The organism is Pseudomonas sp. PDM26, from assembly GCF_019219185.1.
GTDB lineage: Bacteria > Pseudomonadota > Gammaproteobacteria > Pseudomonadales > Pseudomonadaceae > Aquipseudomonas.
This window is the reverse complement of sequence record NZ_JAHUWC010000016.1, coordinates 1-114154: the sequence shown is the minus strand read 5'-3', so window position 1 is coordinate 114154 and position 114154 is coordinate 1. Positions and strand designations below refer to the sequence as shown.

Annotated in this window: 107 protein-coding genes and 3 pseudogenes; 48 read left to right on the top strand and 62 right to left on the bottom strand. The window is 56.7% G+C overall.

The genetic code is table 11. The features are described 5' to 3' along the window. The first annotated feature begins 148 nt into the window (after positions 1 to 148). Positions 149 to 340, top strand: coding sequence for an antitoxin Xre/MbcA/ParS toxin-binding domain-containing protein (locus tag KW849_RS26675; protein WP_218432318.1), 192 nt, complete (start codon positions 149 to 151; stop codon positions 338 to 340). Between the two features lie 520 nt (positions 341 to 860). Here KW849_RS26675 and KW849_RS26670 read toward each other — a convergent pair. Further along, positions 861 to 2132 (bottom strand): hypothetical protein, encoded by a 1272-nt coding sequence (locus tag KW849_RS26670; RefSeq protein ID WP_218432308.1) that lies wholly within the window; start codon positions 2130 to 2132, stop codon positions 861 to 863. A gap of 351 nt (positions 2133 to 2483) precedes the next feature. On the opposite strand from KW849_RS26670, the gene KW849_RS26665 reads away from it, so the two are divergent. Both KW849_RS26665 and KW849_RS26660 read left to right on the top strand, forming a co-directional pair. Continuing rightward, a complete protein-coding gene (locus tag KW849_RS26665; RefSeq protein ID WP_371319188.1) occupies positions 2484 to 3041 on the top strand; it encodes a 3'-5' exonuclease in 558 nt (185 codons plus the stop codon). 52 nt (positions 3042 to 3093) lie between these two features. Then, positions 3094 to 4110 carry a glycosaminoglycan attachment site gene (locus tag KW849_RS26660; RefSeq protein ID WP_218432306.1) on the top strand — a complete coding sequence of 339 codons (1017 nt, stop codon included), beginning with the start codon at positions 3094 to 3096 and terminating at the stop codon, positions 4108 to 4110. 164 nt (positions 4111 to 4274) lie between these two features. On the opposite strand, the gene KW849_RS26655 is transcribed toward KW849_RS26660, so the two are convergent. Both KW849_RS26655 and KW849_RS26650 read right to left on the bottom strand, forming a co-directional pair. Beyond that, the gene (locus KW849_RS26655; RefSeq protein ID WP_218432304.1) at positions 4275 to 4835 is read right to left on the bottom strand and encodes a hypothetical protein; all 561 of its coding nucleotides are present in this window, start codon (positions 4833 to 4835) and stop codon (positions 4275 to 4277) included. A gap of 138 nt (positions 4836 to 4973) precedes the next feature. After that, positions 4974 to 5486: a hypothetical protein gene (locus tag KW849_RS26650; RefSeq protein WP_256357384.1), complete on the bottom strand. Its 513-nt coding sequence runs from the start codon at positions 5484 to 5486 to the stop codon at positions 4974 to 4976. A gap of 281 nt (positions 5487 to 5767) precedes the next feature. On the opposite strand from KW849_RS26650, the gene KW849_RS26645 reads away from it, so the two are divergent. Next, positions 5768 to 6625 carry a PIN domain-containing protein gene (locus tag KW849_RS26645; protein ID WP_218432302.1) on the top strand — a complete coding sequence of 286 codons (858 nt, stop codon included), beginning with the start codon at positions 5768 to 5770 and terminating at the stop codon, positions 6623 to 6625. 331 nt (positions 6626 to 6956) lie between these two features. Here the strand turns inward: KW849_RS26645 and KW849_RS26640 are convergent, their stop codons facing one another. Beyond that, entirely contained in the window at positions 6957 to 7253 is a 297-nt protein-coding gene (locus KW849_RS26640; protein ID WP_218432300.1) for a hypothetical protein, read from the bottom strand. Between the two features lie 57 nt (positions 7254 to 7310). Continuing rightward, positions 7311 to 7592, bottom strand: a complete 282-nt coding sequence (locus KW849_RS26635) for a hypothetical protein (RefSeq protein ID WP_218432299.1) — start codon at positions 7590 to 7592, stop codon at positions 7311 to 7313. Positions 7593 to 7730: 138 nt separating this feature from the next. Here KW849_RS26635 and KW849_RS26630 point away from each other — a divergent pair, with 138 nt between their 5' ends. The 5 genes from KW849_RS26630 (at position 7731) to KW849_RS26610 (ending at position 17146) form a co-directional block, all read left to right on the top strand. Beyond that, positions 7731 to 7940: a hypothetical protein gene (locus KW849_RS26630; RefSeq protein WP_218432298.1), complete on the top strand. Its 210-nt coding sequence runs from the start codon at positions 7731 to 7733 to the stop codon at positions 7938 to 7940. A 116-nt stretch (positions 7941 to 8056) separates the two neighbouring features. Then, the gene (locus KW849_RS26625; RefSeq protein WP_218432297.1) at positions 8057 to 9247 is read left to right on the top strand and encodes a hypothetical protein; all 1191 of its coding nucleotides are present in this window, start codon (positions 8057 to 8059) and stop codon (positions 9245 to 9247) included. Positions 9248 to 10471: 1224 nt separating this feature from the next. Beyond that, a complete protein-coding gene (locus KW849_RS26620; RefSeq protein ID WP_218432291.1) occupies positions 10472 to 15361 on the top strand; it encodes a type ISP restriction/modification enzyme in 4890 nt (1629 codons plus the stop codon). Positions 15362 to 15772: 411 nt separating this feature from the next. Continuing rightward, entirely contained in the window at positions 15773 to 16027 is a 255-nt protein-coding gene (locus KW849_RS26615) for a hypothetical protein (protein WP_218432290.1), read from the top strand. A gap of 75 nt (positions 16028 to 16102) precedes the next feature. Then, positions 16103 to 17146, top strand: coding sequence for a reverse transcriptase family protein (locus KW849_RS26610; protein ID WP_218432289.1), 1044 nt, complete (start codon positions 16103 to 16105; stop codon positions 17144 to 17146). A gap of 342 nt (positions 17147 to 17488) precedes the next feature. Here KW849_RS26610 and KW849_RS26605 read toward each other — a convergent pair. From KW849_RS26605 to KW849_RS26585, 5 genes and pseudogenes are all read right to left on the bottom strand, one after another. Next, positions 17489 to 17791: pseudogene (locus KW849_RS26605) on the bottom strand (histone-like nucleoid-structuring protein, MvaT/MvaU family); the annotation flags it as partial. A 298-nt stretch (positions 17792 to 18089) separates the two neighbouring features. After that, a complete protein-coding gene (locus KW849_RS26600; RefSeq protein ID WP_218432288.1) occupies positions 18090 to 18992 on the bottom strand; it encodes an NmrA family NAD(P)-binding protein in 903 nt (300 codons plus the stop codon). A gap of 12 nt (positions 18993 to 19004) precedes the next feature. Continuing rightward, positions 19005 to 20120, bottom strand: coding sequence for an NADH:flavin oxidoreductase (locus KW849_RS26595; protein ID WP_218432280.1), 1116 nt, complete (start codon positions 20118 to 20120; stop codon positions 19005 to 19007). 437 nt (positions 20121 to 20557) lie between these two features. Next, complete coding sequence (locus KW849_RS26590) at positions 20558 to 21421, bottom strand: SDR family oxidoreductase (RefSeq protein ID WP_218432278.1); 864 nt, start codon at positions 21419 to 21421, stop codon at positions 20558 to 20560. Between the two features lie 61 nt (positions 21422 to 21482). Continuing rightward, positions 21483 to 21908: an Rrf2 family transcriptional regulator gene (locus KW849_RS26585; RefSeq protein ID WP_218432277.1), complete on the bottom strand. Its 426-nt coding sequence runs from the start codon at positions 21906 to 21908 to the stop codon at positions 21483 to 21485. Positions 21909 to 22155: 247 nt separating this feature from the next. Here KW849_RS26585 and KW849_RS26580 point away from each other — a divergent pair. Then, positions 22156 to 22536, top strand: a pseudogene (locus tag KW849_RS26580) (transposase); the annotation flags it as partial. A gap of 200 nt (positions 22537 to 22736) precedes the next feature. Here KW849_RS26580 and KW849_RS26575 read toward each other — a convergent pair. From KW849_RS26575 to KW849_RS26530, 10 genes are all read right to left on the bottom strand, one after another. Next, positions 22737 to 23477 carry a sulfite exporter TauE/SafE family protein gene (locus KW849_RS26575; protein WP_218432276.1) on the bottom strand — a complete coding sequence of 247 codons (741 nt, stop codon included), beginning with the start codon at positions 23475 to 23477 and terminating at the stop codon, positions 22737 to 22739. Between the two features lie 227 nt (positions 23478 to 23704). Next, a complete protein-coding gene (locus tag KW849_RS26570; RefSeq protein WP_218432275.1) occupies positions 23705 to 24934 on the bottom strand; it encodes a carbohydrate porin in 1230 nt (409 codons plus the stop codon). Positions 24935 to 25152: 218 nt separating this feature from the next. Beyond that, positions 25153 to 26154, bottom strand: a complete 1002-nt coding sequence (locus tag KW849_RS26565; RefSeq protein WP_095060491.1) for an ABC transporter permease — start codon at positions 26152 to 26154, stop codon at positions 25153 to 25155. Between the two features lie 38 nt (positions 26155 to 26192). After that, on the bottom strand, positions 26193 to 27755 hold the full coding sequence (locus KW849_RS26560) for a sugar ABC transporter ATP-binding protein (protein ID WP_218432274.1): 1563 nt from the start codon (positions 27753 to 27755) through the stop codon (positions 26193 to 26195). Positions 27756 to 27838: 83 nt separating this feature from the next. Further along, on the bottom strand, positions 27839 to 28792 hold the full coding sequence (locus tag KW849_RS26555; protein WP_159439186.1) for a substrate-binding domain-containing protein: 954 nt from the start codon (positions 28790 to 28792) through the stop codon (positions 27839 to 27841). 64 nt (positions 28793 to 28856) lie between these two features. Next, complete coding sequence (locus KW849_RS26550) at positions 28857 to 29810, bottom strand: sugar ABC transporter substrate-binding protein (protein ID WP_218432273.1); 954 nt, start codon at positions 29808 to 29810, stop codon at positions 28857 to 28859. An 81-nt stretch (positions 29811 to 29891) separates the two neighbouring features. Then, positions 29892 to 30617, bottom strand: coding sequence for an SDR family NAD(P)-dependent oxidoreductase (locus KW849_RS26545; RefSeq protein ID WP_218432272.1), 726 nt, complete (start codon positions 30615 to 30617; stop codon positions 29892 to 29894). 121 nt (positions 30618 to 30738) lie between these two features. Beyond that, positions 30739 to 32001, bottom strand: a complete 1263-nt coding sequence (locus tag KW849_RS26540; protein ID WP_218432271.1) for a sugar MFS transporter — start codon at positions 31999 to 32001, stop codon at positions 30739 to 30741. 192 nt (positions 32002 to 32193) lie between these two features. After that, entirely contained in the window at positions 32194 to 33195 is a 1002-nt protein-coding gene (gene iolG / locus KW849_RS26535; protein WP_218432267.1) for an inositol 2-dehydrogenase, read from the bottom strand. A 96-nt stretch (positions 33196 to 33291) separates the two neighbouring features. Next, complete coding sequence (locus KW849_RS26530) at positions 33292 to 34146, bottom strand: sugar phosphate isomerase/epimerase (RefSeq protein WP_218432266.1); 855 nt, start codon at positions 34144 to 34146, stop codon at positions 33292 to 33294. A 775-nt stretch (positions 34147 to 34921) separates the two neighbouring features. Between KW849_RS26530 and KW849_RS26525 the strand changes: the two genes are divergently transcribed. Both KW849_RS26525 and KW849_RS26520 read left to right on the top strand, forming a co-directional pair. Next, positions 34922 to 35305, top strand: a complete 384-nt coding sequence (locus tag KW849_RS26525; RefSeq protein WP_218432265.1) for a nuclear transport factor 2 family protein — start codon at positions 34922 to 34924, stop codon at positions 35303 to 35305. Positions 35306 to 35398: 93 nt separating this feature from the next. Then, positions 35399 to 36463, top strand: a complete 1065-nt coding sequence (locus tag KW849_RS26520) for a maleylacetate reductase (RefSeq protein ID WP_218432261.1) — start codon at positions 35399 to 35401, stop codon at positions 36461 to 36463. A 49-nt stretch (positions 36464 to 36512) separates the two neighbouring features. On the opposite strand, the gene KW849_RS26515 is transcribed toward KW849_RS26520, so the two are convergent. Beyond that, entirely contained in the window at positions 36513 to 37427 is a 915-nt protein-coding gene (locus KW849_RS26515) for a LysR family transcriptional regulator (protein WP_218432260.1), read from the bottom strand. Positions 37428 to 37634: 207 nt separating this feature from the next. Between KW849_RS26515 and KW849_RS26510 the strand changes: the two genes are divergently transcribed. The 5 genes from KW849_RS26510 (at position 37635) to KW849_RS26490 (ending at position 42436) form a co-directional block, all read left to right on the top strand. Continuing rightward, entirely contained in the window at positions 37635 to 38495 is an 861-nt protein-coding gene (locus KW849_RS26510; RefSeq protein WP_218432257.1) for an intradiol ring-cleavage dioxygenase, read from the top strand. Between the two features lie 81 nt (positions 38496 to 38576). Beyond that, a complete protein-coding gene (locus tag KW849_RS26505) occupies positions 38577 to 38882 on the top strand; it encodes a Dabb family protein (protein ID WP_218432256.1) in 306 nt (101 codons plus the stop codon). Positions 38883 to 39233: 351 nt separating this feature from the next. Beyond that, complete coding sequence (locus KW849_RS26500; RefSeq protein ID WP_218432254.1) at positions 39234 to 40037, top strand: SDR family NAD(P)-dependent oxidoreductase; 804 nt, start codon at positions 39234 to 39236, stop codon at positions 40035 to 40037. Between the two features lie 82 nt (positions 40038 to 40119). Then, the gene (locus KW849_RS26495) at positions 40120 to 41208 is read left to right on the top strand and encodes a Gfo/Idh/MocA family protein (protein ID WP_218432247.1); all 1089 of its coding nucleotides are present in this window, start codon (positions 40120 to 40122) and stop codon (positions 41206 to 41208) included. A gap of 196 nt (positions 41209 to 41404) precedes the next feature. Continuing rightward, positions 41405 to 42436 (top strand): zinc-binding dehydrogenase, encoded by a 1032-nt coding sequence (locus tag KW849_RS26490; protein WP_218432242.1) that lies wholly within the window; start codon positions 41405 to 41407, stop codon positions 42434 to 42436. 156 nt (positions 42437 to 42592) lie between these two features. Here the strand turns inward: KW849_RS26490 and KW849_RS26485 are convergent, their stop codons facing one another. Next, entirely contained in the window at positions 42593 to 43507 is a 915-nt protein-coding gene (locus KW849_RS26485) for a LysR family transcriptional regulator (protein WP_218432236.1), read from the bottom strand. A 109-nt stretch (positions 43508 to 43616) separates the two neighbouring features. Between KW849_RS26485 and KW849_RS26480 the strand changes: the two genes are divergently transcribed. From KW849_RS26480 to KW849_RS26465, 4 genes are all read left to right on the top strand, one after another. After that, positions 43617 to 44474: a sugar phosphate isomerase/epimerase gene (locus KW849_RS26480; RefSeq protein ID WP_218432235.1), complete on the top strand. Its 858-nt coding sequence runs from the start codon at positions 43617 to 43619 to the stop codon at positions 44472 to 44474. 78 nt (positions 44475 to 44552) lie between these two features. Then, positions 44553 to 44957 carry a nuclear transport factor 2 family protein gene (locus KW849_RS26475; protein ID WP_218432233.1) on the top strand — a complete coding sequence of 135 codons (405 nt, stop codon included), beginning with the start codon at positions 44553 to 44555 and terminating at the stop codon, positions 44955 to 44957. Between the two features lie 214 nt (positions 44958 to 45171). Next, a complete protein-coding gene (locus tag KW849_RS26470) occupies positions 45172 to 45732 on the top strand; it encodes an NADPH-dependent FMN reductase (protein WP_218432231.1) in 561 nt (186 codons plus the stop codon). A 100-nt stretch (positions 45733 to 45832) separates the two neighbouring features. After that, a complete protein-coding gene (locus KW849_RS26465; RefSeq protein ID WP_218432229.1) occupies positions 45833 to 46825 on the top strand; it encodes an LLM class flavin-dependent oxidoreductase in 993 nt (330 codons plus the stop codon). 174 nt (positions 46826 to 46999) lie between these two features. Here KW849_RS26465 and KW849_RS26460 read toward each other — a convergent pair whose 3' ends face one another. From KW849_RS26460 to KW849_RS26445, 4 genes are all read right to left on the bottom strand, one after another. Then, on the bottom strand, positions 47000 to 47365 hold the full coding sequence (locus KW849_RS26460) for a histone-like nucleoid-structuring protein, MvaT/MvaU family (RefSeq protein WP_218432228.1): 366 nt from the start codon (positions 47363 to 47365) through the stop codon (positions 47000 to 47002). 105 nt (positions 47366 to 47470) lie between these two features. Then, complete coding sequence (locus tag KW849_RS26455) at positions 47471 to 47719, bottom strand: type II toxin-antitoxin system PrlF family antitoxin (protein ID WP_218432398.1); 249 nt, start codon at positions 47717 to 47719, stop codon at positions 47471 to 47473. Positions 47720 to 47937: 218 nt separating this feature from the next. Beyond that, a complete protein-coding gene (locus KW849_RS26450) occupies positions 47938 to 48435 on the bottom strand; it encodes a 3'-5' exoribonuclease (RefSeq protein WP_218432217.1) in 498 nt (165 codons plus the stop codon). 148 nt (positions 48436 to 48583) lie between these two features. Further along, the gene (locus KW849_RS26445; protein ID WP_256357382.1) at positions 48584 to 48814 is read right to left on the bottom strand and encodes a hypothetical protein; all 231 of its coding nucleotides are present in this window, start codon (positions 48812 to 48814) and stop codon (positions 48584 to 48586) included. A 303-nt stretch (positions 48815 to 49117) separates the two neighbouring features. Between KW849_RS26445 and KW849_RS26440 the strand changes: the two genes are divergently transcribed. Next, the gene (locus KW849_RS26440; RefSeq protein ID WP_218432213.1) at positions 49118 to 49417 is read left to right on the top strand and encodes a hypothetical protein; all 300 of its coding nucleotides are present in this window, start codon (positions 49118 to 49120) and stop codon (positions 49415 to 49417) included. Positions 49418 to 49776: 359 nt separating this feature from the next. On the opposite strand, the gene KW849_RS26435 is transcribed toward KW849_RS26440, so the two are convergent. From KW849_RS26435 to KW849_RS26415, 5 genes are all read right to left on the bottom strand, one after another. After that, a complete protein-coding gene (locus tag KW849_RS26435) occupies positions 49777 to 50133 on the bottom strand; it encodes a hypothetical protein (protein ID WP_256357381.1) in 357 nt (118 codons plus the stop codon). Positions 50134 to 50182: 49 nt separating this feature from the next. Beyond that, on the bottom strand, positions 50183 to 50587 hold the full coding sequence (locus KW849_RS26430) for a hypothetical protein (RefSeq protein ID WP_218432211.1): 405 nt from the start codon (positions 50585 to 50587) through the stop codon (positions 50183 to 50185). A gap of 108 nt (positions 50588 to 50695) precedes the next feature. Beyond that, complete coding sequence (locus KW849_RS26425) at positions 50696 to 51424, bottom strand: metallophosphoesterase (protein WP_218432205.1); 729 nt, start codon at positions 51422 to 51424, stop codon at positions 50696 to 50698. A gap of 106 nt (positions 51425 to 51530) precedes the next feature. After that, positions 51531 to 51953, bottom strand: a complete 423-nt coding sequence (locus KW849_RS26420; RefSeq protein WP_218432204.1) for a hypothetical protein — start codon at positions 51951 to 51953, stop codon at positions 51531 to 51533. 42 nt (positions 51954 to 51995) lie between these two features. Further along, positions 51996 to 52403 carry a hypothetical protein gene (locus KW849_RS26415; protein WP_218432203.1) on the bottom strand — a complete coding sequence of 136 codons (408 nt, stop codon included), beginning with the start codon at positions 52401 to 52403 and terminating at the stop codon, positions 51996 to 51998. Positions 52404 to 52591: 188 nt separating this feature from the next. Here KW849_RS26415 and KW849_RS26410 point away from each other — a divergent pair, with 188 nt between their 5' ends. Beyond that, positions 52592 to 53059 carry a helix-turn-helix transcriptional regulator gene (locus KW849_RS26410; RefSeq protein WP_218432202.1) on the top strand — a complete coding sequence of 156 codons (468 nt, stop codon included), beginning with the start codon at positions 52592 to 52594 and terminating at the stop codon, positions 53057 to 53059. A gap of 408 nt (positions 53060 to 53467) precedes the next feature. Next, a pseudogene (locus tag KW849_RS26405) lies at positions 53468 to 54064 on the top strand (mechanosensitive ion channel family protein); the annotation flags it as partial. A gap of 132 nt (positions 54065 to 54196) precedes the next feature. Here KW849_RS26405 and KW849_RS26400 read toward each other — a convergent pair. Then, on the bottom strand, positions 54197 to 54841 hold the full coding sequence (locus KW849_RS26400) for a hydrolase (RefSeq protein WP_008018228.1): 645 nt from the start codon (positions 54839 to 54841) through the stop codon (positions 54197 to 54199). A gap of 158 nt (positions 54842 to 54999) precedes the next feature. On the opposite strand from KW849_RS26400, the gene KW849_RS26395 reads away from it, so the two are divergent. Further along, a complete protein-coding gene (locus KW849_RS26395; protein WP_218432201.1) occupies positions 55000 to 55887 on the top strand; it encodes a LysR family transcriptional regulator in 888 nt (295 codons plus the stop codon). Positions 55888 to 56023: 136 nt separating this feature from the next. On the opposite strand, the gene KW849_RS26390 is transcribed toward KW849_RS26395, so the two are convergent. From KW849_RS26390 to KW849_RS26380, 3 genes are all read right to left on the bottom strand, one after another. Further along, a complete protein-coding gene (locus KW849_RS26390) occupies positions 56024 to 56890 on the bottom strand; it encodes a carboxylate/amino acid/amine transporter (protein ID WP_218432192.1) in 867 nt (288 codons plus the stop codon). Positions 56891 to 57242: 352 nt separating this feature from the next. Continuing rightward, complete coding sequence (locus KW849_RS26385) at positions 57243 to 57842, bottom strand: FMN-dependent NADH-azoreductase (protein ID WP_108218553.1); 600 nt, start codon at positions 57840 to 57842, stop codon at positions 57243 to 57245. Between the two features lie 242 nt (positions 57843 to 58084). Beyond that, positions 58085 to 58399 (bottom strand): 3-phosphoglycerate kinase, encoded by a 315-nt coding sequence (locus KW849_RS26380; RefSeq protein WP_218432191.1) that lies wholly within the window; start codon positions 58397 to 58399, stop codon positions 58085 to 58087. A 49-nt stretch (positions 58400 to 58448) separates the two neighbouring features. Here KW849_RS26380 and KW849_RS26375 point away from each other — a divergent pair, with 49 nt between their 5' ends. The 5 genes from KW849_RS26375 (at position 58449) to aqpZ (ending at position 63678) form a co-directional block, all read left to right on the top strand. Then, positions 58449 to 59372: a LysR family transcriptional regulator gene (locus KW849_RS26375; protein ID WP_008018223.1), complete on the top strand. Its 924-nt coding sequence runs from the start codon at positions 58449 to 58451 to the stop codon at positions 59370 to 59372. 14 nt (positions 59373 to 59386) lie between these two features. Beyond that, positions 59387 to 60190 carry an alpha/beta fold hydrolase gene (locus KW849_RS26370; RefSeq protein ID WP_108218551.1) on the top strand — a complete coding sequence of 268 codons (804 nt, stop codon included), beginning with the start codon at positions 59387 to 59389 and terminating at the stop codon, positions 60188 to 60190. A gap of 3 nt (positions 60191 to 60193) precedes the next feature. Then, positions 60194 to 60751 (top strand): peptidylprolyl isomerase, encoded by a 558-nt coding sequence (locus tag KW849_RS26365; protein ID WP_218432190.1) that lies wholly within the window; start codon positions 60194 to 60196, stop codon positions 60749 to 60751. Between the two features lie 93 nt (positions 60752 to 60844). After that, a complete protein-coding gene (locus tag KW849_RS26360; protein WP_218432189.1) occupies positions 60845 to 62677 on the top strand; it encodes an ABC transporter ATP-binding protein in 1833 nt (610 codons plus the stop codon). Positions 62678 to 62979: 302 nt separating this feature from the next. Further along, the gene (gene aqpZ, locus KW849_RS26355) at positions 62980 to 63678 is read left to right on the top strand and encodes an aquaporin Z (RefSeq protein WP_218432188.1); all 699 of its coding nucleotides are present in this window, start codon (positions 62980 to 62982) and stop codon (positions 63676 to 63678) included. Positions 63679 to 63689: 11 nt separating this feature from the next. Here aqpZ and KW849_RS26350 read toward each other — a convergent pair whose 3' ends face one another. Beyond that, a complete protein-coding gene (locus tag KW849_RS26350; RefSeq protein ID WP_218432186.1) occupies positions 63690 to 64814 on the bottom strand; it encodes a GNAT family N-acetyltransferase in 1125 nt (374 codons plus the stop codon). A gap of 280 nt (positions 64815 to 65094) precedes the next feature. Here KW849_RS26350 and KW849_RS26345 point away from each other — a divergent pair, with 280 nt between their 5' ends. Next, positions 65095 to 66426 carry a putative porin gene (locus KW849_RS26345; RefSeq protein WP_218432184.1) on the top strand — a complete coding sequence of 444 codons (1332 nt, stop codon included), beginning with the start codon at positions 65095 to 65097 and terminating at the stop codon, positions 66424 to 66426. Positions 66427 to 66667: 241 nt separating this feature from the next. Here KW849_RS26345 and KW849_RS26340 read toward each other — a convergent pair whose 3' ends face one another. From KW849_RS26340 to aceK, 3 genes are all read right to left on the bottom strand, one after another. Continuing rightward, on the bottom strand, positions 66668 to 67789 hold the full coding sequence (locus KW849_RS26340; protein WP_218432182.1) for a beta-ketoacyl-ACP synthase III: 1122 nt from the start codon (positions 67787 to 67789) through the stop codon (positions 66668 to 66670). A 322-nt stretch (positions 67790 to 68111) separates the two neighbouring features. Next, complete coding sequence (gene hrpA, locus KW849_RS26335; protein ID WP_218432180.1) at positions 68112 to 72023, bottom strand: ATP-dependent RNA helicase HrpA; 3912 nt, start codon at positions 72021 to 72023, stop codon at positions 68112 to 68114. A 231-nt stretch (positions 72024 to 72254) separates the two neighbouring features. Beyond that, positions 72255 to 73973, bottom strand: coding sequence for a bifunctional isocitrate dehydrogenase kinase/phosphatase (gene aceK / locus KW849_RS26330; protein ID WP_108218543.1), 1719 nt, complete (start codon positions 73971 to 73973; stop codon positions 72255 to 72257). A 159-nt stretch (positions 73974 to 74132) separates the two neighbouring features. Here aceK and KW849_RS26325 point away from each other — a divergent pair, with 159 nt between their 5' ends. Beyond that, complete coding sequence (locus KW849_RS26325; protein ID WP_218432179.1) at positions 74133 to 75041, top strand: DMT family transporter; 909 nt, start codon at positions 74133 to 74135, stop codon at positions 75039 to 75041. Positions 75042 to 75139: 98 nt separating this feature from the next. Here the strand turns inward: KW849_RS26325 and KW849_RS26320 are convergent, their stop codons facing one another. The 5 genes from KW849_RS26320 to KW849_RS26300 form a co-directional block, all read right to left on the bottom strand. Next, positions 75140 to 76003, bottom strand: coding sequence for a DMT family transporter (locus tag KW849_RS26320; protein WP_218432177.1), 864 nt, complete (start codon positions 76001 to 76003; stop codon positions 75140 to 75142). A gap of 491 nt (positions 76004 to 76494) precedes the next feature. Then, on the bottom strand, positions 76495 to 77433 hold the full coding sequence (locus tag KW849_RS26315; RefSeq protein WP_218432176.1) for an aspartyl/asparaginyl beta-hydroxylase domain-containing protein: 939 nt from the start codon (positions 77431 to 77433) through the stop codon (positions 76495 to 76497). 265 nt (positions 77434 to 77698) lie between these two features. Continuing rightward, complete coding sequence (gene cysK, locus KW849_RS26310; RefSeq protein ID WP_218432175.1) at positions 77699 to 78673, bottom strand: cysteine synthase A; 975 nt, start codon at positions 78671 to 78673, stop codon at positions 77699 to 77701. A 249-nt stretch (positions 78674 to 78922) separates the two neighbouring features. Next, positions 78923 to 79423 carry a DUF2442 domain-containing protein gene (locus tag KW849_RS26305; protein WP_218432174.1) on the bottom strand — a complete coding sequence of 167 codons (501 nt, stop codon included), beginning with the start codon at positions 79421 to 79423 and terminating at the stop codon, positions 78923 to 78925. After that, positions 79411 to 79641 carry a DUF4160 domain-containing protein gene (locus KW849_RS26300; protein WP_218432173.1) on the bottom strand — a complete coding sequence of 77 codons (231 nt, stop codon included), beginning with the start codon at positions 79639 to 79641 and terminating at the stop codon, positions 79411 to 79413. Before KW849_RS26300 ends, KW849_RS26305 begins: the two co-directional genes overlap by 13 nt. 205 nt (positions 79642 to 79846) lie before the next feature. On the opposite strand from KW849_RS26300, the gene KW849_RS26295 reads away from it, so the two are divergent. Together KW849_RS26295 and KW849_RS26290 are read left to right on the top strand one after the other, a co-directional pair. Next, positions 79847 to 80692: a MoxR family ATPase gene (locus KW849_RS26295; RefSeq protein ID WP_108218537.1), complete on the top strand. Its 846-nt coding sequence runs from the start codon at positions 79847 to 79849 to the stop codon at positions 80690 to 80692. Between the two features lie 12 nt (positions 80693 to 80704). Beyond that, the gene (locus KW849_RS26290; protein ID WP_218432172.1) at positions 80705 to 81883 is read left to right on the top strand and encodes a VWA domain-containing protein; all 1179 of its coding nucleotides are present in this window, start codon (positions 80705 to 80707) and stop codon (positions 81881 to 81883) included. A gap of 88 nt (positions 81884 to 81971) precedes the next feature. On the opposite strand, the gene KW849_RS26285 is transcribed toward KW849_RS26290, so the two are convergent. From KW849_RS26285 to KW849_RS26270, 4 genes are all read right to left on the bottom strand, one after another. Beyond that, entirely contained in the window at positions 81972 to 82892 is a 921-nt protein-coding gene (locus tag KW849_RS26285) for a biotin-dependent carboxyltransferase family protein (protein ID WP_218432171.1), read from the bottom strand. Then, the gene (locus KW849_RS26280) at positions 82889 to 83593 is read right to left on the bottom strand and encodes an allophanate hydrolase subunit 1 (protein WP_218432170.1); all 705 of its coding nucleotides are present in this window, start codon (positions 83591 to 83593) and stop codon (positions 82889 to 82891) included. Before KW849_RS26280 ends, KW849_RS26285 begins: the two co-directional genes overlap by 4 nt. After that, positions 83590 to 84342, bottom strand: a complete 753-nt coding sequence (locus tag KW849_RS26275; protein ID WP_218432169.1) for a 5-oxoprolinase subunit PxpA — start codon at positions 84340 to 84342, stop codon at positions 83590 to 83592. The genes KW849_RS26280 and KW849_RS26275 overlap by 4 nt, the downstream gene beginning before the upstream one ends. A 73-nt stretch (positions 84343 to 84415) precedes the next feature. Beyond that, positions 84416 to 85702: an MFS transporter gene (locus tag KW849_RS26270; protein ID WP_218432167.1), complete on the bottom strand. Its 1287-nt coding sequence runs from the start codon at positions 85700 to 85702 to the stop codon at positions 84416 to 84418. 146 nt (positions 85703 to 85848) lie between these two features. On the opposite strand from KW849_RS26270, the gene KW849_RS26265 reads away from it, so the two are divergent. The 4 genes from KW849_RS26265 to KW849_RS26250 all read left to right on the top strand — a co-directional run bounded on the left by KW849_RS26265 (position 85849) and on the right by KW849_RS26250 (position 92141). After that, on the top strand, positions 85849 to 86778 hold the full coding sequence (locus KW849_RS26265) for a LysR family transcriptional regulator (RefSeq protein ID WP_218432165.1): 930 nt from the start codon (positions 85849 to 85851) through the stop codon (positions 86776 to 86778). Positions 86779 to 86890: 112 nt separating this feature from the next. Further along, the gene (locus KW849_RS26260; protein WP_218432163.1) at positions 86891 to 88813 is read left to right on the top strand and encodes an IucA/IucC family siderophore biosynthesis protein; all 1923 of its coding nucleotides are present in this window, start codon (positions 86891 to 86893) and stop codon (positions 88811 to 88813) included. Beyond that, positions 88803 to 90014, top strand: coding sequence for an MFS transporter (locus KW849_RS26255; RefSeq protein ID WP_218432160.1), 1212 nt, complete (start codon positions 88803 to 88805; stop codon positions 90012 to 90014). Before KW849_RS26260 ends, KW849_RS26255 begins: the two co-directional genes overlap by 11 nt. Before the next feature lie 15 nt (positions 90015 to 90029). Next, entirely contained in the window at positions 90030 to 92141 is a 2112-nt protein-coding gene (locus KW849_RS26250; protein ID WP_218432158.1) for a TonB-dependent receptor, read from the top strand. A gap of 44 nt (positions 92142 to 92185) precedes the next feature. On the opposite strand, the gene KW849_RS26245 is transcribed toward KW849_RS26250, so the two are convergent. Genes KW849_RS26245 through KW849_RS26235 form a run of 3 tightly spaced genes read right to left on the bottom strand, consistent with a single transcriptional unit; the run spans position 92186 to position 94048 of the window. Further along, positions 92186 to 92728 (bottom strand): DUF2937 family protein, encoded by a 543-nt coding sequence (locus tag KW849_RS26245; RefSeq protein WP_218432156.1) that lies wholly within the window; start codon positions 92726 to 92728, stop codon positions 92186 to 92188. Between the two features lie 13 nt (positions 92729 to 92741). Next, positions 92742 to 93518, bottom strand: coding sequence for a class II glutamine amidotransferase (locus tag KW849_RS26240; protein WP_218432155.1), 777 nt, complete (start codon positions 93516 to 93518; stop codon positions 92742 to 92744). A 32-nt stretch (positions 93519 to 93550) separates the two neighbouring features. Further along, positions 93551 to 94048 carry an MFS transporter gene (locus KW849_RS26235; protein ID WP_108218525.1) on the bottom strand — a complete coding sequence of 166 codons (498 nt, stop codon included), beginning with the start codon at positions 94046 to 94048 and terminating at the stop codon, positions 93551 to 93553. Between the two features lie 235 nt (positions 94049 to 94283). Between KW849_RS26235 and KW849_RS26230 the strand changes: the two genes are divergently transcribed. Next, positions 94284 to 96338, top strand: coding sequence for a S9 family peptidase (locus KW849_RS26230; protein WP_218432154.1), 2055 nt, complete (start codon positions 94284 to 94286; stop codon positions 96336 to 96338). A gap of 205 nt (positions 96339 to 96543) precedes the next feature. Beyond that, entirely contained in the window at positions 96544 to 97017 is a 474-nt protein-coding gene (locus tag KW849_RS26225) for a cyclic nucleotide-binding domain-containing protein (RefSeq protein WP_218432153.1), read from the top strand. Here the strand turns inward: KW849_RS26225 and KW849_RS26220 are convergent. Further along, entirely contained in the window at positions 97014 to 97304 is a 291-nt protein-coding gene (locus tag KW849_RS26220) for a hypothetical protein (protein ID WP_115948110.1), read from the bottom strand. The genes KW849_RS26225 and KW849_RS26220 overlap by 4 nt on opposite strands. A 95-nt stretch (positions 97305 to 97399) precedes the next feature. On the opposite strand from KW849_RS26220, the gene KW849_RS26215 reads away from it, so the two are divergent. The 4 genes from KW849_RS26215 to KW849_RS26200 all read left to right on the top strand — a co-directional run bounded on the left by KW849_RS26215 (position 97400) and on the right by KW849_RS26200 (position 99590). Continuing rightward, positions 97400 to 98086 (top strand): spermidine synthase, encoded by a 687-nt coding sequence (locus KW849_RS26215; RefSeq protein ID WP_218432152.1) that lies wholly within the window; start codon positions 97400 to 97402, stop codon positions 98084 to 98086. Positions 98087 to 98135: 49 nt separating this feature from the next. Continuing rightward, positions 98136 to 98507 (top strand): YajD family HNH nuclease, encoded by a 372-nt coding sequence (locus KW849_RS26210; protein ID WP_007898702.1) that lies wholly within the window; start codon positions 98136 to 98138, stop codon positions 98505 to 98507. A 154-nt stretch (positions 98508 to 98661) separates the two neighbouring features. Beyond that, positions 98662 to 99132 (top strand): RNA methyltransferase, encoded by a 471-nt coding sequence (locus KW849_RS26205; protein ID WP_007993783.1) that lies wholly within the window; start codon positions 98662 to 98664, stop codon positions 99130 to 99132. Positions 99133 to 99212: 80 nt separating this feature from the next. Continuing rightward, positions 99213 to 99590 carry a DUF2892 domain-containing protein gene (locus tag KW849_RS26200; protein ID WP_218432151.1) on the top strand — a complete coding sequence of 126 codons (378 nt, stop codon included), beginning with the start codon at positions 99213 to 99215 and terminating at the stop codon, positions 99588 to 99590. A gap of 113 nt (positions 99591 to 99703) precedes the next feature. Here the strand turns inward: KW849_RS26200 and KW849_RS26195 are convergent, their stop codons facing one another. Beyond that, positions 99704 to 100933, bottom strand: coding sequence for a hypothetical protein (locus tag KW849_RS26195; RefSeq protein WP_218432150.1), 1230 nt, complete (start codon positions 100931 to 100933; stop codon positions 99704 to 99706). A gap of 35 nt (positions 100934 to 100968) precedes the next feature. After that, entirely contained in the window at positions 100969 to 101418 is a 450-nt protein-coding gene (locus KW849_RS26190; RefSeq protein WP_218432149.1) for a YcgN family cysteine cluster protein, read from the bottom strand. A gap of 164 nt (positions 101419 to 101582) precedes the next feature. On the opposite strand from KW849_RS26190, the gene KW849_RS26185 reads away from it, so the two are divergent. Beyond that, complete coding sequence (locus KW849_RS26185) at positions 101583 to 102176, top strand: nitroreductase family protein (protein ID WP_008049218.1); 594 nt, start codon at positions 101583 to 101585, stop codon at positions 102174 to 102176. Between the two features lie 91 nt (positions 102177 to 102267). Here KW849_RS26185 and KW849_RS26180 read toward each other — a convergent pair whose 3' ends face one another. The 6 genes from KW849_RS26180 to KW849_RS26155 all read right to left on the bottom strand — a co-directional run bounded on the left by KW849_RS26180 (position 102268) and on the right by KW849_RS26155 (position 108812). After that, positions 102268 to 103200, bottom strand: coding sequence for a D-2-hydroxyacid dehydrogenase (locus KW849_RS26180; RefSeq protein WP_218432148.1), 933 nt, complete (start codon positions 103198 to 103200; stop codon positions 102268 to 102270). Positions 103201 to 103319: 119 nt separating this feature from the next. Next, complete coding sequence (locus tag KW849_RS26175) at positions 103320 to 103613, bottom strand: YcgL domain-containing protein (RefSeq protein WP_108218515.1); 294 nt, start codon at positions 103611 to 103613, stop codon at positions 103320 to 103322. After that, entirely contained in the window at positions 103610 to 104743 is a 1134-nt protein-coding gene (gene rnd, locus KW849_RS26170; protein WP_218432147.1) for a ribonuclease D, read from the bottom strand. Before rnd ends, KW849_RS26175 begins: the two co-directional genes overlap by 4 nt. Positions 104744 to 104866: 123 nt before the next feature. Beyond that, a complete protein-coding gene (locus tag KW849_RS26165) occupies positions 104867 to 105517 on the bottom strand; it encodes a class I SAM-dependent methyltransferase (RefSeq protein ID WP_218432145.1) in 651 nt (216 codons plus the stop codon). A 72-nt stretch (positions 105518 to 105589) separates the two neighbouring features. Then, positions 105590 to 107239: a phosphoethanolamine transferase gene (locus tag KW849_RS26160; protein ID WP_218432143.1), complete on the bottom strand. Its 1650-nt coding sequence runs from the start codon at positions 107237 to 107239 to the stop codon at positions 105590 to 105592. 190 nt (positions 107240 to 107429) lie between these two features. Continuing rightward, the gene (locus tag KW849_RS26155) at positions 107430 to 108812 is read right to left on the bottom strand and encodes a glutamine synthetase family protein (RefSeq protein ID WP_218432142.1); all 1383 of its coding nucleotides are present in this window, start codon (positions 108810 to 108812) and stop codon (positions 107430 to 107432) included. Between the two features lie 495 nt (positions 108813 to 109307). Here KW849_RS26155 and KW849_RS26150 point away from each other — a divergent pair, with 495 nt between their 5' ends. The 3 genes from KW849_RS26150 to KW849_RS26140 all read left to right on the top strand — a co-directional run bounded on the left by KW849_RS26150 (position 109308) and on the right by KW849_RS26140 (position 112476). Then, positions 109308 to 110492, top strand: coding sequence for a cyanate transporter (locus tag KW849_RS26150; protein ID WP_218432139.1), 1185 nt, complete (start codon positions 109308 to 109310; stop codon positions 110490 to 110492). 13 nt (positions 110493 to 110505) lie between these two features. After that, on the top strand, positions 110506 to 111423 hold the full coding sequence (locus KW849_RS26145) for a DMT family transporter (protein ID WP_218432138.1): 918 nt from the start codon (positions 110506 to 110508) through the stop codon (positions 111421 to 111423). Positions 111424 to 111537: 114 nt separating this feature from the next. Beyond that, the gene (locus KW849_RS26140) at positions 111538 to 112476 is read left to right on the top strand and encodes a LysR family transcriptional regulator (RefSeq protein ID WP_218432137.1); all 939 of its coding nucleotides are present in this window, start codon (positions 111538 to 111540) and stop codon (positions 112474 to 112476) included. Positions 112477 to 112479: 3 nt separating this feature from the next. On the opposite strand, the gene KW849_RS26135 is transcribed toward KW849_RS26140, so the two are convergent. Together KW849_RS26135 and KW849_RS26130 are read right to left on the bottom strand one after the other, a co-directional pair. Next, complete coding sequence (locus tag KW849_RS26135) at positions 112480 to 112845, bottom strand: 5-carboxymethyl-2-hydroxymuconate Delta-isomerase (protein ID WP_218432136.1); 366 nt, start codon at positions 112843 to 112845, stop codon at positions 112480 to 112482. Positions 112846 to 112902: 57 nt separating this feature from the next. Continuing rightward, positions 112903 to 113829: a LysR substrate-binding domain-containing protein gene (locus tag KW849_RS26130; RefSeq protein WP_218432135.1), complete on the bottom strand. Its 927-nt coding sequence runs from the start codon at positions 113827 to 113829 to the stop codon at positions 112903 to 112905. Positions 113830 to 114154 lie beyond the last annotated feature (325 nt).

Here is a 114154-nt window from a genome sequence, read left to right as displayed (position 1 = left end):
TTGTCTCAGCTGAAGCCCGCCCCGTTCTTGAAATCGTCTCCTTTTGCCGGTACTTGTAGGGCACCAATCTCATGCAGAGAAAGTAACCATGCAAGCAGATTCAGAGTGATCGAATCCACCACGCCAGCAAACCTCATGAGAACCAAGAATGAATTACGTTGAGTTGATTCAGCTTCAGGCCAAGCAGGTCTTTGGCAACAAAGCGAAAGCCGACCATTGGCTCGGCCAGCCGATAGCTGGGGCCGGTGAAAACTCTCGGTTGCAAGCGGCTCACAGTGAAGCGGGATACGAACTCGTGAAGGCTGAACTCGAAAGGCTCAGTCACGGGTTCGCCGTTTGAAGCCCTTCCTCCAGGCCCCGGAATCACACATACCGACTCAACATTCCCCATAACCCGGTCAAACTCAATGGGCCAGTACATTGTGGATGGTGGGAAGCTGGTACCGTTGAGCAATTAGCATTACTCGAAGCTCTTGCGGATCTAGGTCACCCAGCAATGCTATTGATCTTTACAGGCCTGTCTAAGCTGAGCTTATTAAAGAGGTCAAGCGGTACGCCGCCGAGCAAAAGGAGCGCGCTCAGCCCAAGAAACAGGCCAATGAGGCCATCCGACGCTGGAAAGATGAGGCGGAGCGCTCGAAGAAGCTCTACCATCAATAGTTAGCCCGCGAGCTGATGCTCCTACACCAACTGGATGAGGCAAAACTTCTCTTGCGAAATGCTGAGAACGTACTCCTGTTCCCTTCAAAAGGTGGAAAAATGGAGACTACTGAATAGACCAACGTTGCTTCCAACCCTATCAATGCGGCCCAATGGGCCGTTTTGGGTGTATAGGTATCCGCACCATGCCTTCGAAACTATTAACCCCTCACTATATCTTCGAAAACCTCTTGGATAAGTTTATGATTCAGAAAATAGGCGTCTAACACGATCAAAAGAAACCAATCATCGTCATATTTGAAGTCAAAAGGTATCTCCGCACCATCGATCTTGAAACTTTTGACCTTTCCGACACTTCCTTTTACTGCAGAGTCTTCCAGCCGGAGAAGATACTCATCCAAAGTATAAACTATAAACTCATGATCCAAGTGAGTTATCAGCGTTTTCCCGCCCTCAATTTTGTACTCTAGATGAACGACCTGCGTAACGACCTTGTCTCCAACGCCCTCAAAATCTCTCCGATGTTCTTCGAATGTCAGACTGTTTTTCTCCCTATCATGCACCACCCACAAATTATCATCATAGGCCTCGGTCGAATAGAATTTTGAGATATCAGGCATGTCAGCAACATTGATCTTCAGTTTGGCTCCACGCTCCATCTCCTCCATCATCAAAACGAAATCAGTCACCGCTTTGATATTGAAAGCGATCTTGGTGTAATAGCCTTTCTCCCTCAAGTCCTCCAGCGCAAACAACAATCTACGGGGCACATTCAACCAGAAATGCTTTTGGAGGCGCTCATCTACAATTGTTTGGCTATCTTTGTCATTTTGTATTTGGTGGTGCGGACTGAGGCTCAATATACGGTATTTCGAGAATTGGGGGTCTGTCGCAGTCAAGTCGATGTCAATCATCGCATACTCCTGCACGACCTGTTTTGATACGACTTGCTCTAGAAACTCAATCCGTTTTAATTCTGACCTCCGCCGAGCGTATAAGATGTGGCCTATCCAGTACCAAGGGTACGTTCTTTCGACAAAGTCCGCACCACTCACCCCATTTATATTGGCATAGACATTTCCGTAGATATCCACACTTCCCGGATAGCGTACAAGTTCAGCTGCATAAAAGGACACCATCCCCTCAAACTCAGTGATAGTCAGCTTTGGTTGAAGCTGCTGAAGCGTAAGCGAATACCGAAGCTTCGTTGCTTTGTCATTGGGATCCTCGGCCAGTAACTCCTCATTCTGCCGAAATGCTTCTTTTACACCCTCGATAAACAAAGCATAAATATCTACCCTAAAAAATGGCTCGGACGAAAGCCTAATCAATTCAGGAATCAGCTCGCCCTCAACGACAACCGGAGCGCCATAAAAGGCAGAAGCAAATCGGGGGATTGAGGAGTACTTCAAATCTCTATTGTCGACCAAGTTATCCAATTTCTCGAATATCTCATTCAGCGCACTGTACATATTAATTCCTAAGTTTGAGATAGCCGATTAAACTGGTGAATGCGTCAGTCGTAGCCAAGTAGCACCTATGATATCGGAGTAGCTGAATCCGGCACCAGAATCACCCGTAGGGTAGCCACCCGCCCTGCCGTTAGCCGCCACCGCTACCAAAATCAGGGTCGCGCCAGAGGACTTCGTGGACTGGTAAGGCCCTTACTAGCTGTTTCCTAGCAACCTTGGTATGGCATACCGTATCTTGTAGAAGCACGGTGCCACCTCCTCACCAAAGCCTATGCCACCCCGTACGAAGAGGCTAGCCGTGATCACCTTCACAGATTGTTTGAAACGACGTACCGAGCCCATGTCCGCCAAGTGAAGGCGGCCAGCAAAACGGCCTCCCCCTACGAGGACTGGTGGATACTTACAGGTGGTTTTCCCAAAGACGTAGGTTATCCGATTCTCACCGGGCTATCGGGAGACTACGAGTCAAAGCCACGCTTACATGAAGTAGTGCGTGACATTCGCGACCGGATTAGTGCGTTGCTTACCAGCGAGGCCACCATTGCTCGCGCACTCGCCCGCCTTTCAGACGACCAGGCGGTGCGCTTCCTGACAATCCACAAGAGCAAGGGGCTGGAGTTCCACACCGTCATCTTTCTGGGGGTAGAAACTCAGGCATTTTGGGGCCGGCTCGCGGAAGAACGGTGTGTCTATTTCGTAGGGGTTTCGCGTGCCAAGGAACGATTGTTGATCACAACAGCGGAGTACCGACCAAAGCCTAAAGGGGCCTCGGGCCGCTGGGCGGAACACCGCACACCTCACGGGGAGTTCGTTGCCCAGGTAGCAAGGCATCTGACGGGACGACTATCCAATTGGGCTGCCGCTTACCTTTCCGGCATTGTCATGCAGTCACCCGTCCAGGATGGATAGCCTGCCTATCGATGGAAATGAGCTTTCAATATCTCTGATTGAGGACTTGCCCATGCCGATTGACCTCTTTTCCCCTCAAATCGCTGCTACCGATCAGCATATGATTTTCCAGATGATCAGTGAGAACAGCTATGGCCCCGAACGCGCGGTACTGACTCGGTGGGCTGAAGGCTTTCAAGATCGTGATGGGAAATTTGTGAGGGAGCTCCAAACGACCTTCGAATCGTCCTTCTGGGAACTATATCTGTTTGCTGCCCTGAAGGAATGGGGCCTACCGATCGACCTTCGGCACCACGCACCTGATTTTGTGGTGGAAGGCCCAGTGCCTTTCTGCCTAGAAGCCACGATTGCGAATCCGCCGGCAGGTGGGCAACCCGCCCACGGTTTTTCCATGGCTCATCCACCGCGAAACTTCACTGATTTCAACATCGAATCGACCTTGCGGATTTGCAACAGCTTCGATGCCAAGGTCAGGAAGTACAGAAGCAGCTATCTCAACCATGCCCATGTTCAAGACAAACCCTTCGTCATCGGCATCGCATCCTTCGACAGGCCACATTCTCACTTCGCCGCTGGGCGCCCGATCTTGGCAGCACTCTACGGGCTGTACCACGACGAGGCAGCTACCAGACCTGGCGATACACACGTGCCGTCGTACAACGTGACTGCAGCCCCTAAGAATGCCAACACCAACATCGACGTAGGGCTATTTTGCGACGAAGCGTATGCCGACGTATCTGCGGTGGTTTACAGCTGCCTGGCAACGTGGGGGAAGCTAAGGGCCTTGGCCGATGATCCAGTGGCACCCTCGATGTACACCACCATCCACCCCAACCCAGGCAGCCTTTTTCCAATCGTACGAAATGCGTGGAAACGAGAGTACAGCGAACACCTGATGGATGGGCTGTACGTCCTCCACAATCCATTTGCCAAAAAACCTCTGCCGCCTGGGCTGCTGGGCCATCCCCGCCTTTGCGAAGTAACGGTCGCCGACGACGGGGAGCTCATCATGAATGCGCCAGACGACTTTTTGCTGTTGAGAATGATCAAGAGCATAAAACCTGCTTAGAGGTGAAGGGCCAGGCCGTGCCCTGCCCTCTTATGCCCATTCGACTTCCGGTAAGCCCCAAGGCTTCGCGGTACCATCGTTATGTTTGAATAATGGAACGATCGGGCCGTTGCCTCGGTGACCCTTCCCCCATGCATTGCCACCGGGGGATTCTGAGCGCTCCGTTAGTATTGGATAATCAAGCGCCTAAAGTTTTGAGGATTCGCTATCTTCTGGCTAAAGATACAGTCCACAAACTCCCCATCAACGTCGCCAATCTCGTTTTCCATACCACTGATAACAAATTTATGTCTGAAGTTATCGTAAATTTCCTGATGCAGTGTTACAAAAAAGTCTTGAAAGTCCACAGGGCAAAAGCACTCGGATAGCACCCCAGACTCATGATGAGACATCCTCTTGGACGTACCATCACTGTTCCGGTATAGGCTATCAATCTTTGCCAGCAAGCTATATTCTATGCTTGCCAACTCTTCTTTCGGCAGATCATAATTGCACTTAAACGCGCAAAACAAGTAGTAATTAGGATTCGTTGAACTGTAAGATCTAGATGAAAGATCCCCCGTGGTTATACCTATCTTGGCGAAGCCGCTATTGCCTGCATCGGCACCTAGGTACAGCCATCTTTCTGTTGACGCAAAATTTCTCATTGTCTCTGTATAGACATGATCCATCTTATAGTCGCCGAACGAAACAGTCTCATCCCAAACGAATTTATCTTTCCTCAAAGCACCACTCCTGTTAATGCACGGAAAACACGACTTTAATAGACACTAAATATTATACTAGCGCAGCTAGTTAATCACTCTCAAGCATAACCTAAAATTATTACAGAAAGTACACCAGTCTCAGTTATCGAGCCCCTGCTATCTGCAGCAGATTGTGTTGCCTGGATCCCAGCACAGCTCCCAAATCTGGACACTGATGCGCTGATCCAGGAACCGAAGAAAAACCACCGGGAACTGCTGCACCAGGTGTACGCGCACCGTCTTGAACACCGCATCAGCCACAAGCTTGGTGGTGAATTTCGACACAGTCTTCTCGGCGATGGCCTGGGTGACATCGCTGAACAGGGCAGAGATGAGAAACACATTGTTGTCCGAAGCGGTCGCACCGTTTTCTTCGGCTAAATGACCTTCCAGCTCCAAAATCTCAATGACGGAGTCCCGGTAATTGGCTTTGTTGTGGATGGCATTTTTCGCGGCATTGATCGCGTTGAGCCAGTGATTGAGCTCCGGCTCAGCCAAGCGCTTCTTGAGATCATCCCGAGCCAGGCGCAACAGCGCGCTGGTGGCCGAGCAAGAGGTCTTGTCCGCCCCTCTGCCACTCGACTTGACCTCGGTAATCCAGACGTTGTTGGTTGAGGTCTCGTAGGCCAAAACGCCTCATACGGGCATCTGCGCGGATGTGCCTCATCTGCATCGGATATGAACAGAAGGTTTCGTGGCCTCAGCCGACAGCTCCCAAAGCAGCCGGTGGCCAAATTCATAAGCCGGCCAAAAGCAGTCGGTGGACTAACTGATGGCAAATCGGTAGCATATTTCCCTCCTTTGTTGCGAATGCTCCTTTATATAAAATTAGGCATCCATCACCGTGTTCTTTCGCTCAAGAGCCTAAATTCGCTCAAGCCCTCTTATTAAGTACTAGGTGTTTTTGCCATATGACCGATCACTACATAATTGATACCAATGTGTTGGTTCAATATCCAGAAGTTCTCGCAATGGCTGCGGGAAAAAAAATGGTAATTCCCCAGGCGGTAATCGAAGAGCTTAATAGTAGACGTGTGCGTGGTGTTCGTGGTGACGTATATGATGTGGTTGCACAAGCAGTAAAAAAAGGCGTTCTAATATCTACATCACCCAGTAAACTAAAAGAAGAGCTCGTAGCGCCTGAAAGAGGAAGATACTACCTTGATGGCACAGACTTGGAATTAGCGCGGACTGCCAAGTACTACGCGGAAAGCTTTGGTGGAAATTCAGTATGCGTTGTCACGGCGGATCATGCACTTTCAAAATTCCTTAGCTTGTATGGCATAAAGTCGATTACGGGCGCACAATTTTTGACAGAGCACTATACTGTCACACCTGATAAAAGTATTGAAGCAACAGCAAAATTAATTGTTTCTGAACAGCGCCGCTATTTGGTAATTAGCATTGTTGTCAGTATGCTCTCAGCCCTAATGGGCGCTGTAGCAACTAAATATTTTCAGCTTCTGATCTCAACAATTTCAATTTGGGGAACCATGGTTGCGCTGCCGACTTTTGGCGTTGGCCTATATTGGTATCGTGAGAACTTCCGCTTGTCATATGGGCTTTTTGAATTTTTAGTTGGGATGATCATGGCCAGTTTTGTGCTCTTCCCGAGCTTTGATTACTCAAGGCTTGGTGCAGCTGAAACAATTCAGATTCTCGGTGGGCTCTACGTAATGGTGCGTGGCCTTGATAATATTGGGAAGGGAGCGGAAGGAACGCGTCTTGAGCGATATTGGAAAATATTTTACCGTCGCCCCTCCGTTTAGATAAACACTCCACTAAGTAGCTTGTTAGACTGGAATAGTCAAAAAATCTATTTCTTCAGCTGAGTTGGCTTAGGGAAGGTTGAATTCAAAGCCATAGCCACGGCGAACCACTAGCGTGAAAAACGCTGGGTGCGACAGTAATATGCCTATCGTCCGCAAAAAAGGGGACAGATTTATATTTTTTGCTGCCTCGATAAATAAATCCGCCCCCTTTTTCCAGAATCAGGTCACTGACCTGAACAGCAGTCTGGCTATTTGGGTGGAATAAAGGGACTTAAGGATTGATGAACTGCGAGCAAAGCTGTTCATCCTCTCCTCTGCCAGCATCTGCCTACCCGGGGACTCCGTGATCATCATCCATCGGAGGGTTTCTTGATTTGAAGGGTGCAGCCAAAAACTTCAGCTTGTTTTTGTTCTGCTCGAAAGTATAAATCGCCGCCAAAGGAACAGCTGTCACAACCACTCCGGTTAGTATTCCGGTAATCGCCGAATTGAATTGGTTAAGAAGAGGCACACCGCTTATCGCGGTCGATACAGCACGACCGACGTAGAGACCGGCGATCGCCGAAGCAGTTCCTGCCAACAATACTGTCATGCTGTCGAGGTTGTTAGGGGCATCGCTCAGCATGACGCGAACACAGCGAACTACACTCAGGGTTCATTCCCGAATTAGCCCTAATACGAATTATGGGACTTTAATTATCAGCGCAATCAAAATCTGGGGAATAATGCTTAATGCACTAGCTACGCCCGCTTCAAGGCCCGTCTTTTTTGCTCTGGCCCAGATCTGACGCTCTTCGAAACGCTCCGCTAAACGCATCTGGATTCGATCTGCTGCGTCCTTGGAGTTCTTAATCCAACCGTCTTCGTTAATAACCTGACCTTTTGTTGCCAATAACTTGATCTCGTCCACGAATACGTCGATCGTCTCTAGAACGATCAAGCCAACGATATGTTGTGCGGCCATTGCTGCGCCTTCTCTATATACCTTGCAAGCTCATTGCGTAACGCTTTTCAAACTCTACCGGTGACAGCTGATTGTTGAAGCCGTGCCCGACTGTTTCAGACCATTTGCTACGCTGACCTCTTCCACGGAGGAATCACAATGTCGAACGCAGACCTACTCCCTTCCCTGCTATTCAAGATCAATCAGAACCAGCAAGCCCTTGAGGCTGCTGTCATGGAGCTGACACTCTGGGTCGAGCAGCGTGGATCGGGTGAGGTTGGAGGCAACGTGCGCGGTGCGCTGGAAACAATTACCAGGAATGAGGAGTTCATCAAAATGACGCTCGCGGTGTTAATGACACCGGAATGATCCCTCTCGGTGAATAGCTGGATGTTACGCCCCCGGGCATCTCTCGCAAGATTTGACTTGAGATTGGAGAGAGGAAATCTACGCTGGTATCGGAACGCCAAGCGCCGGGTACCTATATGTACAAGATCGTAAACTTCACTCCCAGCGAGCTGTTCGACAAGGCTTGGGAAACACCTGTCTTGAAGCTGGCCCAAGAAATAGGCATATCAGACGTCGCGCTGTCCAAGGCCTGTCGGAAAGCTGGCGTAGCCCTGCCCCCTCGAGGGCATTGGGCAAAACCAGTTTCAAAACGCCCAGGCAAACCTAAGCCTCCCGTCGGCGGACAGCCCATCAGCTTCAGAGTATTGGATCGAAGCACACTTCCAGTGCAAAGCGCTGCGCCTGTAAAACCGAAAGCAATCCGTTCAACCATCGAAGTACCTCACACCCTCCTTGCGCCTCACCCACTGGTGATCAAGTGGTTGAAATGCGTTAAAGCGGCCAAGACTCATGAAGGCCATCTCGTGACCACAGGCAAACATGTGCTCGACGCGAGAATCTCCTCCGAACTCATTGATCGCTGCGCAGTGATTTTCGACACCCTAATCAAAGAGAGCGAGGTACTCGGCTACATATGGAGGGTCACATCGGACGACAAAACGTTGGTCGAGGTCGACGGCGAGTCCCTGGCAATCAAACTTGCTGAGCGCTTGAGTAAGCAAATTATCCCGCCTCCACCACCAACGCCGCGACGGCGTACTGCTCGATGGGAACCTGATTTCTCGTTGCTGCGCGCGCCTCAGTTTGAGTGGTCTTCCACTGGCGAGTTAAGCCTGCAGATTGACGCACGCACCGAATACGGAAAGCGGAAGAACTGGACGGACACCAAGACCGGAAAAATCGAGGAGAAACTGGCGAGCATTCTCGACGGCTTCGAGGTGATAGCCGAATCGGTGAAAGCTCTGCGTTTGAAAAATGAAGAGGCTCGTCGTGAGCGAATAGCTGAAGAAGCGGTACGACTTGAGCGCGCCAAGCGTGAAGAGACTCATAGGCGTCTACGTCACAAACTCGTGGAGAATACAAAGCGCTGGGAGCAGGCTCAGCGATTGAGAGCATTCATCCAGGCAACCTGCAATGCCAGTGCTACTACCTCAGAGCACAGCCAGCAACAAACTGCAATATGGGCGGCTTGGGCTACATCGCAAGCGAACCTACTCGACCCTCTTCACCCAAACACTTCATCCGTCACTTCGCTCACCGTCGATATCGAAAGCTGGTTCAACGGCTATGGAATGACACGTGCAGAAAAGGACTGGTGGTCAAAATGAAAGAACGCGCCGGAATGAGCCGGATAGCGCCTGTGGATTAGGACTCACTAACGGCTCTGCCTCAAAGGCATCCAGGTAAGCTCGCAATAGGACTACCAATCGGGCTCTGGCTCTGTCCCCAAATGAATCGACATCACCAGCGCACGTCGGTAATGCAAAGGGGTGGCGTTCAACTCTAAGGACAGAAGTCGGTCGGCAGCACTAACCAAGGCGTCAATCCGCTCGCGGGGCACTGCTATATACGCAACCAACCGTGTCCCGCTTGCTGTCATAGACCCTATTCCTTTGGGTGGGTCTATGTATTGCGTCAATCGAGGATCTGCGTAGAGCTGGCACTCGACCTCTGGGTATTTGAAACCCTCGGGGTAGAGAACTTCGCCTTTCAGCGTCAGGATCATATGTTCATGATAATGACCTTCGTTAGCCCTCGAATTATTGGGCAGGGCTAGGCTGAACGACCACGTAAAATCCCACCCGGACAGCTTGATTTGATAAAGGGCCCGTTGCGTTTCAAGCCGAGGCCTGCCTCGCCGTGTTTTAGATTTGTTCTGGACTGCACGGGCCATAGCAACCTCCACCAAACAAACGGCCAGCCGGCCTAGTGGAAAGGATTAGCTGACTATTGGCTAACCAAAAAAGCATAGTCGTAGTGAACGCTGGACTACAGCCCTCAAGGTAATACACGCCTGGTGGTTCCAGCCGCGACATGGCCCTGGTGTTTGAAGAGTTGATCCGCCGCTTTGCCGAAAGCTCGAATGACACCGCCAGTGTCGACGGGCACATGTCGCACTTGAGCGGAATTAGTGTCGTATATCAAGACTGAGAACCCCGGCGAATGCCGGTTTTTTCTTTATGGAGTCTCAGTTTGGACAGAGGCACTGCTTAGCCGAAACTACGGCACGCGCCATGCTCTGAGCCCCTTTCTGACGATTTGATGGGCGAAGTGATGGAGCATGGTTGTGGTTTCATCGAAACAAATCGCATCCTTGCTTGGCTGCTTGGCTGCTTGGCTGCTTGGCTGCTGTAGGCGTGTAGGTGGGCAAAGTTGTTTGCCCTTTCGGTCAGAGTTAAACGGTTCGGCCAAAGTTAGTAGCTAGAGACAAACCCCAGTAGATCTCGTATCTCCTGGGGTTTTCTTTTGGCTGCTCAAAGAGACGCCGATTGATAGACTGAACAAATTTGGCGCCCGAGATGTGCGCTAGCAGTAATCCAAAGGAATTCTTCATGTCCGCCCTCTCTGCCCTGCTCGACACCTACCGCTCCACCTCTGTTACCGAACGCGAAAAAGGCACCTACTTCGAAGAGCTGATCTGCGCCTACCTGCGCAACGAGGCCACCTATCGCGATCTGTACGACAAGGTATGGATGTACGCCAGCTGGGCGAAGGAACAAGAGCTGGACGGTCGCGACACTGGCATTGACCTAGTGGCTCGCACCCAGGGTACCGGCGAGTACCACGCCATCCAGTGCAAGCTGTACGCCGAGGACTACCGTGTCCAGAAGAAGGACATCGACAGCTTCTTCACCGCCTCGGGCAAGGCACCGTTCTCGCACCGCATCATCGTCACCACTACCAACAACTGGAGCGAGCACGCTGAGGATGCCTTGCAGGGCCAGCAGCTTTCGGTCAACAAAATTGACCTGCAAGCCCTAGAAGACAGCCAAATCGACTGGGTCAAGTACCAGCCCAACCAAGCGGTTGCCCTCAAGGCCCGCAAGCAACTGCGCGATCACCAGCAGACCGCACTAAATGCCACGGCTGCCGGCCTCAAGGATGCCGTGCGTGGCAAGCTGATCATGGCGTGCGGCACTGGCAAAACCTTCACCAGTTTGAAGATCGCCGAACGGCTGGCCGGCAAGGGCAAGCGTGTACTCTTCCTGGTGCCCAGTCTATCGCTGCTTTCGCAGACCCTCACTGAATGGACGCAGGAAAGCGAAACCCCGCTCCACAGCTTCGCCGTCTGCTCTGACAGCGATGTGGGCAAGAAGCGCAAAGCCGATGAAGACACCGTACAGGTCTTCACCCACGAGCTGCGCTACCCGGCCACGACCCAGGCGGATCGACTCGCGTCGGAAATGCTCAAACGCCACGATGCCGAGCACATGAGTGTAGTGTTCTCCACCTATCACTCCATCGACGTGATCAGCCGTGCCCAGCACGAATACGATCTGGCAGCGTTCGACCTGGTGATCTGCGACGAGGCCCATCGCACCACCGGCGCGACCTTTGGTGAGGATGACGAAAGCACCTTCGTGCGCATCCATGACGCCGACTACATCCTCGCCGCCAAGCGCCTGTACATGACCGCCACGCCACGCATCTATGGCGACAATGCAAAGATCAAGGCCGAGTCCGGCGAAGTCACCCTCTGCTCGATGGATGACGAGGCGCTGTATGGCAAAGAGCTGTTCGTCATCAACTTCTCCGAGGCCGTCCAGCGCGGCTTGCTCACCGACTACAAGGTGCTGGTACTCACCGTCGAAGAGAGCGCCATCAGTCGCCGCCTCCAGGATTTGCTGAAAGACGAAGACAACCAGCTCAAGGTGGATGACGCCGCCAAGATCGTCGGCTGCTGGAAGGCGCTGGCCAAACAAGGCCTGGCAGAGCAGCTAGTTGGCGACAGCGAGCCCATGAAGCGTGCCGTGGCATTCTGCCAAGTCATCTCGCCCAACTACAAAGGCACCAAGCACAAGGTCAGCTCGCTCAACATCGCCAACATGTTCCAGTCAGTAGTGGAGGCTTACCAGAGGTCTGAGGAAATCAACCAGGACTCGCGCATCATCTGCGAAGCCAAACACGTTGATGGCGGTATGAATGCCAGCCAGAAGGAAGCCAAGCTCAACTGGCTTAAGGAAGAGCCCCCGGCCAACACCTGCCGCATCCTCAGCAACGTGCGCTGCCTGTCTGAAGGTGTGGACGTACCGGCGCTGGATGCCGTGCTCTTCCTCACCCCGCGCAACTCCCAAGTAGACGTGGTGCAATCCGTAGGCCGGGTGATGCGCAACGCACCGGGCAAAAAGCGCGGCTATGTCGTGCTGCCGGTAGTCATTCCGGCTGGCATGGAGCCTCACGAAGCCCTCAACGACAATCAGACCTACAAGGTCGTCTGGCAGGTGCTCCAGGCGCTGCGCTCCCACGACGACAGCTTCGACGCCATGGTCAACAAGCTTGACCTGATCGGCTCAGACCCGCGCAAGATGGAAGTCATTGCCATCACCGACAAGGCCGACAAGAAGGCCAAAAGCAGCGGCACAAAAAACAAGCAGACCGGCAAAGGCCAGTACGGTATTGGCGAGAAACGTCCGAAACATGATGCCGAAGGCCAGATGACCCAGCAGGCCGAGCTGAGCTACGAAGTTGGGGAAATCGAAAAGGCCATCTACGCCAAAATCGTTGAAAAGTGCGGCAACCGCCACCACTGGGAAGACTGGGCCAACGACATCGCCAAGATCGCCCGCACCCATATCGACCGCATCCAGGGCATTCTGGAGAACCCGGTCAACACCCAAGAAAAAACTGCCTTTAATGCCTTCGCCGCTGAGCTGCGTGACGACCTCAACGACAGCATCAGCGATGGCGAGATTGTCGAAATGCTCGCCCAGCACCTGGTTACCAAGCCGGTCTTCGATGCCCTATTTGATGAATACAGCTTCGCCAAGCACAACCCCATGGCGAAGGCCATGCAAGGCGTGCTGGACGCGCTCCACGAACACCACTTGGCGAAAGAAGCCGACACCTTGGAGAAGTTCTACGCCAGCGTCCGCCAGCGCGCTGCCGGCATCAGCAGCGCCCAGGGCAAGCAGAAGATCATCGTCGAGCTGTACGACAAGTTCTTCCGCAACGCCTTCCCCAAGATGACCGAGCGCCTGGGCATCGTTTACACCCCGGTCGAGGTGGTGGACTTCATCCTCCACAGCGTCAATCACCTGCTGCAACAGGAGTTCGGCCAGACCTTGGGCAGCAAGGGTGTTCACATCATCGACCCGTTCACTGGCACCGGCACCTTCATCACCCGCTTGATCCAGTCGGGGCTGATCAAGCCGGAAGAACTGCCGCATAAGTACAAGCACGAAATTCACGCCAACGAACTGGTTCTACTGGCCTACTACATCGCAGCCATCAATATCGAAGCGGCCTACCATGGCGAAGTGATCGACGAGTACATCCCGTTTGAAGGTATCTGTCTGACCGATACCTTCCAGATGTACGAAAAGGACGATCTGGTTGACGCGCTGCTGGAGGACAACAGTGCGCGGCGAAAGCGCCAGAAGGAACTGGATATTCGGGTGATTGTTGGCAATCCGCCGTATTCGGCGAAGCAAGAAAGCGTTAACGACAACAATGCGAACCTGGCCTACCCTTCGCTGGACTGTCGTATTCGAGATACCTATGCGGCCAAGTCTGACGCCACAAATAAAAATGCACTGTATGACAGCTATATACGAGCCATTCGCTGGGCCAGTGATCGCGTGGGTGATTCGGGGATTATTGGATTTGTAACCAACGCCGGGTTTGTTGAGTCCAACACTGCTGATGGCCTTCGCAAGTGTTTAGTGGATGAGTTCTCCAGCCTCTATGTGTTCCATCTGCGAGGCAACCAGCGCACCAGTGGTGAAACTTCACGCAAGGAAGGTGGCAAGATTTTTGGCAGCGGCAGCCGCGCCCCTATCGCGATCTCTCTGCTGGTCAAGAATCCTGCTGCGCAAGCTATCGGCCAGATCCATTTTCACGATATCGGCGACTATCTCAGTCGTGAAGAAAAACTGGAAAAGATTGCCGGTTACGCCAGCGTTGCGGAGATCAAGCACTGGCAGCAGATTATCCCGGATGAGCATGGTGATTGGTTAAAGCAGCGCGACAATAGCTTTGGTCAGTTCATAGTGCTTGGAAACAAGGAGAGTAAGGGTGCGTTGGCTTTGTTCGATAACTATTCCAACGGTGTGAAAACGCAACGCGACGCGTGGGCCTACAATGCCGGAAAAACTCAGCTAGCAGCCAACATGGCCAGCATGATTGACTTCTACAACGCTGAAGTTAGGCGTTTCAATGTCACGCATCCAGAGTTGGATACTAAGGTGCGACAGGAGCGAGTGGACGGCTTCATTGATACCGATCCGACTAGCATCAGTTGGACGCGAGCTTTGAAGCAGGACTTGGGTAAGAACCGTAGCTATACCTTTGATACTAATTGCATAGTACGCAGCCTTTACCGTCCGTTCACCAAACAATGGCTGTACTTCAATCGTCGCTTTAACGAGATGGTCTACCAGATGCCGCGCATCTTCCCGGATGCCTCGCAGAAAAATTTGGGAATCTGCGTGCCTGGCTTAGGTGGAGACAAAGGGTTTTCAGCACTTATAACTTCCAGTATCCCTGACCTAAATTTGGCTCCAGGTATGGGTGGTTATCAATGCTTCCCTTTGTATCTCTACGACGAAGTCGCGCAGGCCTCAAAAGGAGACCTCTTTTCCGAGCCTGCTGAAGGGGAATTGCGCCGCCGCTCTGCCATAACCGACGCGGGCCTGGCCCACTTCCAGACGGCCTACCCCGGTGAGCAGATCAGCAAGGAAGACCTTTTCTACTACGTCTACGGAATCCTCCATTCCCCGGACTACCGAGAACGCTATGCAGACAACCTGAGCAAGGAGCTGCCGCGCATCCCCGCAGTCAAGAAGATTGCTGATTTCTGGGCCTTCAGCAAAGCTGGCCGCGCTCTGGCCAACTTTCACCTGAACTACGAAACCGTCGAACCGTACCCTCTAACCATCGAGGCCAAGGGCAGGCTCACCGACGCTGATTACCGCGTGGAGAAGATGAAGTTCGCCAAGAAGGGTGAAAAGACCACCGTCATCTACAACCACCGTATCACCCTCAAGGGTATCCCTGAGGCTGCCTGGGACTACGTGGTCAACGGCAAGGCTGCACTGGACTGGGTGATGGAGCGCCAGAGCGTGAAAACCGAAAAAGCCAGCGGCATCGTCAACGACGCCAACGACTGGGCCATCGAAACCATGAGCAACCCCAAGTACCCGCTGGAACTGTTCCAGCGCGTGGTGACGGTGAGCCTGGAAACCATGAAAATCGTGAAGTCGCTCCCCTCACTCGACATCTGATTCGTATGTGTCACCGGCCATTAGACATGGCCGGTGACATTTCTTCAGGTTGAAAACCTCCTCCCTGTTCTGTAGAACTGTCTTTGCTGGGTGTTACCGCCCAGGTGCTCTTTAAACATGGTTATGAATCGGGCTTGCAGTTGGTGGTTGGGAAACTGACCAGCTTTGGTGTTCTCCAGGGCTACCTTCGCCTCACACCTGTCGTCATCCCGATGTGCTCAGCGCTGAGGGTTTCGTGACAAACGTCACGGGGCTATCAGCAATGCCCCATCGGTTTAGCGACAGAAATGCGGCGGACGGCTTATCAAGGACTTGATAAGCAGAACTGTGGTTTGTAGCGGCATCTTCAAAGTTCCATTCGGCCCGGAATGCTTGGCGGCGGGGCAATTACGCCCGTCTGGAGCTATGACCATGAAGAAAGTAAAGAATGCTTTCGGTATTCGTACCGTTAAGCACATGCACAACACTGAAGATGCCCGCGTTAAAGTGGAAGCAGCCCCTCAGCAGAAAGATCGCAAGTGGGGAAGTCGTTTAAAGACTTTGTCTGTCGAGGCAGCTAAAGTGGCTAAACGTATTCCGTACTACATCTGGATTTGGGAAAAGGCTGTGATTGCTTGGGATTGGATCTGCGAAAATGCAGAGACAATTTTTGAGGTAATCTCATGACGCAACAAACCACATCATTCGAATTCTAGTGAGGCCGATCCAGTGATCGGCCTCATGTCATTTCGGGGACAGGAAATGGATGCTCCGCTTTATCCCTTCAAACCGATCTACAGCCTTAAGGCGCTGTCGTTGACCCTTGGCGAATCCGCCGAACTCCTCGAAAGCCTAGCCATGCGCAGCTCCAATCTGTACCGCTATGTACCGCAAGCGAAGAAAGACGGCCCCCCCCGTGACACCTACGATGCGTACCAGCCGCTGAAAAGCATCCAACGGAAAATCGTAGATCGTTTACTAGCGCGTGTTCGCTTCCCGGCATATCTCCATGGCGGGATCAAAGACCCTCTGAACCGCCGAAGTATTTATTCCAATGCCAAAGTCCATGGCAACGCTAAATTTGTGCTGTTGCAGGACATCAAGGACTTTTTCCCTTCGATCAAGGTGCAGCACGTTCAGCAGATATTTGAGAGGCTCTTTGGTTTTTCTGAAGAGGTTTCGAAGCTACTAGCCCTGCTGACCACCCGTGATGGTGTTGTCCCACAGGGGGCCAGTAGCAGCGGCTATTTGGCCAACCTGGTGTTCTGGGATGTCGAACCCATGCTGGTGACCAGACTGGAAGCGCAGGGGCTGAATTACTCGCGATTTGCCGATGACATCACGATCTCGTCCATGACGCCGCTGGATTCAGCAACGCTAACGAAGCTGGTCTCAGCGGTGACGCGCATGCTGGCCGAGAAAGGTTGCTATCAGAAACGCTCCAAGCTGCATGTCCGCAGGCGCGGTCAAACCTTGAAGGTGAAGGTCATAGATGAGTTCGTTCCTTTGACCGTGACGGGACTAACCATCTTTAACCAGGTTCCGGGCATACCCAAGGCGGAACGTAAAGCGATACGGGCAGCCGTAAAACAGTTGGAGGATCAGGCGGAGCATGGAGCGAGCTGGATTCAGTTAGAACCGCTGGCTCGTCGCGTTATGGGACGTATTGGTCGATTGATTGCCTGTGCGCACCCTGATGGTGAACGCTTGAAACAACGACTGCATGCACTCAAAGCCCGCAGTCAGGTTGCACTTCTGGGTCGCTATGCCGCAGCACAGCCTGAATCTGCATTTTCAGTCGAGTGACTACGGCTCGACTGTCAGGCTCTTAATTCCTAGCCCTTCGCAGAACCGTCCCACGGCGGTCAATGAGCGCCACACCCGCAAGGGGTTCGCGCCGCGAGCGGATCGGCAGCAACTTGGCGCCGAGCCGCAGTTCCAGACGTGTTGGCCGGACGCTTACAATCCCTCGAGGGAATTGTAAGTCGAGACGAAGTTGTGGGTCAGTTCCAGTGCCCGAGCCAGACACATAAAAATCCGATGCCTATTCAGGCATCGGATTTTGAATTCTTGTGGCCAAAGGTCAAGCAATGAGGCTTAACTGTCGGCATTACCCTCGAGGGCCCTTAGTTTGTACTCAAACCAAACTCACTTGGTCAGCCAGGACTCGATAGTCGCGGAGCCGTGTTCTGCTTTCCATTCCTTCAGCGTTTTGTGATTACCGCCTTTGGTTTCGACGACTTCGCCGGTATGCGGATTTTTGTAGATCTTCACTTGGCGTGGCTTTCGGCTGCCGGACTTGGACTCGACGGCTGAAGCGCGACGGCCTGCTTGTGGATCAAGCAGGTTGATCACGTCTTTCAGGCTGTAGCTGTACTCACCCAGCAGTGCACGCAGCTTGGTCTCAAATTCAATTTCTTTCTTCAAGCCAGCATTAAGGCTCAGCGCTTCCGATGTAGCGAAATCTCACTGCTGCTCACCCTTTAAAGAAAATGGTGATTTTGTTCACAATGGGATCGCGCAGATATGTGAGGCTGGCCAGGAGCTAGGAGCGTTTGTTGCTCGATATCCAAATGCAGCTTGGGCGTCGTGGGGTGATTATGATGTAAGGCAACTTGAGTGAGACGCAAGATTCGCTACGTGCCCTTCCCTAGCCGGAAACATCCGTTTATTTCAGAGCATCCCTAAGCGCTGCGTTCGAGAAAATTTCGACTTGCTCTCCTCAAGCGGCAAGTTGATTGCAACATCCCTAGTGCCCGACGATCGAAATTAGCTCCTGCCGATGCTCAAGAATCCATTGCTTAAGTGTTAAAGCGTGCTCTCCGGTGACATGCGGAACATCATCCCGAACGCTTCCGAGATATCCCATCCGCCCATCCACTACCTGTCGCATGATCTCGACGCCGCCATCTGCATACCACGACTCCACCGGGATACTTGCCGATGTGAAAATAGCCTGAAATTCTGCGGGGCCAAGGACGTTAGCAGTGATCTCTTTACCGAGGATTTCGCCTAGCAGCTTGGCGAGCTCAGGGCCTGTAGCAACATCACTGCTTAACCAATACTCTTTTCCAGCGTGCTTCGCCGGCCCCTCCCGAAGCGCGGTAGCAGCAACCATGGCGATATCCGCCGCAGCCACCCAGCCTGTTCGGTTTTCGTTCCAGTAAGTGGTCAGGGTATCTCCCTTTAGGCAAAGAGTAAGTATGTTTTCCATAAACATATTGGGATGAAGGAAAGTCCAATAAATTCCGCTGGTTTTAATATAGGCCTCAACCAATTGATGCCAGGCAAAGGCTGGCCCCGTGCAATCCCATTCCCCAAAAACACCGAGGTGCACGATATGCTTAACACCGGCTTTGCTGGCGGCGTCGACCAGCGTCTTGCTCTGCGCAAGCATGGCTACGGTATAGCCGGTTAAAAGGAAAACTCGATCCACGCCTGCGAGCGCGGCTCCGAAAGTTCGGGGATCGTCCAGATCAAGGTGAACGATGTCCTTTCCCTCGCCGCTTAAACGATGAACCTCTTCAAGCCTGCGGGAAGTAATCCTAACGTCAACGTCAAGGTTGCCTTCTAGATTGGAAACTACTTTCTTACCTATTTGCCCACTGGAACCTATAACCAAGACTCGCGGTTTACTTTGCTTTATATTCATGGCGCTCTCTTCCTAATTTTCTTTTATGAATTTCCACATGGAAAGCCCATTTCGCAGCGCATGCACAAACTTCGGTGACACTCCGAGCGCATAGAGCTCTTCAAGCGTGAGAGGAAAACTTTTAATTTCGAAGTCAGGGCGAGAAGCCCTTTTCGGCCAGTCCGGGGCTAATATCGCCGCGCGGCCCAAAGCAACCATATCGGCACCATCGTTGAGCGCATCTTGAACGTCTTGCGGCGTTAACAACGATCCACTTGCCACCACGGGAATGTCGCTCCTTAAAACGTCCCTAACCCGCGAGAGATTTGTTTGCTTTTGATTGGGATATTTCCAGGATACTTCCTTAGCGTTCATGGCCGAGAGATTCAGGTAAGTAAACCCCACATCGTTCATCATTCGGAGCATCTCCAAGCCTTCGTCAATGTCGAAGCCCCGCCCGTTGTTCCAGTCTTCAACGAGAATTTTAACTCCGATGGCGAAGTCGCTGGGTAACTCGCCACGGATTCTCCGCATGGCTTCGAGTAGAAATCGTGCGCGATTTTCCACCGAGCCTCCCCATTTATCTTTTCGCAGGTTCGTGGCCTTGCTAAAAAACTGGGTAAAAAGGTAGCCGTTGGCACCGTGTAGCTCGATTCCGGAGGCGCCAGCCCGATGCACTCGTCGCGCGCTATCCACTAAAGCATCAAGGATGGCGTGGATTTGTTCTTCGCTGAGCTCCCGAGGCTGCTCAAAATCAGGAATCGGAAGTTGAACGACACTTGGGCCCGCCGGCTGTTTGCCTCTATTCAGTTTGGCTTTTGCTCGCATTCCGGAGGGCATGAGTTGAATAATCGACAGCGCCTGCTCGCGCTTAACCATGTCGGCAAAGCGGCGTAGTCCATATTCGTGAGAATCTGAGAAAGCTCCGATCTGCCCTTCTATGTAAAGGTCGTCTTCGTAGGCCGAAGCTCCGGCTGTGATGACCGCGCCGAATCCACCTTGGGCACGCATCGTTAACCAGTTCAATTCTTCTTCGCTAAAGCGTCCGTCGGGATGACTTTGCCCATTGGTCATCGGCGCCATAAAGAGCCGATTTTTTACCGTCGCTCCGTTGTTGAAAGTGTAGGGCTGGAAAAACTGTTCGTTCACCTGGGATCCTATTCGTTTGTCAGCGATTGAGTTATCGGTCGTATGCGAGATTCCCACCTGTTCGGCATTTGGCTCTTGTAGTTGTATAGGAGCCATATGTTGGCTGCGACCAGGCTGTGGAATGCCGAGAATGATTTTCGCGCTTTAGCGTATCGGGTTGTAACGGGAAGGAACTGCTTAAGGCGGTTGAGCTATTGCAATCGTCGCAAGCTCAGGCACCTTAGGCGGGAGAATTATTGCAGTTGGCTCTCGGTGAAATCACACGCCTGATCTCATGGATCAAAAGTTCTTCGCCCATAAAGGTGCCTTCATAGACTTTGCCGGTAAGAAGCAGCCACAGTTTGCACACCCGCACTGCATGCGGTAAGCCATGTTATAAGGGACGGCTGAGAAGCGTAGCCCTTCTGCCCGCCCCGAATAAAGTTCGAAGCCCCTCATCAACGCGGGCTATATTGCTTGATGAGCTTCCCAAATTTCCGCAGACCTATCGCATCAGCAGCGGATGGAGAGATGGCGTTCATGAGCGTCATCATCTTGAGCAGCGCGCCACCCATAACATGCTCCTTACGTCGCTGGCGGATCGTGGCGAGGATATCGCGTGCAACTTCATCAGGCTCGCATAGGTCGACGCCCATCTTTTTCCACATGTCGAAAAACGGGGACTCCGACTCAGTGTTGGAGGGGGCGGGCCCGAAGAACGACAGGGATACGTTTGTCCCTTCAAGCTCGCGATTGGCGCCTTGCACGTAGCTCGCCAGTGCGCCGCGGGTCGCCGCATAGGCGCTCATAAACGGCAGCGCCACCCGGCCATCCATGGCGCCACCGATGTGGACAATCACTCCGTCGCTGGCTTGCTTGCGCAGCCCAGGCAGGAATGCCTGAGTCACGAAGATGGGCCCCTTCACGTTGATAGCGAGCAGATCGTCGACGTCGGATAGCGTGTAGTCTTCAATAGGTTTGCGGGGCGAGATGCCTGCAAGGTTAACCACTGCATCGATCCGGCCGAGGTGTTCAAAGGCTGTTACAGCCAGCTTCTCGAGGCTAGCTGGATCGGTTACGTCCGCGCGCACGTAAATCGCCGAACCGTCGCTTTTGCCGGCTATCTCGGCGGCGTCGTGCTCTCGTCGTGCAGCGAGCACCAATCGAAAGCCCTCGGCCGCGAGGAGCCTGGCCAACGCGTGGCCAAGTCCACCGGTCACTCCGATGAGAACGGCGGTGGGCGAATCCTTGTCATGCCTGGCAGCGGCGGGGCCGGTTGCAGTGCCGTCAGTCACAGGGGACTTTTCGTTCGATTTCGTCATTTCGTGTTCCTTTAAATGCTTATTAGCTACTATTAACGTATCTATTATAGGCAAAAAAAAGCTAAGCGGACTTAGCTCTGATTTTGGACACCACATCTGCCAACGTCGTCTGTCTCAACTCCCTATGGACGGCCTCTTGAGTACAAACCAGTACGTCGCTCATGACTTCCTTGATGTTGGAGCTCACGACACACTCCTTCCTTACGGGATAGGCGTGGATAGCAAAAGCATCCGGAGGGCTTACCGCAGAGTAGATTTCTAAAAGCGAAATATTTTCCGGGCTTCGTGCCAGGCCGTAACCTCCAGACTTACCAACAGCCGTTTTAGCCAGCTTCGCCTTCGATAGCTTAACGAGAATCCTTTTAACGAAAACCGGGTTGGCATTTACGCTGCCCGCAAGAATCTCCGAAGCGAAAACTCCGTCGTGATGTGCAATCGCTGCCAATACGTGCACGGCAATCGAGAATTGAGTGTTTACTGAAGACATCCATGGATACTATATTAGTATCCCTATTGATGCAAGAGGCGGGCGAAATTGTAGGAACGAACCCATTGGATTAGTCGAATGAACCACGGTGAAGATCACTTCGCTCATTCCTTTCGTATTCTTGTCGCAAGCAGAGAGGCATTTTCGTTACAAGGATCACGTAAAAAAAGAGCACTGGACTCTTAACGATGCATCGACACCTGCTCCCCAACCAAACCTCCCTGCTATGCCCTCATAATTCCAAGGATATGAGTGCCCGACAGGCAAGTGGTTGACGCTCAAACAGCGCAACAAGGGGGATCGGATCTATCAGGCAGATGTCACCGACTGCGCTGCCTGCCCGCTCAAATCCCAATGCACTGGCGCCCAGTGCCGCTATGTCTCACGTCATGCCCATGAGGAAGCCTTTGAGCGAATGCTGGCCCATCCGCAGATGAGGGCTAACCGAAGATCCATCGTTGAGCACCCTTTCGGTAACCTCAAGCAATGGCTGTTTGGGAATGGTCACTTCCTGCTGCGCCAGTTGGAAGGAGCAAAAGCAGAAATGGCATTGGCGGTGAACGCTTACAACCTCAAGCGAGCGATTAGCGTGCTGGGAGCCCGCCAGTTGATGGCGCTGATGGGCTGAAACGTCTGTCGCTCAAACAAAAACAAACGCTCCGAACAAATTGGGGCGTTTGTTGGGCCGGCCTTCAGTGCGTTTTCACACAGTCTGTCATTGGGCTCTTTTTCTTGTACTAAAACCAAACTCACTTGGTCAACCGGGACTCAACGGTCGCGGAGCCGTGTTCTGCTTTCCACTTTTCTAAGGATTTTGTGATTCCATACCTACAGGTTCTGTATCACCAACTGTAATCCGGTCACAAGAAGCCCAAACCAAGCGATCCGATAAAACCATTTCTGGTTCACCCGGCTTTGCAACCAAATGCCCAACCAGACGCCGGGTATAACGATCGGAGCAAGCGCCATGCTAGCCCCAAGGTTGGTCACTGAGAACTGACCTAATAGCGCATACGGCACTACCTTGATCGCGTTGGTTAGAAGGAAAAACACATTGGTCGTCGCGACGTACCGCACCTTGTCCATTTGCTGAGGAAGAAGATACATCATCAGCGGTGGCCCACCTGCGTGAGCAACAAAGCTCGTGAACCCGGCCAATCCAGAATAGAACGTTCCCTTACCAACATGTGGATTCGCAGGCGCAAGGGTGTGACGGGCAGCCCAGACGTTCAAGCAAAAAAATATGATCGCGATTCCTCCCATCAGCAGTGCGATCAAACGTTCACTTAGAGCACCGAACGATAAAGCTCCGATCAACACGCCAACCAGAGCACCTGGAAGCATGATCTGCAGATTGCTTATGTCCCACTTACCTCGGAAGCGGCGCAGTCCGGTGATATCGGCGATGCAGAGGATCGGTAGCATGATCGCTGCGGCCTGAGTTGGTGGCATATTCAGAGCAAGCAGCGGCACGGCAATACCGCCAAGCGCACCTCCAAAACCGCCCTTCGATATCCCCGTCAGCAAGACAGCCGGTACCCCCAACAAGAACAACTCAACTAGCGACATGCCCTACTCCATTCTGATCCTTGAGGCCGAAGCTCAGACTCAGGCTTCAAATTGACTAACTCGCTGACGAAGTTCTCCACTTGCATCCAACAGCGCACCTCTGCGTCCCAGAACATCTTGCGAGCGGTTCCGAGCCTCTTCACGTATCCGTTAATCGAAGTCCCACCGAGGTATCGCCCTAGTGGGACTTCTTCCAGGTCAGCTACACAACGCTGGCGAACTACACATCATTTCCACCAGTACTCAAGCTGGAGGCCGACGTTCGAACCATGAAGGGCATTACCGAAGGCGCCACTGTCTGAGAGCGCTGAGCCAGCAGACATTTCGCTCGCGGCCCGTTGGGCTGCCTTGTTCCAAGAGGCATAGGTGTAATACAGGCGAAGTTCCGGACGAGACCAGTAGCCTGGCCCGGCCGGCGACCAGGTTGGAGCAATGGTGAATTTCGTCAATTTCCGCGTCCCCCCGGGAGCATCCACTTGATCTCGACCAACCTCGGTGCTCAGCTTGAATTGCTCAGTGAACGCATAGACAGGACGGACGCCGATCGACAACCAATTCTGGTCATCGTCTTCATTAGGGTGGGTATCCTTTTGGTAAACAATTTGGAATTGCCCACTGAATCGTGGAGTCATTTGCCAGTCGAAGTACTCTACAACGCGCCAACTCTGATTGTTGCTGTCCAGAGAGGAATCGCCGGTGTAGCTCATAGCCGTTCCCGGCCCTTGCCCATACTGCACTGCAAAGGTATTGAGCCCCCCCAGAAACCCTTTCTGCTTGTGCTGCGCAATAGCTGACCAACCACTGTGGGAATCTTCCTTGTTATCTGGCTTTTCGAGATAACTGACTCCTAACTCCAGACCACCGCCAGGATTGGTATCGAAGCCGCTGACAGTGAAGTCGTGACGGTTTGTGTAGTCCTCTTGGAAGAGGTTGTCCTTGCGCGAGAACACGTAGCTGTACTTGAGGTCGCCGATACCTACCTGGTCAAATCCAAAGCCATTTGCACTCTGGTTCCAGTAGTAGTAGTCAGTCATGTGAATATCATTACGATTGTAGTAACGGCGGCCAGCCCAGAAGGAACCACCGTTGAGTACAGGCATCTTGCTCCATTCGGCGTACGCTTGGTTCATTCGAGCAAAGCCATAGTCACCGGTGAACTTAGGTGTATGACCATATTCGTTGTACAGTTGCGCCATGCCCTCGACACTGATGGTAGAGCCGTCATCTAGCTTGAGCAGGTCTTGACGCAGATCAAACTCGAAGTACTGCTCGCATTCGTTACCCAAGCGATACTTGGATTGTGCCCCTGGAAGCTGAAAGCACGATTGCCGGCCTCCCTCCGTAGAATCTCCGACACCGGTGCGGAAATAGCCGCTGAAATCTAACGCATGCGCAGACAGCGGAAATACCGCTACTGCAAGTACAGACCAGAAAGCTCCCTTGGTGTTGAACGACATGCTGTTTTCTCCACTTGTTGTTTTTTTATTGATTTTTCGGGACAGCCGAGCCCACCCCGGGAGATTTCTCTTCCGGCGTTGTGGGCTTTTTATTGAGTTGCAGTAATAGAACGAGAGCTTGAAACCGAAACTGTCTGCGCGGGTAATGACAGTCAGTAAGGCACTCGAATAGCTTCAGTTAGAGCATATAAATTGGCAGTCTTAACGAACTGCTCTAATCACGATTTGCCTCTGGATTTGGCGTAGGTATCGAAGCCAACCGCCAGCACGATGATGATTCCAATCACCACTTGCTGGTAATACGCGGACACGTTCATGATCACGAGTCCATTGATGAGGACGCCGATAAGCAGCGCTCCGATAATCGTGCCGCCGACACCGCCCAGGCCACCGAACAGGCTCGTCCCTCCGATCACCACCGAAGCAATGACGCGAAGTTCGTAGCCCGAGCCAGCGACCGCCTCAGCCGACCCAAGTCGGGCAGAAAGAAGGAACCCTGCAAGACCTGCGAGGAAGCCCGTGATGACGTAAACACTCAACACAACCGCCTGCACGCTCAAACCTGAAAGCCGAGCTGCCTCAGGGTTACCGCCAACGGCATAAACCTGGCGGCCATAGCGTGTGTATCGCAGTGCGATGTATCCCACCAAAGCGACGATCATGAAGACCAGGACGGGAACAGGTACGCCCAACACGTCTCCTCTCCCCCACCAACGGAACGCTTCATTGAAGCCGCTCACAGGAGCACCATCATTCACAATGAGCGTCGCACCGCGCCATACCGTGAGACCACCCAGTGTCACGATGAATGCAGGAACGCCAAATCGAGTCACGACCTTACCGTGGAGGTAGCCTGCCATCGTACCGACAGCACACGCTGCCAGCATCGCAACAAGCCATCCCATGAAGAAGTCGCCGCCCAATGCCTGCATCAGGAATGCACCGCTAATAGCGGCAAATGCGAGCAGCGATCCCACTGCCAGATCGATACCTCCCGTGAGAATCACGTAGGTCATTCCCACGCCAATAATCCCGTAGATTGAGACCTCGGTGAGAATGTTCTTGATGTTGCGAACCGACAGGAACATTGGGTTGTAGAGGGTGAAAATGGCGATCAGTGCGACGAGGAACAACAGCACGCCATACTTCTCGAAGAACCCGACCATCTCGAATTTTTTCCGATGCTCCACGGCCGACTCACTAGATGCTGGTTTGATCATTTTATGTTTACTCGATAGATGATGCGGGTGCGGCCCGTTTAGGCCACGCCTTGGTGTGAAAGCGTCGAACTCACTCCCTGAGCCATTCGCTGCATCAGTAGCTCTTCAGTTGCCTCATCAGCCGAGACAACACCGGTGATTGTTCCTTCCCGGAACGTGACAATCTGGTCGCTGACGGCCATGACTTCGGGCAGCTCGGAAGAGATGACAATCACGGCGATGCCAGCGCGCGCCATATCGAACAGAACCTGGTGAACTTCTGCTTTGGCCCCAACATCAATGCCTCGCGTTGGCTCGTCGACAATGAGAACTTTCGGCTTGAGCGCCATGCATCGGGCCAGGATGACTTTCTGTTGGTTTCCCCCTGACAGAGTCCCAATGGCCACACTGTCGTTAGCCATCTTGATTCGCAGTCGCTTCTGGTAGTCCTGAATGAGTTGGGTTTCAGCTCGGTCATCAATGAACATGCCCCAGCGCTTCATCCCACCCAAGCTCGGTAGGCTCATGTTCCAGCGAATGGAGTGCCCCAAGAAGCAGGCCTGCTGCTTCCTGTCCTCCGGCACAAGCGCGACTCCGGCAGCGATGCCTTCACGAGGCGATCGAAACGGAGAAACCTGGCGACCGTTCACGTAGATGATCCCGTCATCGCATCCATCGGCGCCGAAGATCACACGAGCCAGTTCTGTACGGCCTGCTCCTACCAGCCCAGCGAAACCAACAATTTCCCCAGCCCGCACATCGATGGACATATCGCGTAGTGGCGTTGCATGAAGACTTTGGCCGCCGCCACCGGAGATTCTGGAAACACTCTGCACTTTCAGCATCACTTCGCCTGGAGAGCCGGTGAGCGGTTTGCGCACAAACTCGACGTCCCGGCCGACCATCAGACGAACGATGTCATCGACGCTGACGTCTGCGACGTCCCCAGAGGTGATGTAGGCGCCATCACGAAAGATGGTGTAACGATCACAGCAAGCCTTCACTTCATTGAGCTTATGCGACACGTAGATGATGCTGATGCCTTTGGCCTTCAGACCCGCGACGATTCCGTGCAACTTGTCTACTTCGCGGCCACTGAGCGCAGCGGTAGGTTCATCCATGATGATGAGCTTCGCATTCATGGTGAGCGCCTTGGCAATCTCTACCATCTGCTGTTCAGCCACACTGAGCTTGCGAACCATCGTCCTTGGTGTAATGGTCAAACCGAGGTCGTCCAGGACATGCTGGGCATCACTAAACATCAGCTTCCAGTCAACAAACCCATGTCGTAACGGCTCACGTCCGAGGTACATGTTCTCAGCGACAGACATGTCGGCGATGAGATTGAACTCCTGATAGATAGTAATGATGCCAAGCTCTTGGCGGCGCATGGGAGTGTCATGCTCCTGCAGCACATGGCCATTGAATTCAAGTGAACCTTGACCAGCATCCGCAGGCTGGGCACCGGCCAGAATCTTCAGGATGGTCGACTTGCCCGCCCCGTTTTCACCGAGCAAAGCGTGTACTTCACCTTTGCCGACTTCGAGCTTTACGCCATTGAGTGCAACAACCCCTGGAAAGGTCTTCTTGATATTGCGAACTTGCAGCAGCGTATCGTTCATTCCGATGCCTTCCAGTCCTAGATCCGTTAAATAGGGAGATAGCGGTGCTCTCTCCCGCGTCAATTACAAAGATGGGTAGTCGATTACTTGATAGCGCTGAATTGCTCCGCTTGATCCAGGTTTTGCTGGGTGACCATGAACGGCTGAACGGTCACTGATTCGATCTTGGTGCCATTGCGGATATTGTCCACAACCAGGCGTAAGGCGGTGCGGATCTGCTTGCTTGGGCTCTGTTCAACGATGCCGGTAATCTCACCTGCCTTGATGCTTTTCAGAACTTCAGGGTAAGCGTCGTAGCCAATGATTTTGATCTTGTTGCTTAGTCCCATTCCTCGAACGGCTTCGACTGCTCCAAGCGTCATATCGCCGGTGGAGCAGATGATCACATCAGGCGGAGTGCCCGCCGAAGCGGTCAGAATGTTCTCGACCACCGACATTGCCTTGGCACGATCAGCCTCACCGGATTGCTCGGCCACGAGTTTGAAGTTGCTACCGGCCGCAGTCAGTGCTTGATGCACCCCTTTCGCTCGATCCATTGCGGTGGTGGAGCCAATCTGACCGGTGATCAGTACCACATTGGCCCCCTTGGGCATGTTCTTCACAACCCACTCACCCATGATGCGCCCACCCGCCACGTTGTCTGCCGTTACGAATGGCACAGCTGAGGAAGTGCCCTCCACACGGCGGTCAACTGCGATTACCGGAACCTTCTCATCCAGCACATCATTGATAACCGGTGCGAGCGCGGAGACATCGTTCGGAGTCAATACAACTGCCTTAGCACCTTGTGTGAGCGAGTTCTCGATATCGGAACTTTGTTTGGAAGATGAAGCCTGGGCATCCTGGACAAGCAGGTTGATATCCAGTGCTTTAGCTTCCTGCACTGCCTGCTCATGCATGAAGATGAAGAAGGGAATTGATAGGGTTTGGAAGCTCACCGCAATCTTCTCGCCAGCGGCGAAAACGGGTGCGTTCGACATCAAAAAAGCTGTGGCCAATGCAGCAGTCAGCACTCGACGTTTATTGTTCGTTTTCATTCTCGATTTCCTTAATTGCATAGGTGCATCAAACAGTCGGATTTACCGGACGAAGAACCGCCAGTTATTGAATGGCGCTGTATTGTTCTGCCCGACTCAGGTTTTCCTGGGTGACTATGAATGGCTGAACGATGACCGTTTCGAGCTCTGCTTCGCCGCGTACTTTCATCACCGCCATGCGAAGGGCCGTCCTGATTTGTTTGCTCGGGCTTTGCTCCACGATGCCGGCGATATCTCCGTCTCGGATGGCACGCAGCACCTCTGGGTACGCGTCAAACCCGATGACTTTGATCTTGCCTTTCAACCCCATGGCCCGCACGGCTTCCGCAGCCCCGAGTGCCATGTCGCCGCTCGCACAGATGATTGCATCTGGAGGGTTTGCACTCAGCGATGTCAGGATGTTTTCAGCCACCGACATAGCCTTCGCGCGCTCCCACTCCCCAGACTGCTCAGCAACGAGTTTGAATTTGCTTCCGCCAGCTTTGAGTCCTTCATGGACACCTTTCGCACGGTCAATGGCTGTTGATGAACCAGCTGTACCGGCAATGAATGCCACGCGCGCACCATCTTTCATGTTGGTCGTGACCCACTCGGCCATAAGTCGGCCACCCGCTACGCTGTCAGCAGTCACATAGGGCACTGGGACATCGGTACCTTCGACGCGACGGTCGACTGTCACCAAGGGTACTTTTTCAGATAGCACTTCGTTCAAAGCCGGAGCCAAGGCGGTCACATCATTGGGTGCGACAACCATTGCATCGACACCTTGAGTCAGTGCGTTCTCGACATCCGAAGACTGCTTCGTCGAGGAAGATTGGGCATCCTGCACAAGCAGTTCAACATTGAGCGTCTTGGCTTCCTGCGCAGCCTGCTCGTGCATGTAGATGAAGTAAGGGATGGATAACGTTTGGAAGTTGACGACGATCTTCTCCCCAGCCGCCATTGCAGGCGAAAGCTGTAACGTCAAACCTGCTGCCAAAACAGCGCAGCACAACAAACCACCTTTCTGCGTTTTCATTATTTTTGTTCTCCTCAGATGGGTATCAAAGTTGCGGCACGGAGTTGCCCGTGTCGCATTACGCGCACGTCAATAGAACGCTCAGGGCGTTGTGTATCCTCCATCAACCACGAGCTCTGCCCCCGTAATGAAGCTCGCTTCATCACTGGCGAGGAACAAAGCCGCGTAGGCAATTTCTTTGGGATCCGCGGCACGCCCCATCGGCGTCGCTGCGACGACGGCTGCGGTGGTATCAGCCGCTTGGCGAGCAATCATCGGTGTTTCGACCAACCCCGGATGCAGCGAGTTGACGCGGATGCCATTGGCCACGTAAGACAGAGCTGCGTTCTTGCTCATCATGCGCACTGCAGCTTTGCTAGCCTGGTACGCCGACACACCACTGGCGCCGACGATGCCCCAGATCGAAGACACGTTAACGATGGAGCCTGCTTGCTGTCGCTTCATGACCGGGATGACGGTTCTCATCCCATAGAACACACCGTTTTGATTGATATCGATGACCCGATTCCAGTCATCGAGGGTGATCTCATCGATGGGAAGGTAGGAACCTACCAAGCCCGCGTTGTTCACGAGCACATCAACCTTACCGTGCTCACGAACTACCTCTTCGACGAGACGTTCCCAGTCCTCCAGCTTTGACACATCCAAGTGCTTGGCAACGACGCTTGCATTTTTGTATGGCTCAGGTTGGTGCACATCGCCAACGATAACGGTGGCTCCTTCATCGGCGAAAAGCTCGGCGATCGCACGTCCGATACCCATTCCACCGCCAGTCACCAACGCAACTTTGCTGTGTAGTCGTTTCATGTTGATTTTCCTAATCTGAAACTTGCCAATCACCAGCTTGCAAGAATTTCGGGCAAGCCGAATCCGTTGCAGCAGGCCTTGCAATGCAGGGCCTACTACACGTCGTTGCTGGAGATATGAGCTAGTGAGCTTTGCCGGTCGCCGTCACGGGTGTCTGGCTCTGCCCATACCACGCGATGACAGCGAAACATGCCAGCGGTACATAGAACGCCGTAGCAATCCCAAAGTGATCAGCAAGTGCCCCCATCAGCAGTGGAACGAAAGCACCACCCACAAGGGTCATCACTAGGCACGAACCGGCTTTCTTGGTTTGTGTACCGAGCCCCCGAATGCCCATCGCGAAGATCGTTGGATACATCACCGACATGAAGAGATAGATGGCGGTGACCGCGAAGATCGAGATCCGCTCAAATCCGGCGATGGCAACGATGCACAGGATCATGCTCACCAAGCTGTTGAGGATCAGTATTGAACGTGCAGGGACATAACGCATTACCCATGTCCCGGCGAATCGGCCGATCATGTAGGCGAGCATCCCGAGCGAAAGCAGGAAGGATGCTTTCTGAACGGAAATTCCGTGCCAGTGATCAATCGCGTAGTTGATGAAGAACGCACCAATTCCGACGTAAGCACCGACGTTGCAGAACTGGGCGACCAGCGCACCTGTGAAGTTGCTCTTCTTCCAGAGGCTTACTTCACCCCCATCTGGGATCAGTACATCAGAGGCTTTTTCGCTGCGAATTTCGGGAAGCTTAATTCGAGCAAAGGCGACAAACATCAACATCACGATGACGGCCAACGCCGCATAAGTCACCGAAACCAGATCAACGCGGCTTCCGTTGAGTTCAACGGGTGGGGCGAAGAAGACCGCGCCACCAATGACCGGCCCGATGAACGCCCCCAGACCGTTGAACGACTGAGCGAATGTCAGACGTTGTTCTGATTTTGCAGGATCGCCAAGTGCTGCCGCATACAGGTTTGCGGCAGTCTCCAGACAGCCTAAACCGCAGGCCAGAACAAACAGTGCAACCAGAAATGGCGTAAAAGTTCCGACCATCGAAGCCGGAATGAACAGCAGTGCCCCGAAGGCGAATAATGCAAGCCCTGCCAGAATCCCTGCCTTGTAGCCAAAACGCTCCATGAACAGGCCGACCGGCAGGGCAATGATGAAGTACGCCCCGAAGTAGGCTGTTTGAACCAATCCTGACTGCGCACGAGATATATGGAGGGTGTCTTGGAAGTGCTTGTTCAGCACGTCGAGAAGTCCATGTGAGAGGCCCCACATGAAAAATAAACTTGTCACGAAAATAAACGCTAGCCGGGTCGAGGAAAGCTTTTCGTGGTTATGGGCCAGCCCAGTTAGGGCTTTCGTATCTGTGTTCATGACCGGTACCTTTGTATGTTTTGTTAACCGTCATCAGTGCACGCCAGGCGATGTTGAAATCCTGGTCTAGGGCCAAATGCCACAGCCCTTGCAACTACGTTTTGCTACGTCAACTTCAAGCATCCTTTTTTGTTCCTGGTGCACCGTAAGGCGGAGCCCCATACAGGGTTTGGGGCTCACGCCTTGGAACGATTAGTCGTTCCCTACCCGCACAACCTTGCCCGTCTCAGCCGACTCAGTGGCGCAGTTCGCCAAGCGAAGCGCCAAGAGACCATCGCGTGGTGTTGCTGGCATCGGACTGTTGCTTTCGAGCGCGTCCAGGAAGCTGTTGAGCTCGATCTTGTAAGAGTCGGCGTGACGCTCCAGGAAGAAATTGAGGAGAGGATCAGCCACGTCAGTGGCCTCGGCGCCGAAACGGCGGACGCTGTTCGAACGATGGTTCTCGTTCAGCAGCATGCCCTTGGAACCAGAAACTTCCAGGCGCTGATCAAAGCCATACACGGCCTCACGGCAACAGTTGATGTGGCATTGGCGACCAGAAGCGGTACGCATCAGCACCATCACACTGTCATAGTCCGGAATAGATTCGAGCGACGGATCGACCAGTCGGCTTCCGACCGCAAAAACCTCAATTGGCTCCTCGCCAAGCAGGCTCCGAGCCATGTCGAAGTCGTGAATGGTCATGTCACGGAATATTCCTCCGGACGATTCCAGGTATGCCCTCGCAGCCAGCGCCGGGTCACGACTGGTGATGATGACTTGTCGAACCACCCCGATTTCACCATCGTCGATTGCACGACGAAGACGCAGGTAGTCGGGGTCGAATCGACGATTGAACGCCAGCATCACACGACCATTGAGGCGTTCGAGCTCTTCGACAGCAGCCTTCGCGCGTTCGTAATCCATGTCGATCGGCTTTTCGCAGATCACTGGCTTGCCGAGCTTTACAGCGCGGAGCATCAACTCGATATGAAATTCTGTAGGCGTGCCGATAAACACTGCATCGACGTCTTCACGATCAACGGCCGATGCATAGTCGTAGGCTGCTTCGCAACCCAGTTGCTTAGCCAGCGCGTCGACACCTTCTTTCCACGGGTCAGCTACCACAACAAGTTTGGTGCGAGGATTGGTAGCGACGTTGGCGGCGTGGATTTTTCCGATACGTCCAGCACCCAAAACAGCAATACGTAACATGATGGTTCTTCCCTCGACAGCCTGGCTGCCTGTTATTTTTAGGTAGGGACGCGGGAGACATTTTCCCCCGCGCAGCAACACGCAGATCTGCTCGTGTTACTTGAACTGAGAAATGGTGGTTTCGTAGGTACGCTGAGCCATTTCTTGGAGAGGCAACTTGCGCACCACTTCGGAAAGCACTTCCACACCCCACGGGCCGGTGTAACCAGTGGCCTGGACTGCTTTAATGAAACCAGGAATGTCCAACACACCTTCGCCTGGCAGGCGGCGGCGATGGATGGTGTCTTGCCACAGAGGCTCTACGGCATATTTATCGGCGTCGTCCAGCTCGATAGAGCCGATGAACTTGCCGGGGATACGGGCGATGTCGGCAAAGTCAACGCCGCCGCGAGCGAGGTGCCAGATGTCCAGCAGCAGTTTGCCGTTGTCGTGGTTAGCGCCTTGCACCAATGCCAGTGCGGTGTCGATGGTGCGCACGTTACTGAATGGCATGATTTCCAAAACGATGTTAGTGCCATAAGACTTCGCTTCTTCACTGAGCTGAGCGAAGTGTTCGACCATCAGAGGAATATCGGCATGCTCTTCATTCAGGCCAGGCGCGGTTTTAACAGCGCGTGCACCCAACTCCTGAGCGGCATTGAATAGCTCAGCACGCATTTTGTTGGAAGCACGACGCAGCTCGCCATCCTTGTACCAGTCGGTGAGGAATTCGAATTCAACATGCTTGATGCCGTTAGCTTCGAGGATGTGACGCATTTCCCGGAAGCCAATCCGATCGACGGTGGACATCAAATCGACATGGATGAGGCCTACACCTTTGTAACCAGCCTCAGCAGCGGCCTCTACACGGTCGCGGAATGCAAACGGGCTGATCTCAGTAGGGCCAAATGGGTACACGTCACCCGAGAGCGTGAAGTACGCCGCCAGCAGTTCTACATTTTGATTGCTCATTTAAATCTCCTGATAAGCAGTTACTGTGTTTTAGGTAGTTGCACTACCAAAGGGCGGATTCAGTACCGGCAGAGTGCTTGGCAGCTGCCAAACTCCAGGTCGGCAAAACTCCAGAGGAAAAACCGCAACCGAAGCGCGGTGACATAGCGATCGCTAGCCGCCAGCGCTGCGATTGCGAAAGAAATGAAGGGACTATTGGAGAGGAGCTACGATCAGGCGCTGGCAAGCGGGAACAATCGCCCTCTGTCGAGCAACACTCGGTCAACACGATTGACATGCTTTTGATTGCAAACGGAATCTGCTGATCTCGGTACGAACGGCTCAGGGAGAGCGAAGCAGCAGCGAGAAAGTGCGTAAATAGGGCAAGGAGAAAGTGCATAGCTAAGTCTCCGTTCTTGTTCTGTGCAGCCTAGGTGGCTGTCATTTTGGAACGATCTTAGACATGCGTTTTCAGGTATAAAAGACCAGAAAGAGAAATCTCTTTTCCACCTAGTGGAAGAATCTGCTTGGTGAATCTTGCTGGGCAGCTCACCTATCCTTCCACAATCACCTCTGACATAGGTGGTAAGACGGATATAGAGAACACCTGCTTTATTGAACAAGCATTATTTCACCCATGAAATAAAGAATTCCATTCAAGAGGTTTTATATCCAAGATTGTAAATATAGGCTTGATTGTGAGCGTCGACCGAAGGACAACAGTTATCCGACGGCAACGCAACGCGGGGCATTCCAAGTACTCGCTCAATGCCCCGCCATACAAAAGAGGCCGAGCATGAAGAACCATAATGAAGTTGAAAATCTGATTCGTGCACTCGAAGACAAACGCTATGACGCCATCCTGGCTGGTGATTTCGAGGCATTCCGTGCGTTCGCACATCCTGACCTGAGCTATGCCCATTCCAACGGCGTCGTCGATACGCTTGAGAGCTACCTCAACAAGTGCCTGAACGGATTCTACGTCTACCACCGCATCGAACACCCAATTCAAAGCATCAAGGTGGTCGGGGACATCGCACTCGTATTCGGTGAAATGAATGGCGAGATCACATCGGGCGGCATCGCAAAAACCCTACGTAACAAGGCTCTCGCCGTCTGGGAGCAGCGTAAAGGTGAGTGGAAGCTGATTGCCTATCAGCCAACCCCTATCCCGAGCTAAAGCCAGCCCCATCGGCGAAAACAAAGCGATAGGTGCCACGCACACCGCCTGCTTCTGCGCCCCCCTTCCATCGACAGGAACCCATTCATCATCATGAAGAATTTCACCTATACCGGTTTGCCCGCCCGAGTGATTTTTGGCAAAGGATCCCTGCAGCAACTTGAGGCCGAAATCGATCGCTTAGGCTCTCGTCGTGCACTCGTACTCTCCACGCCGGAACAGCGTGATCAGGCTGAACGCATTGCGAAAATCCTCGGCGAACGTGCCGCAGGCATTTTCGATAAAGCAGTCATGCACGTGCCGATCGAGACTGCACGCGAAGCCAGAGAGATTGCCAGAGAGCTGGGAGCCGATTGCGCAGTTGCCATCGGTGGCGGTTCGACCACAGGCCTGGGCAAAGCCATTGCGCTTGAGTCTGGGTTACCGATTCTGGCGATTCCAACTACGTATGCTGGATCAGAAATGACACCCGTTTATGGGCTCACTGAAAACGGCATCAAGAAAACCGGCAAGGATCCCCGCGTCCTTCCAAAGACAGTGATTTACGACCCTGAACTGTCCGCAACATTGCCTGTTGGCCTGTCGCTAATGAGCGGCATGAACGCGATTGCCCACGCGGCTGAAGGCCTTTACGCACAGGATGGCAATCCGGTCATGTCACTCATCGCCGAGGAAGGCATTCGGGCAATGGCTGAAGGTTTGGAGCAAGTGACCAACGCCCCCGATGATCTGGATGCCCGCAGCGACTGTCTCTACGGCGCCTGGTTGTGCAGTACCGTGCTGGGGAACGTGGGAATGGCACTTCACCATAAGTTGTGTCACACACTGGGCGGAAGCTTCAACCTGTCTCATGCCCAAACACATACCGTCGTGTTGCCTCATGCGATTTCGTATAACGCTAGCGCAGCACCGGATGCGGCCGCTCGTATCGTTCGAGCACTGCGCGTCAAGCACAACTCTGCGGGGGGAGCGCTGTACGACCTGGCTGAGAAGCTCGGCGCCCCAATGACTCTTCGTGAACTGGGGCTGACAGAAGAAGACCTTGACCGGGCAACTGAAATCGCCCTGTCCAATCCTTACTGGAACCCTCGCCCTATCGAGCGTGAGGGTATCCGTCAGTTGCTTCAGAACGCTTACGAGGGCAAACGCCCCGAATAAAAGTTGACCTTAACCTCGGCTCGGTCGCTGGGTGCGAGCCGAGGTTTTTTCAACTAGTCCAGTAACGCTCATAATCATTTTTCTTGAAGTTATCCAATAGAAAATCGATGAAGAGCCTCGTCTTGGCCGGCATGTAACGTCGATCCTGAAATGCCAGGTTGATGGTAAGCCGGGGGAGATCCCAATCATCCAGGACAGACACCAGCCTGCCCGCCACCAAGTCGTCATAAACGATGTATTTGGGCTGCACGAGAATCCCGGCTCCCGCCAGGGCCGCCGCACGCACAATCTGCCCATCGTTTGTTTCCAGCGCAGGTTGCACCTTGATGGTCTCTCGCTCAGTCCCCTTGCTGAACTCCATCGTGTTCGGATGGTTAGCAAGGCTGTAGATCAGCACATCATGGTTTGCGAGGTCTTGCACTGAGGTAGGCACGCCCTTGCGCTTGAGGTATTTGGGTGACGCCGCCAGTACCCTTCTTGTATCTGCCAATTTGCGGATGGTGATGCTGGAGTCAGCCTCGAATTCCCGTGCACGAATCGCCAGGTCGATTTCACTGTCGATAATGTCGTAGTAACGGTTGGCCCCGACGATCTTGACCTTTATTCCCGGGTACAGGCGCTGGAATTCGGGAACCAAAGGTGCGAGGTGCAACATGGAAAAGGAAATGGTCGCGGTTATAGTCAGTGTGCCCGTGGGTTCAACCAGTGCCGCACTCACCGTGGCCTCAGCCTCGCCAAGTTCAGCGAGCAGGTTTTTGCACCGCGCATAGAAATCATGACCGGCATTCGTAAGCGATAAGCGCCGTGTGTTTCGCTCGACCAAACGAACCTTCAGCCTGTTTTCCAAGGCCGCCAGATGCCGACTTGCAGCGGCATTTGAAATATCAAGCTTCTCAGCCGCCTTGCTCAGCGTACCCAGTTCCGCAGTGTGGACAAACAGCTCTAGCTCTGTGAATCGATCCATCAGCACATATCCCGAAAGGTGGCTGGGTTTTTCATAGGTGAAATAAAGATTTTCATTTTGAGTATTTTATTCCACCTTTCAGCACTTTAGCGTAGTCCAATGAATTCGGGAACAAGCTTCTGCCCATAGCACGTGGCTGTCTCCCAAAGGCGAAGGCTGGCAGCACCTCCTTCTCCCACCACAAATAAAAATACAGGGAGCACTCCCATGCGAAACCTAGATGAGCAGACAATCACCCGAGCCGTTCTGGAGCGAAACTGCGGTACAGAAGACCGTCGACTTCACGAGATCATGACGTCTCTCGTACAGCACCTTCACGCGTTCGCCCGCGAGACCAAGCTGACAGAGGAAGAGTGGGAAAAGGGTATCGAGTTCCTGACAGCAGTCGGTCAAATATGCACCCCAACTCGCCAGGAATTCATTTTGCTCTCGGACACCTTGGGGTTGTCCACGCTTGTCACCGCACAGAACCACAAGAAGCCTGCTGGGTGTACCGAAGCGACCGTGTTCGGCCCCTTTCACGTGGCCGATGCCCCTCACTACGATTTGGGGGAGGACATCAGTGGTGGCCTGCCTGGTACACCCTGGTTCGTCAAAGGCAAGGTACGAACCACCGATGGCACCCCGATTCCCAACGCCACGATTGAAGTCTGGCAAGCAGACGAAGCTGGTTTCTATGACGTCCAGAAGCCTGATCTGGATAACTACCAAGGCCGGGCAATCATCCAGGCGGACGCACAGGGTCTCTACCACTTCAAGTCGATCGTGCCCGAGTGTTATCCAATTCCCCACGACGGCCCTGTTGGCAAGATGCTGGAGGCGTTGAACCGTCATCCATGGCGTCCAGCACACCTGCATTTCATGATCACCGCTCCAGGTTTCCAGAGACTCGTCACTCATGTGTTTCGTGAAGGAGGCGACTATCTGGACTCAGACGCCGTGTTCGGCGTTCGCTCTTCGCTTATTGCCGAATGGGTTCCACACGAAAGCGGCCTAGACCCTTACGGCAAACAAATCGACTCTCAGTATTACACCCTGGAGTTCGACTTTATTCTGCACCACGCCTAGCCGCGCGGAGTTCATTGAGTGAAGGTCTGCATGGTTTTGTAGACCATTGCGCCTGTTTACCAATTTACCTCGGAGAGGAATATGCAACCGGTCAAACACATCGTCATGTGGAATCTGCGCGGTGAAAGTGAAGTGGAGCGTTCCAGCAACATCGAAAAACTGAAGTCGGCATTTGAAAGCATTCGGACAGAAATTCCCGGTTTGCGAACTTTGGAAATCGGAGTCGATTTCAGCAAGATCGATTATGCATGCGATGTGGTTCTCTATTCCGAGTTTGACTCAGTGGAAGCACTAGAGGGATACGCAAGCCATCCTGCTCACCTGCGAGTTCGTGAGGAACTCGGAAATCTGCGCATTACAAGGCATCAAGTGGACTACTACATCTAGGCACACAGGCTGCCTTGTGCGGCTGGAACGCCTTTCCACTCAGTTTCTCCATCAAATAAAAAGAATCAGGAACAGTGGCGTGAACACACCGCTCCCCTACGAGCATCTCCCTCTGCCCGATTCTTTAGTGCCGCGCTGTGCACTTGGTGGAGCGATGCCCCACCAGCGCCACACTCAAATTGCAGCATGAAGGGTGTCGACGACCGGAGGTAGTAAAGCTCTGCCTTTCTCCGCTCCCGAATACACGCTCTGGATTTTCTGTCTCAGAGCTACCGGAGCCTGACTGACTCCTGCACTCCTACCTGGCGAAGACGTTGCACTCAACTTCCCGGCTTAAAAAGGTATCCAATTATGAAAACAAACCTTGCTGGCAAAGTCGTTCTGATTACCGGCGCGGCAAAAGGGATCGGCCGCTCAACCGCGCTAGCATTCGCGGCAGAAGGCAGCCATCTGGCCCTGCTGGATTGGGACGCCGACGCTCTCTCAGAGCTGAAAGCGGACACTGAAGCGCTGGGCGCTACGGTAGCCATTGCGAAAGCCGATCTCAGCACCCTGACCGGCGTGAACGAGGGCATCGATCGTGTTCTCGCTGCCTATGAAGGAAAAGTCGACGTCCTGGTGAACAACGTCGGATCGGGCGCGGTGCGAATGTTCGATGACCTCACGGATGAAGATTGGGAAGCAACCATGCAACTCAACTTCATGAGTTACGTCCGTGCTTGCCGCAAAGTCCTGCCGACCATGCGAGCTCAAAAAAGCGGTGTGATCATCAATAACGCATCCGACCTCGCCAGACAGCCAGAGCCCTGCCCCCTGGACTATGCCGCCTCGAAAGCAGCTGTCTTGGCTGTCACGAAAGGGCTGGCTCGCAGTGAAGGCCCGCACATCCGTGTAAACGCGGTAGCTCCAGGCCCGATCTGGACACCGTTCTGGACAAAGTCAGGTGGCTTTGCCGAAACGATGGGCAAAGTTCATGGCATGGAACCCCAGTTGGCCGTCGAGCACGAACTCTCTCTTCGCCAGCTCCCGCTCGACCGTCTCGGTACGCCTGAAGAAGTTGCGAACGTCATTGTCTTCATGGCATCCGACCTCGCCTCCTTCGTGACATCGAGCGTCTGGGGTGTGGATGGCGGCAGCATCCGCTCGGTAATTTGATCACACCCTCCCAAGCTCAACGGAATGAATCGCCCCACCGGTACAGGGTGGAACAGCAAGTGCGCACAACGAGGAGTCAAAAATGTCACAGAAAATCACCAGCGAAACCAAGCTAGGCGTAGCGTGCCTGGGCATCACCCACCCCCACACGTCCGGACGCGTGAAGGCGTTTCAGCGCATGCCCAATGTGCAATTTCTTGGCGCGTATGATGACAGCCCTTTGCTAGAACCGTTCGTGGACGCACTCGGGTTACAAGCGCGCAGCAAAGAGGAAATCCTGAACGATCCGAATGTACACATCGTCCTGGTGCACCCAAAAAGCTATCTAATGGCTGACTGGACGATCGAAGCACTCGAAGCGGGAAAAGCCGTACTCTGCGAGAAACCAGCAGGGCGCCGCTCAGAAGACACCGCTAGGATCATAGAAGCGGTGCAGCGCACCGGCAACTTGTTCCAGGTTGGGTATTGCTGGAGGTTCACACCTTCAGTGGAGAAAATGCAGGAGGTTTTGCAGAGCGGAGAAATAGGCAAGGTTCTCCAGGTGCGTGCTCATGCCGGGTGCTCACATGAGGAAGCCGATACGAATCACATGAAGCAGCCAGGTGACCTTGGCGGCGCTTTTTACGTAATCGGATGCCACACGATTGACCGCATTCTTCTCCACTTTGGCATGCCCAAGTCGGTCAACGCGCGTATCACCAAATTCGAAGGACAGATGAGCGACTCTGCGCGTGAGGACGCCGCCGCAGCAGTACTCAACTATGACGACAAGATCGTAACGATCGACTTCACATCCTGGGATCCCATGCCTTGGACTGAGAGCTGGGATATCACCGCTTACGGCACACATGGCGTGATGCACTCAACGCCCATGCCTGCGTCCTACAAGCTCTACCATGACGGTAAATTTGGCTATCCACAGGGTTGGACACACTGGAACGAAACAAGCTTTCCGGAGATATGGGCAGTGCGCAAAACAGTGTACTCACCCGAGATCGCTGAGATTGGTAACCCCGTGTATTTCGATCGAGAGGCCGCAGCCTTCGTCAACTCCCTAAGAAACGGATTGCCATCCCAAGTCCCCGCCACGCAGGCCCACAACATCAACGTGATCCTCGAAGCGCTTTTCGAGTCGGCAGCCCAACGCGGACAAGAAGTGATGCTCAGTTAGATCAGCCCCTCACTCCCAGTCGTGCTCGTCACGACTAGGGAGATGCTGGTTATTTTCATTGAGAGCACAACAGTATTTTTCTCTGCTGAGCTCAGCAGACTCAAGCAAAAAAGTCGCGTTCGCACCCGAATCTGGTTCGCGCATCCGTAATCTCTCGCTTTGAGTAGTAGAGGCATGCGCGACACATGGAGTAGCTATGTGTAACAAACACAAGATGAAAGCGCTCTTGATGAGTGGCCCTTCTCAACTCAACTTGGGTGAGGTCGACGCGCCGGTAACCAAGCCCGGAGAGATCATCGTCAAAACTGCGTATGTTGGCATTTGCGGCACTGACTCCCATCTGTATTCGGGAAACAGTTTCTATATTGAAAAGGGCTACATTCAATATCCGTTTATCTTCGGACACGAATACACCGGCATAGTGGTTGCAGTTGGCGAAGGCGTCAAACACCCGCAAATTGGTGCCCGCGTGGTCGGCCACAGCATGGTTCCATGTCTAAAATGTGACCGATGTCAGCGAGGAAAACGACAACAATGCCGAAACCTCAAGGAAGTTGGCCAGCGTTTTATGCCCGGAGCTGCTGCTGACTACATCGCAGTTCCGGACTATGCGGTAACAGTCGTTCCCGGTGACGTCTCGTTGAAATCAGCCACCCTTACCGAACCGATGGTCAGCGCATACAGCGCGTGTGCTCGCACTCAGATCAACATGACTGACAGAGTCGCCGTGATCGGCTCAGGCACCTTGGGCCTTATGAGCCTGCTCGTGGCAAAACAGACCGCCCGTACAGTCGATGTGATTGGTCTTGCTGAGTCAGAACTCCAGTTTGCACTTGAACTGGGGGCAACACATGTTCTGTCCCCGAAAAAAGCTCAGCGTAATAACTACGACGTTGTCATCGAAACCTCCGGCACAGGGTCGGCTATGAGCCTGGCGTGCGACATCGCTGATATGGGCGCTCGGCTCGCGCTTATAGGGCTTGCAAGCGCACCTTCGAAGAATGTGAACCAGGCAGACATTGCGTTAAAAGATCTGACAATTCATGGCATTTTGCACGGCATTGATTGTTATGGCGAAACGCTCAGCCTTTTTGCCAGAGGGAAAATCGATCCGGAACGGCTAATCGCGCAAATAGCTCCCCCTGAGTCAGCGGTGACGCTGCTCGAACGCATGAATGAGTCAGGCCAAACAGCTCCGAAGTTCCTGATCCAGTTTGCTGGTGAGTAAAGTAGAACTGGATTGTTATCGACGTCGTACGAAAAATCCGTTTGCGTACGTCACTCGATCACCTGGCCGTTAGCTCACTATCCCATTCCGTCGGCTTTCATTGAACGCACGACAAATCCCAACTTCATTGCCCTTCAATTCAATCGACGCGAAACATCAATCCAACGCGCCTCGTTCAGCTCGAACCACCAGTTCGTCCACCACCCGCCGAACCTTGGGCAGCAGGTGACGCGTCTGTGGCCAGACTGCATGAATTTCTACATCTCCAGGGCTGTATTGCTCTAAAACTGGCACCAGACGTCCAGCCTGGAGATGGTCGCGTACCAGAGAGCTGGGCATCTGACAGATGCCGTGACCAGCGACTGTCATGGCAACGATCGCGTCACCGTCACCCACTTCATGGGTACCCGGAGGAATGATCCTCGTGAGTTGTCCAGCATTATCAAGAACACTCCAGCTCAGCCGCTGCCCTTTCCGGTAATTCACGATGCAGCTGTGGTTCTGCAAGTCCTCCAGTGACTCAGGACAGCCGCGCTTTTCAAGATACCGTGGCGCAGCACAAATGATCTGCTTTTGAACCGTTAAACGGCGCGCTACGAGGCCGCTGGAGTCCTTCAGCGTTCCGAATCGAATGCTCAGATCAATGCCCTCTTCAATCAGATCGATCACATGGTCTGTGAAGGTCACTGTCAGCTTGAGCTCGGGATTGGTGTCGATGATGTCCAGCAATACTGGAAGGACAATACTTCGCCCATAGGCTGCAGGAAGATCGATCCTGAGGCGTCCGCTGGGCGTTTGCTGATGGCTGGTCAAGAACGCTTCCGCTGCCAGAATCTCGTCCAAAGCCACTGAGCAGCTAGCAAAGTAAGCCTCGCCATCCACCGTGAGTCCGAGGCTACGAGTGGTGCGGTGGAACAGCTTGCAACCGAGCCGTTCTTCCAATTTCGCGATGCTTTTCCCCACCGCCGATTTAGTGATGCCAAGGCGATCTGCCGCAACGGTAAAACTTCCCGCACGGGCTGCCGCAACAAAAATCATGACACCACTGAGGGCTTGTTCGACCTGTGCCATTGTCCACCTTTAGTCAACTCTATAAGGAGTTTTATGTAGTTTATCACACCGAATCTCTACCTTAATCTGATCCCACGTTGATTCACAACCTAGATACAGAGGATTCGAGATGACTACTCAAAACATTGAACTGTTGGCAGCCTACTGGACAATTGCCGGCGATATTTACCCGATGGGCCCAAGCGAAGTCAGCCCATTTTCCTTCAAGGATCGTATGGAGGCTGCCGCGAATGCAGGCTTCAAAGGTATCGGCCTGGTTCACAATGGGATGATGGATACGGTCGACAAGATCGGCTTCCCGGCCATGAAGCAGATCCTGCAAGACAACGGTATCAAACACGTTGAGCTGGAGTTCCTGGTTGACTGGTACCACAGCGGTGAGCGCCGTCGTCAGTCGGACAAGGTGCGCCAAGAGCTGATTCACGCCGCCAAAGAACTGGGCGCTCGCTCCATCAAGATTGGCCCTGGTATTGGCGAAGACGTCGCAGATATCAAGTTGATGATCAAAGAGTTCACCCTGCTCTGCCAACAAGCAGCAGAGGTCGGTGTGAACATCGTACTGGAGATCATGCCTTTCAGTAACGTCCGCACGGTAGAGACCGCACTGGCCATCGTGCAAGGCGCGAATCAGCCTAACGGTGGCATTCTCCTGGACATCTGGCACCTAAACCGTGGCGGCGTCGATTTCAGCGAAATCGCCAAAATCCCTGCACGCTTCATCAAGTCGATCGAGCTCAACGACGCCCACAAATATGCCGTAGAACCACTGTGGATGGATACCATTCACAAGCGCTGCTTGCCAGGTGAAGGTGTGTTCGACGTGCCGGCTTTCATCAAAGCAGTCCAGGCGGCTGGCTACGAAGGCCCATGGGGTCTGGAAATCCTTTCTGACGTTGAGCGCAAGCTTCCACTGGAAATCATGGCCAACCGCGCCTTCCAGGCGACCATCAAACAGTTCGATAAGTAAGTTTGAGCCGTGATGCCGAGCTTTTAATCATCAATGGCTGAAAGCCGGTTGTTCATCTCTTCACTGGAGCTTGAAACCATGAGCACTGAAAAAACCCTCGAAGTCATTCGCAATTTGTTCGCAAAGATTTCCAGTGGCCAAAGCCCAGAATCTATTTCAGAGAGCTTTTGCCCAAACGTTGATTGGAGCATCCCCGGCGCGCCAGATATCGCCCCTTGGGTTGGAGAGCGTAAAGGTCGTCAGGCGGTAGCCGCGTTTTACCGAGACTTCGGCCAATACCTTCAGCCAATCAGCTTCGATATCACCACGGTGATGGCCGAGCATGAGCGCGGCGTCGCTCTCGGCTCGCTGGAGTGCAAGGTGCTGCGCACCGGTAAGACGATTACGAGTGAGTTTGCGATCGAATTTGAGGTCACCGACGATCTGATCACTCGCTATCGCTTCTTCGAAAACTCCTACGGCGTTGCAATAGCGGCCCAATGACTGTCGCCATGGACTTGGTTCGGGCTTTTGGCTTTTGGATTTTGCACTCGCCGTCCAACCACTCCAGGTGCAGCTCTACTGCGAGCACCCACATGCAGTGTGGGGCAGGAACAAGCTTGATGGCCTGACTTTCCTGAGGTCACTGATCACTTATCCCCGCACCGCTAATCCACAAGTCATCTGCACCCACCAGAACTACAGATAGGACTTCAACATGGAAGCACAGCATTTCGTCGCACTCCTCGGCAGCCTGAGAAAGGCCTCGTACCACGGCACTCTGGCTCGCTCGCTGCAGTCGCTGGCTCCAGAGGGGGTATCAATCGAACTCCTCGGCCCAATCCAAGAAATTCCACATTACGATGCGGACGTTCAGGCCGAAGGCTTCCCAGACTCCGTAGTCCGGATGGGCCAGTCCATCAAACAAGCTGACGCAGTCATCATCGTAACCCCGGAGTACAACTACTCCGTACCAGGGGCGCTGAAGAACGCCTTGGATTGGATATCTCGCCTTCCTGAGACACCTTTTGCAGGCAAGCCGGTGGCGATCCAGAGCGGATCGCCTGGCATGATCGGTGGTGCAAGAGCGCAATATCATCTGCGCCAGATTTTGGTATTCCTCGACGCGATGGTGCTAAACAAGCCTGAGATCATGATCAGCCAAATCCCCGCAAAGGTTGACCAGGAGCTAGGACAAATTACTGACGAAGCGACTAAGAAACTTATCGCCTCCCAGCTGACGGCGCTCAGCCGAACTGTTGGCATGCACAGGGCTTGATGGGCCTGTAGCCAATGCGAAACATTAATCCGAGTACCGGTAGTTGCTTAGTTAGTGCAGTTGCAACACCGAAGTAAGCATTGCATAAATCAGGAGCACCATGACAGCTCTCTCCATTCTTGACCTCGTACCTATTAATGCCGGCAGCACTCTTGCGCAGACCTACGCGAACTCGGTAAAGCTGGCTCAGCACGTCGAGCAATGTGGCTTCCGCAGATATTGGCTGGCTGAACACCACAACATGCCAGGGATCGGCTCCTCCTCCACCACCTTGCTCATGAGCCATTTGGCTGCCCACACGAAGTCGATCCGACTTGGCTCGGGGGGGATCATGCTGCCAAACCACGCCCCACTCTTGATTGCCGAACAATTCGGCACCTTGGAAACGCTCTACCCAGGCAGGATTGATCTTGGGGTAGGTCGGGCACCGGGGGCAGACCAAGCTACTACACGAGCGCTGAGAAGGTCGTTAGATGCGCACCCGAACCAGTTTCCAAACGACGTTCTAGAGATTCTCAACTACTTCGAAGGAAAAGGTCATCAAGGTGTACAAGCTGTCCCAGGCGCCGGCCAAAACATCCCAGTCTGGATTTTGGGATCGAGTACATACGGCGCAAGCCTTGCAGCGGAGCTCGGCTTACCCTATGCGTTCGCTTCTCACTTCGCACCGAGGATGATTGAAGAGGCACTATCGGTCTACCGCAGGAAATTCAAACCCTCTCGCCATCTTTCCAAACCTTACGTCATGGCAGGGATCAATGTGTTCGCCGCAGACACTCGGGCAGAGGCTGAAATGATCGCGAGCTCCCACCGTAAATGGGTGGCAGGGGTTCACACAGGTCAGCCAACGCTATTGCCGGCACCTGAAGAAGGCTTCATGGAACGGATATCGCCGAATTTACGCCAGAGCTTGGAGCAAGAGCTCGCATTCACGGCAATAGGCACTTCGGATGACGTCCGTAGCGGCCTTGTGCAGTTTTTAGAATTCACTAAGGCTGACGAGCTCATGATCGACGCCCGGATCTATGATCCACAAGCCCGCTGTCGCTCCTACCAACTTGCAGCAGAGTCCATAGCCGATCTTTTAAGCTAAATCGATGAAGACCTCACTCACGCACAGCTTGAAATATGCTCCCCAGTCGCAGCTGTCGTATGCCAGCTAGCAATGGCTCGACTAAGTGACTAATCGCTCCTCCCTCATTCAAAGAGTCCTGCTCAATTACAACAAAGGGCCTCTAATTGGCCCTTGTTTGTACTCAAATTAAAATCACTTGGTCAGCCAGGACTCAACTGTCGCGGAGCCGTGCTCAGCTTTCCATTCCTTCAGAGTCTTGTGATTGCCGCCTTTGGTTTCGACGACTTCGCCGGTGTGAGGATTTTTGTAGATCTTCACTTGGCGTGGTTTACGAGTGCTGGACTTGGACTCGGCTGCTGGTGCGCGACGACCAGACTTCGGATCAAGCAGGTTGATCACGTTCGGCAGGCTGTAGCCGTACTCCGCAAGCAGTGCGCGCAGCTTGGTTTCAAATTCGATTTCCTTCTTGAGGCCAGCGTCGCCTTTCAGCGCCTCGAGAGCTTGGAGCTGTTCGGCAAGGTGCTTTTCCAGTTGGCGGAATTCTGCGAGTTTGGACATGGTAGTTCTCTACGTAGTTAGTCACCTAACAATACACTAAAACGCAAAACTTGAATTTAGAGTCGGGGAGCTCCGTGTTCGCGAGTCGAGGTTCGGGGCCCTGATTTACTCGTCTTCCGCTGAGAGCGGTGAATTGAGGTCAACATCTACCTGACCAACTAGTGAAATGATGCGAGCGACTAGTCGCGTATCCACAGGCAGTAGTCGCTCCGGGTACGCATTGATGTCAGACGCCAGAAGCTCGAGAGTTCTCGATACGGAGAGATGATCTGCCATCGCTTCGGTAAGCACCAGCGCGGTCTCGCTCTGAACGCGGTTCTCAGAAGCGATGATGTGGATACGGGGATCATTCATGATCAACCTTATGCGGTTCGACGTTGCAGGAACTGCGGCAGCTTCCTGCCAAAGTGTTGCTCCGATTGATCGGAGCTTTTGAAAGTGAAAATTATGGCTCAGTAATAATTATGGCTGAGCCATAATTTGGAATAATCCAGTTTTTCCGCTTCCCCACCGTTGGCCGAGTCACCAGCAGTACACTGTCAAAGCTGATCGGCCTACGTCGTAATGAACCTCTACAGTGATAAAACAAGCCGGGAGGCCAAGATCTTGGAAAGCTCTGCGAGCATTCGCGCGTCGAGCAATGCATGGTGGGGCGGATCAGACAGTTCTACCTGTTCAAGAGCTTCCGCATCGACCTCATTAAAAAGGATCGCGAGGTTGGTCGGTTGATTCAAAACCTGGACTGGCCATGGTTGATGATCTGCACAAACGAGATCATAGAAAAACTTCCAATCCCGATTGGGCGCATCTGAACACACCTCAAGCTGCTCGACGAAGCTCACTAGAAATCTGCGAAGAGAGGCTTGGGCTTCGCTAAGCGACTGACCACATCGCAGAGGATCAAGCTGCGGTAGAACGTTCTGAATAACGAAGTCACTACAGTCTTCGACCAAATAGGTGTCGGTCAGCTCAACGTAGAACTCTTGGCCCGACTCTGATACCAGAGCTAGGGATATCAGCTTCGAGTCCCGACTGAGCTGCGTAAATTCGCAATCAAGGAATATCTTCAACGCCCTTTCCCTTTCAACGAATGTGGACTGTCATTGGAGCCCGTGATCGTCCCATTATTTACCAGTACCGATGGATTTTCGGGGAACGTAACTACAAGGTCGGCTGAGTAAGATGAGGCGCAGCATCTGTAATTGGGCATAGGTGCATTCAGTCGTCCCCCCAGGGATCGAATTTGTCCCCATACTTAGCGTGCAAAGCGCGATTGCGCTCGATCCGCCTGATCCACGGATCGTAGTCCTCAGGCAATGCGGCGAGCTTAGCGCTGATGATCATTTGCACCGCTTTGTCACACAGTAACCTGCTGGTCAGCTCGCGGTATTCGCCACGCGTAACCACACCATAAACGGCGTGATTGTCTTTTACGTATAGGTCGGTCATTCCCACCCGCATATGCCCATATTTTCCAACGTCATCGGGGTAGATGTCCTCTAGGCTGAGATATCCCAAATCAACTCCGAGCTAAGAATGTACTCACTGAATAGCACTGCCTGTACGCTCCGCAATGTTCAAAGGTGCCACCGATAGCGGGCACCATCATTGAAGTCGTCCCTCCGCGCCAGCGCCTACAAAAACCAGCCAACAACATGCTAAGCAGGACTACCTATGAGCCAGCCAGCAGCAAGCGGTTAAGTGTGCGCATGATAACCTCGACTCCAGACATCACCGTTCTGAGTACCCACCTTGAGCACTGCCACCGCATCCAACGATTTCAACACATTGATCAATGCACCAAAATTTTCGGACGACCCAGTTGGTCGGCGTCAAATGAAGCGCTGGCAGCTCATCGCTGATGACATCTTCAAAAGCACATCCAAAGAGGCATTGCTCGAAGCTAGGGGCAAAGCCGATGGCTATATCCACGGTCTTGTAGACGCTGGGCATTTGTCGAGGAGAGACACTGAGCGCGACTATCTCGTTTTGAGTATCGTCCAACGGCGGCGTGAGTTTTTGCAAAAGCTGCTGAACGAGTACGGTTACTGAGCCAAGGCGAGATGTGAATCCGTCCGACGTAAAAAGAGCTTCGCACGATAGAGACAGTTTGAAGCGCTCCGTAGTGGTACTCGGAGCGCCGCTGATTAAACTTTATGAGGGATAGCGGCGATTTTCAAAGGTCTGACGGGGCTCGAGCAATGAGCCTGTCTCGAATGGACTCCCATTCCTCCATTGAAATGAGTACCGCAGTTCTGCGTTCTCCATCAACGAAAACTGGTTTGCGGGTCGTGATCACCTCGTCGAGCAATTCGTCAAAATGAGCTATTGCCCGAGTAACTGACCATCGTTCACCTGCCATTTCCCGACCCCTGTCTCGAGTTAATCAAGAGTGGCTTTCCCACCACCATTTAGAGACGGTCAGCGGATTCGAGCAGCCTTAGAAAGCTAGTTCTCCCGAGGCCCCGCTTGAAGCTAGCGATGACGTAATTACCATCTTGAGTCTCGAGTAACCAAAATCGCCCTTCTTTCCTCGCCGACTGAATTTTACCCGTGTGAAGAATTGAACCATCAGCTCTGTGGTAGGCATCATCCTTCTCAGAGTGATCGAATGACACCCCGACGCATGTGTCATCTGCAATAAAAGCGTCGCTGATGAATGCCGTGACAGGCACCGTGTATTTGCGAAGGCTTGCTCGCACCAAACGGCGCAGCTGAAATTTGCTGACATTTTTACTATGAAATTCCAGCTCAATTACTTCAGGCATCCAACTCAAGCTCCAAAACGACCATGAATAAACCGTCGGCAAGCATCGCTCACCCTGCCTTCATTGAAAAAGCGGCACCAATGCTAGCCTCTTTTCTCCGTCCTGGCCCAAGCAGGAGGTAGACCGTATTGTTGGTTTCAAACATGGAGCCTTCAGTGAAAGAGACTCCGAAATTACTCCGCACCCACATGCCAGCCTGGAATCGGCCTTTGCTGTCCAGGACTATCTCATGCGCGAAAAGCGTCGCAGGAAGTAGACCAAGCCCGGTTAGCTTTTCTTTCTCATCAGAGTTAACCGTAAGGTCGATCAGGATCCACTGCTTCACCATGCAGAACGCTTTGCCCGGGAATGTCTTTGCTGCCAATGCAATCAGCTCATCTTGGGTGCCCTGCCAGCCAAGTGCTTCCTTCCCTGCTCCATAAAGGAGGTGGGAAATCTCTTCTAACGTAATCATGTGAATTACTCGATCGATTTAGGTTTAGATCGCACGAATGGAATTCATCCCAGCGCCAGAACGTAGGAAAAACTCAAATTGCTGAGGTTCATCGCTGCATGCTGCTCGTCAGATCTCGAGCAAAAAATCCTGATCGAAACCGGTCTCCTCGGTCGGGTATCCGCGAGGATTTGACACAACTCGGCATCCTCCTTTAACGAAATCCGCAGAGATGTGGGTATGTCCATAGACCCAAAGATCGGCCTTCTCCAGAAGCTCGGGCCAATTGTTTGCGTACGCAGCAATGAGGTGTTCTGGAAAATCCCCACTTACGTATTCCGACGTAGGGGCATGGTGCGTGACGACAACAGTTTTACCAGCGAAGGGCTTGTCCAACTCGTCAGTAAGCCAGGCGTACGCCGCCTTTGATTTAGCGATTAAGTCATCAGGACGCAAACGTCGGAAATTTGCATCGGTTCTGATCACGGTAAAATCGTTCATCCAGTCCCAAGCAATACGTTTCGCGGCAACGACATCACCGGTCGACGAGTAATCTGTCCATGCTGTCGTGACCAAAAACCTAGTTTGATTCAGGATCAAGGCCTCGTTTTCGAGGACGTGCACATGAGGCGCTGCCGCGTCCCTCATTTTTTGAAGCGTGTGATCAATGTGGCCGCCGTAGTACTCATGATTTCCGCAAACGTAAATCACCGGGCACTGGAATGTGTCGTTCGCCCATGAGACTCCACGCGATTTGATATCAATGTCGCCAGCGAGAATGACTACGTCCGCGTGGCTTGGGGCTGGATCGAATGGAGCGAAGCCGAGGTGCAGATCTGAGTAAATCTGAATTTTCATAGCAGACGACCACTTTCGTTTTAGTTGTACATTGCATACAGCTGCGGCGGGCGGCCTCCGACCATGGCGCGCCTTGCCAGGAGAGGCTGCGATTTACGTACTCGGATTAAAAAATCACTCGAAGCCCTTTGAGAGAGTGAGGGTCAACAAGACAGCCTGGGGCATCCGTATAAGCCTTTTCGTCGCCAATGTTATGAAGGCAAACACGAGCACCACTAGAGTCATATCCGACCAACAGCCCCGAAAGCCCCTCCATAATCCATTTGCCGGCTTTGTTCATCCACCCAGGCGTGACGACCTGAATTTCCGTAACGACAAAATCGATGGTTTGTTGGGAAAGTATTTCTTCGAGCATATCGACGTCACTAATCATCATGGTGCGTGTCCACACCCTGCCCTCCCATCGCTCTTCAAGGACAACGTGATACCAAGCATGAGCCAAGTGGCGCTCAAACATCCGCCAGTTCGAATATCCATCCCCAAAAATATTAGGCGCGCCCTCGGCAGCGGTCTCATGACTTCTAAACATTTCACATTCCCGTGGATCTACCGAACGCAGTCGCAGCAGATATCATTGATAGAGAGACAGTATTGCAGCGAGACTGGCTGACTTTTCGTCGCCGTCTCCCCCCAAAACGTACACAGTGTTTTTGGTTTCAAAGAGAAAGCCATCTTGGAATGAAATGGCCATGGTGCTGCGCACCCAATTTCCGTAATCGAAGCGGCCTCGGCTGTCTAGGATCACTTTTTCGGCGAAAACAAAGAGCGGCAGGTGGCCATGAAGGTGGATTTTGGTGAGATCCGTATCGCTCGCTATTGCGCGCACGATCGTCCACTGCTGGACGATGCAAAAGCCTTTGTTTGGGAAGCGGGTCTGCGCGATATGAATTAGCGCTTCTTGGCTTTCTCCAGATCCAGAGCGTGGCTCTCCAGTGGTGGAGAGGAGCTCGTTGGCTGCTTGGATTTCTTCGAACTCCATGCTTCATTTCCGTCAATACATGTCATATGTTTAAGCGCATCACCGTTAGGAAAGCTCACGGAAGGAACGCTACCTCGGGCAATACCTTCTCATGACTGGCGAAGCCAGACGACCCATAACGAGGATTATATGACGTGTTATGGATCGGCGCAATGTGGCTTTATCCTCTGTTTTGTAGAGGATCATAAATGTCTCTCAGCGAAGCATTTGCGGCCGTTGTCCGGGCCTTGAGACAGAAATCAGGAATGTCCCAGGACGATCTACCTTTAATTGATCGCTCATATCTGAGCCGCGTGGAGCGCGGCAAAGGGAACGTTTCGATCGAAATGCTTTTGAAAATTTCAAAAATGCTGGACGCTGAGCCCACTGTTCTAATGCTCCTAACAACTTCTTTGCTTACTGAGGAGGCGACAGATGTGGCATTGGAGCGGATCTCGAGGAAGCTAGAGACGCTGAAAGAGACTGGAGTGATTGAGCTGATCTCCAGCGGTGGTATGCCACGCCAACATGGACGACCTTCCAACCTCGCTGCGGGTGAAAGACTAAAACTTGCTCCACAGCTGAAGCAAAAAGGCCTATCTAATTCAGAGATAGCTCGAGAATTGGACGTTTCTAAGTCAACGGTACAACGGTATCTAGCCAAGGCTCCTCATTAACGGTAAACGCCGTCAAAGCTTAAGGGCTTTGATACTAAAAACATGTCTGTCCACAAAAGCGTTCCGCGCAGCGCTGACCAACCCTTCCAGCCAATCCTGATGGCCCGTTGATCACCGCCGCTCACTAAGAAAGGCTAAATTCTCCTCAGATTAAGGCGTTCAAAAATCAGAGGCTACTCCTGAGATCCCCTCTTCTGCGGAAATTCTCCTGACCAGTCTTCAACCCCTCATCGCAATGCGTAGATGCTGGCTTGGCCTCAAGTGGCATTCGCCCAGTCCTCATCTGAAACCAATCGAAATTGATGTCCATTTCATCTATAAAAAAATGGACAAAGCCATCTGAACCCAAAACGTTGATTTAGCGGGCTCTCAGCTGTCCATTTTTTGCTTAACTCACTATTAACCGGATTCGACAAGACCATCGTCTCGATCCCGACCTGGCGCCTGATGTCCGAGTCGTTCAAGAACTGGCGCGGCATGCAGGCTTCCGGTGGTCGCCGGATCAAACGCAGCCTGTTCATCGACGCCAGCGGTGTACGCTTTCTGCGTGACGACGAAGAGCAGAAGCTGTCCCAGGTGCACTTGCTCACCGACTACATGACCCGCAAACAGGCCGAACTCAAGGCCTGGAACGAAGCCCAGGGCAACGTCGCAGCCATGTCCGCCAACCGCCGGCGGATGACCAATATCGGCACTTTGCGCGCCTATGCGCTGGCTTACCTGAAGAGTCACACGGAGATCCAGCCGAACATGACCTGCATGGTGCGTCAGATGCAGACCACGGCCCAGGGTATTCCGCTGGAAATCTACTGTTTCACCCGCACCACGGCGTGGGCCGATTACGAGCGGATCCAGGGGGATATTTTCGACTACCTGCTGGCGGTGCTGCCGGAGTTTGGGCTGAACCTGTATCAGCAGCCGAGCGGATCGGATTTGCGTGCGGGAATATTGCCGGCGGTACTGGGCGCGAGCCATCTTCCCGAAGCCGAAAAACGCAGGATGTAACACCCAAAAAAATGTAGGAGCGAGCCTGCTCGCGATGAGGGCGTGTCAGTCAACATATGAGTCGTCTGACAGTCCGCTATCGCGAGCAGGCTCGCTCCTACAGGGGCTACATCCATTTCAGCGTTTGCCGGATTACTTGACCTGCCGCTGCGGCGCCTTGTGCACCATGGTGTAGGCGTAATCCACGCCCATGCCGTACGCGCCGCTGTGTTCCAGCACCAGTTCCATCACCGCCTCGTAAGTATCCTTGTGCGCCCAGTCACGTTGGTATTCGAGCAACACTTGCTGCCAGGTCACCGGTACCGCGCCGGCCTGAATCATCCGTTGCACCGACATGTCGTGGGCTTCCTTGCTGGTGCCGCCGGAGGCGTCGGTGACGATGTACACCTCGTAGCCTTCGGCCAGGGCTTCCAGTGCAGGGAAAGTCAGGCAGACCTCGGTCCACAGCGCGGCAATGATCAGCTTTTTGCGCCCGGTGGCTTTCACTGCGTCTACCAGTGCCTTGTCTTCCCAGGAGTTCATCGAGGTGCGCTCGATCGGTTTTTGATCCGGGTGCACGGCCAGCAATTCGGGCCAGATGTAGCCGCTGAAGCTTTCGGTTTCGACCGAGGTGTAGATGGTCGGTACGTTGAAGATCTTCGCCGCCTTGGCCAGGCCAACGGTGTTGTTCTTCAGGGTCTGACGGTCGATGGACTGAACGCCGAATGCCATTTGCGGCTGGTGGTCGATCAGGATCAGGGCGGAGTTGGTTGGGTTGAGCAGTTCACGAATAGACATGGCGCGTTCCTTTTGATGTCGATACTTCGAATGGGTAAGGGGTTAGTCGACGTTGCCTTCAGCGGCGTTGTTGTCGGCTTGGATGTCACTTTAGGGGCTGGCGATAAAAGGGACAATTACCTAAAATCGAGAATCATTGATTCTAAAATAGGGACAATATGGATCGCATCGAATGCATGCGCGCCTTCGTCGTCACGGTCGGCGAGAACGGCTTCGCCGCAGCCGCCCGGGCCATGGACGTGCCGCGCTCGAAAGTCAGTAAACAGATTCAGGCGCTGGAAGAAGCCATCGGCGTGCAATTGTTGCAACGCACCACCCGCAGCCTGCACCTGACCGAGGCCGGAGCCGAGTATTTCGATGCGGCACGGGAAGTGTTGGCGGCACTGGACGAGGCCGAGCAACGTGCCCGTGACGGCATCGGTGAGTTACGCGGTGTGTTGCGGGTCAATGCGCCGATGTCGTTCGGTCTTCGGCGGTTGGGGCCGTTGATTCCGCTGTTTCATGAACAGCACCCGAACATCGAGCTGCAACTGGTGCTCAGCGACCAGCAGGTCGATCCCGTGCGGGGCGGGTTTGACGTGACCATCCGCATCGCCAGCATGCCCGACTCGACGATGATCGCCCGGCAACTGGCGCCCGCACCGCGCATCATGGTGGCGTCCCCGGCTTATCTCGACCGCGTGGGCGTTCCGCAGACTCCGCAGGATCTGCGCGCCCATCAATGCCTGAACTACGGGTATCTGCAAAGCGGTGTCAGCTTGCAACTGTGCAATGGCAAGGAAACCCAGCGGGTGAACGTCACCGGTCCATTGCACGCCAATAATGGCGACTTGCTCGCCCAGGCTGCCGAAGCCGGCATGGGCATCGCCCTGCTGCCTGACTTCATCGTCGAAGATGCGCTGGCGGCCGGGCGGCTGGTGCCGGTGCTGTGCGAATGGCAGGCTCCGGCGATCACCATCAACGCGGTGTATTCGTCGGCGCGGCGGGTGCCGCAGAAGACCCGGGCGTTTATCGAGTTTCTGGTAGGGCAACTGGCGCCGAAGTGACTTTTGGGGGATCACACAATCCCTTGTAGGAGCGAGCCTGCTCGCGATAGCGGTGGATCAGGCAACATCATCGTCGACTGACACTCCGTCATCGCGAGCAGGCTCGCTCCTACAGGGATGTCGGGTTCTCCAGGGTTTAGTGAACGGCCAAAGGCTTGCGTATACCCAACCGACTGATCCACACCGCCAGCAATATCACCGAACCGCCGAGAAACAACCGCCCCAGTTCTTCATGCTGGTTCCAGATCAGCAGATTGATCAGCAACCCCACCGGCACGTGCAAGTTGTTCATCACGGCCAGCGTCCCGCCATTGACCATGCACGCCCCCTTGTTCCACCAGTAGAGCCCCAAAGCGGTCGAGACCAGGCCGAGGAACAGCAGCACACCCCATTGCAGCGGCGCTTCAGGCAGGAAGTTCTGTTTGCCGAATAGTAGAAACGCCGGCAACACCACTGCCAGCGCGCCGAGGTAGAAGTAGCCGAAGCGACGGTAATGCGGCAGGTCGCTCGGGTGGCGCGCGACCAGGTGTTTGTACAGCACCTGGCCAGCGGCGTAGGTGAAGTTGGCCAGTTGCAGCAACAGGAAACCCATGAGGAAGTCCGGGTTGATCCGGTCAAGGCGAATCACCGCAGCCCCCGCCACCGCCACCAGCGCCGCGACCAGGGCCCAGGGATTGAAGCGACGGTTGAGTGCATCTTCGATCAGGGTCACGTGCAGCGGCGTGAGGATGGTGAACAACAACACTTCCGGCACCGTCAGTACACGAAAGCTCAGGTACAGGCAGACGTAGGTCACGCCAAACTGCAACGCGCCGATCAGCAGCATGCCGCGCATGAATGCCGGCTCAACCGAGCGCCAGCGGGTCAGCGGGATGAACACCAGCCCCGCCAGCAGCACTCGTACCAGAACTGCAAAATAACTGTCGACATGACCGGCCAGGTATTCGCCGATCAAGCTGAAGGAAAACGCCTGGATCAGCGTGACAAAAAGTAGATAGCCCATACTCGCCTCATTTCGAATGGCGGCGACGATAGCGGTTTTTGCCTTGAATCGCGATCCCCGAAAGCTGTCGGAAAACACGCAAAACCCTGTAGGAGCTAGCTTGCTAGCGATAGCGGTGGATCAGTCAGCATCATTGTTGCCTGACAATCAGCTATCGCTAGCAAGCTAGCTCCTACAGAGGTTTGCGGGGGCATTGAATCCTGAGCAAAAAAAAGCCCGATCTCGCTAAAGCGTTCAATCGGGCAAGAGCACTCAGGAGCAATAAGTGCGAAGGGAGGTTCGATGCGCGTACAGGCTTGAAGGGTTGCGCCAGGTCACTAGACCATCCAGCGATTATCTGGCGATTAACCGGTCAGGCCACTTGCGAGAGCTTGGCGTTCGCCTGGTTCAGGCCTTTCTCCTGGAAGTCACCGCCCAGGTTCATGCCTTCGGCGTGGATGAACGTCACGTCGTGGATGCCGATGAAGCCCATGACCTGACGCAGGTAGGGTTCCTGGTGATCGGCGGTGCTGCCGGCATAGATGCCGCCGCGAGCCGTCAACACATAGGCACGCTTGCCGCTGAGCAGGCCTTGCGGGCCGGTTTCAGTGTACTTGAAGGTCACGCCGGCCCGCAGCACATGGTCGAGCCAGGCTTTCAGGGTGCTGGGGATGGCGAAGTTGTACATCGGTGCGGCCATCACCAGTACATCGGCGGCGAGCAATTCGTCGGTCAACTGGTTGGAGCGTTCCAGGGACGCCTGTTCGATGTCGCTGCGCTGCTCGGCGGGTTTCATCCAGCCACCCAGCAGGTTGATGTCCAGGTGCGGCACCGGTTTGACGGCCAGGTCCCGGATGGTGATCTGGTCATTCGGGTGAGCGGCTTTCCACTGGCTGATGAAGGTCTGGGTCAGTTGACGGGAAACCGAGTCTTGCTGACGGGCACTGCTTTCGATGATCAGAACGCGGGACATGGGATGTAGCCTCCATCTGAGAATGCTGTAGGTCGATGGAGTGAAGGTTAAACAGAGTCATATCGATGAAAAAGCGCAAATAACTGCTATAACCAATCGATAAATTCGTTTATAAGCTCAACATACCTGTGGGAGCGGGCTTGCTCGCGAAGGCGGTGTGTCATTCAACGTTGATATCGACTGACACCGCCTCTTCGTCGGAACGCCGCCCGGAGCAAGCTCGCTCCCAAAGGAGTTTGAAGTCATTTCGGGGTGCAGGTCAGCCCGATGCGCAATTTGATGATGTTGCGGCTGAATTTGGCCGTGGCGTTTTTGTGTTTGCCGGCCGGTACGTCGATCTTGCGGGTGCGCGGAGCTTCAGGGCCATTGCTGAAAACCGCCTTGCAGCTCGCATCGACGTCGCCGTAGTTGGCAACCCGGATGGAGCCGATATCGCTATCGGTATCGAAGGTTTCGTAGTCGATCTTCATTCCGTTGAGGTTCTTCTGCACATCAATCGGGTAAGCCATCGCCGTCAGCGGCAGCAGCGCCAGCATCACACAACAGAATTTTTTCATTCAGCAGCCTCCAGTAAGGGCTGCCAGCTTAGGACAAGAGGAGCTCCACATGAAAGCGCCCCGCGTGACCCTTGATCAATGGCGAACGCTGCAAGCCGTGGTCGATCACGGTGGTTTCGCCCAAGCCGCCGAGGCGCTGCATCGCTCGCAATCGTCGGTCAGCTACACCGTGGCCCGCATGCAGGATCAGCTCGGCGTGCCGTTGCTGCGCATCGACGGGCGCAAAGCCGTGCTGACCGAAGCCGGCGGCGTGCTGTTGCGCCGCTCCCGGCAATTGGTGAAACAGGCCAGTCAGCTGGAAGACCTGGCCCATCACATGGAGCAGGGCTGGGAAGCCGAAGTACGCCTGGTGGTCGATGCCGCTTACCCAAGCGCCCGCCTCGTCCGCGCCTTGACCGCGTTCATGCCGCAAAGCCGTGGCTGCCGGGTGCGCCTGCGTGAGGAAGTGCTGTCGGGCGTGGAGGAAGTCCTGCTCGAAGGCGTGGCCGACCTGGCCATCACCGGGTTCAGCATTCCCGGTTACCTGGGCGCGGAATTGAGCGACGTCGAGTTCGTAGCGGTCGCCCACCCGGAGCATCCCCTGCACCGCCTCAACCGCGAACTGAGCTTCCAGGACCTGGAAAGCCAGATGCAAGTGGTGATCCGCGACTCGGGCCGCCAGCAACCACGGGACGTCGGCTGGCTCGGTGCCGAACAGCGCTGGACCGTCGGCAGCCTGGCCACCGCTGCAACCTTCGTCAGCAGCGGTCTGGGGTTTGCGTGGCTGCCCCGGCACATGATCGAACGGGAACTCAAGGAAGGTACGCTCAAGCTGCTACCGTTGGATCAGGGCGGTAGCCGCAACCCGAGCTTTTACCTGTATTCGAACAAGGACAAACCGCTCGGTCCGGCCACGCAGATTCTCATCGAACTGCTGCGCACGTTTGACACCGCACCACTGGACGCACCGTTCGCCGCCCCCGAACAAGCCTGACACGGAGTGTATGCATGGCCTATTTCGAACACGAAGGTTGCAACCTGCACTATGAGGAATATGGCCACGGTACGCCGCTGCTGCTGGTCCACGGTCTCGGCTCCAGTACGCTGGATTGGGAAAAACAGATCCCGGCACTGGCCACCCGCTACCGGGTGATTGTCCCGGATGTGCGCGGTCACGGTCGTTCGGACAAACCCCGGGAGCGCTATAGCATTGCCGGATTCAGCGCTGACCTGATTGCACTGATCGAGCACCTCAATCTCGGTCCGGCACATTATGTCGGCCTGTCGATGGGCGGCATGATCGGCTTCCAACTGGGCGTGGATCAGCCGCAACTGCTCAAGAGCCTGTGCATCGTCAACAGCGCGCCCGAGGTCAAACTGCGCAGCCGCGATGACTACTGGCAGTGGTTCAAGCGCTGGAGCCTGATGCGCGCCCTTAGCCTGGGCACCATCGGCAAGGCGCTGGGCGGCAAGTTGTTCCCGAAGCCCGAGCAGGCCGACTTGCGACAAAAGATGGCCGAACGCTGGGCAAAAAACGATAAACATGCTTATCTCGCCAGCTTCAATGCCATTGTCGGCTGGGGGGTTCAGGAACGACTTTCGAAGGTCACCTGTCCAACCCTCATCGTCAGTGCCGACCGTGACTACACACCGGTGGCGCTGAAGGAAAACTACGTCAAACTGCTGCCCGACGCGCGGCTGGTGGTGATCGCCGATTCCCGCCACGCCACGCCGCTGGACCAGCCGGAACATTTCAACCAGACACTGCTGGAATTTCTGACCACAGTCGACACCACCACTCAGGATCACTGACCCATGCTGAAAAAAATCGCCCTCGCCGCAGGCTCCGTCCTGTTTGCCGCCAACCTGATGGCCGCGACGCCGGAAAAGGCCCCGCATGTGCTGCTGGACACCACCAACGGCCAGATCGAAATCGAACTGGACCCGGTCAAGGCCCCGATCAGTACCAGGAACTTCCTTGAGTACGTCGACAGCGGCTTCTACAACAACACGATTTTCCACCGGGTGATTCCGGGTTTCATGGTCCAGGGAGGCGGCTTCACCCAGGCCATGCAGCAAAAAGACACCAAGGAGCCGATCAAGAACGAGCACAAGAACGGCCTGGTCAACGTGCGTGGCACCTTGTCCATGGCCCGTACCTCGGTGCCTGACTCGGCCACCAGCCAGTTCTTCATCAACGTCAAGGACAACGACTTCCTTGACCAGGGCGACGGCTACGCGGTGTTCGGCAAAGTGGTCAAAGGCATGGACGTGGTCGATATCATCGTCAATTCGCCAACCACCGTTCGTAGCGGCATGAAGGACGTACCGGCCGACCCGGTCTTCATCAAGTCGGCCAAGCGCATCGACTGAGACTAAGCTGGACAAGGATGTCCGAGCCGTTGCCGGCTTTGCCGGCAACGCTCAAACCGTTTAAAGGAGAGCCCGTTCGCGGGCGAAAAAAACATGCTTTATCGCCGTTTTGAAAAACTGATCGATGTTTTCCGTGAAGCCCCGACGGCGTCTCCGCCGGACCGGGTTTTCCCCTTTTACACGTATTACCTCAAGCAGGTCTGGCCGAGCTTCGCCGCCCTGCTGATCGTCGGCCTGATTGGTGCCTTGATCGAAGTGGCATTGTTCAGCTACCTGAGCCGCATCATCGACCTGGCCCAAGGCACGCCGAACGTCAGCCTGTTCCAGGATCATGCCCTCGAACTGACCTGGATGGTGGTGGTTGCGCTGGTGCTGCGCCCCATTTTCGTGGGCCTGCATGACCTGCTGGTGCACCAGACCCTGAGCCCCAGCATGACCAGCATGATCCGCTGGCAGAACCACAGCTATGTGCTCAAACAGAGCCTGAATTTCTTCCAGAACGACTTCGCCGGGCGCATCGCCCAACGCATCATGCAAACCGGCAACTCACTGCGCGATTCCGCCGTGCAAGCGGTGGATGCGTTGTGGCATGTGTTGATCTACGCCATCAGCTCCCTGGTGCTGTTCGCCGAAGCCGACTGGCGCCTGATAATCCCGCTACTGACCTGGATCTTCGCCTTCATCGGTGCCCTCTGCTACTTCGTGCCACGGGTCAAGGATCGCTCGGTGGTGGCGTCCGATGCGCGCTCCAAACTCATGGGGCGGATTGTCGACGGCTACACCAACATCACCACCCTGAAGCTGTTCGCCCACACCAACTTCGAGCAGCAGTACGCCCGCGAAGCGATCAAGGAACAGACCGAGAAGGCGCAACTGGCCGGCCGCGTGGTCACCAGCATGGACGTGGCCATCACCAGCATGAACGGCTTGCTGATCGTCTGCACCACCGGCCTGGCCCTGTGGCTGTGGACCCAGTCGTTGATCAGCGTGGGTGCCATCGCCTTGGCCACTGGCCTGGTGATCCGCATCGTCAACATGTCCGGCTGGATCATGTGGGTGGTCACCGGCATTTTCGAAAACATCGGCATGGTGCAGGACGGTCTGCAGACCATTTCGCAACCGGTCTCCGTTACCGACCGCGACCAGGCCAAACCCCTGGCGGTGGCCCGTGGCGAAGTGCGCTTCGAACAGGTGGATTTCCACTACGGCAAGCGGAGCGGGATCATCGGTGACCTCAACCTGACCATCAAGGCCGGTGAAAAAATCGGCCTGATCGGCCCGTCCGGTGCCGGCAAATCGACCCTGGTGAACCTGCTGCTGCGCCTGTACGACGTCGAAGGCGGACGCATCCTGATCGACGGCCAGAACATCGCCGACGTCAGCCAGGAAAGCCTGCGCGAACGCATCGGCATGATCACCCAGGACACGTCGCTGCTGCACCGCTCGATTCGTGACAACCTGCTGTATGGCAAACCCGACGCCACCGACGCCCAACTCTGGGAAGCGGTGCGCAAGGCCCGGGCTGATGGCTTCATTCCTTCACTGTCGGACGCCGAAGGCCGCACCGGTTTCGATGCCCACGTCGGTGAGCGCGGGGTGAAACTCTCCGGCGGCCAGCGCCAGCGCATCGCTATTGCCCGAGTGTTACTCAAGGACGCGCCGATCCTGATCATGGACGAGGCCACCTCGGCACTGGATTCGGAAGTCGAAGCGGCGATCCAGGAAAGCCTCGAAACCCTGATGCAGGGCAAAACCGTGATCGCCATCGCTCACCGGCTCTCGACCATCGCCCGGATGGACCGGCTGGTGGTGCTGGAAAACGGCAAGATCGCCGAAACCGGCAGCCATGCCGAACTGCTGGCCCATGGCGGTTTGTATGCGCGGTTGTGGCAACACCAGACCGGTGGGTTTGTCGGGATCGATTGATCCCCTGAACAACACACTTCCTCTGTAGGAGCGAGCCTGCTCGCGATGACGGAGTGTCAGTCGGCAATGATGTTGACTGACTCACCGCTATCGCGAGCAGGCTCACTCCTACAGTTGTCGAGTGATGCCCAAAGACATTAAAAAACCGCCAGGCCCCGTAAACAACGGGGCCTGGCGGTTTTTCATGCCTGCTGGAATTCTGAAAAAACCGTGCTGTACTCTCACTTCAACGTTCTGGAGGTGGTTCTGCAGTCCATCGGCTGGATGCTAAAGGCAGCATAATCTCGAAAGGACACTCTCTTATGTCTCTGTTAAAACGTTCGGCGACTGAGTTGGTAGGTACGTTCTGGCTGGTGTTGGGTGGTTGCGGCAGCGCGGTGTTGGCAGCGGCTTTTCCGGAAGTCGGGATCGGTCTACTCGGGGTGTCCTTCGCATTTGGCCTGACCGTGCTGACCATGGCTTTCGCCATCGGCCATATTTCCGGCTGTCATCTCAATCCTGCGGTGTCCCTTGGCCTGGTGGTAGGTGGGCGCTTTGCGGCCAAGGAATTGCCGGCCTACATCGTTGCCCAGGTCATTGGCGGCGTGATTGCAGCCGCCCTGTTGTACTTCATTGCCAGCGGCAAACCCGGTTTCGAACTGGCGGGAGGCCTGGCGTCCAACGGCTATGGCGAACACTCGCCTGGCGGCTATGCGATGGCGGCAGGGTTTGTCTGTGAACTGGTGATGACTGCGATGTTCATCCTGATCATCCTCGGTGCCACCGACAAACGTGCACCGGCAGGACTGGCACCGATTGCCATCGGCCTGGGGCTGACGCTCATCCACCTGATCTCGATCCCGGTCACCAACACCTCGGTCAACCCGGCACGCAGCACCGGCCCGGCGCTGATCGTTGGTGGCTGGGCGATTCAACAATTGTGGATGTTCTGGGTCGCACCGCTGCTCGGCGCAGTGGTCGGTGGCGTGCTGTATCGCTGGCTGGGCAAGGAAGAAAGCTGAAACGCTGAAGATCAGCCTTGTCGATAAGGCAAGGCTGACTTCGCATCCTCTGCATAAGCCAACACGCCCAGCCGCTCCTGCTCCAGAAAGTCTTTCACCGCCGCTTTCAATCCCGGATGCCGCAAGTAATGCCAGGAATGGGTAATGACTGGCTCGAATCCACGAATCAGTTTGTGCTCGCCCTGGGCCCCGGCATCGAAACGCTGGAAACCGTTGGCGATGGCATAGTCCATGCCCTGGTAGAAACAGGTCTCGAAATGCAGGCGATCGAACTCCGCCAGGCATCCCCAGTAACGGCCATAAAAGCTGTCACCCCCCACCAGACTGAACGCCATCGCCACTGGCCGTGAACCTTGTTTGGCCAGCACCACGCGAATCGACTCAGGCATGCGTTCGGCCAACAGGCTGAAAAACTCCCGCGTCAAATACGGCGCTTGCCGGCGCACCGCATAGGTATTGGCGTAGCAGGCATAGACGAAATCCCATTGCGCCTGATTCAGCTCCCGCCCTTCAAGCCACTCAAACTCGAAGCCCTGCCCGGCCACCTGCTCGCGCTCCTTGCGCATCTGTTTGCGCTTGCGCGAACTGAGTACGTCGAGGAAGTCCTGGAAATCCCGGTAGCCGCGATTCTGCCAGTGGTATTGACAGCCAACGCGCTGCAGCCAGCCGTGCTGCTCGCTCAGTGCCGCGTCGGTGAACGGATCGGTGAAGTTGATGTGGGCGCTGGAAAGCCCTTCGAGTTCAAGGTAGCCCGGCAGGCTTTTCAATAACTCGAAACCGTCTTCGACCGTGGCCGCCAACAGCCTCGGCCCGCTGACCGGACTGAACGGAACCGCGCTCAGCAGCTTGGGGTAGTAATCGATGCCGGCGCGTTCGCAGGCATCGGCCCAGGCATGATCGAACACGTACTCGCCATAGGAATGCCACTTGCGGTATCCGGGTAGCGCGGCGATCAGTCGATCCCCTTCGACGTGCAATAAATGCTCGGGCTGCCAGCCGGTATGGGGTCCGACGCTGCCACTGTCTTCCAGTGCGCTCAAAAAGGCGTGACGCAGAAAAGGCTGAGTCTCGGGCACCAGTGCGTCCCACGTTTGCGGGGCGATTTCTGACAGTTTTTGCAGGCGTTGCAACGGCATCACCATCCTCACTCTTCATGGCGTGAAAGCCCCGCGAGTATCGCCTATCGCTCTGCATTGCACACGAGCAAACCGACGACAGTGCTCTATCTCAATAGTTCACGGCGACTTTGTATCGTCACCGACATGACATCACAGTGCCACTGCTCTGTCATAAACCATCGCGATACTGGCGCCTGTTTTTAGAGCGCCGGGTTATACCCGGTCACTGTTTTCCGCCCCTAACGGTCGGTTGTGTCCCGGATGGCCCTGTCATCCGCTCTTATCTTCGGAGATTGATATGCGTCTTGCTTCCACGAAAACTGCGGCAGCCTTGTGCGGTGGCCTGTTGCTGGCCATGAGCGTTCCGGCCAGTGCCGCAGTCGACGCCAAACTGCTCGACATGCTCAAGGCTAACGGCTCGATCACCAACGCGCAGTACAGCGAACTGCAAGCCGAGCTGGCCAGGGATCAGAAAGACCAGCAGATTGCCCGTCAGGCTCAGCAAGAGACTAACGAGCAAATCGCGGCCACCGCGAAGAAAACCGACGCACTGAGCACCTTTGACCAGAAGCTGGCATGGGCCGCCAAGACCCAGTTCAAGGGTGACGTACGCTTCCGTGAAGAAACCGTGCACAACGATGGCGTGCCAAACAACAAGGACCAGGACCGTCAGCGCATTCGTGCCCGTCTGGGTGCCTACAGCGAAATCAACCCGCAGGTCGACACCGGTATCCGTATCGCCACCGGCAGCAACGACGACGCTCGTTCGACCAACCAGGACCTGAACAACTACTTCGACAAGAAGCAGATCTGGCTGGACCTGGGTTACATCGACTACCACCCGGACGCGATCAAGAACCTGCACCTGGTTGGCGGCAAGATGCCGCAACAATGGGTGAGCATGGGCGACATCATCTGGGATAGCGACATCAATCCGGAAGGTCTGGCCGTCACCTACAAGTACCCGCTGAGCGGCAGCACCGAGCTGTTCGGTAGCGCTGGTCACTACACCCTCAAGGACAACGTCGACGGCGAAGGCGTGCAGTTCAAACACGACCTGCGTCTGTACGCTGGCCAGTTGGGTGCGCGCTTCGCCATCACCGACAGCATGAAAATGACGTTGGGCGGTAGTCTCTACGCCTACGACAACGACGACAGCAGCGCTTGCCCTACCTCGGGGACCGTTACTGCGCCATGCGCACTGGCCGTCAATGGCAACAGCCCGGGCGAGCAGTTCAATCTGTACGAAGGCTTTGGTCAGCTGGACTTCAGCAACCTGCCAGTTCCGCTGTCGATCTACGGTCAGTACGTCAACAACACCGATGCCAGCAACGACCAGGACACTGGCTGGCTGGCCGGCGTGAAGTCCAGGCTCTACGGCTTCAACGTGGACTACAACTACCGCGACGTGCAGCGTAACGCTGTGGTTGGCGCCTTCACCGACTCCGACTTCGCCAACGGCTTCACCGGTTCGCGCGGCAGCAAGCTGAAAGTGAGCTACGATCTGGACAAGAACTTCGCCCTGGGCGCGACCTACTTCATGGCGACCTCGGACCAGACCAACGCCAACATCAACAAGAAAGATTCGGACATCAACACCCTGCAACTGGATGCCGAAGCCAAGTTCTGATTCACCCCGCTACACGACCCAGGCAAGGAAGCCCGGGCCGCTTTTACAGCCTGGCGTTGGTGTGTCGATCCCCATCATCCTCCGACATATCAACGCCGGGCTGTTTGTTTTTGCCAATCCTTCCCTGTAGGAGCGAGCTTGCTCGCGAAGGTCGTCAACGATAACGCGTGCAATCTGGATGAACGCAGCGTCTCTGAGTTCTTCGTCGGAACGCCGCCCGGAGCAAGCTCGCTCCTACATCCTATAACTTGCGCAGCAACACGCTACCAATCGAATAACCGGCGCCGAACGAGCTGAGCACGGCCAGCGAACCGGCGGCCAGATCGTCCTGGTTCTTGTGGAACGCAATCACGGAACCGGCGGAGCTGGTGTTGGCGTAAGTGTCGAGAATCACCGGCGCTTCCTGTTCGGTGGCGTCGCGACCCAGCAGTTTCTTCACGATCAGGTGGTTCATGCTGAGGTTGGCCTGGTGCAGCCAGAAGCGCTTCACGTCGCTGACGTTGAGCTGGTTCTCTTCCAGATGCGTTGCGACCAGCTCGGCCACCATCGGGCAAACGTCACGGAACACCTTGCGGCCTTCCTGCACGAACAGTTTGTCCCTGGCACCGACGCCCTCTTCCGCCGCGCGGTTGAGGAAGCCGAAGTTGTTGCGGATGTTGTTGGAGAACTTGGTCAGCAGCTTGGTGCTGACGATGTCGAACTGGTACTTGGACGTCGCGAGGTCAGCACGCTCGATGATCACCGCCGTGGCGGCATCGCCGAAGATGAAGTGGCTGTCACGGTCGCGGAAGTTCAAGTGGCCGGTGCAGACTTCCGGGTTGACCATCAGGACCGCCCGGGCCTGGCCCAGTTGCACGCTGTTGGCGGCGGTCTGGATACCGAAGGTTGCCGAAGAGCACGCCACGTTCATGTCGAAACCGAAACCCTGGATGCCCAGCGCTTCCTGGACTTCGATGGCAATGGCCGGGTAAGCGCGTTGCAGGTTGGAGCAGGCGACGATCACGCCGTCGATGTCCGCTGCGGTCTTGCCGGCACGCTGCAAGGCTTGTTCGGCCGCGCCGATGGCCATCTGGCAGAGCACCGACCATTCGTCGTTGGAACGTTCCGGCAGGCGTGGCGCCATGCGCTGCGGGTCGAGGATGCCGTCCTTGTCCATGACAAAGCGGCTCTTGATGCCGGAGGCTTTTTCGATGAACGCAGCGCTCGATTCGGTCAATGCCTGCACTTCACCGCGCGCAATGGCATCGGCGTTGTCGGCGTTGAATTGCGCGACGTAAGTATTGAAAGACTGCACCAGCTCTTCATTGGAAATGCTGTTGGCCGGGGTGTACAGGCCGGTGCCGCTGATGACGACGTTATGCATAGTCGTGTCTCTAATCTGTTCAGGCAGAAAGCATTGGCACCGACGTACCAATACACAAAGGGTCTATTACCATCCGGGGGACGCAAACCTGGCATCGCTTTATTCCGACCTGCCCGAGACCGTGAAGGCTCAAAACCGCGGGGCCGGCGTTTATAGGCGCGAAGTTTGCCATAAACCGTGGGTTTTGGCCCCTTTTTGCAAGAGCAACGCCATACCTTGTAGGAGCGAGCTCGCGATGGTCGTCAACGATAACGCTTCGTGCCTGACACCCCGCGGCGTTCTTGAACTCATCGCGAGCAAGCTCGCTCCTACAGGGATCAGGTCAAGGCTCGACCTGGCTCCACTGCTTGTTCAGGCGCTTGTCGGAAATCGGCACCTTGGTCCCCAATTGCTGGGCAAACAGCGAAACCCGATATTCCTCCAGCCACCAGCGATACAACTCCAGCTGCGGATCGCGCTTGCCTTCCTGGGCGTGTTTGCTGGCGCGGGTCTGGTATTGCGTCCACAGGCCGCTCAATTCGCCGCTCCAGACCCGGTCGCGCTGCACCTGGGCACCGATTTTTTCGAAGCGCTGCTCGATGGCCTTGAGGTAACGCGGCAACTCCTTGAGCCACTGCATCGGTGTTTCCCGGACAAACCCCGGATAGACCAAGTGGCTGAGCTGTTGCTTGATATCGTTCAGGGCCACGGCTTGCGCCAGATCGATCTTGCCCTTGAAGCGCTTTTGCAAGCCGTGCCAGAGCTTGAGGATTTCCAGGGTCAGCTTCGCCACGCGTTCGGCGTGCTCGGTCCAGGCGCCACGTTTGCGCTCGGCCAGCGACGCCAATCCGGCACCATCGCGTGGCAGCGGGTCTTCACCTTCAAGAATGCAGCTGTCGAGGCTGGCCAGCAGTATGTCTTCCACCAGCGCATCGACGCGCCCCATGTCGCGGTACAACAGGCCCAGTTCGGTCAGCCCCGGCAATTTGCCGCGCAGGAATTTGGCCGACTCGGCCAGTTGCTGCATCAGCAGGCGTTGCAGGGCACGACGATGCTGGAACTCGGCCTCGGCCGGCGTCGAAAAACGCCCTTCCTTGACCGTACCGCTTTCCTCCACCAGCGCCGGATACACCGTCATCGACAGCCCGGCGATCTTCTGCTGGGTTTTCTCGGCCACGGCGGCGAATACTTTCGGCTCCACCGGCTGCTGGCTCTTCGCGGTTTGCGGCACCGCCAATGCCGCCTGGCTGGCCTCGGCGAAACGCGCCGTCAGTTCGGCCAGATCGCGACCTTCACCGAGGAACTTGCCCTGGGCGTCGACGATTTCCAGGTTCATCCGCAGATGGCTTTCGACCTGCTGCGCCGCCTCACTCCAGGCTTCGTCGCTGACCCGCGCGCCGGTCATGCGCAGCAGCTCGCGCCCCAGAGCCTGAGGCAGTGAGCCCTCGGCAAATGTCATGCGTTGCAAGGCCGCTTTGACGAAGTCCGGCACGGGTACGAAATTCTTGCGCAGAGCCTTGGGCAGGTTGCGCACCAGGGCAATGCACTTGGCTTCGATAACACCGGGCACCAGCCATTCCAGGCGTTCTGGTGGCAACATCGGCAACAGCGGCGCCGGCACGCGCAGGGTCACACCGTCGCGCGGATGGTTGGGTTCGAAGTGATAACTGAGGGCCAACTCCAGATCGCCGATATGCAGCGTATCCGGGTAATGCTGGGCGGTGACTTCACTGGCTTCGCGGGCCAGCACGTCTTCTTCGCGCATGATCAGCAGCTGCGGGTCTTTCTGGCAGTTGATCCGATACCAACTGTCGAAGGTCGCCGTCTGATGGATCTCCGCCGGCAATCGCGCGTCATAGAAGGCGTACAGGGTTTCTTCGTCGGCGAGGATGTCGCGGCGACGGGCCTTGGCTTCCAGTTCGTCGAGTTGCTCCAGCAACTGCTCGTTGGCCGTCAGGCACTTGGCCTTCGACTGGATTTCGCCACGCACCAGTGCTTCGCGGATGAACAACTCACGGGATACCACCGGGTCCACCGGGCCGTAATGCACCGGCCGACGCCCAACCACGATCAAGCCGAACAGGGTGATCTGTTCGAACGCCACGACCTGGCCGCGCTTCTTCTCCCAATGGGGTTCGAAGTGGTTTTTCTTGATCAGGTGCCCGGCCAGTGGCTCGATCCAGTCGGCATCGATCTTCGCCACCATGCGCGCATAGAGCTTGGTGGTTTCCACCAGTTCGGCGGTCATCAGCCACTGCGGACGCTTTTTACCGATACCCGACGACGGATGAATCCAGAACCGCCGCTGACGCGCGCCGAGGTAATCGCCCTCTTCGGTTTTCTGCCCGATCTGGCTCAGCAACCCCACCAGCACCGCTTTGTGCAGTTTCGGATAGTCCGCCGGCTCTTTGTTGAGGCTCAGTTGCATGTCGCGGCAGATCAGGCTCAGCTGACGATGGGAGTCGCGCCATTCGCGCAGGCGCAGGTAATTCAGGAAGTTCTTGCGGCACCAATTGCGCAACGGATTGGTAGTCAGCGCCAGGCGCTGCTCTTCGAAACCGCGCCACAGATTGACCAGCCCGGCGAAATCCGAGTCGGCATCTTTCCATTGCGCGTGAGCCTGATCCGCCGCTTGCTGACGCTCCGGCGGGCGCTCGCGCGGGTCCTGGATCGACATGGCACTGGCAACGATCAGCACTTCCTGCAAGCTGCCGAGTTTCGCCGCTTCCAGCAACATGCGGCCCATGCGCGGGTCCACCGGCAAGCGCGCCAATTGGCGACCGAGCGGGGTCAATTGACTGTTGCGATCCACCGCCGAGAGCTCTTGCAGCAGGTTGAAACCGTCACTGATGGCCTTGCCATCCGGTGGCTCGATAAACGGGAACGCGGTGATCTCGCCCAGGCGCAGGTGCAACATCTGCAAAATGACCGCCGCGAGGTTGGTCCGCAGGATTTCCGGATCGGTAAATTCCGGGCGACCGAGAAAGTCCTCCTCGCTGTACAGACGCACGCAAATGCCCGGTTCGACCCGCCCGCAACGACCTTTACGCTGATTGGCGCTGGCCTGGGAAATGGCTTCAATCGGCAGGCGCTGGACCTTGGCGCGGTAGCTGTAACGGCTGATGCGCGCGGTGCCGCTGTCGATCACGTAACGAATGCCCGGCACCGTCAGCGAAGTTTCCGCGACGTTGGTCGCCAGCACCACGCGACGGCCCGGGTGCGACTGGAAAATCCGCTGCTGCTCGGCCGGCGACAATCGTGCGTACAACGGCAGGATTTCAGTGTGTTTGAGCTGAGCCTTGCGCAGCATGTCGGCGGCGTCGCGAATCTCGCGCTCACCCGGCAGGAACACCAGCACGTCACCGGGACTGCGGCGTTCGCTACGTTCATGGGCGGCAATTTCGTCGAGGGTGGCGAGGATCGCCTGATCCACCGTCAGGTCGTCCTCGACGCGGTTGCCCTCTTCGTCCTGCTCCAGCGTCAGCGGACGATACCAGGTGTCCACCGGGAAGGTACGGCCGGAGACTTCGACAATTGGCGCGTCATCGAAGTGTTTAGAGAAACGTTCGAGGTCGATAGTCGCCGAAGTAATGATGACTTTCAGGTCGGGACGACGCGGCAGCAGGGTTTTCAAGTAGCCGAGCAGAAAGTCGATATTGAGGCTGCGTTCGTGGGCTTCGTCGACGATGATCGTGTCGTAGCGTTCCAGATACCGGTCGTTCTGGGTTTCGGCCAGCAGGATACCGTCGGTCATCAGTTTGATCAGGGTGTTGGAATCGCTCTGATCTTCGAAACGCACCTGATAACCGACCAGTGCGCCCAACGGCGTGCCGAGCTCTTCGGCGACCCGGCTGGCGACGCTGCGCGCAGCGATCCGCCGCGGCTGGGTGTGACCGATCAGGCCATGCTGACCGCGACCGATTTCCAGGCAGATCTTCGGCAACTGGGTGGTCTTACCCGAGCCGGTCTCACCGGCGATGATCAGCACCTGGTGCTTTTCCAGCGCCTTCTTGATTTCGTCGCGCTTGGCGGCGATCGGCAGGCTGTCGTCGTAACGAATCACCGGCAGGCTGGCCTTGCGCGCCAGCACCTGATCGCAGGACGCCTGCATCCGCGTCACCCACTGGCCCAGCCTGGCCTCGTCGGGTTTCTTGCGCAGCTCAAGCAACTGCCGCCGCAGCCGGTGGCGGTCGGCGAGCATGGCGTGATCGAGGTTTTTCAGCAGTTTGTCGATGGAGGGCGATTCGTCGGTCATCGGGTACGCAATTCAGTCGTCTAGTGGTGCAAGGTGCCGATTGTCGCAGATTTGGCAACCTCTGTGGCCAAGGGGCTTGTTGTGGCGAGGGAGCTTGCTCCCGCTCGGCTGCGCAGCAGTCGCAATCCGGCCATTGCGGTTTGCCTGAAACTGCTCGGTGCCTGGTATAGGGGGCGCTTCGCACCCCAGCGGGAGCAAGCTCCCTCGCCACAGAGTCTTCACCAGGCAGAGCTATTCGTTATCGAGGCCTTTGCGCCGATACGGAAACACATCGATCACCTTCCCCGCCCGAATCGCCTCTTGCAGGCTCTTCCAGTAATCGGCGTTGTACAACTCGCCATGCAACTGATCGAACAACTTGCGTTGCCCGAAATCGGCAAACAGGAATGGCGGAAACTCTTCCGGGAACACGTCCAGCGGCCCGATCGAGTACCACGGTTCAGAGGCCATTTCGTCTTCGGGGGTGCGCGGTGCCGGGATGTGGCGAAAGTTGGCCTCGGTCAGAAAGCAGATCTCGTCATAGTCGTAGAACACCACACGACCGTGACGGGTGACGCCGAAGTTCTTCAGCAGCATGTCGCCGGGAAAGATGTTGGCCGCCGCCAGTTGCTTGATCGCCAGCCCGTAATCCTCCAGGGCCTCGCGCACCTGCGCCTCGTTGGCGTTTTCCAGGTAGAGGTTCAGCGGGGTCATGCGGCGCTCGGTCCAACAGTGACGGATCAGCACGGTGTCGCCTTCGACCGATACCGTGGACGGTGCGACTTCCAGCAGTTCCTCCAGGCACGCTGGGTCGAACTTGCTCAGCGGGAAACGGAAGTCGGCGAATTCCTGGGTATCGGCCATGCGTCCGACGCGGTCGACACTCTTCACCAAACGGTACTTCTCGATCACCGTGGCGCGGTCGACGTTTTTCGACGGCGAGAAACGGTCCTTGATGATTTTGAACACGGTGTTGAAACCCGGCAGGGTGAACACGCTCATGACCATGCCGCGCACACCGGGGGCCATGATGAACTGGTCGTCGGTGTTGGCCAGGTGATTGATCAGCGCCCGGTAGAACTCCGACTTGCCGTGCTTGTAGAAACCAATCGAGGTGTACAGCTCGGCAATGTGTTTGCCCGGCAGGATACGCCGCAAGAAGCCAATGAACTCCGCCGGCACCGGCACATCCACCATGAAATACGAACGGGTGAAGGAGAAGATGATCGACACGTCTGCTTCGTCGGTGATCAGCGCATCGATCTGGATGCCGCGGCCTTCAAGGTGCAGCAATGGAATCGCCAGCGGCCACTGCTCGTCGGCGGTGTAGATGCGCCCCACCAGGTACGCGCCTTTATTGCGGTACAGCACCGAGGAAAACAGCTCGACGCTCAGCTCCGGGTCCTTGCACACCCAATCCGGCAGGTTCTCGCGCAACTGCGCTTCGAGGCGCTTCAGGTCACCGGGCAGGTCTGCGTAATCCTCACTGAAGCGGTAGTCGGCGAAGATGCTGGCGAGCATCGCCGACAATTGTCCTTGCGGCTTGTAGGTGCGGGTTTGCGCGGCCCGGGCACGGCGCAGGCTCGGCCGGGTGGTGTGGATGAACATGCAGCCGTCGCTGATCAGGTCATGGCTGAACAGCCCGCAGAAGATCGAGTTGTACCAGGTCTCGGACAGCTCATCGTCGAAACGCAGGTCGATCAGGCTGATGTAGGCGCTTTTGACCAGCGGCCAGCAGCTGACGTCCAGGGTGCCTGGGTCAAACGCGGTGCGTAGTCGCTCCACGGTTTCACCGACTTTTTCTTCGTACAGATTGATCCGCGCCGCCGACGCCGATTGCGTCTCTTGCCACCGGGCCTGTTCGAAGCGGGCCCGGGCGCCATCGGTGATCTGCCGGAAATGCTCGCGGTAATCGTCAAAGCCATCGAGGATCAAACGGGCGATGTCGGCGGCTGGCCATTGCTGCGGCATGGTGAGACCTCTGCGGGAATTCGGGAGGCTTGAGCTTAGCCAGTGAACCGGGTGCAGGAGAAGCGTAATTTTCCGGGCGAATTGAATGTCCGGTTTTCGGTTGCCATCGACCACACGCTCAGCAACACTTTCGCCCCTCCATCAAGGAAGGACCTCGCTGTGAATCCCGTCGATATTTTTCGTTTACTGTCACTGGCGGCCATCTGGGGTGCGAGTTTTCTGTTCATGCGCATCATCGCTCCAGTGATCGGCACGATTCCCACGGCGTTTTTCCGCGTGTCGATTGCCGCGGCCGGACTGTTGGTGATTCTTGGCCTGATGCGCATCAGCTGGGATTTCAAAGGCAAACTCAAGACCGTGATGCTGCTCGGGGTGATCAACTCCGGCATCCCGGCGACGCTCTACTCGGTCGCGGCGCAAGTGCTGCCGGCCGGTTACTCAGCGATTTTCAACGCCACCACGCCGTTGATGGGCGTGCTGATCGGCGGCTTGTTCTTCCATGAAAGACTCAGCGCCGCCAAGCTCAGCGGAGTATTCCTCGGACTGCTTGGCGTCGGCGTCCTGACCCGCGCCGGTCCCGTGGCGTTCGACATGCAACTGCTGATGGGCGCCCTCGCCTGCCTGCTCGCCACCACCTGTTATGGCTTCGCCGGGTTTCTCGCCCGGCGCTGGCTTGACCAGGCCGGTGGGCTCGACAGTCGACTGTCGGCGTTGGGCAGCATGCTGGGAGCGACCCTGTTCATATTGCCGTTGTTCGGCTACAGCGTGATCAGCCAGCCACCGGAAAGCTGGGGCGGCTGGAAGGTCTGGTTGTCACTGTTGGGGTTGGGGCTGGCGTGTACCGCGTTTGCCTACATCATCTACTTCCGGCTGCTCAGCTCGATCGGCCCGGTAAAGTCGTCGACCGTGACCTTCATGATCCCGCCGTTCGGGGTGTTATGGGGTGCGATGTTTCTCGATGAACCCTTGTCGATGGCGCATGTGTATGGCGGGTTGTTGATTGCGCTGGCGTTGTGGTTGGTGTTGAAGCCGGCTGCTGTGAAATCGGGTTTGGTGGCTGACCGGTAGAATTGTTGCGTTGCGGATGACGCCTTCGCGGCTGATCAGACGCCAAAAATCACAAAGGCCTGGAGCATTGCTCCAGGCCTTATCGGGTTTGCACGCAATTACGCGGTTTTACGGAACACGAACACCAGGCCGACGATGATCAGCAGCATGCCGAACAGACTCAACATCGCCAGCCGATTGCCGAAGATCAGATAGTCCATCACCGCCGTTACCGCAGGCACCAGGTAAAACAGGCTGGTGACATTCACCAGATTGCCCCGGGCGATCAAGCGGTAGAGCAACAGCGTCGCCAGCACCGACACCACCAGCCCCATCCATAGCACCGGCAGGATGAAACCGCTGCCGTGTTCGAAGTGAAACGGCTGGAAGGGTACGAACACTCCGCACAACAATAGCCCCGCGAGGTACTGCACCGGCAGCGTGCCGAGGGGATTGTCGGTGATGCGTTTCTGCATGATCGAACCGAACGTCATGCTCGCCAGCGCCAGCAGACCGAAAAGCATCCCGGCCAGCGACATCCCGGCCAGACCGATGCCCTGATAGACCACCATGATCAACCCGGTCAGCCCCAGGGCCAGTCCGAACATGCGGCTCCAGGAACGCTGACGCTCCATCAGCACCACGGTGAGGATCGGCTGCACGCCCATGATGGTCGCCATCACCCCGGGCGTGACTTTAAGGTCGAGGGCCAGCAGATAAAAAATCTGATAAGCCCCCAACAACACCACGCCGGTGGCCATCGCATACAGCATCGGTTTACCGCCCTTGGGCAACTTCAGCTTGAGCAACGGCACCAGCAACACCAGACCGCATAGCGCGATGACGAAACGAAACATCAGGAAGGCGAAGGGCGACGCGTGGGCCAGCCCCCATTTGGAGAAAATCGCCCCACTGCTCCACAGCAGAACGAACAGGCTCGTGGACGCCGCCGCGAGCGCGGACTTTTTCGAAAGGACAAACATGAATACCACCTGTAGTCAGGCAAAAAGCCAACTCAGCAAAAGCTGAAATTCAGTAGTTTTTCAGGCGAACGTTTTTGATAAGGGCATGGAAGCAGCAGATGAAAGCTGATCAGCCCGAAATGCCAACGCCTGGCGGTGATACGACTGCGCACACCGGTGTGCTACTGACAGGTGGGGGGTAATGACTGATCTGCCCGGGCTGCTGATTCCCGCACGGTACGACGCCAGCGTTGACCGCTGAATCGACTACCGCGTTGATGAGGGATGAACGCATTGGGCTGATCTTTGCTCGAGGGATAAAAAAGTGAGTCCGAAACTCACCCGGCGCCAACTATAACCAGCGTTTGACATGGATTGCAACGACTCGGTCAAAAGACCAGTAATGACAGCTGGCACAGAATCAGCATTGTGCGGTTGGAGAGGTTGCCCGGGATTCCCCGGAAATAAAAAAACCGCTCACAACGAGCGGTTTTTCTGTTCTGTATCCGGCTTCAGCCAAACAACCAATACCCCAACAACGTCAGCACCACCACCGCCAAAACCGGGCGCATCACGCGGTAGGCCTTGGGATTACGCCGCTTCCATTGTTTGACCACACCACTGAATTTATCGCTGGAGTTCTTGCTCCAGGCGTAGACCTTGTTGATCCCGCCCACACGTTCGTCGTCCAGATTCTGAGGGGCGGTGGCGCGACCCAGCCATGCGCTGATACTGCGATTGATGCGGGTCATGAGGCGGTTGCTCAGTGGACGCTCGATATCGCAGAACAGGATGACGCGGGTCTTTTGCGTTTCATTCTTGACCCAGTGCACATAGGTTTCGTCGAACATCACGTCTTCCCCATCGCGCCAGGCGTAAACCTGACCGTCGACAAAGATGCGGCAATCGTCGGAGTTCGGTGTCGACAGCCCCAGGTGATAACGCAGGGAACCGGCAAACGGATCGCGATGCGGGTTGAGGTGGCTGCCGCCCGGCAGCAGCGCAAACATGGCGCCCTTGATATTGGGAATGCTACTGACCAGTTCCACGGTTCTTGGACACAAGGTTTCGGCAGAAGGCAGCGGTTTGTCATACCACTTGAGGTAAAAACGCTTCCAGCCCTTCTTGAAGAACGAACCAAAGCCGGCGTCGTTGTTCTTTGCCGCCGCACGGATATAGCCCTCGTCGAACAAGTGCATCGCTTCATCGCGAATCACTTCCCAGTTGTCCCTGAGCACATCCAGTTCCGGGAACTTGCTGCGATCCAGATACGGTTTCGAGGGCACACCGGAAAACAGGTACATCAAGGCGTTATAGGGTGCGAACAGTGCCGAATGGTTAACGAACTGGCGCAACACCGGCAGACGCGCCTTGCCACGCAAATGCACATAGAGGGTGCTGCCGAGAAACAGCAGCAACAACAAGGCCTTCGCGGCAAACGATAAGGTCATCAACAACTCCTTTGAAGATAAGCGACACTGCGCCACGTCCATTGCCCGACGTGGATGCTGGCATGATAAACACTACCGATCCGGCGAAAAACCTGCACTTTTCAACATTCATTATTAATGAATGTGCAACAAAGCATTTATTAGCACGAGATGCCTGAACATTGGCTGATGCAAATCGATCATCAACCGGCCCCGATCAATAGATCGCAGCCAGCGATAACGCCTCAATCATCACCGCCAGCCACAATTCGCGAATGTTTAGCGTTTACTGCTGATTCTCCTGTTCGGTAAACAGATCACTGAACAGCATGCTCGACAGATAACGTTCACCGGAATCCGGTAAGATGACGACGATGGTCTTGCCCTGCATTTCCGGGGTCTCGGCCAGCCGAACAGCCACTGCCATGGCAGCGCCGCAAGAGATCCCGCACAAAATTCCTTCTTCCTGCATCAAGCGCAAGGCCATGGCCTTGGACTCTTCGTCACTGACCAACTCCACCCGATCGACGATCGACAAATCGAGGTTCTTCGGCACAAAACCGGCACCGATGCCCTGGATCTTGTGCGGGCTCGGCTTGATCTCTTCACCAGCCAGGGCCTGAGTGATCACCGGTGACACCGCCGGCTCCACCGCCACCGAGAGTATCGGCTTGCCCTGGGTATTCTTGATATATCGCGAAACTCCGGTGATGGTTCCACCGGTTCCGACGCCCGCCACCAGCACATCGACCGCGCCGTCGGTATCGTTCCAGATTTCCGGGCCCGTGGTTTTTTCGTGGATGGCCGGGTTGGCCGGGTTGTCGAATTGCGCTGGCATGAAGTACTTCGACGGGTCGCTGGCAACAATTTCACCGGCTTTCTCGATGGCGCCCTTCATGCCTTTGGCCGGCTCGGTCAACACCAGTTCGGCACCCAGTGCCTTGAGCACCTTGCGGCGTTCGATACTCATGGACGCCGGCATGGTCAGCATCAGCTTGTAGCCACGGGCGGCGGCCACGAAGGCCAGGCCGATGCCGGTATTGCCGGAGGTGGGTTCGACGATGGTCATGCCCGGCTTGAGTTTTCCGCTGCTCTCGGCATCCCAGATCATGTTCGCGCCGATCCGGCACTTGACCGAGTAACCCGGGTTGCGCCCTTCGATCTTGGCCAGGATGGTCACACCACGCGGCGCAATGCGATTGATCTGCACCAGCGGCGTGTTGCCGATGGAGTGGGCGTTGTCAACGAAAATGCGGCTCATGGCTGGGTCCTTAACGACAGCATTGAAATAGGGCATCAAGGTAAGCCTCTTGCCCGCAGGCGTCCAGTCGGGCCGAACGTCCGCTTATCAGTGCAGCCAGTGGCTTTGGATTGCCAGAGATTTGCCACTCGATTCCAAACCACCAGCGAACATGAATACCACCGCGCACCAGGCTTTTTTGCAGATTTTACGCAATGGTTTCATCCCTGCGTTCAATGCGCGATATGAACGGCTCAAGCTGTATGCAGGCTAACTTTTGCGCGTGACGATGTACCGGCCAGTGTCCTGCGCCGCACGGGGCGCATTCGATTGCTGTTGCAGGAAGTCCCAACCCAGGCAGGCCAAGGCTAACGATCGCGGCACCGCTTCTCGGCCACTACTGTACCGGGTGATGCTGCGGGTACTGACCCCCAGCGCTTCAGCGGCCTGATTGAGCGGTAACCCGGTGCGAGCACGCCAATCGATAAAGATCCGGGTGTTTTCGTCGGCTGCATTTTGCGCCAGGGCATCCAGGTAGAGGGTGTCTGCACCCATCTGGATATCGAGTTCAGGCCATTCGACACTCCAGCCATCATCACCCAACGCTGCATATTCAAAAGCGACTCCCTGCAAAGGTCGCAGGCCTGGATAGGCATGCAGGTCGCGGCTCAAATCGAGCATCAGTTGCTGGCCATCGATAAACGTCAGCGCCAAACGATAATCCGGCAACGCTTGCACTGCCGATAGCCGTGGTCGTTTCATGGGTAGCATCGTTTCCAATCCTCCAGTAATTGCGCCTGATGAGCCCTGACCCACTCCAGCGCCTCCTTGATAATCAGCGGCGGCGCCTTGCCCACCATCACTTCGACAGTTTCCAGGCTCAGCATGACGTCCAGCCCGCCACCCGTCAGATGAACGTGTGGCGGTGGATGATCCTTTTCGCGTAGCTGAATGCGATATGTATCTCGAAATCGGTATTTTGTAGACATGCCCGGAATGCTATCGCCAAAATGGCGATATCTCCATACTGGCCAGCAACCGAGACTGAGTCAAGATGTGACGCTCCATTCAGAGACTGAATAAGCCGTCTGCGTTCACAGTCGACCGGGCACCGCGTTATAGTCGGGGCTGACTCTTTTATTGCGCCCCCGCCCTGCCTCGTACAGGTCGGCGTTACCGTTCGAGGATTAGCAGATGAAGTTCGAAGGCACCCAGGCCTACGTCGCCACCGATGACCTGAAGCTGGCGATCAACGCCGCCATCACCCTGGAACGGCCGTTGCTGGTCAAGGGCGAACCGGGCACCGGCAAGACCATGCTCGCCGAGCAACTGGCCGAATCCTTTGGCGCCAAGCTGATCACCTGGCACATCAAATCCACCACCAAGGCTCACCAGGGCCTCTATGAGTACGACGCGGTCAGCCGCCTGCGCGATTCGCAGCTCGGTACGGAAAAGGTCCACGACGTTCGCAACTACCTGAAAAAGGGCAAGCTCTGGGAAGCCTTCGAATCCGAAGAGCGGGTCATCCTGCTGATCGATGAAATCGACAAGGCCGACATCGAATTCCCCAATGACCTGCTGCAAGAACTCGACAAGATGGAGTTCTATGTTTACGAGATCGACGAGACCATCAAGGCCAAGAAGCGCCCGATCATCATCATTACCTCCAACAACGAGAAAGAGCTGCCGGACGCCTTCCTGCGTCGCTGCTTCTTCCACTACATCGCCTTCCCCGACCGCGTGACCATGCAGCGGATCGTCGACGTGCACTACCCGGACATCAAGAAAGACCTGGTCAGCGAAGCGCTGGACGTGTTCTTCGACGTGCGCAAGGTGCCGGGCCTGAAGAAGAAGCCTTCGACCTCCGAGCTGGTGGACTGGCTGAAGTTGCTGATGGCCGACAACATCGGCGAAGCGGTGCTGCGCGAGCGCGATCCGACCAAGGCCATCCCGCCGCTGGCTGGAGCGCTGGTGAAAAACGAACAGGACGTGCAATTGCTGGAGCGTCTGGCGTTCATGAGCCGTCGCGGCACCCGCTAAGAGGCTGATGCCATGTTGCTCAATCTGTTCAATGAAATGCGCGCAGCCAAGGTGCCGGTCTCGGTGCGTGAACTGCTGGACCTGATCAACGCGCTGAAACAGCGCGTGACCTTCGCCGACATGGACGAGTTCTATTACCTGTCCAGGGCGATCCTGGTGAAGGATGAAAAGCATTTCGACAAGTTCGACCGGGCGTTCGGTGCCTACTTCAATGGCCTGGAAAAGCTCGACGATCATCTTCAGGCATTGATCCCCGAAGACTGGCTGCGCAAGGAGTTCGAACGCTCGCTGACCGAAGAAGAGCGGGCGGCGATCCAGTCCCTCGGTGGCCTCGACAAGCTGATCGAAGAGTTCAAGAAACGCCTCGAAGAACAGAAGGAACGCCACGCCGGCGGCAACAAGTGGATCGGCACCGGGGGCACCAGCCCGTTCGGCTCCGGCGGCTTCAACCCGGAAGGCATTCGGGTCGGCGATGCCGGCAAGCGCCAGGGCAAGGCGGCCAAGGTCTGGGACCAGCGCGAATACAAGAACCTCGACGACTCGGTCGAGCTGGGTACGCGCAACATCAAGGTCGCCCTGCGCCGCCTGCGCAAGTTCGCCCGTCAGGGGGCGGCGGAAGAGCTGGACATCGATGGCACCATCGATCACACCGCCAGGGATGCCGGCTTGCTGAACATCCAGATGCGGCCGGAGCGGCGCAACACCGTCAAGCTGTTGCTGCTGTTTGACATCGGCGGCTCGATGGACGCCCACGTGAAGATTTGCGAGGAGCTGTTCTCGGCCTGCAAGACCGAGTTCAAGCATCTGGAGTACTTCTATTTCCACAACTTCATTTATGAATCGGTGTGGAAGAACAACATGCGCCGCACCTCCGAGCGCACCTCGACCATGGACCTGCTGCACAAGTACGGCGCCGACTACAAAGTGATCTTCATCGGCGACGCCGCCATGGCGCCCTACGAAATCACCCAGCCGGGCGGCAGCGTCGAGCATTGGAACGAAGAAGCCGGTTACGTGTGGATGCAGCGGTTCAAGGAGAAGTACAAGAAGCTCATCTGGATCAACCCGTACCCGAAGGACACCTGGAGCTATACCTCCTCGACCAACATCGTGCGCGATTTGATCGAGGACCAGATGTATCCGTTGACCCTCCGAGGGTTGGAGGAAGGGATGCGGTTTCTTTCCAAATAACCGCGTGACGGCCCTGAAAGATCGCAGCCTGCGGCAGCTCCTACACCGATCCCTGTAGGAGCTGCCGCAGGCTGCGATCTTTTGATCTTCAAATAAACCGGCGCAAATACTCGACTTGTTCGCGATGCGCAACCTCCTGCACCACCGGCCGCAACCGCACCCGCGCCCCCGGCAAACACTGCGCCAATCGCGCCAGCGCCAGCGGCGTCAACGCTCCCAGACGCGGGTAACCACCAATGGTCTGCCGATCATTGAGCAACACGATCGGCTGCCCGTCCGGCGGCACCTGCACGGCCCCCAACGGAATGCCTTCGGAAATCATCGGTTTGCCCTGGTACTGCAGCGCCGTACCCAACAGGCGAATGCCCATGCGGTCGGCGCGGCTGTCGAGCTTCCACACACTATTGAACGCGTCGAACAGGCTCTGCCCGCTGAACTCACCGATCTGTGCACCGAGGACCAGGCCCAACGGGGCATCAAGGTTCAAGTCCGGCCGCTGGTCTGCGGTCATTTCGCGCAGCAACATCACCGAGTTGCCCGAATAGCTCAATGACGCGCCCTTACCCAGCGCATGGCCCATACCGTCCAGGCCGCCGAGTTCCTCACGGACCACCGTCGCGCTGCTGCCCAGCACTTTCGGTGCATCAAACCCACCCGGCGCCGCCAGATAGGCCCGGGCGCCGAGCAACGGCCGGGTGAATTGCAAACGCTGACCTTTGTGCAGCCTGAAACTGCGCCACGGTGCCAGTGCCTCGCCGTCCACCAGCGCGCCCAGATCCGCTCCGGCCAAGGCCAGCACGCATTCCTCCTCGGCCACCACGGTGAATCCGCCGAGGGTGATTTCAATCACCGTCGCATCCAGCCCGTTGCCCAGCAGCCAGTTGGCCCAGGACATCGAACGCCAATCGGCCGCTCCGCCCTGGGTCACGCCCAGATGCCGCACGCCGAATCGACCGGCATCCTGCAACAGGCACAGCGGCGTACTCGCTTCAATCGTCAGACGGCTCATCCCCGGGCCTCCAGTGGCGTGTCGTCACCGCCCAGGTTAATGAACTCGGCATGGCCGATCGCTTCGAACCGTACGGTGTCACCGGGTTGCATCAGGCTGTAGCCGTCACGGTTGCGATCGAACAATTTGGCCGGCGTGCGGCCAATCAGGTTCCAGCCGCCCGGCGACACCACCGGGTAAGCCGCCGTCTGCCGTTCGGCGATGCCGACACTGCCGGCCGCGACTTTCTTGCGTGGCGTGTTCAGACGCGGCGCGGCAAGTACCTCTTCCACCAGCCCCATGAAGGCGAAGCCCGGCGCAAAGCCCAGGGCGAACACCTGATATTCACGCTCGCTGTGACGACGGATCACCTCCTCCACCGCCAACCCGCTGCGCTGCGACAACAGGTTCAGCTCCGGTCCGACGCTCAAGTCGTACCACACCGGCAACACATGACATTTACCGCGGGCATGAGCGTTGGGCGACAGATCGATCAACGCTTCGGCAATCAACTCCCGGGCTTGGGCGGGACTCAGCGCGGTCAAATCGTAATGCACCATCAAGGTGGTGTAGGACGGCACCAGATCGATCAGATGCCCGGCGAACGCCGCCCGCAGACTTTCACTGGCCGCCAGCATCCACGGCATGTTGGTTTCGGCAATTTCATCGAACAGGCGCACCATCAGGCAATCCAGCGCCACCACTTCCACCCGCAGTTTCATGACGCGCTCTGCCGGTTCAAGGCTTCACGGATGCGTTGCACGGCAGCGACCGAACTGGCGTTGTCGCCGTGCACGCAGAGGGTATTGGCCTGCAAATGCAGGGCACTGCCGTCGCTGGCGGTCAGGTTGTCACCACGGGCAATGGTCAGCGCTTGCTCGATAATTGTTTGCGGGTCGTGATGCACCGCTCCCGGCAGTTGTCGCGACACCAGCCTGCCGGCGCTGTCGTAGGCGCGGTCGGCGAAGGCCTCGAACCACAGCGTCACGCCGTATTCATCACCCAGTTGTTGCGCGGCGCTGTTGTCGCGGGTTGCCATCAACATCAGCGGCAGGTTGCGGTCATAGGACGCCACCGCTTGCAGCACGGCGCGCAACTGCGCCGGGTTGGCCATCATGTCGTTGTACATCGCGCCATGGGGTTTGACGTAACTGACCCGACCACCCTGGGCCCGGCAGATGCCGTCGAGGGCGCCGATCTGGTAATGCAGAATGTCTTGAAGCTCCTGGGTGGCATACGCCATGGAGCGACGGCCGAATCCCACCAGATCCTGATAGGCCGGATGCGCGCCAACTTGCACACCGTGGCTAAGGGCCAGGCTGACGGTCTTGCGCATGACGCTCGGGTCGCCGGCGTGAAAACCGCAGGCGATGTTGGCGCAATCGATAAAGGGCATGATTTCTGCGTCCAGACCCATGGTCCAGTTGCCGAAACTCTCGCCGATGTCGCAGTTCAATAGCAGGCGGCTCACGCTGAACACTCCTGTAGGCATTAATCTTTTTAGCTGCGGGACATATCTGTAGGACAAGCCCGCAGGTTATCAGTTACCGGGCGTCGAGTTGCTTGCCACGGGTTTCCGGCAGGCTCAGGGCCGCGAGGATCACCACACCGTAGGAAACCGCCGCAAAGGCACCAATGCCCACACTCAGCGGCACGGTCTGGCTGAGCAGGCCGATCAGCAGAGGGAACAATGCCGCCAGCGCCCGGCCGATGTTGTAGCAAAACCCCTGGCCTGAACCGCGAATGCGCGTGGGGAACAATTCGGTCAGGAACGCGCCCATGCCGCTGAAGATCCCCGAGGCGAAGAAGCCCAGCGGGAAGCCCAGCCACAGCATCACGCCGTTGCTGACCGGCAGTTGGGTGTACAGCAACACAATGGTGAACGAGCCGACAGCGAACAGGATGAAGTTCTTTTTGCGGCCGAGGATGTCGGTCAAATAGGCGCTGATGACATAACCGACGTAGGAACCGATGATCACCATCGCCAGATAACCGCTGGTATTGAGTACGCTCAAACCGCGTTCGTTCTTCAGAAAAGTCGGTAGCCAGGACGTGATCGCGTAGTAACCGCCCAGCGCACCGGTGGTCAGCAACGAAGCGCGAATCGTGGTGAAGAGCATGCCGGGGGCGAAGATCTCGTAGAACTTCGACGGGTTGCCCGGCTCCTGTTTCGCTTTGGCTTCACGATAGATTTCCGGGTCCTTGACCAGACGGCGGACGAAAATCACGAAGATCGCCGGCACGATGCCGAGGATGAACAGCGCACGCCAGGCGTCTTCCGGTGGCAACACCGAGAACAGCAGCGCATACAGAATCGCCGTCAGCCCCCAACCCAGCGCCCAGCCGGACTGCACCATGCCCACTGCCTTGCCGCGGTCCTGAGCACGGATCACTTCGCCGATCAGCACCGCGCCGGCCGTCCACTCACCGCCGAAACCGAAGCCCATCAGGGTCCGTGCGATCAGCAGTTGCTCATAGCTCTGGGCAAAGCCGCAGAGGAAGGTAAAGAAGGCAAACCACAGTACGGTCAGTTGCAGGGTGCGCACACGACCAATGCGATCGGAGAGAATCCCCGCCACCCAGCCACCGATGGCCGAAGCGATCAGGGTGCTGGTATGAATCAGCCCGGCCTGGCCGGTGGTGATGCCCCACATCGCAATCAGGGTCGGCACCACGAAGCTGAGCATCTGGGTGTCCATGCCGTCCAGGCCATAGCCGATCTTGCAGCTCCAGAAGGTGCGGCGTTCCTGCTGATTGATGTTGCGATACCAGTCGAAAGGTCCCGGGCGGGCCGAGACTTTCTGGATGACGGGGGTGTCGGGCGCACTCATGGCAAATCTCCGCGCTGATTTTATTGGTATTGTTCTGAGCCCCGACGACGCCTATCGTGGGAACCGGATGCGTCGATTCTTGGACGCGCGCCCCTGCTGCGTCCAACTAATAAAAACCCGCCTTAGACATAAGAAATCTTTATCCCATGAACCTGAAGTTTCTCGAGACCTTCGTCTGGGTTGCCCGACTCAAGAGTTTCCGCCTGACCGCCGACAAGCTCTTCACCACCCAGGCCTCGATCTCCAGCCGAATTGCGGTGCTTGAAGGCGAGCTCGGGGTAAAGCTGTTTTTGCGGGATTCGCGCGGCGTGAGCCTGACCCCGGAAGGCCTCAAAGTGCTCGATTACGCCGAGCAGATGCTGGACACCATGCAGGCACTCAAGCAGTCGATCGAGACCCGCTCGAGCAAGGCCGGACGGGTACGCATCGGCGTGATGGATACGGTGATCCATACCTGGCTCAGCCCGTTGGTGGCGCAGATGACTGATCACTACCCGCTGGTGGAAATCGAGCTGGTGGCCGATACCTCGCTCAACCTCTGCGATCAGCTGCAAAAAGGCTTTCTCGATGTGATCCTGCAAACCGACCTGCTACGCCAGGAAAGCGTGCGCAGCCTGGAACTGGCCAGCCACCCCATGGGCTGGATTGTGGCCAGCAATTCCCTGTACAACCGGGAGTATTCAGGCGTCGCCGATCTGGCGAATGAGCGGATCATCACCTACTCGAAAAACTCCCACCCGCATCAGGAAGTGCTCGCCCTGATGCAGGCCAATGGCGTGATGACGCCACGGTTGAACTGCGTCAACTCGGTGTCGGCCATTACCCGGCTGCTGCGCGATGGCTTTGGCATCGGCGCGTTGCCGCCGGTGCTGGTGGCCGAGGAACTGGCGCGCGGCGAGTTGACCTTGCTGGACATCGATCAGCGACCACCCGACCTGCAGGTGGTGGTGTCGTGGCGGGTGGGCGTTGAGTGGGTCGAGGAGATTGTGGCCTTGTGTCAGCAGGTGCTGGAGGAGTATGCGCGGAAGGTGGGAGAGCGCTACATGGTCTTGAGCAAACCCTTGGCCGGCCTCTGAAAAGGAGTTCTCCACACTACAAGTAGGAATTGCTATCATTTGCATTATAATTTGAAAAATGTATTCTCTGCGCGCATTCAGTTAATCCACTGTCCAGAAGGAGTCGGACTCGATGCGCGCTTACACGCAAAAACAGCAGCAATTGCTCTCAAACTGGAGCGAAGCACTCGGCACTCCTGCCTTCCAGTCCCACCGCATCACCCTCGACCATTTGAGCAATGCCCTGGAGCCCGCCGCCCAGCGCTGCTTCCAACGCCTGATCCAGGCGCTGTTTCGCGAAGGTCTGATCAACCCCGACGCCTGCGAGTACGACGACAACAGTCGTTGCTGGCTGCCGCTTGGCGACGGTGCGCAGCTTTGCTTCGACCACCTGACGGGCGGAAGAATGAACAGCTGGGACGTGCGTGGCAGCATCGTCCTGCACACCTCCGACAGCCTGCCGCACAAAATCCAGTTGCCCAGCGAACTGCTCGCTCACCTCAGCACTCAGCTCAACCCGCCCGCCTCCCCGCAGGTACTGGAACGTCTGGCCCGCGAGCTGGACGATAGCTACAGCAACGACACCCTGTGCCTGGCGTTCCACCATGGATGGACCGAGCGCCTGAGAGAGCAGATCGACACCGAGCACAACGACAATCTGTTCGCCTGGCTCAAAGCCAGCCCCGACCACCAGAACCCGACGTCATTGCTCGAACAGTGGGGCACGCTCGGCCACCCCTGGCATCCGAACTACAAGACCAAACTGGGCTTGAGCGCTGCGCAGGTCATCGCTTTCTCGCCGGAATTCGAAGCGAGTTTTCCGATTGTGCTGTGCGCCCTGCACCGTCAGTACACCCACGTCGAATCACTGGCTGGCACCGCCGATTACTGGGACTGGTGGCAGGGCCACTTCCCGCAGGCCGCCGAACAATTGCAGCGCCATTTGCAGCAACGGGGCCTGGAGGCAACGGACTACCTCCCGCTGCCGTCGCACCCATGGCAAGCCAATGAAGAGCTGCCCAATTCGTTCGCCGGCGAGATCGCCGACAACCTGCTGATCGTGACCGACATCGTTGCCTTCACCGGTCACCCGACCATGTCCTTCCGCACAGTCGTACCAGAGGCCAGCCGCGTCGCGCCGATGGTCAAACTGCCGGTGGCCCTGCGCCTGACCAGCGTGCAGCGCACCGTGTCGCCGCGCTCGGCCCGGATGGGACCGCGCATCAGCCAACTGCTACTGCAGATTCTCGATCACGAACCGCAAATTCAGCGCCTGCTGAACATCGTGCCGGAGCGCATCGGCATGCACTACGCGCCACAACCGGCCAATGACGAACGGTCCCGGCATGCCGCCGTGTTGTACCGCGACAACCCGCTGACCCTGCTGCAAGAAGGCGAACTGGCCGTGCCGGTCGGCAGCCTGTTCGCCGTCAACGAATTCGAACAACCGTTGCTGCGTGACTGGGTGCAACTGGCTCAGGGCCGTGACGACAGCGACGCCATGCTGGCGCTCTTCGACGATTACCTGTCGATTGCCGTCCCGAGCCTGCTGGGCATCTACCTGATGTATGGCGTGGCGTTCGAAGCGCACCAGCAAAACAGCTTCATGGTGATGGGCGCTGACGGGCAGTTGAATCGGTTGCTGCTGCGTGACTTCGGCGACATTCGCATCGATCGCAAAACCCTGCACGCCAAGGGGCTGGATATCCAGCTGCACGATCCGAAAATGACCCTGTACGACGACGCCGGTTTTGTTCGCGACAAGCTCCTGCACACCACGTTCATGTGCCACCTCGGTGAGTTGACGTTGCTCTGCGCCCGCCACTGGAATGTGCCGGAAAATAGCCTTTGGGAGCGCTTGGCCACGCACGTTGAACAGTGCTTCGAGAGCGTGCGCGAGCACGTCGAACCGGGACGCTGGGAAAGCGAGCGTCAGGCCCTGCTGGAGCAGGATTGGCCGGCCAAATCATTCATGCGCATGCGCTTGCATGACAGCCACGCCGACATCGTCGGACGCCTGAGTAATCCGCTGCGAACCAACGCCGATGCTCGCTGATGGTCGTGCGTTGCGACTGCTGATCGTCATCCAGTTTGTCTCCATGGGTGCCATGGAAATGAGCGGCCCGTTCTGGCCCTTGCAGATCCAGCATCTGCTTGGGCCAGAGGGCGCCGGCTACACCGCGCTGCTATCGGCGCTGGTCTATGCCGGCCCGATGCTGGCGGCCATGCTGCTGACGCCGGCGTGGGGACGGCTGGGTGATCGCACCGGGCACAAGCCGATGATCGTTCGGGCGTTACTGGCACTTGCGCTGTGCCAGGGACTGGCGGCGATTACCCTCGATCCGTGGCTGCTGGTGGGCATTCGCGTGATGCAGGGCGCATTGGCCGGGTTTATCGCCGCCGCGCAAGCTTATGCCCTGGCCGGCTGCGACAGTTCCCGGCGCGGACACACCCTGGCCCGCCTGCAATCGGCGACCGCTGTCGGCTCGTTGATCGGCCCGGTACTGGGCGGCTGGCTGATGGACATCTCGGGGTTTGCCCTGCTCTGTTATGGCGCGACGGCGATTTGCCTGCTGTGCGCACTGGGGAGTTTTTTCCTGCCGGCTGACAAGGCGCGAGCCTCGACAAAGAATCCGGTTGCGCCGGTGGCCCTGCCTAAAGGCTGGCTCGGTGGAATCCTGTTGGTGATCGTGTTGATACAAGCCGCGAAAATGATGCCGCAACCCTTCTACGCGCTGTATGTCGCCGACATTCTGCATGCGCCGGGCTGGCTGATCGGCGCGACTTACGCGGCGAGCGCCGCGACCCTGGCCATCTCCGCACCGCTGTGGGGGCGTCTGTTCGACCGCTGGCAGCCGGCTTACACCTTGCGCGTCATCGAAGGCGTTGCCTGGCTCTGCGCCTTGACGCTCGCGGCCACGGCACTGGCCAGCGAATGGCTGGGTTTTCTCGTCAGCCGGATGGTCTGGGGCATCTGGCAAGGCGCACTGCTCCCCGTCGCCTATGCGCTGATCGCCAACACCGTGTCTTCAAGCCAGCAGGGTTTTGCCCTCGGCCTGGGCAACAGCGCGGCCAAGGCTGGCGCTCTGCTCGGTGCCGTCCTCGGCGGGATCGGCATGGGGCTGGTCGGGCTGGCCCACAGTTTCTGGCTGGTGGCGTTGACCTACGCACTGGCCGCCATCGGGATCCGCTGGGTGCGCTCATTCACCTCCACACCTGACCCCGCAATCCTGTCTACCAACACTTATCACGACTAAAAAAAAGACCAACTCATGACCCGAACCAAACTTTCCTTGATGATTCCGCTGCTCGGCTCCTTCAGCGCCCAAACCTGGGCCGAGGACACCGACCAGCAACCTGGCACATTGAACATGCAAGCCACCGTCGTTTCCGCGACGCGCAGCGAAGCGACCATTGCCTCGATTCCGGGCTCGGTCCAGGTGATCGACGAACATCAGATCAGCCAACAGAGTGGCGCCGGGCGCCGGGTCTCCGACATCCTGGGGCAACTGGTTCCCGGCCTGGCGCCGTCCAGCGGCGGGATGAGCAACTTCGGCCAGACCCTGCGCGGGCGTAACATGCTGGTGTTGATCGACGGCGTGTCGCAAAACGCCACGCGTGACAACTTCCGCCAGCTCAACAGCATCGCGCCGGCCAGTATCGAACGCATCGAGGTGGTTTCCGGCGCCAGCAGCATTTATGGTGCCGGTGCTTCGGGCGGCATCATCAACATCATCACCAAGCGCAACCAGGGTCAGGACCTTGCCTACAGCAGCAAACTGGGCCTGACCACCGGCAATAACCTCAACAGCAAGGGTTTCGCCTACGAGGCCTTTCAGAGTGCGACCGGGCGCAAGGATGCCCTGGACTGGTACGTGTCCGCCGACCTGACCCAGCGCAACGATCAGTACGACGGCAACGGCAATCGCATCCCTCAGGACACGTCCCAGGGCAGCAACATGGACACCGACACCTATGACCTGCAAGGTCGTTTCGGTTACGAACTGGATGCCGATAAAAAACTCAGCCTGTCGCTGCAGGACTACAAGGACCAGCAGGACACCGGCTACACAAAAGACCCGAAAAACCGGCAAGAGGCCGTGGCGGTCAAAGGACTGAAACTCGACGACCAGCCCTACACCCATAACCAGGCGGCCAACCTCAACTACACCGACAACGACTTCTACGGCCAGGGCCTGCAACTGGAAAGCTACTGGCGCCGGGCCGATGCGCTGTTCTTCCCCGACCTGTCGCGGGGCAAGGCCGGGATCTCCGACAACAACAGCGTGCAGGATGTCTACGGTCTGCGTGCGGCCATCGACACACCGTTGCCGGCTATCGGCAGCGCCACAGGCAACCTGGTCTGGGGCGCCGACTATGATCACGAACGCTCCCGCCAGCGCGGTGACCAATACACCCTCAATGGGCTGACCTACACCAAGACCGGCACCACTTACGAGCTGGGCCCGGATATCGAAACCACCACCAAGGCGCTGTTCGGGCAGATGTCCTGGGACATCGGAGACTGGACCTTGCGTGGCGGTGTGCGCCGCGAATGGATCGAAAGCGACGTCTCCGACAGCATCGCTTACGGTCAGATCGTCCAGACCGGCGTACGCGCCATCCTGCCCGGTGACACCCTCAAATACGACGCGACGCTCTATAACCTGGGCGCGGTCTATCACCTGAGTGAACATCAGGACGTCTTCGCCAATTACAGCCAGGGGTTTTCACTGCCGGACATCCAGCGTTTCTTGCGTGACGTGAACAGCACCTTCGACATCCAGAGCCTCAACGCCCAGGCCATCAAGGTCGACAGCTACGAGCTGGGCTGGCGCGGTAACTGGGACCGGTGGCAGGCCGACGTCACCGTCTATGAAAACACCTCGGACGTGACTCAGTTCTACGATGCCAATGAGCGTGTCTTGCGTCTGATCAACCAGAAGGAGCGGGTTCGCGGCATCGAAAACAGCCTGACCTACCTCGCGACAGATCACTGGTCGGTGGGTGGCACCTATGCCTGGGCCAAAGGCGAGACCCAACAGAACGGGAAATGGATCGATCTGCCGGCGACACGCATTTCACCGGCCAAAACCACGCTGTTCGTCGGCTACGCCGAAGACGACTACACCCTGCGCCTGCAAGGCATGCACCTGTCCAGTTACGACGCTGCCGCCAAGGACAACAACGGGCGCGACATCGAAGGCTATACGCTGGTGGACCTGCTCGGTTCCGTGTACTTGCCGGTCGGTCGCCTGGAAGGCGGCGTGTACAACCTGACCAACCGCACGTACGTCAACCTGTTCGCCCAGGCCAACGCCAGAGCGCCATTCCCCAATGCCGAAGGCCGTACCTTGAGCATGACCTATTCGATAGATTGGTAATCAAGCAAGGAGCCGGCTTGCCGGCTCCTTGACGTTCGGCAGTGTTACAAGCCACGCAAATCCCGCTCTTCGATCGGCCGGCTCTGGCGCAGACGCTTGCCGCCCAACACCACCCAATCGATCAACCGGAACAGGCACTCGATCCCGAACGACAGCAACAATGCGCCGCTCATGCCCCAGCTCATCGCTTCGGGCGTCAACAGGATCTGGTAGCTGTAGCCATTCCAGGTTTCCTTGCGGATGTCCGGATCGGCAGCCAGCACCACTTGCAGGAAGCGGATGTACCACGGCCCCTGCATCGCCTGGAACTGCTTGTCCAGCGCCAGTTGGCGGGTCAGCAGGGTGCTCAGGCTGTCGGCATCGCTGCGGAAGATCGGGTCTTCGCTGGCACGGTAATGCGCGACCAGAGCCTGCATGTCACCCTTGAAGAACTGATTGGCGGTGTTCTGGAACCCGCTCAACCCGGCTTGCGCCTCGATCAGATGCGCTTCGACCCGCTTGGCGTAATCGCTGATGAAGCCCGGCACCTGGACACCGATCAACAAGCCGGCCGCAAACAACACCAGCCGTAGATAACTGAGCAACATGGGGGTTGAATCCTTATGAGGTCTTGCCTTGGCTGACGCATTCGCCGCGCCGCCACAGGCTCCATTGACCCGGTTCGTAACGGGTCCAGGTTTCGTTTTCGGTCAGGGGTTCGGTGGCGATGACGGTGACCACGTCGTTCGGTGTGGTTTCGGCCTGAAAGTCAACGATCACGTCGACATCTTTCAAGCGTGCGGGGCCAAACGGTGCGCGCCGGGTGATTTGCGCCAGTTTGGTCGAGCAATAGCAGAACAACCAGTCGCCATCGCTGAGCAGGCAGTTGAATACGCCTTTGCTGCGGTATTCGGCGCACGCGGCCACCAGGTCCGGCAGCAGCGCTTCGACCTCGACCGGTTCGGGGAACGCCGCACGCACACGGTTGAGCAAATCGCAGAAGGCCGCTTCGCTATCGGTATCACCCACGGGGCGATAGAATCTGGCCGCAGGCTGGAAATCCGCCAACTGGCCGTTATGGGCGAAACACCAGTTGCGCCCCCACAGCTCACGAACGAACGGATGCGTGTTGGACAGGCAGACTTTGCCGACGTTGGCCTGGCGGATGTGCCCGATCACCACTTCGCTCTTGATCGGATAGCGCTGCACCAGGTTCGCGACTTCCGACTCGCAGCTTGCCGCCGGGTCCTGGAACAGTCGCAGCCCACGGCCTTCATAGAAGGCAATGCCCCAGCCATCACGGTGTGGGCCGGTGCGACCGCCGCGCTGCATCAGCCCGGTAAAGCTGAACACGATATCGGTCGGGACATTGGCGCTCATGCCCAATAACTCACACATGCTCGGACTCTCGCTCAATCGCAGGGGCAAGGTTACAGACGGGGTTCGACCCGCATCCGCTGAGGACTGCTCGGCACGGGAGGACGACCGTAGCGATCATCGCCAGCACCGCCAAACGGTTGATCGTCCTCAGGCTCGTCAGCGCGGACGGCGGCTTTGGTGGCAGCCTCACGCTCCTTGCGGGCGTTGGAGGCGCGTTCGATAGGGAAACGGATCGCCACCAGCACCAGATAGAGACCGAACGCGATCATGCCGTACATGAACAGATCGGAAATCGCCCGCCAGGCGTTGTTGCCGACCTTGAACAACAGGTCGAGGGCGGTAATGGCGACGGCCGGCGCGACTTTGTCCTTGACCGGGTCGATGATGGTCGGGCTGAACAGCAGCACGGCCATCGCCAGCCGCAGCGGCTCACGCAGCCAGCGCCACATCCAGCGGGTCAAGCGCATCCACACCAACAGGCAGCCCAAAGCGGCGAAGGCGTAGAGGCCCCAAGCGATCAGATAGTCGTTCTCGGTCATGGTGTCCATGGCAAGGCAGGCAAAGAGGCGCTTATGATAACGGCTTTTCGCCCGTCAGGCTGCTCAAATCCAGCCAGCAACGCGCAACCCCTGTGGGGAGCGGGCTTGCTCGCGAAAGCGGTATGTAGGAGCTGCCGAAGGCTGCGATCTTTTGATCTTAATAAATCAAGATCAAAAGATCGCAGCCTTCGGCAGCTCCTACAGGTTGCCAATCCTTATTCAATAAATTGTTCGAGAGCCCTTCATGCCCATATCTGCCAACATTTGCGACGCCCCGATCGCCCACAAGGCTGAAGGCTCCGACCCGTATGCCTGGCTGCAGGAGCGCGACACCGACGCAGTGCTCGACTACCTGAAAGCCGAAAACAACTACCAGCAAGCGCAAACCGCCGACCAGGCCGGGCTGCGTGAAACCCTGTTCGAGGAGATCAAGGGGCGGATTCTCGAGACCGATTTGTCCCTGCCCTCGCCGTGGGGACCGTATCTGTACTACACCCGCACCATGGCGGGTGACGAGTATGCCCGGCACTACCGCTGCCCGCGTCCGGCCGACGACAGCCTGACCCTCGACGAAAGCCGCGAACAACTGCTGCTGGACCCCAACGAGCTGGCCAATGGTGGCTTCTTTTCCTTGGGTGCATTCAGCATCAGCCCGGACCATCAGCGTCTGGCCTACAGCATCGACTCCAGCGGCGACGAGATTTACACGCTGTTCGTGAAGGAACTGTCCGACGGCCGTGTCAGTGAGCTGGAATTCCAGGACTGCGACGGCAGCATGACCTGGGCCAACGACAGCCTGACGCTGTTCTTTGGTGAACTGGACGACACCCATCGCCCACACAAGCTGTATCGCTATCGCCTGGACGGCACGGCGGCGCAAGAGGTGTTCCATGAGCTGGACGGTCGCTTCTTCATGCATTGCTACCGTTCAAGCTCCGAGCAGCAATTGCTGCTGTCCGTGGGCAGCAAGACTACCAGCGAAGTCTGGGCCCTCGATGCCAACCAGCCGCAGCAATCCTTCACCTGCATCGCGCCACGGGTCGAGGATCATGAGTACGACGTCGACCACGGCGTACTCGACGGTCAATGGACCTGGTTCATTCGCAGCAACCGTGACGGCATCAATTTCGCCCTGTATACAGCCGCCGATACCGGCGCCGCGCCGACCGAAGCCGACTGGCAGAACCTGATCCCCCACAGTGACACGGTGATGATCGACGGCATCAGCCTGAACACCGGGGCCATGACCCTCAGCCTGCGGGTCGGCGGCTTGCCGGTCATTGAGGTACACCCACAGGGCCAGACGCCTTATCGAGTGCAACTGCCGGATGCAGCCTATAGCCTGCACGTGCAGAACAGCCTGGAGTTCGAAAGCGAGCGGATTCGCCTGCGCTACGAAGCGTTGAACCGTCCGGCGCAAATCCGCCAACTGGACCTGGCCTCGGGCGAGCAGAAAGTGCTCAAGCAAACACCGGTGCTCGGCCCGTTCGATGCCGATGCCTACGTCAGCCAGCGCCTGTGGGCCACTGCGCCGGACGGTACGCAAGTGCCGATCAGCCTGGTGATCAAACGCGCAGACCTGGGCAAACCCGTGCCGCTGTACCTCTACGGCTATGGCGCCTATGGCGAAAGCCTCGACCCGTGGTTTTCCCATGCGCGCCTGAGCCTGCTGGATCGCGGCATGGCCTTTGCCATTGCCCACGTGCGTGGCGGTGGCGAACTGGGGGAAGCCTGGTATCGCGCCGGCAAGCAGGAGCACAAGCACAACACCTTCAGCGACTTTATCGCCTGCGCCGAACACCTGATCGCCCAGGGCTTCACCACTGCACCGCAGTTGGCGATCAGCGGTGGCAGCGCCGGTGGCTTGCTGATCGGCGCGGTGCTCAATCAACGGCCGGAGCTGTTTGGCGCCGCCATCGCCGAAGTACCGTTCGTCGACGTACTCAACACCATGCTCGACCCTGACCTGCCATTGACCGTCACGGAATACGACGAGTGGGGCAACCCTGAAGAACCGGACGTCCATGACCGGATCAAGGCCTACGCCCCGTACGAAAACGTCACCGCGCAAGCTTATCCGGCGACCCTGGTGATCGCCGGTTACAACGACAGCCGTGTGCAGTATTGGGAAGCAGCCAAATGGGTGGCGAAATTGCGCGCAACCAAGACCGACAGCAATCCCCTGCTGCTCAAGACGGAACTGGGTGCCGGGCATGGCGGGATGAGCGGTCGATATCAGGGATTGCGTGACGTAGCACTCGAATATGCATTTTTGTTCAAGGTTCTGGGCATTGCCTGAGGAACCTGGCTGGGTGTGCGGGTCATAGTTCCGGACACAGGAAGCCGACACAACACTGACCCCTGTAGGAGCTGCCGCAGGCTGCGATCTTTTGATCTTGAAATATCAAAGTCAAAAGATCGCAGCCTGCGGCAGCTCCTACAGGGGTGTGCGGTGACTTCAAATTCGAACCAGCAGCAGACACTACAAAAAAGACCGTGACGACATGCCTGAACCAACCTTTCTGAACAACGAAATTCGCGACTGGCTGATGGATTGCGGCCTGTTCAATCAACTGCTGCCGGCGGACTTCGCTGCGGCTTCGGGCTACTTCAGTATCAGCACCATTGCCCAGGGCGAGGAAATCTTCCAGGAGGGTGATGCCGGCAGCTTCATGTGCATCATCCACACCGGTCAGGTGGCAGTGCAGAAAACCACCGCCGACGGGCAACGCGTCACCATCGCCACGTTGCGCAGCGGCCGCTCGTTCGGCGAAATGGCCGTGCTCGACGGCGAACGGCGCTCGGCCAGTTGTGTGGCCGCAAGCAACTGCCAGTTGCTCAACCTGGGCAAGGACTCGCTGGAAAAAATGCTCAACGACGCACCGAAAATCGCCGCCAAGATCATCCGTGCCCTCGCCGTATCCCTGTCCAGACGCCTGCGCATGGCCGACGGTCAACTGCTTTCACAGCAGGTCTAGCCACCCGGCGACTTGGGTTTCGGCGGATTGGGCGCAAGGCCCGGTATCGGCTGGTCTTTGGTCGGCGGGCTCGGCATTTCAATCGGCACCAACGGCGGACCGCTACTGCCGGGGCCGACTCTAGGCAAAGGCGCCGGGCTGATTTGCGGGTACGGCGTGGGCGTCGCGGTGCCGGGCGAACCGGGTATCGGCGCGGGGCTGACGGGAATCGATTGCAGCTGTTGAGCCTGCACTGCAGTTATCGAGAGCGCGGCCAGGGCAATGACCGTTAGAATGGTGCGCTTCATCAATGGCTCCGTTGACCTTGTCGTCATAAACAGGCTACTCCCAACTGCGTCTGTTTGCCCTCCCGTGTTCTGCCAACTTTCTTCAAGTGAGCCCCATGAAACGTTTCGTTCTGCTGGACACCACCGCCATTCCTGAAAACGGCGGTGCCCTGTGCCTGTTCGAATACGGCGAGGATTTCGTCATCAAGATCCAGGGCGGCGATGGCGGGCAATTGATGAATACGCGCATGCACGGCTCCGAAGATGCTCTGGCCGAGATCCCGTGTCGCAAAGTCGCCGGTCGACCGAATTCACGGGTGCTCATCGGCGGCCTGGGCATGGGCTTCACCCTCGCTTCGGCACTCAAGCACCTGGGCAAGACCGCTGAAGTGGTGGTCGCCGAATTAGTGCCCGGTGTTGTGGAATGGAATCGCGGGCCACTTGGCGAGAAAGCCGGAAACCCGCTTCAAGACCCGCGGACCGTGATTCGCATGGAAGACGTGGCCAAAGTCCTGCAAGCCGAACACCAGGGCTTCGATGCCATCATGCTCGATGTCGATAATGGCCCCGAAGGCCTGACCCAGAAAGCCAACAGCTGGCTGTACTCCGCTGGCGGCCTCAGTGCCTGCGCCAAGGCCCTGAGACCCAAAGGTATACTGGCGGTCTGGTCGGCCAGCGCTGACCGGCAATTTTCCGACAAACTGAAGAAAGCCGGCTTCAAGGCCGAGGAAGTGCAGGTCTTCGCCCATGGCAACAAAGGCACCCGCCACACCATCTGGATTGCCGAGAAGCTCAAGGGCTGAGCTAAACTTCGCTTAATACCGTCATTAGTCATTTTACAAAGGTGAACCCATGAGTTCGTCCACCCCGACCAACACTTCGAAGCTGGATCGCATCCTCGCCGATAACCAGCGCGACAAGGAAATGGGCTACCGCGATAAGGCCCTGAAGATGTATCCGCACGTCTGCGGCCGCTGCGCCCGTGAGTTCTCCGGCAAGCGCCTGAGCGAACTGACGGTGCACCACCGCGACCACAATCACGACAACAACCCGCAGGACGGCTCGAACTGGGAGTTGTTGTGCCTGTACTGCCACGATAACGAACACTCGCGGTATACCGACCAGCAGTATTTCGACGAAGGCTCGTTGAGCACACCGAAAATCGCCAAGGCCACGCACAATCCGTTTGCGGCGTTGGCGGGGTTGATGAAGAAAGAAGATTAAAAACAAAGATCGCAGGCTGCGGCAGCTCCTACATTCGATGTATACCTTGTAGGAGCTGCCGCAGGCTGCGATCTTTTGATCTTTCCTTTCAACCCCCCTCGCTGCCGCCCAATCCCCGTATAATCGCGCTTTTTTCCCGAAAGGCACCCCGCTCGTGGCAGACAAACGGTACAGCTGCATTGGTTTGTATAACCCCAAATCACCGGAGAACGTCGGTTCGGTGATGCGCGCCGCTGGCTGTTATGGCGTGGCGTCAGTGTTCTACACCGGCAAGCGCTATGAGCGCGCCGCCGACTTCGTCACCGATACCAAGCGCGTGCACTACGACATCCCGCTGATCGGCATCGACGACCTGAAGAAGATCCTGCCGCTCAACTGTGTGCCCGTCGCCGTGGAACTGGTCGAAGGCGCCCGCCCGTTGCCGGAATACACCCACCCGGATCGCGCGCTCTACATCTTCGGCCCGGAAGACGGATCGCTGGATAAAGAGATTCGCGACTGGTGCGAAGACGTGGTCTACATTCCTACCACCGGTTGCATGAACCTGGCCGCCACGGTCAACGTCGTGCTCTACGACCGCATGTCCAAGGGGCTCAATACCCGCTCCGGGCCAAAATTCCGCTGAATCGCCGCACATCCGATTGAACGAGCTGCCTGCCCAGGCGGTCAGCTTGACTATCGATCACCCAAGCCTGGAGACAGACCATGAGCGAACTCAAACGCGTCGAGCGTATCGAATCCACCCCGTTCCAGAGCCCTTCCGAGCAAAACGTGCAGGGCTGGGAACGCATCGGCTCCCTGGCCGGCGGCGTGGTGATGGTGGGCAAGGGCCTGCGTCGTGGCGGGATCTTTGGCCTGATCCAGGTGGCCATCGGCGGCGTGGCCCTGGCGCGCGGCATTACCGGCCACAGCTCGGCGAAAAGCCTGCTGGAGAAAGGCCGTCAGGACATGAACAACGTGCGGGCGAAAATCCAGCGGGCGGGTGAAGACTTGAAGACGCTTAAGGACAATGCCGAAGCGGCGACCAAAACTGCGACCGTTACCGGCAATGATTCGTTGAAGTCGCCGAAAGCCGGGGGTTGATCCTGGAATTGTGCTGAGGCAACCGGCCTCTTCGCTGGCAAGCCAGCTCCTACATGTGATTTGTGCCGTACACAAAACCAATGTAGGAGCTGGCTTGCCAGCGAATGGCGGTGCTACTGAAGCAATTCGGTACTCAGTACCTTTGAAGAACCATCGATCACGCTCTCGCTGAGCTGAACAAATGCCTTGGTATCGATATCCCCCAGCCGCATCGCCCCGCGCAACACATCATCCAGCGAACGCTTGTTGTGGGTTTTCAGGCGAATCTCGCGATCCAGCTCCTGCAGCAACACCACCGCCCTGGCCACCTGAACCGCAGTGATCTGTTCACCGCGCAGCGTGGTGACTTTCTGGCTGCTCTTGACCAGTCTGCCGTGCAGGCTCTCGTAGCGTTCATCGCTCATGCCGCCGGCCCGGCGCACCAGTTCGATGGCGTAATACTCGGCAAAGCCTTCATTGATCCAGTCACTGCGCTGCGTGCCGTTGATCCGCCCGAACACCTGGGCCAGCTCACGAACCAGGGCACTGGTGCCGCTTTCGCTGACCAACGGCAGGTGACTGTTGAGATAGATCGACTCGTGCGCCGACCGGCTGCCGCGCCACATGGGATCATTGGCCCCGACGATCAGCAGTTTGCCAGGGTGTCGCGGATACAGCGCCTGCACTTGTGGCCAGACGAAGGTCAGCAGGGTCAGCACATCCATGCGGCGCATACCCTGCCCCAGCGGAGAGGCGACGGTTACTTCAGTCTCGCCCAGACGAGTACGGCGGCTACCGAGCTGGCCGGCGAGCATCCAGCCCGTGGGTCGATCGAACAATCGGGAAGGGTTATCGATACGAAACTTGTTCTGGCCAATCCGTGGCCACGCGGTTTCAACGCTTTTCCAGCCACCGGGCAGCTCGAATTCAAGGCGCGAAACCAGTTCGATGCCGTCCTGTTGATCGAGTCTGGCAGCCGGCACCAAATCGTCGCCGCGCATCAACGCCCAGTTTGGCGTCATGCGCGTGTCGAAGCTGCCGCTCTTGCGCCCGTGGTTGATATTCACGCGGTAAGTCAGGCTGGCCTTGTCGGCAGTCGGACGCCAGATGCCGCGCGCCGCTTTGCCGGGGGTCAGTTGCCATTGGCCGTCGGCCTTGAAATCGCTGTAGTGGCTGCCGTCGCCGAGGTCGAAATCCAGGCTGCGTACCGCCGAGCCCTGGGCGAGCGTCAGGCGCACTTCGGCCTGATCGCTCTGGGGCAACAGGCGCACGTGATAATCCAGATTGACCTTGTTCGCTGCCCATACGGGCGAATTCACGACCAGTAGTCCAACGACACACGCCTGCCGCCATCCCACAGCCATACACACTCCTTCGTGAAACGTTATACGTTCGGCCGTCAGCCCGCGCGGAAAATCAGGTGATCTTCCCAATCATCTTCCGACACGCTGCCTTCGGCGAGCATGCGCCCGGACTGGGAAATCCGCTCGTGATGAACAGCATCGCGATCACCGCACACCAGGTGATGCCACAACGGCAGGTCCTTGCCTTCGCTGACCAGGCGATAGCCGCAGGTCGGCGGCAGCCATTTGAATTCGTCGGCCTTGCCCGGCGTGAGCTGGATACAGTCCGGCACGGAGTCTCGGCGGTTGGGATAGTCCGTGCACTGGCAGGTTTTCAGGTCCAGCAGTTTGCAGGCGATGCGCGTGTAATAGACGCTGTTGTCGTCTTCGTCTTCAAGCTTTTGCAGGCAGCACAATCCACAGCCGTCGCACAGCGACTCCCATTCCTCCTGATCGAGTTGATCGAGGGTTTTGCGTATCCAGAACGGTTCTACTTTGGCGGCCATGGTTCGAGCATCGACATCAGGTGGTGAAAAGGCCGCCAGTCTAGTGCCCGAAAGCCCGTGGGCCAAGCATTGGCGACTGTCGGTAGAACGGGCTTGTCAGTTTTTGCGCTGCCAAGTAGGGTTTTGCGTCGCTCCCACTTTCAAACGTAGCAAGGAATCTCTTGATGAGTGCCAACCCACGCGTTGCCGATTACGCCATTCACCCTCAGTTCACCGATCGCTGGTCGCCCCGCGCCTTCACCGGCGAAACGATTCCAGAGCAAACCCTGCTGAGCTTCTTCGAAGCCGCCCGCTGGGCACCCTCGGCCTACAACTCGCAACCCTGGCGCTTCCTCTACGCACGTCGCGACACGCCGAACTGGGAGCGTTACCTGGGCCTGCTGAACGAATTCAACCGCAGCTGGGCGCAACATGCTTCGGCCCTGGTGATCGTGATCTCGAAAACCACCTTCACCGCGCCTGGCGCCAGCGAAGAAACCCCGGCCCTGTGGCACACCTTCGACACCGGTTCCGCCTGGGGTCACCTGGCCTTGCAAGCGAGCCTGAGCGGCTGGCACACCCATGGCATGGCCGGTTTCGACCAGGAACTGACCCGCAAGGAGCTGAACATTCCTGAAGGTTACGCCCTGCACGCCGCCGTCGCGGTGGGCAAGCTGGGGGACAAGGCAAGCCTGGCCGATTACCTGCAAGCCCGTGAAGAGCCTAGCCCGCGTCGTCCGTTGAGCGAGTTGGCGGCTGAAGGTGATTTCACCCTCTAACAGCAAAAGATCGCAGCCTGCGGCTGCTCCTACAGGAGTACACATAATCCTGTAGGAGCAGCCGCAGGCTGCGATCTTTTTTCGCTGCGCCTCAATACCCGCGATCGAAATCCACTTCCCCGCGCAACGCCTCACCCGCCTGATACGCCCACAGGTTCTCGACAAACAGCTTCACCATCATCGAAGGCGAAGTCGGTGCCGAGCTGTGGCCGGTCAGCAGCAGGCCCCAGGCTGTCCAGAATGGATGACGCTGGGGTAACGGCTCCTGACGGCACACGTCGATCACCGCACCCGCCAGATGCCCTTCCTTCAAGGCATCCACCAGATCCGCATCGACCACCGCCACACCGCGCCCGGCGTTGATGAACAATCCGGTCGGCTTGAATTGCTTGAACAGCGCCGCGTCGTAGATATCGTGGGTGTCCGGCGTGTTCGGCAGCAGATTGACCACGTAATCGACTTCACCGACCAGCCGCGGCAAATCCGCCAGTGAACCGACTTCGATAAATGGGGCCTGTTCCCGCGCGCTGCTGGCAACGCCATACAACTGGACGCCGAACGGCACGAGGAACTGCGCGACACTTTGACCGATATCACCCGTGCCGACGATCAACACCTTACGCCCCGCCAGGCTCTGGCCATGGCGGCTGTCCCATTTGCGCTCGACCTGGCTGACCAGTCGCGCCAGCACTTCACGTTCGTGACCGAGCATATACGTGAGCACATACTCGGCCATGACCTGGCCGAAGATGCCGACGGCACGCGTCAGGCGATAGTGCCGCGGCAAGCCATCGGCCAGCAGCGGCGTGATGCCGGCCCAGGTCGATTGCAGCCATTGCGGTTGATGGCCCTGGCGTAACAGGGTCGCCAGCAAATCTGGCTGGCCGAGCCACACCGGACAATCGGCGGCCTGGCTGGCCAGTTCGGCGGAATCGCCGCTGGTCAGCACCTCCAGGTCCGGTGCCGCCTCGCGCAACAGTTGGGCGTACACGGGGTGGTCGTGTTCAGCAATCAGGACGCGCATGCTTCAAACCTTTCAAAAACGGTGCAGACGGCCGCCGACAGAGCGGTGCTCCGTCGATGCTGCCATCGCAAAAATCAATCAGTGTTTCATAATCACTCTGAACAGAGCCTGTCTGCCGTTCACATCGGATCGTTACGACGCAACAATTCTTCCGGCAGGTGCTCGATGTACTCGTCTTCGGCAGGCGGCATTTGCAGGTGATAACCCTGTTTGTCGAGATTTTCCAGCACGACCGTGATGTCCTCGCGCGACAGCTTGCGTTCGGGGCTCAGCACCAGGTCGAACGCGTGGATGGCCTTGCCGAAAGCTGCCATCAGGGGATCCGGCACGCGCTCCAGAGCATCGCTCTTGAGCACATACAGGTACATTTCGTTTCTCTTCGAGCTGCGGTAGATGGAGCAAATACGTTTCAAGGCTGTTCTCCGGCGGTGGCCAGGCTGTCGAGCAGCGCCTGGCCCATCAATTCGCGGCGCCAGCCACGCAGCGAATCAGGCAATTGGTAGGGACCATTGGGAAAGCCGCTCTTGAGCAGCGCTTCCAGGGTTTTCTTGCGCAGCATCAGTTCCGGCGCAATGTTCAGGCGCTCGGCTTCGGCCTGGCCGATGGCTTTCATCTGTTTGAGCAGCACGGCAGCGTCCACCGGCAATGGCTCCGGCACGGCTGGTGGCCATTGATCAGGCGACACACTGCCAGAGCGCTTGATCAGATCAAGCAGAAACTCACCGTCCTGACGCACGGTACGCGGGTGCATATCTTCGATTTTCGCCAGGGCACCGAGGTTGTCCGGTTGCGTGCGCGCCAATGGCCACAACGAATGCTCGCGGATAACCCGGTTGCGCGGCAGGTCACGGGCGCGGGCTTCCTTTTCGCGCCAGGCGCAGAGCTCACGCAAAACGGCGAGTTGGGCGCGAGACAGCTTCCAGGCCAGCTTGGCATCGCGATAGACCTCGTACGGATCGATCTCGCGGCGCAGGTTGGCCACCAGTTCGGCGCCGTCTTCCAGGACCCAGGCGTATTTGTCGTCTGACAGCTTTGGACGCAGCTTTACGAAGACTTCAGCCAAATGCACGGCATCTTCGGCGGCATAGCTGATCTGGGTTTCGGAAAGCGGACGTTGCAGCCAGTCGGAACGGGTTTCACCCTTGGGCAGGTCAATGCCGAGCACTTCCTGCACCAGCCGCGAATAGCCCATGGAAAAACCGAGGTTCAGGTAAGCGGCAGCCAGTTGGGTATCGAACAGTGGAGCCGGCAGGCTGCCGGTCAGGCGTAGCAGGACTTCGAGGTCTTCGCTGCACGCGTGGACAACTTTGACCACCGCCGGGTTTTCCAGCAACGCGGCCAATGGTTGCCAGTTGTCGATGGTCAGCGGGTCGATCAAATAGGCACGAACGCCATCACCGATCTGCAGCAGGCCGGCGATTGGGTAGAAGGTGTCGACCCGCATGAATTCGGTGTCGAGGGCAACGAAGGGCAACTGCTGCCACTCGGCACACAACCGTCCGAGGCTATCGTTGTCGCGAATCCAGTGAATATCGATGGCCACACGGCTCTCCCTTGAAGAATGGCGCGCAGTATATATCGCCCCCGGCGATTTCCGCGCATCCACTGAACAAGAGCGTTAGCGAAAATTACTGCGTGACATACAGAATAGTCCTACAAAGCCGGGCTAGCTGGTCTTACCCAGCACGTAGATCCGCATCCGCGCGCAACCGGGAAAAAAGTCCTGATGGCTGAGCAAACGGAAACCCGCCTGCCTGAACTCGCTTTCCACCTCGGTCTTGCTCGGTAACGGCCCTTCCACACGCGAGCGCGCGGCCTTGGAACGACCGTCGAGGCGCACCGCGACAATCACCGTATCGCGACTGACCCGGTAAAACTCGCCAAGCATCGCCAGGCGATGTTCCGGGTTAGTAAGGTACTGAAACAGTTGCATGCAAAAAATGCAGTCAACCGCGTTCTCGGACAAGCCAATCGAGAACGCGGAACTTTGAAAGGTCTTGACCCGTTTCAATAGACTCTGAGGGTGATGGGTGCGGGCGTGATCAAGGATGTCTTGAGACGGATCTGTCGCGAGAATCACCCGATTCGCATGCTCGGCCAGCACCGACCAGAAACGCCCCACACCGCAGGCCACATCAAGGATCAGGCCCGGCTCGCCGGCGACCTTGAGCGCATTGCGCACCAGACGCTCCTCACGCCAGAGCGCCAGACGCCCGGCCAGGCCCGGCGCTTGCGGCTGAAGGCAGACGCGCGCGTGCTCCCGGTCGTAGCGCCGGGCAATCTCAAGCTCGATGGCGGATGGAGGCTGAGCGGACATGTGCAATGGCTCTTGTTGAAAGTTCTACAGGCCGCAAGTCGGCGGCCGCCGCGTGCAACAAAACCGGAGCACTCATTCTTTGGCCAACACACCGTCGACCACTGGACCACGACAGCCGGCAAACATGTCCAGGTCCTGGTTGTAGACCTTGCTGTTGACTTCCAGCAGGCCAAGCATCGAATGGAACAGGTTGTCCTGGCTCAGGGGCTTTTCACGACTCTGTTGCAGGCAACGGGTATCTACCGCAAACGACTTTTTATAGCTGTCGGAGAACCACGCAAACATGGCTACATGCTTTTGCTGCTCGGGTGCGAGCATGTAAGGCGTGCCGTGGAGGAACAAGTTGTATTCACCCAGAGACTCGCCGTGGTCCGACAGATACAGCATCGCGGTATCCACTTTGTCCTGGTTACTGCGCAACAGATCGATCAAGGTCGACAGTACATGGTCGGTATATACCAAGGAGTTATCGTAGCCGTTGACGATACTTTCGCGACTGCAATTGTTCAGGGCATTACTCTCGCAAACCGGGGTGAAGCGCTCGAACTCTTTCGGATAACGCTTGAAGTACTCCGGACCGTGGCTGCCCATCTGGTGCAATACCAATACTGTGTCCTTGTCCAAGGTATCGATGAAATGTTGCAGTCCCCGCAGCAGGATTTCGTCGCGGCATTCACTGTTGGCGCACAGCGCCGGATCTTTCAGATTGCTGACGTCTTCAATAGTGACGCGATCGCACGTACCTTTGCAGCCTGACTGGTTGTCACGCCAGATCACGTCGATACCCGCATGTTTGAGCACATCCAGCAGGCCTTCTTCGTTCTTTGCCTTGCTGGCGTTGTAGTCCTTGCGCCCCATATTGGAAAACATGCAAGGCACCGATACGGCGGTTTCAGTCCCGCAGGAATGCACATCGGTGAAGGCGATCAGGCCATCTTCCTTACTCAGTTTCGGCGTGGTGTCGCGGCTGTAGCCAAGGATGCCGAAGTTCTCCGCCCGGGCACTTTCACCCACGACAAGAACCGTCAGGGACTTGCGCCCGTGAGTTTGCCAGGCCGGATTGCGCTGGGCATCTTCACCGATTTTGACAAAGGGTTGCCGTGCAGTCGCTACCTTCTCGCGCAAGAAACCAGCCGAGGCACCAATGTAGTTGCTTGGCACCACCATCAGGCGCAACTCGTGGTGATTGCGAAACAGCGAAGAAAGACCTTGATAGTTAACCAGTGCAACACCGCCAATGACCGCTGCCGAGAAAGAAATCACCAGGACTTTACTCAGTAGTTCACGGTGCCAACGACGATAATCAATCGGTGTCTTCCACAACAGCCAAGTCGGTAAAACGCCGAGCAGCACAATATAAACAAACAACTTTAGCGACAGTAAGTCGCGCACTTCCGTGGCATTGGTTTCAGCGAAGTTACGCAACATGCCGGTGTCGATCAGAACACCATACTGGCTCATGAAATACGCCACGCCTGCGCTGATCATGAACAGCAGGGTCAGGACCGGCTTGAGCACCGGCCGGAACGCCAGCAAGGTCAGTACAATGTTGAAGGCCGCGAAGATCATCATCCCAAAGGCCACGCGCATGACAATGCCTTTGCCATCGGATGCGGTGATTTCGAACAGGTGTTGCCAGAGCACAAAATTGAAGCCAACTAATAAAAGTGCACTGGCAATCAGTGTCACCCACTCGGGGCGCACGGCTTTAATCTTAAGCATGAGGTTCGGCGGGTCCTGTAAATAAGTGCCTTCGGTAAATGTGAAAATTTCATTTACCGAGACAGCTCTAATTTTAGGTAGCCAACCATCAATTTTTTGTGAAAAAGAAGCCAACAATTAGTTGGCTTATAAAACCAGCCTGAGACTTTCAGAGTATTTGAGAAGGTTTCAGCTCTGGTTCAGCATCAACTCAAGCCTGGTGCAAATACCAGCGCCAGTCCTGCTCACCGACCTCCCCCATGAATTGGCGATATTCGGCGCGTTTCACCGCCAGGTAGACACCGAGGAATTCCTCGCTGAACGCTTCCCTGGCCCAACTGGAACCTTCCAGCGATCGCAATGTGGTCAGCCAGTCTGTCGGCAACAGTTTCGCAGCCTGGGCGTAGCCATTGCCCTCCACCGGCGCACCAGGGTCGAGTCGTTCGCGGATACCGCGATGAATACCCGCCAGAATTGCCGCAGCCGCCAGATAGGGGTTGGCGTCAGCGCCACAAATTCGATGCTCGATGTGCCGGGAATACGCCGGCCCGCCCGGTACGCGCAAACTCACGGTGCGATTGTCCACGCCCCAGGTGGCCGCCAGAGGCGCATAGCTGTTGGCCTGGAATCGACGGTAAGAGTTGGCGTTGGGGCAGAACAGCAACAGCGAATCGAGCAAAGTACTGAGCATGCCCGCGACAGCCTGCTTGAGCAGTGGCGTGCCATCCGGAGCTTCGCTGGCGAAAAGGTTGTTGCCGTCCTTGTCGGCCAGGCTCACGTGCATGTGCATCCCGGTGCCGGCCAGGTCATCGAAAGGCTTGGCCATGAAGCAGGCGGTCATGCCGTGCTTGTGCGCTACCCCCTTGACCAGACGCTTGTAACGCACCGCTTCGTCCATTGCCTGTAATGCGTCGGTGCGGTGTTCAAGGGTGATTTCCACTTGCCCCGGCGCGTATTCGGAAATGGCCGTGCGCGCTGGAATCCCCTGGAGCTTGCAGGCGTTATAGAGATCGGCCAGGAACGGTTCGATCTGCTCAAGCTCGCGCAAACCATAGACCTGAGTACCGCGCGGACGCCCGCCATCGACATCCCGTGCCGGTTGCGGCCGGCCATTGCTGTCACGTTGTTGATCCAGCAAATAGAACTCCAGTTCCGCCGCCATGACCGGGTAATAGCCGTCGGCCTGTAAACCTTCGATGACTTTCGCCAGCAAATGACGGGGATCGGCAATGGTGGCGGGCATGCCTTGCGTCGGGTGCATGCTGACCTGCACGGCTGCGGTCGGTATCAGACGCCACGGCATACGCGTGAGGCTGCCGCTGATCGGGTAGGCCCGACAGTCGATATCCCCGACATCCCAGACCAGCCCGGAGTTTTCCACGTCATCGCCATTGATGGTCAGGCCGAGGATGGTGCTCGGCAATGGCCGCCCGCTTTCATACACCGCCAGCAACTCGTCACGATGCAGCAGTTTGCCGCGCGGTACTCCGTTGTTGTCGAGGATGAACAGCTCGAACATTTCAATGTCCGGGTTCTGCTCCAGAAATGTCTGAGCTTCAAGCCTGGTGGCAAACGAGGTCGTGGCACAACTCATGGGAATTCTCTTTTTCCGTGTCAGACGGGTACGCAAAAGCACCCGAACTTTAATCCCGGTATCAACCGGAACAGGTAGGAACAATCAGCGGAAAAAGCTGGAGTCCGGCGGGCGCGCATGGCGGCAATGCCATAGCGCCCAGAAGGCCAGTTCAGATGGAAGTGCAGAGAGGTTTGGCGCGGTGGCGGGCGAGAATCGACGACCAAGGCTCGACGCTCGCGCGTCGATGGATGCCTTGAAGTGGATTGCGACTGGCCAACCGTCCATAGAGAGAACCGCAGAAAACAGGTGACCCGCAGCGTCACACGATGGGTTGAGTCGTTAAATCTGGATTTGAAGAACCTTGGATAAGGCCTGACTAAACATTTGACTGTTCAGGGGTGTCCCTGTGGGAGCGACTTGTATTTGATTTCTAAATACCACCCCAGACTTTCTGATTTGCGCCCTTCGGGTCTAGCGCGCGTTAATCGCCGGCATATTCTTCAAGGTCCGCTCATGGAAAACACCCGAGTCAATTCCCGCCCTGCCGTCTGGTTCATGTTCAGCATTGTCCTGGTTGCGCTGAACCTGCGCCCTTCAATGGCCGCTGTCGGGCCGCTGCTCTCGGCGATTCGCGACGACATCCCGCTGAGCTTCAGCCTGGCTTCACTGCTGACCATGTTGCCGGTGATGGCCATGGGGCTGGCGATGTTTGTCGGCCTGCGCGTCAGTCAGCGACTCGGCGACCAGCGCACGGTGGTGTTCTCGTTGCTGATCATCGGTGTGGCCACGCTTTCGCGGTTGTTCCTTGATTCAGCGGCGGAGCTGCTTCTCAGCGCGGTACTGGCAGGTATCGGGATAGCCCTGATCCAGGCCCTGATGCCAGCGCTGATCAAATCCCGCTTCAGCGACCATGTCGCCCTGTGCATGGGCCTCTACGTCACGTCGATCATGGGCGGTGCCGCCATGGGTGCTTCCTTTGCGCCACTGGTGATGGAACGTACCGGCAGCTGGCGTATGGGCCTGGCGATCTGGGCGGTTCTCGCCGTGCTGGCATTGCTGCTCTGGGGAACCCAACGGGCGGAGATGCCGATACGGGATTCAAAGGCCTCCAGTAATGGTTCGTTCTTCGCCAATTCCCGCGCGTGGTTACTCGCGATCTTCTTTGGTCTGGGCACTGCGTCCTACACCTGCGTCCTGGCCTGGCTGGCGCCGTACTACGTGGAAAAGGGCTGGAGCGAGCAGCACGCCGGATTGCTGCTCGGATTTCTGACCGCCATGGAAGTGCTGTCGGGCCTGCTGACGCCCGTCATCGCCAATCGCAGCCGCGACCGCCGTGTCGTGCTGATGGTATTGCTTGCACTGATCATCGCCGGTTTCTGCGGATTGATTCTGAGCCCACAACATTTGAGCCTGATGTGGCCATGCCTGCTGGGGCTGGGCATTGGCGGCCTGTTCCCGATGAGCCTGATCGTATCGCTGGATCATCTGGACAATCCCTTGCGCGCTGGTGGCCTGACCGCCTTCGTTCAAGGCATTGGCTACTTGATCGCCGGCCTGTCGCCGCTGCTGGCGGGGATAATCCGCGACCGGCTCGGCAGCTTTGAATGGGCCTGGTGGTCGCTGACAGTGGTCATGGCACTGATGATGTTGATGGTTTTGCGCTTCAACCCAAGGCACTACACCCGCCACATCCATTGATCCGGAGCCTGCCATGAAAACCATCGGTTTCGCCGCCGCTCACGCCAGCATGCTGCTTTGGGCCTTGTTGATCGCCGCATCGTTTTCCGCGGCGGCGCAAGTCAGCCAGGCCATCGACCCGATCCTGCTGACGGGTTTGCGCCTGCTGTTTTGTGCATTGGTGTTTCTGCCGCTGTTGCTGCTGAAAGGCGACGCAATCATGACCGCTCGTGGGCTGCTCGGTCACGCGGTGCTCGGCCTGCTGCTGGCGCTGTACTTCGGCTCGCTGTTCGAAGCATTGCGCTACACCTCGGCCGTCAACACCGGGACGGTGTTCACGCTGGTGCCGCTGATGACCCTGGTTTTCGAGGCCGTGCTGACACCTGACGGCAGCCTGAAACAACGGATTGTGCCGATGCTGCTCGCCGCTGCCGGGGCGGTTTTGCTGATCATGAAAGGCACCGGCCCCGGCGAGTTGCCATCGCTGTATGCATTGACCGTGTACGGCATCGGTTGCCTGGCGATGGCGCTCTACGCTCCCCTCAGCCAGCGCCTGAAAGCCAACAGCCTCAAAGGGCGCGGGCCGGTGCCCATGACGTTCTGGAACATGCTGTTCGGTGCGCTGTTTCTGCTGGTGTTCTGTGGATTCAGTGGCGGTTGGCGCTCGGCATCATTGCTGACGCTCAACGATTTCTATTGGCTGATGTACCTGGCGGTATTCGCCACCCTGGCGACGTTTTGGCTGCTGCATCGGGCCATCGGCGTGATCGCGCCGTCCTCGGTGATTTCCTACATCTACCTGAGTACGCTGTTCATCACCCTGTTTCACTGGCTATGGGGGCACCAGATGCCCCTGCCGCTGGAATTGGCTGGCGCGGTGCTGGTGGGCATCGGCATGTTCGCGCTGTTGATGTCCAGCCGCCGCGCCGTGCCGGCGATGGCCCAGGGCTGACACGAGCTTGGGCGAAACGTCCTGCAAGGCGTTCTCCCTGCTCGCTCATTGCGCTAGGATCATTCGCTCACCTTCGCGCACGGTCAGCGCAAGGGACGCAGCGAGACGCAATGGATGCTGAACAGTAATTCGCTCAGAAAACTCGACATGCAGGACCTCATGGTGTTCGTCGCCGTGTATGAGCAAAACAGCGTCACCGGCGTATCCGAGACGCTTTGCATCAGCCAGTCCACGGTGAGTTACTGCCTGAAAAAACTGCGCCGCAGTTTCGAGGACGAGCTATTTATCAATACCCGTACCGGCGGCATGCAGCCCACCTGCAAGGCCGGTGCGATGTACCCTCACGCGCTGAAAATCCTCGAAAGCATCAACCTGTGTCACGCCGGCCCACCCACGTTCGACCCCGGCCTGAAACCCGTGACCTTCAACATCTGCGCACCGGAATATTTCGAACAGTTGATCCTGCCGCGCCTGCTGAAACGCTTCGACCTCGCCAAGCTTCCGGTGATGGTCAATGTGTTCAAACTCGAGGCCGATGTCCCTGCCGAAGCGTTGCGCGACGGCAGCCTCGACCTGGTGATGTGCTTCGGCCCGCACTTTCATCGCAGTCACGTCGACTCCAAATCCCGGACGCTGCTCGAAGACGATCTGGTGTGTGTTTTCGACAAACGCGCCACGCCGGCGGAATCGCGCTTGAGTCTGCAAACCTATGTCGAACGTCGACACGTGTTCCCGACACCCTGGACGTCCGCCACCAACATGGTCGACGGCTGGCTCGCGCAGCAGGGGCAACAACGCCAGATCGTCGTACGCGCCAACAGCTACAGTGCAGCGCTGAAGCTGATTACCGGCACCGACTATGCCCTGACCCTGCCCCGGCGCATCCAGCAACTTCTGGCCAACACAGACACCTTCAATCACTGTGAAGCGCCCGAAGGCTTGCCGGGTTTCACCCTCGACATGCAGTGGAACCAGGGTGTTGATCAGGACAGCGCCAACACCTGGCTGCGAGAGCAAGTGATCCAGGCCTGCGTCGAGCAGGAAACGGCCTGATACTCAGTTGCTGATGGCGGTCTTGCTGTAGGAATCGCGATCGATGTCGAGAATTTCCACACACAACTGGACCTCAACGCCACTCGGCCACTCACACAGGCCCTGAACCACCTCCAGCAGGCTTTCGGAGAGCTGTTTCTTGATCTGTGCGGAACGACCACTCAACAGCGCCAGTTTCACATGCACGAATGCCCGCTCAGCCAATGCCGTGCCAACCTTGAATGTCTCGACCATGACCGCGCGGCTCTTGATGTCAAATTCGGCAGAAAATTGACCGGAACCCACCAACGTATTGTTCAACCGCATCAATGCCACATCGGCATTCAAGTCAGTCAGGTTGGCGGAGTATTCCATGTGCAGGTGAGGCATGAGTCAGATCCTGTAGGTAGGGGGGCAGGTCGTACATATAACACAGCGTCGCCCTGTTCATTCGGGCAGCGGCAAAACCGCACGCTCACTCATGAACGCCTCCAGACGCGAGCGTAACCAACGCTCGGCGGGGTCGGTGTCGACATGACTGAGCCAGACCATGGACAGGTCCAGGGTGGGTGTCTTGAACGGAAAGGGTTCCTTGAACAGCATTCCCGATGCAGCCATCGCCTCGGCGGTGTAATCCGGCAGACTGGCAATCAGGTCCGTCCCGGCGAGCAAGGCTGGCAACGCACTGTATTGCGGTACCGAGAGCACTACCTGGCGAGTGCGACCGATATCTGCCAGCCACTCGTCGGCATAGCCACTGACGTTGGCGGTATGGGACACCAGCACGTGTGGTCGCGCGCAATATTCATCGAGGGTCAGCGGTGTGTCGGAGGCATCGGCGCGCAATATGCTGGGCTGGATGTGCCGCAGCAACTTGCGCTTGGCATTGGCTGGCAAGCCACGGGTCTGGCTGATACCCACCGTGATATCACCAGACGCCAGCAAGTCGGGAATCCGCCAGTAATCGACATGCTGCACCACAAACACCACGTTGGGCGCTTCCTGGCGCAAGACTCGCAGCAATGGCGGCAACAGACCAAACTCGACATCGTCGGACAGACCGATGCGAAACGTCATCGTACTGCTGGCCGGATCGAAATCATGGGTCAGGCTCAAGGCCACGGACAAGGAGTCCAGCGCCGGCGACAGATGCTTGATGATCTCCTCTGCCCGCGCTGTCGGCTCCATGCGATGGCCGACGCGTATGAACAGCGGATCATTGAACATTGCACGCAAGCGGTTGAGCGCCGAACTGATGGTCGGCTGACCGAGAAACAGTTTCTCCGCCACCCGAGTGACATTGCGCTCGAGCATCAGCGTTTCGAATACCACCATCAGGTTGATATCCGCCTTGCGAAGTTCGTTGCGATTCATCCACTGCCCCCGATGTCCAAATCTGCTGACAGTTTAGGTAGCTGGTGCGACTGCCGTCTATCCGACTCAGGTCCAACAGCCTGACGCGGATGGGTTTATCTGTGTGTCGCTGGAACCGTTGACGCACACGCTGGAGCGGTTGGGGCAGTAGGAGCGAGCTTGCTCCCACAGGGAACAGCGTTTGAGGTGTACGGAGGCCAAAAACAAAACCCCTACCTGCGTGCGCAGATAGGGGTTTCGGAATTTAATCTTGACGATGACCTACTCTCACATGGGGAAACCCCACACTACCATCGGCGATGCATCGTTTCACTGCTGAGTTCGG

What these genes read in the sequence shown, in the direction of transcription:
- KW849_RS26675 (WP_218432318.1), top strand. Translation starts at nt 149, where the DNA reads ATGAATTACGTTGAGTTGATTCAGCTTCAGGCCAAGCAGGTCTTTGGC.
- KW849_RS26670 (WP_218432308.1), bottom strand. Translation starts at nt 2,132, where the DNA reads ATGTACAGTGCGCTGAATGAGATATTCGAGAAATTGGATAACTTGGTC.
- KW849_RS26660 (WP_218432306.1), top strand. Translation starts at nt 3,094, where the DNA reads ATGCCGATTGACCTCTTTTCCCCTCAAATCGCTGCTACCGATCAGCAT.
- KW849_RS26645 (WP_218432302.1), top strand. Translation starts at nt 5,768, where the DNA reads ATGACCGATCACTACATAATTGATACCAATGTGTTGGTTCAATATCCA.
- KW849_RS26640 (WP_218432300.1), bottom strand. Translation starts at nt 7,253, where the DNA reads ATGCTGAGCGATGCCCCTAACAACCTCGACAGCATGACAGTATTGTTG.
- KW849_RS26635 (WP_218432299.1), bottom strand. Translation starts at nt 7,592, where the DNA reads ATGGCCGCACAACATATCGTTGGCTTGATCGTTCTAGAGACGATCGAC.
- KW849_RS26630 (WP_218432298.1), top strand. Translation starts at nt 7,731, where the DNA reads ATGTCGAACGCAGACCTACTCCCTTCCCTGCTATTCAAGATCAATCAG.
- KW849_RS26625 (WP_218432297.1), top strand. Translation starts at nt 8,057, where the DNA reads ATGTACAAGATCGTAAACTTCACTCCCAGCGAGCTGTTCGACAAGGCT.
- KW849_RS26620 (WP_218432291.1), top strand. Translation starts at nt 10,472, where the DNA reads ATGTCCGCCCTCTCTGCCCTGCTCGACACCTACCGCTCCACCTCTGTT.
- KW849_RS26615 (WP_218432290.1), top strand. Translation starts at nt 15,773, where the DNA reads ATGAAGAAAGTAAAGAATGCTTTCGGTATTCGTACCGTTAAGCACATG.
- KW849_RS26610 (WP_218432289.1), top strand. Translation starts at nt 16,103, where the DNA reads ATGGATGCTCCGCTTTATCCCTTCAAACCGATCTACAGCCTTAAGGCG.
- KW849_RS26600 (WP_218432288.1), bottom strand. Translation starts at nt 18,992, where the DNA reads ATGAATATAAAGCAAAGTAAACCGCGAGTCTTGGTTATAGGTTCCAGT.
- KW849_RS26590 (WP_218432278.1), bottom strand. Translation starts at nt 21,421, where the DNA reads ATGACGAAATCGAACGAAAAGTCCCCTGTGACTGACGGCACTGCAACC.
- KW849_RS26585 (WP_218432277.1), bottom strand. Translation starts at nt 21,908, where the DNA reads ATGTCTTCAGTAAACACTCAATTCTCGATTGCCGTGCACGTATTGGCA.
- KW849_RS26575 (WP_218432276.1), bottom strand. Translation starts at nt 23,477, where the DNA reads ATGTCGCTAGTTGAGTTGTTCTTGTTGGGGGTACCGGCTGTCTTGCTG.
- KW849_RS26570 (WP_218432275.1), bottom strand. Translation starts at nt 24,934, where the DNA reads ATGTCGTTCAACACCAAGGGAGCTTTCTGGTCTGTACTTGCAGTAGCG.
- KW849_RS26565 (WP_095060491.1), bottom strand. Translation starts at nt 26,154, where the DNA reads ATGATCAAACCAGCATCTAGTGAGTCGGCCGTGGAGCATCGGAAAAAA.
- KW849_RS26560 (WP_218432274.1), bottom strand. Translation starts at nt 27,755, where the DNA reads ATGAACGATACGCTGCTGCAAGTTCGCAATATCAAGAAGACCTTTCCA.
- KW849_RS26555 (WP_159439186.1), bottom strand. Translation starts at nt 28,792, where the DNA reads ATGAAAACGAACAATAAACGTCGAGTGCTGACTGCTGCATTGGCCACA.
- KW849_RS26550 (WP_218432273.1), bottom strand. Translation starts at nt 29,810, where the DNA reads ATGAAAACGCAGAAAGGTGGTTTGTTGTGCTGCGCTGTTTTGGCAGCA.
- KW849_RS26545 (WP_218432272.1), bottom strand. Translation starts at nt 30,617, where the DNA reads ATGAAACGACTACACAGCAAAGTTGCGTTGGTGACTGGCGGTGGAATG.
- KW849_RS26540 (WP_218432271.1), bottom strand. Translation starts at nt 32,001, where the DNA reads ATGAACACAGATACGAAAGCCCTAACTGGGCTGGCCCATAACCACGAA.
- iolG (WP_218432267.1), bottom strand. Translation starts at nt 33,195, where the DNA reads ATGTTACGTATTGCTGTTTTGGGTGCTGGACGTATCGGAAAAATCCAC.
- KW849_RS26530 (WP_218432266.1), bottom strand. Translation starts at nt 34,146, where the DNA reads ATGAGCAATCAAAATGTAGAACTGCTGGCGGCGTACTTCACGCTCTCG.
- KW849_RS26525 (WP_218432265.1), top strand. Translation starts at nt 34,922, where the DNA reads ATGAAGAACCATAATGAAGTTGAAAATCTGATTCGTGCACTCGAAGAC.
- KW849_RS26520 (WP_218432261.1), top strand. Translation starts at nt 35,399, where the DNA reads ATGAAGAATTTCACCTATACCGGTTTGCCCGCCCGAGTGATTTTTGGC.
- KW849_RS26515 (WP_218432260.1), bottom strand. Translation starts at nt 37,427, where the DNA reads ATGGATCGATTCACAGAGCTAGAGCTGTTTGTCCACACTGCGGAACTG.
- KW849_RS26510 (WP_218432257.1), top strand. Translation starts at nt 37,635, where the DNA reads ATGCGAAACCTAGATGAGCAGACAATCACCCGAGCCGTTCTGGAGCGA.
- KW849_RS26505 (WP_218432256.1), top strand. Translation starts at nt 38,577, where the DNA reads ATGCAACCGGTCAAACACATCGTCATGTGGAATCTGCGCGGTGAAAGT.
- KW849_RS26500 (WP_218432254.1), top strand. Translation starts at nt 39,234, where the DNA reads ATGAAAACAAACCTTGCTGGCAAAGTCGTTCTGATTACCGGCGCGGCA.
- KW849_RS26495 (WP_218432247.1), top strand. Translation starts at nt 40,120, where the DNA reads ATGTCACAGAAAATCACCAGCGAAACCAAGCTAGGCGTAGCGTGCCTG.
- KW849_RS26490 (WP_218432242.1), top strand. Translation starts at nt 41,405, where the DNA reads ATGTGTAACAAACACAAGATGAAAGCGCTCTTGATGAGTGGCCCTTCT.
- KW849_RS26485 (WP_218432236.1), bottom strand. Translation starts at nt 43,507, where the DNA reads ATGGCACAGGTCGAACAAGCCCTCAGTGGTGTCATGATTTTTGTTGCG.
- KW849_RS26480 (WP_218432235.1), top strand. Translation starts at nt 43,617, where the DNA reads ATGACTACTCAAAACATTGAACTGTTGGCAGCCTACTGGACAATTGCC.
- KW849_RS26475 (WP_218432233.1), top strand. Translation starts at nt 44,553, where the DNA reads ATGAGCACTGAAAAAACCCTCGAAGTCATTCGCAATTTGTTCGCAAAG.
- KW849_RS26470 (WP_218432231.1), top strand. Translation starts at nt 45,172, where the DNA reads ATGGAAGCACAGCATTTCGTCGCACTCCTCGGCAGCCTGAGAAAGGCC.
- KW849_RS26465 (WP_218432229.1), top strand. Translation starts at nt 45,833, where the DNA reads ATGACAGCTCTCTCCATTCTTGACCTCGTACCTATTAATGCCGGCAGC.
- KW849_RS26460 (WP_218432228.1), bottom strand. Translation starts at nt 47,365, where the DNA reads ATGTCCAAACTCGCAGAATTCCGCCAACTGGAAAAGCACCTTGCCGAA.
- KW849_RS26455 (WP_218432398.1), bottom strand. Translation starts at nt 47,719, where the DNA reads ATGAATGATCCCCGTATCCACATCATCGCTTCTGAGAACCGCGTTCAG.
- KW849_RS26445 (WP_256357382.1), bottom strand. Translation starts at nt 48,814, where the DNA reads ATGACCGACCTATACGTAAAAGACAATCACGCCGTTTATGGTGTGGTT.
- KW849_RS26435 (WP_256357381.1), bottom strand. Translation starts at nt 50,133, where the DNA reads ATGCCTGAAGTAATTGAGCTGGAATTTCATAGTAAAAATGTCAGCAAA.
- KW849_RS26430 (WP_218432211.1), bottom strand. Translation starts at nt 50,587, where the DNA reads ATGATTACGTTAGAAGAGATTTCCCACCTCCTTTATGGAGCAGGGAAG.
- KW849_RS26425 (WP_218432205.1), bottom strand. Translation starts at nt 51,424, where the DNA reads ATGAAAATTCAGATTTACTCAGATCTGCACCTCGGCTTCGCTCCATTC.
- KW849_RS26420 (WP_218432204.1), bottom strand. Translation starts at nt 51,953, where the DNA reads ATGTTTAGAAGTCATGAGACCGCTGCCGAGGGCGCGCCTAATATTTTT.
- KW849_RS26415 (WP_218432203.1), bottom strand. Translation starts at nt 52,403, where the DNA reads ATGGAGTTCGAAGAAATCCAAGCAGCCAACGAGCTCCTCTCCACCACT.
- KW849_RS26410 (WP_218432202.1), top strand. Translation starts at nt 52,592, where the DNA reads ATGTCTCTCAGCGAAGCATTTGCGGCCGTTGTCCGGGCCTTGAGACAG.
- KW849_RS26400 (WP_008018228.1), bottom strand. Translation starts at nt 54,841, where the DNA reads ATGTCTATTCGTGAACTGCTCAACCCAACCAACTCCGCCCTGATCCTG.
- KW849_RS26395 (WP_218432201.1), top strand. Translation starts at nt 55,000, where the DNA reads ATGGATCGCATCGAATGCATGCGCGCCTTCGTCGTCACGGTCGGCGAG.
- KW849_RS26390 (WP_218432192.1), bottom strand. Translation starts at nt 56,890, where the DNA reads ATGGGCTATCTACTTTTTGTCACGCTGATCCAGGCGTTTTCCTTCAGC.
- KW849_RS26385 (WP_108218553.1), bottom strand. Translation starts at nt 57,842, where the DNA reads ATGTCCCGCGTTCTGATCATCGAAAGCAGTGCCCGTCAGCAAGACTCG.
- KW849_RS26380 (WP_218432191.1), bottom strand. Translation starts at nt 58,399, where the DNA reads ATGAAAAAATTCTGTTGTGTGATGCTGGCGCTGCTGCCGCTGACGGCG.
- KW849_RS26375 (WP_008018223.1), top strand. Translation starts at nt 58,449, where the DNA reads ATGAAAGCGCCCCGCGTGACCCTTGATCAATGGCGAACGCTGCAAGCC.
- KW849_RS26370 (WP_108218551.1), top strand. Translation starts at nt 59,387, where the DNA reads ATGGCCTATTTCGAACACGAAGGTTGCAACCTGCACTATGAGGAATAT.
- KW849_RS26365 (WP_218432190.1), top strand. Translation starts at nt 60,194, where the DNA reads ATGCTGAAAAAAATCGCCCTCGCCGCAGGCTCCGTCCTGTTTGCCGCC.
- KW849_RS26360 (WP_218432189.1), top strand. Translation starts at nt 60,845, where the DNA reads ATGCTTTATCGCCGTTTTGAAAAACTGATCGATGTTTTCCGTGAAGCC.
- aqpZ (WP_218432188.1), top strand. Translation starts at nt 62,980, where the DNA reads ATGTCTCTGTTAAAACGTTCGGCGACTGAGTTGGTAGGTACGTTCTGG.
- KW849_RS26350 (WP_218432186.1), bottom strand. Translation starts at nt 64,814, where the DNA reads ATGCCGTTGCAACGCCTGCAAAAACTGTCAGAAATCGCCCCGCAAACG.
- KW849_RS26345 (WP_218432184.1), top strand. Translation starts at nt 65,095, where the DNA reads ATGCGTCTTGCTTCCACGAAAACTGCGGCAGCCTTGTGCGGTGGCCTG.
- KW849_RS26340 (WP_218432182.1), bottom strand. Translation starts at nt 67,789, where the DNA reads ATGCATAACGTCGTCATCAGCGGCACCGGCCTGTACACCCCGGCCAAC.
- hrpA (WP_218432180.1), bottom strand. Translation starts at nt 72,023, where the DNA reads ATGACCGACGAATCGCCCTCCATCGACAAACTGCTGAAAAACCTCGAT.
- aceK (WP_108218543.1), bottom strand. Translation starts at nt 73,973, where the DNA reads ATGCCGCAGCAATGGCCAGCCGCCGACATCGCCCGTTTGATCCTCGAT.
- KW849_RS26320 (WP_218432177.1), bottom strand. Translation starts at nt 76,003, where the DNA reads ATGTTTGTCCTTTCGAAAAAGTCCGCGCTCGCGGCGGCGTCCACGAGC.
- KW849_RS26315 (WP_218432176.1), bottom strand. Translation starts at nt 77,433, where the DNA reads ATGACCTTATCGTTTGCCGCGAAGGCCTTGTTGTTGCTGCTGTTTCTC.
- cysK (WP_218432175.1), bottom strand. Translation starts at nt 78,673, where the DNA reads ATGAGCCGCATTTTCGTTGACAACGCCCACTCCATCGGCAACACGCCG.
- KW849_RS26305 (WP_218432174.1), bottom strand. Translation starts at nt 79,423, where the DNA reads ATGCTACCCATGAAACGACCACGGCTATCGGCAGTGCAAGCGTTGCCG.
- KW849_RS26300 (WP_218432173.1), bottom strand. Translation starts at nt 79,641, where the DNA reads ATGTCTACAAAATACCGATTTCGAGATACATATCGCATTCAGCTACGC.
- KW849_RS26295 (WP_108218537.1), top strand. Translation starts at nt 79,847, where the DNA reads ATGAAGTTCGAAGGCACCCAGGCCTACGTCGCCACCGATGACCTGAAG.
- KW849_RS26290 (WP_218432172.1), top strand. Translation starts at nt 80,705, where the DNA reads ATGTTGCTCAATCTGTTCAATGAAATGCGCGCAGCCAAGGTGCCGGTC.
- KW849_RS26285 (WP_218432171.1), bottom strand. Translation starts at nt 82,892, where the DNA reads ATGAGCCGTCTGACGATTGAAGCGAGTACGCCGCTGTGCCTGTTGCAG.
- KW849_RS26280 (WP_218432170.1), bottom strand. Translation starts at nt 83,593, where the DNA reads ATGAAACTGCGGGTGGAAGTGGTGGCGCTGGATTGCCTGATGGTGCGC.
- KW849_RS26270 (WP_218432167.1), bottom strand. Translation starts at nt 85,702, where the DNA reads ATGAGTGCGCCCGACACCCCCGTCATCCAGAAAGTCTCGGCCCGCCCG.
- KW849_RS26265 (WP_218432165.1), top strand. Translation starts at nt 85,849, where the DNA reads ATGAACCTGAAGTTTCTCGAGACCTTCGTCTGGGTTGCCCGACTCAAG.
- KW849_RS26260 (WP_218432163.1), top strand. Translation starts at nt 86,891, where the DNA reads ATGCGCGCTTACACGCAAAAACAGCAGCAATTGCTCTCAAACTGGAGC.
- KW849_RS26255 (WP_218432160.1), top strand. Translation starts at nt 88,803, where the DNA reads ATGCTCGCTGATGGTCGTGCGTTGCGACTGCTGATCGTCATCCAGTTT.
- KW849_RS26250 (WP_218432158.1), top strand. Translation starts at nt 90,030, where the DNA reads ATGACCCGAACCAAACTTTCCTTGATGATTCCGCTGCTCGGCTCCTTC.
- KW849_RS26245 (WP_218432156.1), bottom strand. Translation starts at nt 92,728, where the DNA reads ATGTTGCTCAGTTATCTACGGCTGGTGTTGTTTGCGGCCGGCTTGTTG.
- KW849_RS26240 (WP_218432155.1), bottom strand. Translation starts at nt 93,518, where the DNA reads ATGTGTGAGTTATTGGGCATGAGCGCCAATGTCCCGACCGATATCGTG.
- KW849_RS26235 (WP_108218525.1), bottom strand. Translation starts at nt 94,048, where the DNA reads ATGGACACCATGACCGAGAACGACTATCTGATCGCTTGGGGCCTCTAC.
- KW849_RS26230 (WP_218432154.1), top strand. Translation starts at nt 94,284, where the DNA reads ATGCCCATATCTGCCAACATTTGCGACGCCCCGATCGCCCACAAGGCT.
- KW849_RS26225 (WP_218432153.1), top strand. Translation starts at nt 96,544, where the DNA reads ATGCCTGAACCAACCTTTCTGAACAACGAAATTCGCGACTGGCTGATG.
- KW849_RS26220 (WP_115948110.1), bottom strand. Translation starts at nt 97,304, where the DNA reads ATGAAGCGCACCATTCTAACGGTCATTGCCCTGGCCGCGCTCTCGATA.
- KW849_RS26215 (WP_218432152.1), top strand. Translation starts at nt 97,400, where the DNA reads ATGAAACGTTTCGTTCTGCTGGACACCACCGCCATTCCTGAAAACGGC.
- KW849_RS26210 (WP_007898702.1), top strand. Translation starts at nt 98,136, where the DNA reads ATGAGTTCGTCCACCCCGACCAACACTTCGAAGCTGGATCGCATCCTC.
- KW849_RS26200 (WP_218432151.1), top strand. Translation starts at nt 99,213, where the DNA reads ATGAGCGAACTCAAACGCGTCGAGCGTATCGAATCCACCCCGTTCCAG.
- KW849_RS26195 (WP_218432150.1), bottom strand. Translation starts at nt 100,933, where the DNA reads ATGGCTGTGGGATGGCGGCAGGCGTGTGTCGTTGGACTACTGGTCGTG.
- KW849_RS26190 (WP_218432149.1), bottom strand. Translation starts at nt 101,418, where the DNA reads ATGGCCGCCAAAGTAGAACCGTTCTGGATACGCAAAACCCTCGATCAA.
- KW849_RS26185 (WP_008049218.1), top strand. Translation starts at nt 101,583, where the DNA reads ATGAGTGCCAACCCACGCGTTGCCGATTACGCCATTCACCCTCAGTTC.
- KW849_RS26180 (WP_218432148.1), bottom strand. Translation starts at nt 103,200, where the DNA reads ATGCGCGTCCTGATTGCTGAACACGACCACCCCGTGTACGCCCAACTG.
- KW849_RS26165 (WP_218432145.1), bottom strand. Translation starts at nt 105,517, where the DNA reads ATGTCCGCTCAGCCTCCATCCGCCATCGAGCTTGAGATTGCCCGGCGC.
- KW849_RS26160 (WP_218432143.1), bottom strand. Translation starts at nt 107,239, where the DNA reads ATGCTTAAGATTAAAGCCGTGCGCCCCGAGTGGGTGACACTGATTGCC.
- KW849_RS26155 (WP_218432142.1), bottom strand. Translation starts at nt 108,812, where the DNA reads ATGAGTTGTGCCACGACCTCGTTTGCCACCAGGCTTGAAGCTCAGACA.
- KW849_RS26150 (WP_218432139.1), top strand. Translation starts at nt 109,308, where the DNA reads ATGGAAAACACCCGAGTCAATTCCCGCCCTGCCGTCTGGTTCATGTTC.
- KW849_RS26145 (WP_218432138.1), top strand. Translation starts at nt 110,506, where the DNA reads ATGAAAACCATCGGTTTCGCCGCCGCTCACGCCAGCATGCTGCTTTGG.
- KW849_RS26140 (WP_218432137.1), top strand. Translation starts at nt 111,538, where the DNA reads ATGCTGAACAGTAATTCGCTCAGAAAACTCGACATGCAGGACCTCATG.
- KW849_RS26135 (WP_218432136.1), bottom strand. Translation starts at nt 112,845, where the DNA reads ATGCCTCACCTGCACATGGAATACTCCGCCAACCTGACTGACTTGAAT.
- KW849_RS26130 (WP_218432135.1), bottom strand. Translation starts at nt 113,829, where the DNA reads ATGAATCGCAACGAACTTCGCAAGGCGGATATCAACCTGATGGTGGTA.